Raw genomic sequence first — 115,343 nt, forward strand, 5'->3', positions numbered from 1 at the left:
GGGTTAAAGCTAGAGGAACAACCTTAGGTTCTGATAACGGTATTGGTATGTCTTCGGCGTTGGCCGTTTTAGGCAGTAAAGACATTAAGCACGGGCCACTCGAAGTGCTGCTCACCATTGATGAAGAAGCCGGCATGACTGGCGCTTTTGGTTTAGAAGCCGGTTACCTTGATGCTGAAATTTTAATTAATACTGATTCAGAGCAAGAAGGTGAAATCTACATGGGTTGCGCCGGCGGTGTTGATGCACAAATAAGTGTACCAATGTCTTGGCAAGCACCAGAACAAAGCAACGCCAGCTTTTCACTGACTATGTCGGGTTTAAAAGGCGGCCATTCTGGTGTCAATATTCATCTTGGTCGTGGTAACGCTAACAAGTTATTAGCGCGATTTTTATTTAAATACAGTGACGAATTAGCCTTAGAGCTAGTCAGCTTTAGTGGTGGTTCGCTGCGTAATGCGATTCCGCGTGAAGCTAACGTTCAATTGATGTTGCCAGCTGAAAATGTTGAAGCATTAAAACAAGCTATTGAGTCATTTCAAGCGTTAGTGCGTGAAGAGTTAGCCGTAGCTGATCCTGCCATGTTACTCACGTTAGCCGCAATTGATGCACCAACAAAAGTGATGGACGAAGAAGCGCAAAATACCTTAATCGACTTATTACATGCTAGCCCTAACGGTGTTATCCGCATGAGCGATGAAGTAGAAGGCGTCACTGAAACATCATTAAATATCGGCGTGATCAGCACTGAAGATGAAAGCGTAGAAATATTATGCCTTATTCGTTCATTAATCGATTCGGGGCGTGAAGAAGTCACTGGTATGCTAACCGCACTATCAAATCTATCGGGTGCTAGCATTGATTTAAGCGGTGCTTATCCAGGTTGGAAACCAGACACTAGCTCACCTGTTATGGCAATTGTGCGTGACACCTATAACGATATTTATAAAAAAGATCCTAGCGTGATGGTTATTCATGCGGGTCTTGAATGTGGTTTATTTAAAGAACCTTATCCGCACATGGACATGGTATCGATTGGTCCGACGATTCGTTATCCGCACAGCCCAGATGAAATGGTCAACATCACCACGGTTGGTCAATATTGGGAATTACTGCTTGCTGTATTAGAGCGTATCCCAGCTAAAGAGGCGTAATCAGTCAAGTGATTGTGGCTATGGTTATAATTGGCTGATAAGCCATATAAGAAAGGCGACAGCAATGTCGCCTTTTTGCTCTCTATGGTTTCCGTTATAAAATGGGCGCCTAAAATTGTAAATCGAGTTGAGTAATTTGATCGACACTACTCTCGGAAGAAGCCAACGTCACATCCGCTAGGCCAACGCTCACACCGACTAATCGAATCCCTCGCCCATGGCTTCGTTGTAATGCTTGCAGCAATAACTCATGAAACAGGTTAATCGAAATCTCATCACTGCGATGCTCGATGGTGGTCTGCTTAAAATCATTAAATTTCAGTTTCACAACCTGCTTATGGATCTGTCGGTCTTTTGCACTGCGACGAACCCGAGTACTCAGCTCTTGAATCAGTTGCGGTAATACCTGATGACATTGCTCTAACGTAAAAATGTCTTTGGCTAATGTCGTTTCAACCCCGACAGACTTACGCACTCGATGCGGGCTGATTTGTCTTGAATCGATCCCTTGAGCACGCTCAGCCAACACATGGCCAAACTTACCAAAGGCCTCAATTAATTGCACTTTAGGGTATTGCTGCACATCATAACAAGTGGTTAAGCCAATATCGGCTAACTTTTTTGAAGTGACTTTACCAACTCCAGGAATTTTACTCAGCGGTAGGTCTTTTACAAAATCAGCAATTTGATTTGGAGTGATAACATATTGTCCATTCGGCTTATTTAAATCGGATGCAATTTTGGCTAAAAACTTAATGGGTGCTATACCAGCTGAAGCAGTTAATCCGGTAACCTCAAAAATCTCATCTCGTATCGCCTTGGCAATTAATGTCGCACTGCCTTGGTGAGCATCGCAATCAGTCACATCAAGATACGCTTCGTCCAAAGACAAAGGCTCAACAAGATCAGTGTATCGATGAAAAATCTCACGTATTTGCAGTGACACCGATTTATACACTTCCATCCGCCCTGGTACTAAAATCAATTGCGGACACAACTGCAACGCATGATAACTGGACATAGCGCTACGCACCCCAAATTTGCGGGCCTCATAGCTGCAGGTACTTATCACACCTCGGCGGTCACTTCTGCCGCCAACAGCAATGGGTTTTCCTCTCAACTCAGGAAAATCGCGCATTTCTACCGCGGCAAAATAACAATCCATATCGATGTGAATGATTTTACGCATTCTATAACCATCATCATTATCTTAATTGAAACAATGATACTGTATATAAAAACAGTATTCAATCATTCTCTTACAGACACAAAAAAGCCCAAACTCAGTTGGACTTATTTAACATGTAACGTATCAATTAAGACATTACATTTTGGTCTGTAAATAGTTTTGTAAACCAATACGTTCAATAAGACCGAGTTGCTTCTCTAACCAGTACATGTGGTCAGATTCAGTGTCATCTAATAACACTTCTAAAATTTCACGGCTTTGGTAATCCGCTTTTTCTTCACATAGCGCGATAACTTTACGCAAATGATCTGCTACATGATATTCGTATGCAAGGTCATTTCTAAGCATTTCTTGCACATCTTTACCAATATTCAACGCTTCACGGCTGCCAACATCTGGAGTGCCTTCTAAAAACAAAATGCGTTGAACTAATTTAGCTGCATGCAACTTCTCGTCGTCTGACTCATGCAGAATACGGGTATACAGTTCATTGAATCCCCAGTCTTCATACATATGAGCATGGACAAAATATTGATCCATGGCTGACAATTCGCCAGTTAATAAACTATTTAAAGCGTCGATGACTTCTGGATGGCCTTTCATGATAATTTCCTATTAGTCGTTAATTTGTGATTGAAGATAATTTTGAATACCCGTTTGATTGATAAGCTCTTGCTGCGACTCAATCCAATCTAGATGCTCTTCTTCGTCTTCGAGTAAATCTTCAAATAAATCGCGGCTAACATAATCTTGCTGAGTTTCACATACCTTAATGGCTTCACGCAAAATGGCAATTTGTTCAGTAATCGCAGCTAGATCACAGCTAAGCATTTCTTCAGCATGCTCACCAATACGCAATTTATCTAACTGTTGTAGGTTAGGTAAACCTTCAAGAAACAATACACGTTCAATCAGCTTGTCAGCATGCTTCATGTCTTCAATCGATTTTTTATACTCTTTCTCATTAAGCTTTTCCAATCCCCAATGCTTAAACATACGAGCATGTAAAAAATATTGGTTAATGGCGGTCAGCTCACAGGTGAGTACTCGATTGAGTTGGCTGATGACTTTAGGATGACCTTTCATAGTAATGTCCCTCGATAAATAATGTGATCTCGATCAATTACAAATAGGATAAAACACTATAGGAGAAAAAGCAAATTTCCTTTACTTTCACACACTTACAATTGATAACCATTATCATTATAACTAAGCTTTGTAACTCGTTAACAATACACGAACATAAAAAAAGCCTTCTAAATGAAGGCTCTTTACAAAGCACTGGTCTATTAACCTTCGCTTTAGGCAATTAACGATGCTAAATAATTCGATTTTGATTGAGCAACTCATTGCGAGCTTGCTCTTTTTCCATACGGCGTTTACGTTTATCACATGGATCGTCACAGTCACATGCTTTCTCAATACCTAAAACACCTAAACCACCACAACTACCTTCTACCGCTTTCTTTTTTACGATATAGCCGATAGACATTAACAAAAAGAACAATAATAACACTACAAACGCTGCTATAAATGTGCTCATCACAAACTCCAATTACTCATTCAGATTAGGGTACTACTAGTTGAATTAATCAGTCGTTTCATCAACTAGTTAAAAAATAAAGAAGCTACTTAACATACGATTTAAACGCATCGCTGTAATAGACCTGATAACCCTGTTCTTGCTTCTCAATTAACATTATTGCTAAATTTTTCTCTTTAGCAAGTGCCAATGAAGCCTCAGTTCCTAACACCATCATCGCGGTGGCATATCCATCTGCGGTCATACAACTAGAGTGTAACACGGTTGCAGAGGCAAGTTGATGCTTAATAGGATAACCGTTACGAGGATCAATTAAATGTGAAAAACGTTCGCCATTCTCTTGATAAAAGTTACGGTAATCACCTGATGTTGCTAATGACATTGTCCCAGGCTCAATCACTTGCTGAACGGCTTGGCCTTCTGTAGTTGGTTGCTCTACAGCCACTCGCCATGGGGTATTGTCATCCTTAGTACCTTTAACATTAAGCTCACCACCTATTTCAACTAAGTATCCAGATACATGATATTTGTCTAATATCGCGGCAATCTTATCAACGCCAAAACCTTTTGCTATAGAAGATAAGTCAACATACAGGTCTGCATTATGCTTAGTTAATGTTAAGCCTTTTATCGACAACTCTTTGATGCCCATCTTAGCTTTAGCGTTATCGATTTGAGCTTGAGTCGGGATGGTTGTAGGTCGTTTATCGGGACCAAAGCCCCACAAATTAACCACTGGTCCTAATGTGATATCTAATGCCCCATCAGTCTCCTGATAAAGACGCATACCTTCTTCGATAACCTTAATGGTATCAGCGGATACTTTAACGCTTTGTTGAACTTGTAATTGATTGAACTTAGACAGTTCCGAGTCTGAACGGTAAGTCGACATTTGATCGTTTACGACTTCTAATGCCATGTCAATTTCAGCTTGTAGTAGCTGCGCTTCAGGTAAGCGGTCACTGTTGACCACTTTAATATGATAAGTGGTACCCATGGTACTACCAGATAATGAAATAATAGGCTCTGGTGAACTGCAGGCGCTCACCAATAACAACAACGCTGGCAATAGCAATAACTTGATTGAATTTACAGTCATGTCAAATTTACACTTGTATTAAATAAACAAAAAAATTGCAGCGTGCAAGACTAGTGTTTAACCACCCTGTCTGCACTGCTGCAATTTCATGACTTACATGTCAATGTGATGAGTTAACTCATTAACCACCGAAATCATCTAATAAGATATTTTCGTCTTCAACACCTAAATCTTTTAGCATACCAATAACGGCGGCGTTCATCATTGGAGGTCCACACATGTAGAACTCACAATCTTCTGGCGCATCATGGTCACGTAAGTAATTTTCATACAATACGTTATGAATGAAACCAGTATAACCAGTCCAGTTATCTTCAGCTTGTGGGTCCGATAACGCGACATGCCATTTGAAGTTTTCATTTTCAGCCGCTAAGCCGTCAAAATCTTCAACATAGAACATTTCACGTTGTGAACGCGCACCGTACCAGAAGCTCATCTTACGCTTAGATTTAAGACGCTTTAATTGGTCAAAAATGTGTGAGCGCATTGGGGCCATACCAGCACCACCACCAATGAATACCATTTCTGCATCGGTGTCTTTAGCAAAAAACTCACCAAATGGACCAGAAATAGTCACTTTATCACCGGCTTTTAAGCTCCAAATGTACGAAGACATTTTACCGCAAGGTAGGGTTAAATTACGTGGCGGTGGCGTAGCAATACGCACGTTCAACATAATAATCCCGAACTCTTCTGGGTAGTTAGCCATTGAGTAGGCACGAATGGTTTCTTCGTCTACTTTTGACTCTAACTTGAAGAAGCCGAAGTGTTCCCAGTCGCCACGGTATTTATCAGGCACTTCAAACTCAGCATATTTAACATGATGAGCAGGAGCTTCAATCTGAATATAACCACCGGCACGGAAAGGCACAGATTCGCCATCAGGAATTTGTAGCTTAAGTTCTTTAATGAACGTCGCTTTGTTATCGTTAGAGATAACTTCACATTCCCATTTCTTGATGCCGAAAATCTCTTCATCAAGTTCGATTTCCATGTCAGTTTTCACATTTACCTGACAAGATAAACGACAACCCTGACGTGCTTCACCTTTACTAATGTGGTCAAGTTCAGTAGGCAGAATATCACCACCACCAGACTTAATCTGTACACGACACTGACCACATGAGCCACCGCCACCACACGCACTTGATACGAAGATGCCGTTGTCTGCTAAAACGCCAAGTAACTTGCCGCCAGCACCTGTTTTAATTGCTTTATCTGCGTCGCCGTTAATACCAATAATGATATCACCGCTTGCCACCAATTTTGATTTAGCGAATAAAATCACTAATACCAAAACCAAGACAATCACAGTAAACATACTCACACCTAGATAGACATCTATTGGAGTAGATTCAAGAATACCCATTCACTTATCCTTAAAGGTTCAAATTAATGCGTCTTCTCAATGTCTCTTAAAGAGAAACACCTGAGAATGACATGAAACCTAGAGCCATAAGACCTGCTGAAACGAAGGTAATACCTAAGCCACGTAAGCCATTTGGCACGTCAGAATATTTCATCTTTTCGCGGATACCGGCTAGCAATACAATTGCTAACGCCCAACCAATGCCAGAGCCAATACCAAATACTACGCTCTCGCCTAAGTTGTAATCACGCTCAACCATGAAAGATACTGCACCGAAAATTGCACAGTTCACGGTAATCAAAGGTAAGAAAATACCTAACGCGTTGTACAAAGGCGGAAAATACTTGTCTAAAGCCATTTCCAAAATTTGTACAAGTGCTGCAATCACACCGATAAAGGTGATGAACTTCAAGAAGCTCAAATCAGCATCAGGGAAACCAGCCCAAGCTAATGCGCCTGGAGCCAATAAACCTTGATAAATAATTTGGTTAGCAGGAACCGAAATAGCCAGTACCACGATAACTGCAACACCAAGGCCCATCGCAGTAGTCACTTTCTTTGAAACCGCTAAGAAAGTACACATACCTAAGAAGAACGCGAGTGCCATGTTTTCAATGAAAACTGAACGAATTAATAAACTAATATAATGTTCCATTGCGTCTACCCTTTTGCTTCAACTTGCTCTGGCTTGTAAGTACGGATCAACCAGATCAAACCACCGATCAAGAAGAATGCACTCGGTGGCAGTAGTAATAAACCGTTAGGCTGATACCAACCACCGTCAGAGATTTTGCTGAGGATTTCTACGCCGAATAATGAACCATTACCAAATAGTTCACGCACCACGCCAACAGACAATAGAATAGCACCGTAACCTAAACCGTTACCGATACCGTCCATAAAGCTCATCATTGGAGGGGTTTTCATTGCGTAAGCTTCAGCACGACCCATTACAATACAGTTAGTAATAATCAAACCTACGAATACCGATAATTGCTTAGAAATGGCATAGGCATAAGCTTGTAATACTTGGTCAACCACAATTACTAAAGACGCAATAATGGTCATCTGTACAATAATACGCACACTGCTTGGAATGTGATTACGAATAAGAGAGATAAACAGGTTAGAAAACGCTGTTACCGCAGTTAATGCAATCGTCATTACTAATGCTGTTTCTAATTTACTGGTAACAGCAAGTGCACTACACACACCCAAAATTTGCAATGCAATTGGGTTGTTATTGATAATCGGTCCGGTCAGAACCTGTTTAAGTTCTTTAGCGTCAGCCATTAGCTTAACCCTCCGTTGCGTGCTTTAGCGATAAAGCTTGCAAAGCCTTCTTTACCTAACCAAAACTCCAATGAGTGTTGTACACCGTTACTGGTCAATGTTGCACCTGAAAGCGCATCAACACCATGAACAGAGCTAGCCACTGTAGGGTTTTTAGTTACACTAATAGCCAAGTCGCCTTGTGCATCAAATAACTGCTTACCTTTCCACAATGCTTTCCATTTTGGATTTTCAACTTCGCCACCTAAACCAGGAGTTTCACCTTGGTCGTAGTAAACAAGTCCTTGCACAGTGTTTAGATCAGCTTCTAGAGCCAAAAATGCGTACATCGTTGACCACAAACCATAACCGTGAACAGGCAAAATCACGCTAGTCAGTTTACCTTCGTCATTACGAACAAGGTAGACAACAGCTTTATCTGCAACACGTTTAATTGAGGCAACATCATTTTCAGGGATAGATGACGTTTCTGTATCACGAGATGCTTTACGTTGATCATAAAGGTTAGCATCACCCTCAACAAATTCACCGGTTTTAAGGTCAACTAAGCGAGCGTCTACATATTGCTCATACTTGCTTAGAATATCTTTCTTGGTGATTTTGCCTTCTTTAGGGTTGATAAGGCTCGCTGCTTCAAGAATATACTTTTGCTTATCCAACAACTTATTTTCTTGCTGAATAGGTTTTAACACCACGGCAGCTGTTGAAACAAGCACGGAGCAAATAAGACATAAGCCGACAACAACAAATAGCGTTCTACCGAACGAATCTTTATTACTAGCCACGAGCAATCCTCCGCTTAATATTTGCCTGTACTACAAAGTGGTCAAATAATGGAGCAAATAAGTTAGCAAACAAGATAGCTAACATCATACCTTCTGGGAATGCAGGGTTAACCACACGGATAAACACCACCATTGCACCAATGAGGAAACCGTATGCCCATTTAGCACTATTTGTGAACGACGCAGAAACAGGATCTGTCGCCATAAACATCATACCAAATGCAAAACCACCTAACACTAAGTGCCAATGCCACGGCATTGCAAACATCGGGTTGCTGTCGCTACCAATAAGATTAAGTAGAGTTGAAATTGCCACCATACCTAACATTACACCACCCACAATACGCCACGAGGCAATACGGGTGTAGATAATGACTAAACCACCGAGCAAAATAGCAAAGGTCGATACTTCACCAACAGAACCCGGAATAAAGCCCATGAAAGCATCAATCCAGTTAGCGTTTGAAGTGTAGTCAAAAGTACCTTGCGCAGCTTGACTCAATGCTGTTGCACCAGAGAAGCCGTCCGCAACAACCCATGAGGTATCACCAGACATGCTTAATGGGTAAGCAAAGAACAAGAAAGCACGGCCAGCTAATGCAGGGTTTAAGAAGTTACGCCCTGTGCCACCGAAGATTTCTTTTGCTACAACCACACCAAAGGTAATACCTAAAGCGACCATCCATAAAGGAATTGTTGGCGGTAGAGTTAATGCAAATAGCACTGAAGTAACGAAAAAACCTTCGTTAATTTCATGGCCACGCACTGACGCAAAGAGCACTTCCCAAAAACCACCGACAATGAATGTCACTGCATAGATAGGTAGGAAGAAGCACGCACCATAGAACATCAAGGACGTAATGCCAGAGTCTGCGGTGAGTTGAGCGCCAAATAATTCAAATAAGCCTACTTGCCAAATATCAGGTGTACCGAAGCCGGCCACCATCGCTATTTGAGCTTGTAAACCTACGTTGTACATCCCGACAAACATTGCCGGAAATGTACATGCCCAAACCGTAATCATCATACGTTTTAGGTCAAGGTTATCGCGAACGTGGGTTGCCCCTTTGTTCACTTTACCTGGAGTGTAAAATACTGTCGCAGCCGCTTCGTAAAGGGCATACCACTTTTCGTACTTACCGCCTTTTTCAAATTGCGGCTCAATACGTTCGATAAAATCTTTCAAGCTCATTAGCCTTCCCTCTCGATCGTATCTAAACAGTCACGCAAATATGAACCGTAGTCATACTTACCTGGACATACGAACGTACACAATGCCAAATCTTCTTCATCTAACTCTAGTGCGCCTAAACGAACTGCGCCATCAAAGTCGCCAGAGAGTAAATCACGAAGTAGCATAGTAGGTAGAATGTCTAAAGGCATCACGCGTTCATAGTTACCAATAGGTACCATTGCACGGTCGGAACCGCCGGTGCTAGTGGTCATATTAAATAGACGTGACGGGCTTAAGTGACCTAAGAACGAACGAGTGATAGAGAACTTATCTACGCCAGGCATAGCCCAACCAAACAATTCTTTCTCGTCACCTTCTTCTAGTACACTCACCTGCTGATGATAACGCCCCAAATAAGCTTGAGGGCCTACCGCAGTACGGCCGCTTAACACTGAACCTGAAATCACACGAACACCATCACCGACCGTTTCATCAGCAGTCAGTTCAGCCATGCTAGCACCTAAAACGGTACGAACAAGGCGAGGTTTTTTCGCTTTAGGACCGCCAATCGCAACCACACGCTCAGTGTTTAATACACCTTGGGTGAATAGTTGACCAAAAGCAATCACATCCTGATAGCCAATATGCCAAACAGTACGTGTTGCTGAAGCTGGAAGAACGTGATGAATATGCGTACCCGCAAGACCTGCTGGGTGTTTACCCGCAAACTCTTGAACTTGGGCATTAGCTGCAGGGATATCGGCACCTTGAGCTTTACATAGGTAAACTTTACCTTCAGTTAATCGTGCTAGGACTTTTAGGCCATTAGCAAAATCTTCTTTATGTTGAGCGATGACTACCACAGGATCGGCAGCAAGAGGTTGAGTATCAATTGCAGTAATGAAAATACCCGCAGCAGTAGCATCTACAGCTGGCACTTTACTGAATGGGCGTGTACGCAAAGCAGTCCACAAACCTGAATCAATCAGATTATCACGAACAACTTGTGCGTCTAACGTGTCTAACTTATCAGCATCGTATTGAGCAAAAGCAACGCTATCGTCACCTTCCACAGCAATAACAACTGACTGAAGTACACGTCTTGCACCTCGGTTGATTTCTAAAATAGTACCACTGGCTAAAGCCGTATATTTAACGCCTAAATTCTTTTTATCTTCAAAAAGAACTTGGCCTTTTTGTACTTTGTCGCCCACTTTGATTTTCATCGTTGGACGTAAGCCAATATACTCTTCACCCAAAGTCGCTACGTGTCTAATGGCTGGGCCATTATGGATAACTTGCTCTGGTCCGCCTGCTATAGGCAGTTCCAATCCTTTCTTAATTGTAATCATATCCACAAGCACTACGTTTGAAGGAAAGACAATGCGCCACGTTCCGCTACAAAAACAAAGTGTTAACAAACACTTGCCATTTGAGCTAGCGCAGATTTAACTCGAAAATGCGATCATAATCACGCTGGTCGCGCGCATTTTACCGCAAATATGAGACTATCGCCACGAAAATTATAGGTGTTTTCAAACCAATACCTAACACAATCGGTGGCTTTTAGATCAGACTAATTAAATTAGAACCTAAGAGTGAATGTTATCTACTCCATTCTGATTTAAAAAACTATAGCATTAATTTTTAAAGAAATAATTTTAGTTGTTTGTTTACAAGAACAGTTACGCCTCAAATAACACTGCCCAAGTGAGTCATCACTTGGGCAGTGTTGGTATTTGGAAATAAAAGGCACAGCAAGCAGCGTTTAAATATTATTCAACATTGCTTATGCCTAGAAAAGACCACCTAGAAATGGCCTTGATAACCAAAGTATGTGGTCATTTCAGACTGTCCTTGGAATCCCATTGCAGTGCGATTTGCCACTAACTCTTCGTCTAACAAATTCTCAACACGAACATACAACTCGTGCTGCTCGGTCAAACGGTAAGTAGCGGCGATATCAACCTTCCATTGACTATCGATAGCGCGCTCATTGGTAAACCCACCTTGATAACCTAACTCCGATTGATACAAAGCTTGCGCCATAATGGACATATTGCCGTAAACAACCCCAGAACTTAACGTCAATTGTTGTTCTGGTACCCAAGGTAATTGGCTATCAGCGGCAAAACATGCCATCAATTCATTGCAATTAGCATTGTCTGTTTCAGCTTGGGTATATTGGTATTTGGCTTTGAAGGGAATTGAAAAGTGATCAAATGTTAGTCCATACGCTATGCTCAAATCTGCGCCGACAACAGAAACATCCTTAATATTCTCTTGTAATGATATTTGTTCATAATCACATATCATGCCCTGCATACAGCTCACATGTTGGCTATCGTAATCATGCATATAAGCCGTCATGGCAATCGATAAAGCATCTTGTTGGTAGCTTAATGCTAATTGATATTGCAACGCTTCTTGCGCTGTTTGTTCAATATTACCGGCTGAAGCGGCTGTCCAAGCTTGTTTAGCTTGTAACGCGGCTAACCACGGCCCACTCTGGTAAGCCACTTCAATAGAAGGCGACCAGCCATCATCAGAAAAGTCTGCAGCATTAAGGCTCGTATTTACATCACCAAGCTCACGAGAAACACTGACATGCTCATAACCTAAACCGAGGTTGATAGACCACTGACCATAATTTAATTTAGTATCTACCGCTGATGAAAATGCCGAGGCATCGTCAGTATACGTCAGTGCATATTCATCATCAGTTGTCGGCGTCAATGATAAATCATTGTTCCACGACCACTCACGTTGACCTAAACGCATTTCAGCTTTATCTGTATGGTAGCGCGCACTATAAGTCACCTGATGCTGACCATACATGCTGACACCTTTTGTTTGCATACCAAACCCAGAGAAATCGTTATTTTGTGTTAACGCTCCTAAGTTCATCCCATCGGTGGTGGGTGTTGTTTCAAACATAGCAATACGAGACAGCAACGCATTATTAATTTGCTCACCATCAACAAACTGCATCTCTTGAGATTGTTGTGAATAGGTTTGATAATAAAAGTCGGTAGCCATCGTTGAAGTAGATGACATGATTAGCTGATGTGCTAACACGTAACGTTGACGTTCGCCTTCAGTATTGTCGGTGCTAGCTGCTGAATATAATTGAGTCGGATTTACTGAAAAATCAACACTGGTTAACCCCAACGCTCCGCGATCAGCTTCTTGTGATGAGTACTGATAACTAAATTCTGTCGTTTGTTGGTTACGTGCTCCGGGTAAACTATCGGCAGCAATTTTGAACAGAATATCTTTCTGTGTACTATCTGCATCTCGGGCGACGCGATAACCCACATCGTCAGATGCAGATTGATAATCTACTGCCAGTAACATGCCATTTTGCTTCGAAGTACCACTCAGCACAGCCCCACCATTGATGGCATTATTGTCACTGCCTTCAACGTTGACATCGGTTGCATATTTTTGCGGACTAATTTGTACCGACTGATAGTCAAGCTTACCAAAAGCCGCTTGTGAACTTTCAGTCACACTGGTCATGCTCGAAAAAGACACTTTTTGCTGGTGCATTAAATTGGGTTGCAACACTAAATGTTGTCCAGAATAAGGCGCAGGAGAAAAGAAAATACCATCCTGTAAAATGGCTACACCGTCAGTGGCGCCAGCATGTGTGATAGTAATATCTTGATTTGGTCCGGTAGGTAACACTGTCGCGCCGGTCAATCCTAATGCTATATCACTTTGGCGATAATGAAATTGGCTTATCGATGACTGTTGCAAATCGAGTTGATTATTAAGGTTATCAATAGACTCGGTCACCGTTTCTGCAACGGCATTGGTAGAATGGCAAACATAAAGCACTGCGGCTGCTATCACTGACAGGCTAAATGGGTGGTTAGACATATTAATCTCCGTATATGTGTCTGTTCACGCAAAAAATCGCTTAAAATGACGAATCAGTTAGTAAAATTCGTCCATTACAATAACGGTTTCAGTTACATAAAAATAGCGTACCTTTAACGTTTACTCGACATATTAATATTTGCTTCGCAAAAAAAAGCGGCTAAAGCCGCTTTTTCATTGAGATATCAATTAATCGATTCGATTAAAGGTTACCTAAAATTTCGTCACTCAGTTTCAAGTCATCATTTTGGTTGACGCTCACGCCTGCAGCAATGATCATCCGAGCAATATCTTGCGCTTGTTCTAATGAATGCATTTCATAAGTACCACATTGATATTCATTTAACTCAGGAATATCTTTTTGATCAATTACATTGGTTACGTCAACCATTGCCGCTAACCATGAATCTGCAACTTTACTTTCTGTCGGTTGACCAATCAAACTCATGTAAAAACCGGTTCGGCATCCCATCGGCGAAATATCAATAATCTCTATACCATCACCGTTTAAATGTTCACGCATAAAACCTGCAAACAAATGTTCAAGTGTATGGATGCCACGTTCGCTGAGGATATCTTTATTGGGTGCACAAAAACGTAAATCGAATACAGTAATGGCATCGCCACTAGGTGTGCTCATGTGCTTGGCAACGCGAACCGCTGGAGCATTCATACGTGTATGATCTACGGTAAAACTGTCTAATAAAGGCATTGCTTTCTCCAAAGTAAATAATAATTTGACAATATAAAGCCTAATAACACGATAATATCACTATTTAAGCATGGTCACAGTGAGAGTTTACGGTTGATTTTTGTCGTCTAACTCAAAGCGACTCAAGGCATCTTCTGTGTAACTAAAATAGCGCTTTACAGACTTCTCGTTAGCCATGTAAGACTCAAGTACTTTATTGAATAACGGGTCTTTAGCCGCTTCGCTGTTAAGCACATCATCTCTTGCATATTTTAATGCGCGGATCACTGTGTTGGGAAAAAGTTTAACTTGCACATTATGCTCGTTAAGCAATACATCCATCGCGGCAATATGACCTTGAGTATAATCATCTAACATATCCTGATTGATGGCTCTTGCAGCGACTTTAACAATCATTTTCAAATCATTGGGCAGAGTCGAAAAGGCCTGTTGGTTAATCAAAAACTCCATCGTTGAACCCGGTTCGTGCCAGCCAGGATAATAGTAGTATTTAGCCACCTGATGCAGCCCTAACGATAAATCATTATAAGGCCCAACCCATTCAGCAGCGTCAATTGCGCCAGTTTGCAGTGCGCCGTATAATTCTCTGCCAGCAAGTGCATCAACGGGAACGCCACCGAGCTTCTTGAGCACTTCACCGCCTAAGCCCGGTAAGCGCATTTTGAGCCCTTTAAAGTCTTCTGGGGATGCTATGATTTTATTAAACCAGCCACCCATTTGCATGCCGGTATTTCCCCCTGCAAGCGGTAATACACCAAAAGGTTGATAAACTTCCTCCCATAATTCCATGCCACCGCCGTAGTGAAGCCATGCATTCATCTGTTGTGCATTTAAACCAAATGGTATTGATGAGAAAAACTGGGCGGCAGGCGCTTTACCTTTCCAATAATATGATGCGCTATGGGCCATTTCTATCGTGCCATTACTTACGCCGTCAAACACCGACAATGCAGGCATTAATTCGCCAGCACCATAAACAGTAATCACTAAACGACCGTTAGACATTTGCTCGACTAATTGGGCAAATCGTTCCGGAGCCATACCCAAACCGGGCAAGTTTTTTGGCCATGACGTGGCTAAACGCCATTCAATAACTTGGTGAGAAATAAAATCTTTTTGCGGAACAGAACTTAGCTTTGAAGGCGTTTCTTGTTGACAGCCTAACAATAACGTTAAGCCTAGTATCCAGCAGGTTTGTATCACCTTGCTCATGTAAATATCCTATGTCAATCGCACGCTTCTTTTCATAACTGTAACATAATCATAACTAGTGACAAACATCACCTCACTACGAATACAAAATAAAAAGCCTCGCATGTTCTGCGAGGCTTTTTGTATAATTCAGTCAGCACGTTAATAACAATTAACGATTACCATTACCCCTTACAATTAGGGGTCCGAGGTACTTCATCCAAAGCTTGCCATTCTGGTTGGCTATAAGCATTTATGGATAGCGCATGTACGCCATTGGCTAATTCATCTGCTAGTGCTTGGTTTACCAAACGGTGACGGGCAAGTAAACGCTGCTCGCTAAATTGATCACTAACTACAACCACTTTAAAATGGGTTTCTGAGTTAGGCGGCACATGATGACGATTACTCTCATTAATCACTTCAAGATGCAAAGGCGCAAAGGCGTGATTCAATTTATCGGTAATGATTTGTTCGACAGACATAGTGATACTCTTATTAATCCATATCGATGAAATCAAAGAGTACTGGTTTGCCCAATAAAGGTCAAACAAGCGGGCTAAAACTTAAAGTTTGTGCACACATTTTCTCAAGTTGATATCTAAGCATATTAACATCATTGACCTATTTAAGATCCCCCTAGGTCCAGATGTTGTCGCTCCTCACGTGCTGGCCACACTCGAATAATCAGCCTATGTGTTCGTCAGTTTGTTGCTGTTAAGCCTGAATATTTTGTACAATAAAAATTCACCATTAATTAACGGTAGTAATTAGCAATAATGTGCCGAAAAGTGAAGTTAATACGCGCTTCAGTCACCTTAAGACGCTTAGGTAAAGCATGTTGCCAGTGTTGCTGCATACCAGGATGCATAATGAGTAAGTCACCTGATGCCAAAGGGAAAGTAACTTTGGTTTGCGTCGGTTTATGGCGCACAACAAAATCTCTACAGGCGCCTAACGTGACAGAAGCAATTGCCGAACCGGTGATAATTTCAGGTTCATCATCACTGTGCCAGCCCATACAGTCACGGCCATCGGCATAGCGATTAACTAACACTGAGTTACTGTCTATTTGATGCTCACTAAGCAGTTTTGCCCGTAATCGGCTTAACACTTTTGGCCAAGCCAGCGCGGTGATGTGTAATTTTGAATAGTGATAATCACAACCCTGGTCGCCAAACCAAGCTTGGGTGCGAGGAATAAAATGCTGCTTGCCATAGACTTCAATCGCCACGCGATCTAATGGGTATTGCTCTACTTCCATCATTAATAACTGTTGCTGCTTGGGGGACAAAAAACCTTTAATCCAAGTAACCGGCGGACTGATTTGGTTAGTCGTCGTTGGCACAACGACGGTATCTTGAGTTAAGCCATTTTGTAGCTCACCAAAATCTAATCCATGTTGAAATCCTGCCACTCAATCACCCTCTTATCTCGCTTGCCTTAATTAATACCAACGCTTGATTCTCGCAATCCATAAACCTGAAACCACAATGACTGCCATTAGGATTAATACCGAAAAATAACCAAAATGCCATTTTAATTCAGGCATATTGTCAAAGTTCATTCCGTAAATGCCGGCGACTAATGTTAACGGTAAAAAAATCGCAGTGACCATTGTTAACGTCATCATCACCCGGTTAGTTTTATGGGCACTCACCGAAATATAACCATTGATTAAACTGTCCACTAAACCTTGATAAAGACTGGCACGACTGGATAGGCGTTCAAACTGATTATATAAATAGCTCAATTGTTCATAGTCCATCTTAATATGCAGATGGGTGTCATCGCCAAGTAATTGTTGCAAGATTTCTTCGTGGTAACTAAACGAACGTTTGGCTTTTTGTAACTTACTGCTATAAGCGATTAGCTCTGCTAATAAATCATCAGTAGACACATCAAAAATTTCATCTTCTATTTCCCCTAAACGCTCTTCTAATGCCAACATCACCGCCAGATAATCAATCACAATTTGGCGCATCAATTCAAAACTGACTCGGCTCATTTCTGTACTTTCGAGGCAACCTTGTGCACTAATTCGTTGGATCACTTTGTTAACACTGATAGAAGGTTTCAGGTGTTGGGTAACCAAGAAGCGGTCATTGACATGCAGCAATAACTGGCTGCGTTCGAGCAGAAGATACTCATCTCTAGCCATAAGCTCGTGGGTTAACAAATATGAATGTGAATCATATTCTTCAAACTGGGGTGGGTGACGTTCTCGCTGTGCTTCTTCAAAATCGAGATGATCAATGCCAAACAAAGGGTATTGCTTGAAAAACGCTTGGCTATGCTGGCCTGAAATATCGACCCATATTAGCTGCAGTTGTGGATCATACTGGCTCATGAGAGTCTCATCACCTTGTGATAACAGCTGACCTTGCGCATTAAATAATAGTATTTGTATCGTCATGAATAACCCTTTCAGCAACCCATTATTACAATATAGACGACCTAAAGGATCATTTCTGACTCGCCAGCCGTTTCAATGTGTTGTTTAATCTGCTCAAAATGACTATTAACCCAGGCGCTACTGATTGGGCCCCAAGTTGAAATGCGATAATAACCTTCATTATGTCGCTGGCCTTGTTGCACAAAATCCACTTCAATACCAATATCAGCAAATGCCGCTATCGCATCTTGCAATGTCCTTCTTGGCATAAGAGTCAATTTATGTAAGCTTAATAAGTTGTGTTGCTCTTCATCCAGCAGGTGCGCTAAATACAATTTTCGTAGAAATGCTTTTTGCGATTTATTGATCACGTAATTATTCGAAAACATCCTTCACACACCCTATTACCTCTACATCACTCAGTAGAAATTACTGCATCTGTAGTCAATCACGCAAGCACTATTGCCAGAGCCAGCCCAATGCGGCTGAAATAATCGCGGCATTGTGACTGAATTAATCATGGATATAAGGATAATTGATTGATTTATCAATAACCCACTATGATTAACACTACCTATGTAGAGACAATCTGGTTATAGTTTTTAACAATAGCTAGCTATCAAATATGGAAAATCAATAGACATGGATACACCGCCGCAACCAAAGAGTCCTATAGCACAACCGCCATTAAATGATCTGTTAGCGGTAAGTGATACCTCAGCAATGTCCTCAGCAGGAAGCACAATAGCGCACGATTATGACCACGGTCCGCTTTTATCCCAAGATGAGTACATTCAACTTACCGAGTTGCCACTGAGCAATATTGATCCTAATTACCCTAAACTATTATTGATCATTAGCAGTGTCGTGGCGGTGATAATCATAACGGTTTTAAGCGCATTTCTATTAATAACTAAACCACTGCCATTGATAATCGCATCAGTAGGCTTGGTTTCAGCCATGATATTGGCCGTTGTGGTGATAAAGCTTATCCACCTTAAAGCACACAAAATTACTTACGGATTGTTTAAACATGAAATGGTGTTTCGTGAAGGTTTATTTTGGGTATCAACAACGGCACTACCTTATACTCGGCTGCAACATGTTAATTTGTCTCAAGGGCCGCTCGAGCGAAAATACAATTTAGTCACTTTAAAATGTTTCAGTGCCGGTAGCGGTTTAGCTGAGATAGATCTGCCAGGTCTTAATGCCGATTTAGCTGAACATTTACGTCAACATTTATTGAGCCAAGCAGCAGCAAGTCATCAATTACTCATAACCGAAGCTGAAATTATTGATCCAACGTCATCTGACGCTGAAACGGATCCGTTATCCATTCAACCTCCTCAACAGGATAATCACAATGGATAAGTCATCAACATCATCAGATGATGCCCAGCCTGTTGATATTGATGAAATGGAAACTAATCGGTCATTCGCCGTAAATGTTGCCGACGCGGTCAAAACCGTTGATGGGGAGACAGAAAAAAATAGCGTTGATACAAAGCTCAACGACAATCCGACAAATGATTTTCAACAATGGCAAGCATTGTCAGCTTGGTCCATTGTCAGTAATATTTTCAGTACGTTGAAAAATATCCTCAGTAACGGTTTCGCTATCGTGCCAATCGTGTATACAGGGTGGCAACAAGGTTTTGATATGCAGTGGGGCATATTGGCCTCGAGTGTATTATTAATACTGGTGACAATTTTTGCGATAATAGAATGGCGTAAATTTCGTTTTCGTCTTCATAACCATCAACTTGAAGTCAAACGCGGTTTAATATTTACCAAAAAGGATGAAATACCGCTAAGCCGAATACAAAACATTCGTTATGAACAGCCGTTTTACTTTAAGCCGTTGTCTCTCGGCACTTTGGTGATTGAAACCGCTGGTTCTAAAAAAGATGAAGCTCATTTAGCCGCCTTAGATACATTACAGGCGCAAACGTTAAAACGTTTACTGTTAAATTTAAGCCATACAAAAGTAACCTCGACAGATGAACTTCCAAACGTAAACAGCCAACAAAACATCGATAACACCCAACCTATTGTGCGTAAAAGTTTAGCTGATTTAGTCTTATTTGGTTTTTATCAAAACAATTTTATTTGGTTTGCTGTTATCGCTGGCCCTATAGCAGGCCAAATAGATTGGGATAAAATATTCGACTCACCGCTCGCGCAGCAGTTTTGGTTATGGGTGCAGCAGCAAACCCATCAAAACATTGGTTTGCAAACCATCATGGTCATCGTGGGGTTATTTGCGATTTACAGCTTGTTTTCGTTAATTTCAATTGTGGCAGCTATTTTAAAATATCATCCATATCAGCTCGATAAACATGATGAAACCATACAGCGAAGTGGCGGTGTCATTTCACATCAACAAGATGCACTGGCCATAAAACGAATTCAATTAGTCCAGGTTCAACAACCCGCTATTGCACGTTTATTTAACCGCTGGACCTTATATTTTAAACAAGTCAAAGGCCATGAGGTTGAACAAAAAACCAAACAGCACATGCTCGTTCCTAGTGTAAAGTCCACTGAAATTGAATCACTCCTAGCTAGTATTCCCCAACTCAGTGGCGGCGCAAGTGCATTACCCAATAGTTATAAGCCTATCCATATAAATTGGCTGACAAAGCGAATCGTTTTACCGATCTTTCCAGCTATCGTACTCACTATTGTGGGTTACTATGGTCATCATAGCCTTGAGTTTTTTGAGTTCACTTGGTTTGCTGCAACCATGATCATGTTAGCGATTTACATTCGTTATAAACAATGGGGATATGTAGTGGCAGATAAGGTTATTTGGCAGCATAGCGGCTTTTTCGGTCAACAATGGAAACGGGTCGCATTTGAAAAAGTTCAACACGTTAAAATTACCCAAACTAAAAGCCAAAAGCATGCTCAGCTAGCCTATGTTGAAATCGGTTTGGCCAGTGGCAACGTGGTATTTCCGTATATTCCCACATCGGTTGCACAACAGATTGTGGCTCAGTCTCTCAATGCCACAGTCAATAATAACCAAAATTGGATTTAATATAATGAATGAAATACAAACAACAAATGTCAGCGTAGACGATATTATCGATTTTTGGTTTGTTCAAATATCCCCAAAACAATGGTGGGTAAAAAATACCGAGTTAGATTTGCAGATAAAAAAAACATATGGCGCCACATTACAGGCGGCTATCAAGGGTGAATTACAACATTGGCGTAAAGATGCCCAAGGTCGATTGGCCGAAATAATCGTATTAGATCAATTTTCGCGAAACATTTATCGCGATACTCCAGCCGCATTTTCCGCTGACAATATCGCGTTGGAGCTTGCACAACAGGCTGTTACACTCGGTTGTTTAGCAGAGTTACCCGTGCACCAGGCTGCATTTTTAATCATGCCATACATGCATAGCGAATCGATGGAGATCCACCAGCAAGCTTTGCCATTGTTTGAACAATATGCACCCAACAATTTACCAAGCCAGCATCAGCATCAAGCGATTATTGCGCAATTTAATCGCTATCCACATCGTAATGCCATTTTAGGTCGTGAATCTACGGCTGCCGAACTCGCATTTTTAACACAACCGGGTTCTCGCTTTTAACCTAGTGAAAATCACCATAAGTAAACGATAGCGTCGATTTTATTTGACCACTAACACCGGACACTCAGCTTTATTGGCAATCGCTTCAGCCACGTTATCATGTAAAAAATGAGACAGGCCAGTTCTACCATGACTGGCAATAACCACCATACCAATATCACCACTGTTAGCTTCGGCCAAAATTTCATCAATGGCATCACCACGTCGAATAACCGTTTCAATCTCTAATTTAGTATTCAACTGACCTAATAACTCATGCATTTTGCTCGCCGCTGCATCTTCCATACTTTTAGCCAACTCTTCGGGCGTTATCGCAAGAACCATGTAATTCTCATCACCAAAAGGTTGATCTACAACGTGTAGAATACGAATGCCCACTTGATATAAATTTGCCATTTCAATGGCATAGCGTAAAGCATGTGACGCGGTATCAGAAAAATCGGTAGGCCATAAAATATTACGTGTTCGCATATTATTCTCCTCCACAATGCAAAGTGTGCTTTTGCAATGACATTACAAGCCTCATGAGAACACACTCGGCTCCATCCTAATAAATTAAGTATAGTCAGTATTAAAAGCTTACTTAGTGATCAAAATCAAATCAAAGGCGAAAACTTGCTTTAGATCATAAACAGGCATAACATCAGACCGACTAATCAGTCGGTTTATTAGCTCGAGTAATGTCGGGCTTATAAAATCAATATTGTTATTTTTGCAGGAGATCGAAAATGAATATGGCCGTTGATAATAATCAAACTCAATTACGACAGTTACTTACTGATCAACGAGCACGTTTTCAGTCCAATCCAGCACCTAGTTACCAATCTCGGGTAGATAAATTAACCCAGCTAAAGCAAGCTTTACTTGATTACCAACAGCCTATCATCGATGCATTAATTAATGATTACGGTCACCGCTCGCCAAACGACACCATCATTTCGGATATTATGCCTTGTGTGAATAACATCAATTACACTATCAAGCATCTTAAGTCATGGATGAAACCCAGTCGCCGTCATGCTGGTTTATTACTGTCCCCGTCTAAAGTGTCGGTGCAATATCAGCCCTTAGGCGTAATCGGTATTATTGTGCCGTGGAACTTCCCGGTAATGTTATCTATGGGTCCGCTGACCACCGCCATTGCTGCTGGTAATGGAGCCATGCTGAAAATGTCGGAATTCACTCCGGCAACGAATGCGGTATTGCGCAAGATGCTAGCAACAATTTTTGACTCAAATGAAGTCGAGTTAGTGGAAGGTGAAGCTGATGTAGCCGCAGCATTCTCAGCATTACCATTTGATCATATTCTGTTTACCGGCTCAACCGTTGTTGGCCGCCATGTTATGCGCGCAGCAGCTGATAACCTGACCCCTGTAACATTAGAATTAGGCGGTAAATCTCCAGCCATCATCGCTCCAGACATGCCAATCGACACCGCTGTAGAAAGACTTATTTTTGGCAAATGTTTAAATGCAGGCCAAATTTGTGTCGCACCTGACTATGTATTGTGCCCTGCGGAAAAAGTTGACGCCTTTATTGCTGCTTATCAACGTCGCTTTAATAAAATGTACCCTAATTTCGACACAAACCAAGATTACGGCAATATCATTAATGACCGTCAATACCAGCGTTTGCTGGCGGTGCTAGAAGATGCCAAGGCTAAAGGTGCAACAATCACCTCAGCAATTGATGGTCCAATATCAACAACTCAGCGAAAAATAGCCACCCAGCTAGTCACACATACCACAGACGACATGCTCATTATGCAGGATGAAATATTTGGGCCAATATTGCCTATTATTAGCTATCAGTCGGTGGATGAAGTAATAGGTTATATCAACCGAAATGACCGACCATTAGCCTTGTATCTCATGAGTTTTGAGCAACAAACGCAGCAACAAGTATTGCAGCAAACCCATTCTGGTGGCGTTTGTATTAATGACACTGTATTCCATGTGGCCGCCGATGATGCGCCCTTTGGCGGTATTGGTCCGTCTGGTATGGGACACTATCATGGCAAGGAAGGTTTCTTAACCTTTAGTCACGCTAAAACCATATTAAACAGTGGCAAAATTAATACAGGCATTTTTGTTCATCCTCCTTATGGCGGGGTGATCCAAAAATTATTGATGAAGTTTTTCTTACGTTAACTCTTCTCATCATCGCGACTGCAAGTATTGCTGTTATTAGCGATACTTGCTTAGCAAAGTTTGTCATCAAAAAGACAAGAGAAATGATCCATAGCTAGATGGATTCATAGCTAAAAATACCAAAGATGAATTGACCATAGATTAAAAAGGCATGTTGACTCAATGAGCAGTAAATCGATTGTGACCACCGATAAAAAACAAGCCATTTTACATTCGGCTTTACAGTTGTTTGTTAACAAAGGCTTCAATGCGACGTCGACTGCATCGATAGCCAAAGCGGCTGGCGTGGCAACGGGCACGTTGTTTCATCATTTTCCGACAAAAAAAGACATCATGAATCAGCTTTTTTTATCAATTAAACAAGAGTTTGCTACCAACATGGTGAGCAGCACAGATTTTAGTGGCGATATCGAACGAGATGCCAATACGTTATGGCAAAAAGCCATCGACTGGGCCATTGCACAACCCTTAAAGCAACTTTTTTTTCTACAATACTCGATGTCAGCAGACATTGATGTTGACGTCAGGAAGCAAGCAATGAATAGCATTCTTGGATTTGTTGTCGAATTGATTACTCAAGGTAAACAGCAACAAATTATCGCTGATATCCCCAATGCCTTATTGCTCGAAAATTGCCATGGTCAGTATTTAGCTGCGATTCGTTTTTTTACCGACAACCCGCATTTAGGTGATGACGAGATACACAGAAAAGCCAGTTTCAGACTATTTTGGCAGGCAATGAAAGCGTAATAAAAAGTATTAATCTAAACTAAAGTCGGTTAAATCAACATCATCAGCAGGCGTTGACGCACTATCAAAATCTAATTGAGGCGTGTGTGACGTTTGCTGGGTTTGCAACACCAGCTGCTTAGCTTTATGTAAGGCATATTGACGGCGACGTTTGCGCTGTGTGCACAAACGGATCACATCTTGTTTTTGCAATTCGCTGTAACTCATCCAGTTAAAACGTTCATCACGGCTTCGAAGGCAGCCCATACAATATCCACGACTGTCAGACTGACAAACGCCGATACATGGGCTGGGCACCGCAAAAAAACTTAACTGTTCCATCATTAGAATGCTTAACCTCAGCTAATATTGAATTTGGTACTTAACATCTAAATATACGATATAGTCACTTGTAGCTGAGATTGAAAGCCATCGCTTGCCATATCAACCAAAGCCAGCATTAAACATTGTTATATTAAGGTTATACTAATTGAGCTAATTTTGTACATTATTGCAAGTTAATAAGGAGGGTCTCATGATAAATTTAAGACGTTCAGGCCAAGATTCAACACGTAAATCAGTGTGGACCACGCCTATTTTATTGCTGAGTGGCTTAGTACTACTTGCATCTTGTGCAACAAAACCAAAGCAAGATTATGATGTTAATTATGATTTTTCAGCACTCAAAACATTCAACCAACTCACTGTAAAGCAAACGGATGATCCGTTAACGGCAGATCGAATTAATTATGATATTAAACAAACGTTACTTAACCAAGGTTATGTATTTAAAGCCGATAATGCCGACTTTGTAGTGAACTATGCTTTCGTCACTGAAAACAAAGAAAAAGATTCTGGGCTTTCTATTGGTTTAGGCTCGGGTACATGGGGGTCTGGTGGCGGTATTAGTCTTGGCACCAGTATTGGTATTCCGCTAGGCAGTGACACAGCAAAAACTCAAACCATTCAAATTGATATTATCGATCCCACAGATAAACGCCTCATTTGGCGTGGCAATGGTCAATACCACTTTGATCAAGGTGGTGAAGATAAAGCCAAAGGTATTAATCAAACAGTTGTAGCAATTTTGGCGCAATTTCCACCTAAAAAATAATCGACCATCGTTTAGCCGCAGCTTACTGTTAAGTGAATTGCGGCTTATTCAAATAGAGACTACAGCTCGGTTAAGAGACTAAACACAAATATCTATTTAGCAATTTGCTACTACACGGTAAACTAGCCATCACACTACTTTATTGACCCAGTTGACATGACGACAGAAACATATAACCAAGCTTTATTAACACTTGCGCTAGCTGGAATAGAAGCCATAAACACCTCGGCTTCACAACACAAAGCGGTAAGAACGCCAGCACAAGAAAGCCATTTTTTATGTAACTGGATGGTTGAGTCATTAAAAACAAAACGTTTTTCAAAACTAATGGCCGACGACTTAACGGCTTGGATCCGTCAAGCGCGTAGTCAAGGAGCTGGGGCTCAACTAAAACGACTATTAATCTGTATTGCCGATCAATACCAACAAGCTAACAACAGTGAAATAGCCACAGGTACAGGGCTAAAGAACATGTTGGCAGGGCTCACCGCACAAGAATGGGTAGTGATCACCGATACCGATATTGATGCAAAACTAAAACTCGACAGTGATGGTAAATCTAGTTTAATTATTTCAGCAAAAGATTTTAATCAACACATCGTTGATGAAAAAATTGTAAAACCCATCTCAATGTATATTCGTGGTGATGAAAAGCTGGTGGCTCGTTTAGCGCTAGAACAAGGAATATTACTCAGTCCAGGCAATAAAAAAACCTCATTGATCAAACATCATAAAACTTACGTATTAATGCCAAGCAATTTACACCAGAGTTTATGCTTACTGTGCCTTGATCAATATTAAGTCTTAAAGGTTGATGTAGTATTGAAACAATAGTAAGAATAAGGAAATACCATGAAGAAATGCTTTATTGCAATTACCTGCTTTGCGATGTTTTTTTGTGGTCCTACCGTTCAGGCTAATACCGTCCTCAAGTACAACGTCAACGCTTCAAGCAGTTGGGTACCCTATTACATTACAGAATCTCCAAAAGAGCCTGGAATATTAGGAGAGTTGGTTCCGTTACTGCTTGCCAAAGCTGATATTGAAATTGAAAAGCATAACTTCCCGCCGAAAAGAACAAACTATGCACTCGATAATGGCTTATTAGACTTTGACTTTGTAAGCCCTAGTTGGTTTCCTAATGAGGAATTAGGCACACTTTTTGTCCAATCAAACCCAATTATCGCTATCCAAGAAAACATTATTACCTTAGAAAAAAAAGCCAACGATTGGCAAAATATTGATAACATTAAAGGTAAAGAAATAGGCACAGTACGTGGTTATTTGTACCATGATGACGCTGATTTTATTCGAATCGACTTTACTTCCGAACGCGACTTAATAAGAGCACTTTATAAAAATCGCGTTGATGCGGCTATCTCTGGTGATTTACCGGCGTTGTATTGGGCCAAAAAACTCAACAACCCAATTACTCTTGCGGCTATTCATTCAAAAGGCCACTTAGTGATGCGCCTTCGTAAAGAGCATGCTGCCTTACTACCACAAATTAATGCCGCTATAGCTGAGCTTGAACAAAATGGTACAACTCAAAGCATTATCGACAAATACACTAAGCAAGATATATTTAATCGATAATTCAACAAGATGATTAACTAAAACGGGTTTACGCTGTAGCCTTCATGCGCTAATACTGCATGTGCAGTTAACGCCGATAACGCCATGTTAACGCCGGGCAATAAGTCTTGTGGTGTAATGCCATAATATGCGGCAGTTTGACCACACACATAAAACCTAACTCGATGATTAATCAGCTGTGCAATTAAGTCTTTGTTAACATTCTTTTGTCCTGCATTGAGCTGCTGATAGAAACGATCCTTAGTCATATCATTCGCGGCTTTACCGTGCACAACCATCGCAACAGAAATGTCTTCAAGCTTAACGCCTGCTGCAACGTGCATATTAATAAAGCGCGCCAAGGTATCGATACTACGGTTTAATTCTCCAGGTTTAGATGCATTCCCCAAATCAAAAGCAACTTTAAACTTCATATCAGCGGGTATCACTAAGCTGCTATTTACTTCAGTGATTTTTCCATAACCTTTAATCACAGGGCCGAGTTTAAATGCTTCAACACCAGCCATTGCAGCAAATGATGAGCCCGCAATTAACATCGCCACTGTCGATGTAACCAATGTTGATGTAACAACGCCTTTACTCATTGAATGTAAACTGGCTTTCATTAAATTGATATTCCTTATATCTATTTTTTTATGCTTACTCTAGCACAGATAAACGCTTAGGTTTTAGGCTGTTTCTGAGTATAATTATGACTTCAGTAAGTATGAAGACTAAATGATATGTCAATCCGCTCAATTACCACTACAGACTGGCCTGCTATTATGGCAATACAAGCGCAATGCTATGTCGAACTCACGCCTGAATCACTAGGTGTCATGCAAAGTAAATGGCAAGCATCACCGACTAGCTGCGTGGTGTTTGAACAACAAGGTAATGTGTTGGCCTACGCGCTTGTTCATCCTTGGTTGCAAGGCGATGCTCCGTCACTGGATACCGAGATAAGTGGCCAGATTAATGCCGATAGCTGGTATTTACATGACATGGCCATCTCACCCAGTGCTCAAGGTATGGGCATTGGTAAAAAGTTGTTTAATCATATCGTCAATCAGGCAAAAAACTTGGCGGTTAATGGCATTGGGCTGGTGGCAGTGCAAGGTGCACATACTTACTGGCTGCAACAAGGCTTCAAGCCAAACACCACCTCAGTAAAACTAACAAAGTCACTAGATAGTTATCCTGCTGGTGCATGTTACCTGTATTTATCCTTATCATAAGGTCTTCATCATGCACCCATCAGTCATCACCATCGGTTTATTGTGTTATACCAATCTAATTAAATATGTGCACTTTCAGCGGGAGTTCAAAGTGCTGTAGGCAAGGCAGATGATTGAAGCGAATAGTGATTCTCGGTAACAAGCTCCTGCGTTACTCTACCTCCAGCATCCATGCCGTCGTATTTTGAAAACATCTAACGCAGCATAAAGTACTTTGAAACCCGCCAGAATGGAGTCTCTCAGGTATTCCACTTCTGTGTTGCATCGATTTAAAAGGGAACAACCATTTCTACATCAATGCGCCTTGAATTGAAAAACCTGAGAGACTCTGAACTGACCAGATATTTAATGAGATTGGTATTAGTAATATCTTCATGACTTTTGCTTGGTATGGTCATTTAAAAACCTTAAATAGCAAACCCTGGATTATCGCGGCTTTAGTGAGCTGGGGGATCGCCTTATTCGAATATTTATTGCAAGTTCCTGCGAATCGTCTTGGTTATACCGTGATGAACGTGGGACAATTAAAGATTCTGCAAGAGGTCATTACCTTATGTGTATTTGTCCCTTTTGCCGTTTGGTATCTCAAAGAGCCCTGAAACTTGATTATTTGTGGGCAGGCTTATGCCTTTTAGGTGCCGTTTTCTTTATTTTTAAAAGTGAATTACATTAATTTCAGGAGTTCTCCATGGCACGCCAAGTGATTTATACCTTTAAAGGCCAAACCAAAACTATCGCCTTTAGCTATGACGTACATCATGATCTTTATGAAGCAGCTGCTGAAGCAGAAGGGATTGATTTGAAAAAGTTTCTAATCTTAGAAAAACAAATTGCGTTAACGTCCAAAAAAGGCGCTAAAGCAGAGAAAGAATTTCGTAAAACCGAGTTTGCACGTTTTGGTTTTACGAGCATCAAATTTGTTCGTGAAGATGATGAGATTTAATCATTTAGTTTTACGTAAGGGCTCTCTATGTTGAATTCAGATCATGCTAATTTCCCACGAGCGAGTTTTGTTCGACGTTTAGGTGCAATGGCGTATGACTCAATGCTTGCTATTGCCGTTTATATGTTTGCTGGTGCACTAGGTTTTGGTTTTTTCTTTGGTCTGCAGAGCACCGGGCTTATCGCGATGGGTGAGTACGAGCATGTGTCAGACTTACTCAATAACACTCCGCTTTATCATGGTTTGTATCAATTCTGGATAGCCATTTGTGTTGGTGGCTTTTACGCCATTTTTTGGAGCAGAGGTGGACAAACTTTAGGTATGCGAGCTTGGCGACTTAAGGTTCAACACCCTAATGGTCAAAATTTAAGTTTTATTACTGCCTGCGCTCGAGTCATTTGGTCTTTACTGGGTATTGGTAACCTGTGGATTATCATCAATGCCGACAAGTTAGCATTACAAGACATGATGACTCGTTCAGAGGTTGTCGTATTGTCAGTAGAAGCTAATCAAATGCGTAACTGGCATGGTGCATAATAAATCTACATACCAAACGAATCTGCATACCAAACTAGCTTGCCTGCAAAACGAATAAAAAATCATCAAATAAGTAATAAAAATAGCAACCCTTGGGTTGCCATTTTTATATACACTTTCAATATCGACTAAACAAACAATTGATTATTTCCGAATGTAATACAAAGCTAAGCCAGTAAATAACATGCTGGGAGCAATTGCCCCCACCACCGCGGGCAATTCATATACAATGCTCATTGGGCCAAATATCTCATTACTGATATAAAAGCTAAATCCTGCCACTACGCCAAGCAGAACGCGAGCTCCCATGGTCACAGTACGTAACGGTCCAAATACAAACGATAATGCCACTAGCATCATCACAGCTACTGTTACTGGTTGCATAACCTTGCGCCATAAAGCCAGTTCATAACGACTAGGATCTTGTTGGTTAACCTTTAAGTAATCTAGGTAGTCAATTAAGCCACTAATGGATAATGCCTCTGGCTTAACCGATACCACACTCAACTTATCTGGCGTTAATGAAGATTTCCACACATCAGTATCAAGGTGATCACGAATAACGCGGTCATCTTTAACCGTGGTATTCTCAACCACAGATAACTGCCAAACATCATCAACAAATACCGCGGTATTCGCATGTGTCACTCGGGTTAATTCTTGTTGATCGTTAAACTCATATAAACTGATATTACTGAGCGTATTAACGTCTTGAACCTCACCAATATTAACGAATAAGTCACCATCTTTTGCCCAAATACCACGATGAGACTTAATCAAACTGCCACCCGATATTTTAGTCGCTTGGAGCTCTTTTGCACTTTTCTCCGCAATGGGTGCGCCCCACTCTCCCAGCGCCATAACCATAATCATTAGCGGAATAGCCGTTTTCATCGCAGATTGAGTGATTTGTAAACGCGACATACCAGAAACTTGCATCACAACTAATTCAGAGTTTGATGCCAGCATGCCCATCCCAATTAACGCACCTAGCAGTACTGCCATTGGGAAAAACATTTCAATATCACGTGGTACTAAAAATAGCACGTAAATGCCGGCGTCCAGCATGGTATAAGCCCCACGCCCGACCAAACGTAATTGATCTACCCACTTAATGATGCCTGATAATCCAGTCAAAATAAGTAAACACAAGCTTGATGTGCTGACGATCATACGAGCAATATAAAGGTCTAATATTCTCATGCCATCACCTGCTTACGTTTAAATAAGCCTAAGAACTTCATCCCTGTAGGGCGCTCTTTAATAAGTAATAACAACCCTAATATCAACGCAAAACCATGGATCCACCACATGCCTAAATACTGCGGCACCACCTCATCTTGCAGGGCTTTTCGGCCTGCAATCATTAATCCAAAGTAACCTAAATAAAGCAAAATAGCGGGACCCATTTTAGCAAACTTACCCTGGCGCACATTAACCCGCGCTAACGGCACCGCAATTAAAGTCAATAATGGAATCGCAATAGGGATAGCTAGTCGCCACTGAAATTCAGCTGCAGCTTCTGGTCCTGGAGTATCCAACAATTGTTCAACTGGCATTGCAGATAATTTACGTCGCCTCTCGTCAACTTCTTGTTCTTTAATCTCCATTTTATAACCACCAAACTCAATCACTTGCAGTTCGAGTGATTTAGGACTGCCCTGATAACGGAAGCCTTTTTCAAGTTGTAACTGCTGACTGCCAATATTATCTTCAATCACACGACCTTTATTGGCGACTACAATATTTGTCAGGCCATTTTCGTCTTCAGGATCAGGGAGCTGCGCTACAAAGACTTTATCTAAGGTATTGTCTTTATTTATTTTTTCAACAAACAACACCGCTCGACCGTTTGGACTAGCTTGAAAACGACCTTGCGTTAAGGCTGCTAATCCAGCTTCGGATTGCGCTTTTTCTAATACCTGATTCTGACGTTCTTCAGCCCAAGGTCCGACATAAACCGACAAATAAGCCGTAAATAATAAATTGGCAAAAGCAAGCAACAACGTTACACGAGTGACATACCATTCACTTACACCGACGCCATGCAATACCACCATTTCATTTTCAGCATACATTCGCCCATGAGCCAACAATATTGCTAAAAAGAAACTCAGCGGTAACACTAACACCGTCAATTGAGGCAGGTTTAACCCTAATAATGTCATCACTAAAGACGCGGGGAATTCGCCATCAGATGCATCGGCTAACACGCGTACGAATTGTTGACTAATAAAAATAGTTAGCAGCACCAAAAGTACCGCAAATTGTGCTTTTAAAACTTCACTAATAAGATATCTAAATACAATCACAAGTAGGATCCGGTGGCTAAACTTATCTTTTTACTGGTATCAGAGCAACTTTCATGTAAACTGTCTACTTTCAGCAGTTTTGCTAGTTTTCTGACCAGCGCGGAAGGTGCTTTGGGGTCATGGTTAACATCTATTTTGGCTGTCAATTTACGCCTCTTTTTCGTTAATAATCCCAAACAGTTATCACCTTTTCGTTGATTATATGCCAGATGGCCTAATGCAAACATTATCTAATAAATATAAAAATTTGTCTTTAAGAATCTAGGAGTGCTCATGGAGTTTAGCGTAAAGAGCGGCAGCCCCGAAAAGCAACGTTCAGCCTGTATCGTTGTCGGCGTGTACGAACCTCGCCGTCTGTCTGGTATCGCAGAGCAATTGGATAAAATCAGTGAAGGTTACATTAGTAACCTACTTCGTCGTGGTGACCTAGAAGGTAAACCAGGACAAATGTTGCTATTGCATCATGTACCAAACGTACTAAGCGAACGTGTTTTACTGGTTGGTTGTGGCAAAGAGCGTGAGTTAGACGAGCGCCAATACAAACAAATTATCACAAAAACCATCAGTACCCTAAATGAAACCGGTTCAATGGAAGCAGTGTGCTTCTTAACTGAACTGCATGTCAAAGGCCGCGACACCTATTGGAAAGTTCGCCAAGCCATTGAGAGCACTCAAAATAGCCTGTATTCATTTGATGCATTAAAAACCCGTAAAGGCGAAACTCGTCGTCCATTACGTAAAATGGTATTCAACGTGCCTACGCGCCGTGAACTCACCATTGGTGAACGTGCCATTGAACACGGAACAGCCGTATCTGCAGGTATGCATTTATGTCGTGACGTGGCCAACATGCCGCCTAACATTTGTAACCCTGCGTATTTGGCATCTCAAGCGCGTCAAATGGCTGAAGTGTACGAAAACCTTAACGTTACAACTATTGGCGAAGAGCAAATGGCCAAATTGGGCATGAACTCTTATCTTGCTGTAGGTCGTGCTAGTGCCAATGAATCAATCATGACTGTGATGGAATATCAGGGCGCCGTTGACAGTACAGAAAAGCCAATTGTCCTTGTCGGTAAAGGGTTAACCTTTGACTCTGGCGGGATTTCATTAAAACCTGGCGAAGCCATGGATGAAATGAAATATGACATGGGTGGCGCTGCTGGTGTTATTGGTACCATGAAAGCATTGTGTGAAATGAAATTACCTATCAACGTTATTGGTATATTAGCTGGCTGTGAAAACATGCCTGCTGGTAACGCATATCGTCCAGGCGACATTTTAACCACTATGTCAGGCCAAACGGTTGAAGTGCTAAATACTGATGCCGAAGGTCGTTTAGTGTTATGTGATGTATTAACCTACGTTGAACGCTTTGACCCTGAATTAGTGATTGATACCGCTACCTTAACTGGTGCTTGTGTTATTGCATTAGGTAAGCATGCTTCTGGTTTATTCAGTTCGCATAACCCGCTTGCACACGAAATGCTAAATGCTGGTGAGCAAAGTGGTGACCGCGCATGGCGCATGCCGTTATGGGATGAATACCAAGACATGCTAGACAGCCCATTTGCCGACATGACTAACTTAGGTGGTCGTCCGGCTGGTTCGATTACTGCTGCGTGTTTCTTGTCTCGCTTTACTAAGAAGTATAACTGGGCACATTTAGATGTCGCAGGTACGGCTTGGAATAGTGGTGCAAACAAAGGCTCTACCGGTCGTCCGGTACCGATTTTAAGCCAGTTCTTAATTAATCGTGCTGGTGTTGAAATTAGCGAATAAGTATTATCTTTAACGCATATTAAAGGGTAAAGCCTAAGGCTTTACCCTTTTTTTATTGTCGAAGACGTCAATACGTTAGCCTGTAAAGTACCCTCTCAAAACCATCAGAACTAGGCTAACCATTGACGATGTAATTGCTCTTCATCACCTAAATAGTCCAATACCCAAGCCAATGCGGGTGACATTTGATCATCATTCCACGCCAAACAACATGGGCTAGGTTGTTTCACTCTGTTGAGCGTTTTACAGACTAACTTTCCAGATTCAATCAACGGTCGAGCCAGATGTTCAGGCATATATCCAACCCCTAAGCCTTCGACAAAACAGTTAATAGCACTGTGCCAATCGGGCACAACTAATCGTCGTTGACTGTTTAGCATCCACGTAATCCGCTTTGGAATATCACGAGAGGTATCTTCAAGACAAATAGACGGAAAAACACGTAACTCATCATCGCTCAGTGGACGCATAATATTTGCCAGTGGATGATCAGAGCTAACCACAAACAGCCAATCAATATTGCCCATATTAGTGAATTTAAATGCCCCACCAACTGGATTTGCGGTTGTCGCACCAATGGCAATATCACTTCTTCCGGTAGCAAGAGCCTCCCATACACCATTAAACACTTCAATCCTGATAATCAGCTCAACATCTTGAAACTGTCGATAAAAATCAGCAATCAACGCATGAACGCTATCCGTTCTCGAAATATTATCCAATGCAATGGAGAGTATAGGCTTCCAACCATTGGCCACTCGTTGAGTGTCGCGTTTCATTAACTCCATATCGTTAAGAAACTGGCGCGCTTTTACGGCGAAATGCTTTCCTGCTGGGGTTAGGCTGACACTGCGATGATGGCGAATAAATAACTCGACTCCCAGTTCAGTTTCAATTTGTTTGACTGAATAACTTATAGCAGACGGTACCTTATGCAATTTTTTCGCGGCTGCAGTAAAGCTACCTGTTTGGGCGACAACGTCTATTAGCTCAAAAACTTGCTGTGAAAGCATATCAATTTAACTCGCTAGAAAATGTACATTAACAGCACAAGATGAATAACACATCCAAGGTTTTATATTGAACTGAAACCTTCCATTCCTGTAATTACATCATGGTATCAATATTTTTGATAGCAGCCGTCAAAAATAAACGTTTCCAGCTAATTTAGTAAACCATTAAGCTAGCGGCCTTTATTGAACTGACGAAAATAGATATGCCTAATTTGAACAATAACAATATATTAATCAACACAAAACAAACAAATATAACATTCTATTTGTTTCTGTTTTATTTAGCCTTACTGAGTATGTTAGGTTTTGTAGCTACCGACATGTACCTCCCATCATTCAAATCTATTGAAAGGACTTTTAATGCAAGCACTTCAGAAGTGGCCATATCGTTAACCAGCTTTTTAGCTGGCCTCGCTATCGGACAGTTATTGTATGGGCCATTAGTACATAAAATAGGTAAGCGAAACTCACTGTTTGTTGGTTTAAGCCTGTTTATGCTGGCAAGTGCATTGATTGCGAACAGTGACAGTATTCTGATGATGAATATTGCTCGTTTCTTCCAAGCGATTGGTGCTTGCAGTGCAGCCGTTATTTGGCAAGCGATTGTGATTGAGCAATACCCAGCCGATAAAGCTCAAAATATTTTCTCTAATATTATGCCTTTAGTGGCATTGTCTCCGGCATTAGCGCCCATTGCTGGCGCAATGATACTGAATAGTTTTGGCTGGCGCGCGGTGTTTATTAGCTTATGTATCATTGCAGTATTACTCATTGCCATGACGTATTTTTTTGTGCCTAAAGAACAAGTGAGCGTTCACAAAAGCAAAACTCATATCCGCTATAAACAACTGCTTTCCAATACGCGATATTTAGGCAATGTGGTTATTTTTGGTGCGTGTTCAGGCGCTTTTTTTGCTTACTTAACGTTGTGGCCTGCTGTCATGGAACAGTATGGTTACGCCGCGACAGAAATTGGCTTAAGTTTTATTCCCCAAACCATCATGTTTATTGTTGGTGGCTACTCAAGTAAATTACTGATCCGCAAATTTGGCACCAAAATCAGCCTAAACTGTTTACTGATATTGTTTGGTTTATGTGTTGCTGCCATTTTCACCTCCAGTGTGATCCTCAATACTGAAACAATATTGCCACTGCTCATTGCATTCTCTTTGCTAGCAGGAAGCAATGGCGCGATTTATCCTATTGTGGTCAATAATGCTCTGCAAGAGTTCAGCAATAACGCGGCCAAAGCTGCAGGACTACAAAACTTTTTGCAGATTACTATCTCTTTTGGGGCATCAAGTCTGGTGGCAATTTGGGCAAGTGCGGGTGATAACGCCATTGGTTGGGGAATACTGGCCTGTTCAGTATTGGTTGCCGTTGGCCACGTGATAAAAAGTCATGATTCTTGGGCACAAATAAATCAGTATTTTACTTTTCCTGATCCAGCAAGGTTATCTAAAGCCTTCACTAAACATGATCAATAATGGTGATGTGGCGATAAAATAATCATCATATGATGGAGTTATAATTTGTCTATAACTTCATCATATGCTAGGTTATTTATTGAACAGCTTAACGTTAACTCTCACATTCAAATTAACAATCACAAGGAATTGATTGAATGACGCAACACAACCGCTTGATAATGTCATTAGCAGTGGCACACCCATAAATGAAACGCTTGCCTTTAACGCTTTATATCATCTTCCTCAGCGTTTGCTTTGCACTCACGCCAACGGGCGATCTATTTGCAAAAGACCAATCGCAAGTTCGATTTATCACCCATCCATTACCCCCATTTAGTTACATTGATAATGATCTTTTAAGCGGTTTTTCTATCGATATTGTTCAAGCGATGATGCTACATACCCAGCAAACAGCCAACATTGAAATGTACCCCTTTAATAGAGCTTTTCAGTTATTAAAGTCGCAACCCAATACTGCGTTATTTGTCATTGCTAAAAGGCCGGAAAGAGAAGTAAACATGAAATGGGTAGGCCCCATTATTAGTAGCGGAGTGTATTTTTACCAAAAGCGTAATTCCGGACTATCACTAGCAGATTTAGAAGACTTAAAACGAGTCCGAAATGTCGGCGTAGTGCTTGGTAATGCTGACCATACCTATTTGGACTCCCAAGGATTCACTAACCTCAGTACAGACAAATCCCAATTACAATCGCTCAAAATGCTCAGTTACGGCAGAGTTGATGTTGCGCCGATGAGCGAGCTAGTGATGCCTTTTTTGGCAAAAGCAGCCGATATCGATATCAACTCAATAGAACGTACTCCTATTAAGTTGTACGACTCTACCTTATATATTGCGTTTTCAAACGACACCACTGATGAGGCGGTTGCACTATGGCAACAAGCATTTGATGAGTTAAAATCATCAGGGATGTACCAGACCATTTATCAAGATTATTTTCCAACTGATACCAATATTGCCAAGCGATAATGGGCTTACTGCTGATTATCATCACTTCGCCATCAATTACAAATGAATTCCTCCAGACACTTCAATTCTCTGACCATTTAACCACTGCGCTTCGTCGCTTAATAACATCAACATCGCCTTACCAATATCATCCGGCAAACCAACACGCCCAAGTGCCGTTTTTGATGCGATAGACTCATTTAGCGCAGTATTATCACGCACAACGCCACCACCAAAATCGGTTTCTATTGCCCCTGGCGCTAAGGTATTGACGCTTATCTGACGAGGCCCAAGCTCTAAAGCTAAATAACGGGTCATCACTTCAACACCCGCTTTCATCATGGCATAAGCACAGAACCCCGTTTCACTAAAACGTGTTAACCCAGAACTCACATTAATCACTTTTCCACCATTATTGACCAAAGGAAGTAACGATTGAGTTAGAAAAAAAGCTCCCTTTAAATGCACATTCATTAACCCATCAAACTGAGCTTCAGTTGTGTCTGCAAATGCAGCGAACTCACCCATTCCCGCGTTGTTAATCAATGCATCAATATTCTCGCGTTCAAAATATTGGCTTAGTAACTCAGAGAGCTCATCTGTAAATGACCCAAACATGGAAACATCGCCAACATTCAGCGGTAATGCTGCGGCTTTTTGCCCTAACCAACGTATGCTGGCGACAACCTCATCTGCAGCCTCCTTGTTATGTAAATATGTAATCACCACATCCATGCCTTTAGCCGCCAACATTAATGCGGCATTCTTGCCTAAACCACGACTACCGCCAGTAACTAACACCAATTTATTCATATATGCCTCTTATTCATTTCACAGAAGTGCAATGATAATAAAACACTCACCTACTATGATAAACAGCATAAAAGTGACATTATTGTTTGTTTTACACGAACAATAATAAGGTAATAATGAATAAATTTGAAGCCATGAGACGGTTTGTTCATGTCGCGCAAACCGGTAGCTTTACTCAGGCTGCAGCGGCATTGCACTTACCTAAATCGAGTATTTCAACTGCCGTCGAGTCATTAGAGCAACTATTAGGCACTCGGCTTTTTCAGCGCAGTACCCGGCGGGTGACGCTAACCCATGACGGGGCTATCTATTTGGCTCAATGTCGACAAATATTGCACGATATAGATGCTTTAGAAAGCCAGTTTCAGCATGAAAATGACAGCGTTAGAGGCGTCATAAAAGTCGATATGCCGAGTCGTTTTGCCAATAAAACTGTACTGCCTCGACTAAGCGAATGGTGTGAGCGTTATCCCCACGTCAATGTTGTCATCAGCAGTACGGATTATCATATCGATCCAATAAAGTCTGGGGTTGATTGCCTGATCAGAGTGGGCAATCAAGGTAACAGCTTACTAATTGCCAGACCCTTAACTCAATATCGTATTATCAACTGCATTAGCCCAACCTATATCCAACGCTATGGTACGCCAAGCACCTTAGCAGACTTACAATACCACCGAATGATCGGTTACGTCCCGACAGTGAATCATAGTGCCTCCATTGATTATAATTCGGCCGAGTTTGACTATGTAGAACAAGGGCAGAATTGCCAGCACACGGTTCCAAGTGTGATATCGGTGACTAATTCCGACGCTTATACTTCGGCATGTTTAGCTGGGCTGGGTATTGCTCAAATTCCACAGATGGGGGTAACAGACTACTTAAATACTGGTCGTTTAATCCGGATTTTGCCTCAATATGAAGCAGCTCCCATGCCAGTGAGTATCTTGTACCCTTCACGCAGCCAACTACCGAAGCGCCTAAGTTTGTTTATGGATTGGCTCGACAGTATTGTTAAAACCGCAGTAATGAATCAATAAACGGGGCAAATTAATGGCCATGACTCGTCAGCAACACAAAGCACATTTAATTGATAATCAAAAAATAGATATCTATTACGACAGTTTCACCACCCGTTTCAGCTTAGCTGTAAATGAGCAACGGGTTTATAGTCGGCTACTGCTGTTAAGCCCATGGCGTAAACAGCAAATAATGATTAATAACATCTCCTACAATTTAACCATTAGGTGGTTTGTACTATGGCGTTCAAGCTTAACGCCAGCTCAACCATCGCCTCAACGTCTATCCATCACAGAGCTATTACCGCAGCGGCGTAGAAAATCCATTATGATAGCGATATATGCCGGATTAATAAGCGCTATTAAACTGACCTTAGGGATATTGAGCTATTCCAGCGTCATATGAATATCGCATCACGAGGCCATTAACCCGCAGACGATTTTAGTGTAAACTCGAGCCCAACTTATTAACCTGTTAAAAGCATCACCACATGACTCAAGCCTTGTTTTACCTTATGCCTGATAATCATAATCAAATGAGTGCATTAGATGCGCTCTATTTAGCGGCTTGCAGGTTAGCTGAACAACAATATCGCCAACAAAAAACCGTCTACATTCACTGTAAAGACAAACAGCAAGCTTATGCAATTGACGAATTACTGTGGCAATTTGAGCCAAACGCCTTTGTACCACACAACTTAAAAGGTGAAGGCCCAGTGACAGGTGCACCGGTCGAAATTGGTTTTGATACTTTAGGACCAAATAAAAGTCGCCAAGTTCTGATTAATCTTGCAGACCAAATGCCCAGTTTTGCGGTAAACTTGCCCCATATTATCGATTTTGTCGCTAATGATGACGAACTCAAGCGCATTGCTCGCAATCGCTACCGTCAATATCAGAATGTAGGCATTACGCCCAGCACTCAAGCATTAGCTGAATAAACACTTAATTTAGATAGAGAACATAACGCTCCTATGGAAAAAACATACAACCCAAAGTCTATCGAACAAGCCCTTTACCAAAACTGGGAAGAGCAAGGTTACTTCAAGCCGCATGGTGATGAATCAAAAGGCAATTACTGCATCATGATCCCGCCACCGAATGTAACCGGTAGCTTGCATATGGGCCATGCCTTCCAAGACACCATCATGGATACCCTTACCCGCTTTGAGCGCATGAAAGGTAAAAATACCTTGTGGCAAGTTGGCACCGACCACGCGGGTATTGCAACTCAAATGTTGGTTGAGCGTAAGCTTGAAGCCGAAGAAGGTAAAACTCGCCATGATTTAGGCCGTGATGCCTTTATTGATAAAGTGTGGGACTGGAAAGAACAGTCTGGTGGCACGATTACCAAACAGCTTCGCCGTATGGGCGCATCGGTTGATTGGGATCGCGAACGTTTCACTATGGATGAAGGCTTATCAAAAGCGGTTCAAGAAGTGTTTGTTCGCCTATACGATGATGAGCTCATTTATCGTGGTAAGCGCCTAGTTAACTGGGATCCAAAGCTGCACACCGCCATTTCAGATTTAGAAGTTGAAAACAAAGAGAAACAAGGCCACATGTGGCACTTCCGCTATCCTTTGGCCCAAGGTGCATTAACAGCCGACGGTAAAGATTACCTAGAAGTGGCCACTACGCGCCCAGAAACCATGTTAGGTGACAGCGCAGTAGCCGTACATCCAGATGATGAACGTTACCAGTCATTAATTGGCAAATTCATTCTATTGCCTATCGTTAACCGTTTAGTGCCGATTGTTGCCGACGATTATGTCGACATGGAATTTGGAACCGGTTGTGTAAAAATCACTCCAGCCCATGACTTTAACGACTATGAAGTCGGTAAACGTCATCAACTGCCTATGTACAACATCTTCACCTTAGATGCCGCCGTACGTAGTTTTGTTGAAGTGATTAACACTGATGGCACCCCAAACAAAGGTGTCGAGATTGCCTTGCCAGAGCGTTATGTTGGCCTAGATCGCTTTAAAGCCCGTGATGCTATCGTGGCTGAATTTGACAGCTTAGGTCTACTTGAAAAAGTCGCTCCGCACGGCTTAAAAGTACCTTATGGCGATCGCTCTGGTGTGGTGATTGAACCATTACTAACCGACCAGTGGTATGTGGCTGTTCAGTCAATGGCTAAAACAGCCATTGAAGCGGTAGAAACCGGTGAAATTAAGTTTGTACCGCAGCAATACGAAAACATGTACTTCTCATGGATGCGCGATATTAAAGACTGGTGTATTTCACGCCAGTTATGGTGGGGACACCGTATTCCAGCTTGGTACGACGAAAACGGCAAAGTCTACGTTGGTCGTAACGAAGCAGAAGTCCGCGCTAAACATCAATTTGCTGACTCTGTGGTATTACGTCAAGACGACGACGTATTAGACACCTGGTTCAGCTCAGCATTATGGACATTCTCAACCTTAGGTTGGCCAGACAATTTAGAAGATTTAAAAACCTTCCACCCAACCGACGTGTTGGTTACCGGTTTTGACATCATCTTCTTCTGGGTTGCCCGCATGATCATGATGACCATGCACTTTATTAAAGATGAAGATGGCAAGCCACAAGTGCCTTTTAAAACCGTTTACGTTACCGGTCTTATCCGTGACGAAGTCGGCAATAAAATGTCAAAGTCTAAAGGTAACGTACTTGATCCATTAGACATGATTGACGGTATCGAGCTTGAAACCTTAGTTGAAAAGCGTACTGGCAACATGATGCAGCCACAACTGGCTGCAAAAATTGAGAAAAGTACCCGTAAAGAATTTGCCGATGGCATTGAAGCTCATGGTACTGATGCACTGCGCTTTACCTTAGCAGCAATGGCTTCAACCGGTCGCGACATCAACTGGGACATGAAACGTCTTGATGGTTACCGCAGTTTTTGTAACAAGTTATGGAATGCGTCACGTTACGTGTTAATGAACACTGAAGTGCAGACGGATCCTGATAGCGATGAAGCTGGCGAACCTTTAGATTGCGGTCAATTGCTAGTTGATGGCAAACCGGGTGCGATGGAATTGTCGTTAGCCGATCGTTGGATCATTGGTTTGTTTAACCAAACCGTGAAAACCGTAGAAGATCACATGGCCGCTTTCCGTTTCGACTTAGCCGCTAACACTTTATACGAGTTCACTTGGAATCAATTCTGTGACTGGTATTTGGAATTAACCAAGCCTGTTATGCAAAATGGCACTGAAGCGCAAATGCGCGGCACTCGCCACACTTTGGTCAATGTGCTTGAAAAAATGCAACGTCTAATGCATCCATTTATGCCATACATTACCGAAACGATTTGGCAACGCGTCAAACCGTTAGCGGGCGTAACTGGCGATACTATCATGCTAGCATCGTTCCCAACTTATCAAGCAGATCAAGTTGATGCGACCGCGATGGCCGATCTTGAATGGGTTAAGCAAGTGATTGTAGCAGTACGTAATATTCGTGCAGAGCTTAACATTGCCCCATCAAAGCCGCTTAATGCGTTACTGCGTGGTGTGAGCTACGAAGATCGTATTCGTCTTGAAGCAAACCAAACATTCTTTGCAAGTTTGGCTAAACTCGAAACGATGACCATTTTAGCAGAGGGTGAAACAGCGCCAATGTCGAGCACTCAGTTAGTCGGCAATATGGAGCTATTAATCCCAATGGCAGGTTTGATCGATGTAGGCGCAGAAATGGCCCGTATCGATAAACAGTTAGAAAAGCTTGCTCAAGAGATTGCTCGTATTGAAGGTAAATTATCTAATCAAGGTTTTGTGGCTAAAGCCCCTGCTGCGGTAATTGATAAAGAACGCGCTAAGATGACCGATTTAACTCGTGACATTGAAAAATTAAACGAACAAAAAGTCGAATTAGCTAAGATTTAACTGCACTAAGTTGTTGTCTTAAGGTTTACTTTGTTTAACAAAGCACTATTAAAAAAACCAGCGAATAACTCGCTGGTTTTTTATCTTTGTTGATGTGACCCATGGCGATAATATTAGGTTTATTTGGTTCAAAATTGAAACTTTGATATCTCAACTTACATTTTTGGTGTATAAGCTTCGGCCAATATCATCATTCTATCTAATGGGTCAAAACCATGTCTGATAAATACTTTTTTAAAGGTCGTAGAACCCCTAAGCCAGCTTATGGTGAAAGTGGTTATAACACCAAACGTGCAGCCAAACTGGGCACGGAAGCGTTACCGTTAATATTGTCAGTTCAAACCGAAGCTCGCCAACATGAAGTGGCTGCTATGGTCGCTGAACAGCAACTCTTTGCTAATATCACTATTGATGCTGATAAGCCTGAAAACATTGTTGATTTAACTGGTTTGCTGAATAAACCCAAAGCGGTTACTTCTGAAGCTAAGCCTAACCGCAATGATGCTTGCCCTTGTGGCAGTGGTAAAAAGTACAAAAAGTGTTGCGGTGCTTAAACCGTAACACCAACGTTAGGCCTGTTGAGAACTAACGGGCCTATGATTAAATATTGAAGCGGATCTTACGATCCGCTTTTTTATTGCCTTTAGATTGCTAGCGTTAACGTTGTATACACTTAACAAACTAGACTTGCCTATGTAACCACATCACAAATTCACAAATAAGCGGCACTCTGAGCGGGCCACTTATGGATAGGGTTTGGTATTAGTCACGAACTTAGGTAAAGTGTCAGCCTTTGTTATAAAAATGAAACAGACCATAAAATAAAAGGGTGACTTATGAGCACTAATTCACACTCAGGCAATGACTTGAGTGAAGTAAAACAGTTAGGCATGTGGGCCGCGATCACCAGTTTAGGCTATATATTTTGGCTTGTCGGTGGCATGGAGCTAATAGAACGTATTGCCTATTATGGTGTAAAAGCCAGTGCCGGATTGTACGCTAAAGCGCCTGTTTCAGAAGGCGGACTGGGCATTAATTTAAGTGATTACGGTATTATCATATCTGTTTGGGCGTTACTACAAACCTTTGTACCTGTGTTAACTGGCGGAATTTCTGACCGTGTCGGTTACAAAGAAACCATTTTTGTTTCTACCATCATCAAAATATGTGGTTATTTAACCATGGCATTCTTTCCCAGTTTCTGGGGTTTTCTTGCCGGTGCCATGTTGTTAGCCATGGGCACAGGGGTATTCAAACCAGGTATTCAAGGCACCTTAGTACTGTCAACTAACCGAAATAATACTTCAATGGCTTGGGGCATTTTTTACCAAGTGGTTAACATCGGTGGATTTTTAGGTCCATTGGTTGCGGTACACATGCGTCAATTATCTTGGGATAATGTATTTTACGCCTGTGCAGCGATTATCTCGTTTAACTTTTTATTCTTATTAGCTTATAAAGAGCCTGGCAAAGCTGAGCGCTTAGAGCGTGCACGCCAAGTAAAAACAGGAGAGATAACACAACAAGCATTGTGGAAGGATGCCTTAGGAGAACTAAAAAAGCCTGTGGTGATTTACTACATGCTGGTGTTTGCTGGTTTTTGGTTTTTATATAACTCATTATTTGATGTATTGCCTATTCACATTGCGGAATGGGTTGATACCAGCGTCATTGTCACCTCTTTATTTGGCCCAGAAGGCACCAGCAGCGGCATATTGCAGTTCTGGTTAGGCTTGAATAATGACGGCACCAAAGTGATGCCAGAGGGTATGCTCAACCTCAATGCAGGGATGATCATGACCACTTGCTTCATTGTTGCAGCGCTTACGGCTAAATATCGTATTACCACAGCCATGTTTGTTGGCTGTTTATTGAGTATTTTAGCCATTGCCTTGGTCGGTGCATTTAATGCGGCTTGGATGATTGTACTGGCAATTGCCATGTTCTCTGTCGGCGAAATGATGATCAGCCCCAAGAAAAACGAATTTATGGGCAACATCGCACCTGAAGGTAAAAAAGCCATGTATTTAGGCTTTGTCATGCTTCCTCAAGGCATAGGTTGGACGTTGGAAGGTTATTTCGGCCCTAAACTGTATGACATGTACGCGTCAAAAGAACGCATCGCTCGTGAAGCTCTGTCTGAACATGGTATGAACTTAACCGATATTGCTAACATCCCTCAAGGTGAAGCATTTAGTCGCTTAGTCAGCGTAACAGGTCAAGACCCACAGGCATTAACCCAAGCTTTATATCAAGCCAACAATATCGGCATGGCTTGGTATATTATCGCCGCCATTGGGATTATTTCTGCTGTAGGTATTTTCATCTACGGCAAATGGCTATTAAGGATGCAGCGCCAACAAGTGGCTTAGTTGAGCGAACTGTAGAGTACTTACCATAAAGTACCGATTTGATAAAAGGGAAGCAGCAATGCTTCCTTTTTGTTTTTCATCCCAAATAGATCGATAGATTTTAATCGAGTCATAATAGAACAGCCGCAATCATTAACTTCCCTCCCAATAACTTCTTGTTCATTAACTCAGTACTCCTCACTTACCCTGCTTACTACTTACTCGGTTCAATATCGATTGATAGATCATACTCCTCAAATCGCACGCGCCACACTACAGCCGAATACATCAGCATCAATTAGTTACACGTCGATGTGTCGGACTCATTAAGCCATCGTCTGTTGTAGATAAAATGCCACCACATTAGATGATTCAGTTGACGTTGAGATGTTATTAACCTCAATTCAGTCGTCAATTAAACAGCAATAACTCAAGTTATTTGCATTGGCTGGATTGAGCAGATTTGATTAGGTTGAGTTGGTTTAAATCGGATGAGATTAAGACGTTAATGATGCTAAATGTTATCAAGTTCGAGGGCCAGTACAAATAACGGATGACCATAAAGTGTTTATATACTGATGGATAAAATCAATAAAAAAAAGGGAGGCATTGCTGCCTCCCTCTTACTTACTTTCTTAAGTGATGATTAAGAAGTTATCAAAATATTTAGTGCGCTGCACCAGAGTGAACTTTATCAACACCGTAAGCTTTACCTTCGGCATGACATGTTGCACATGATTCAACTGGTAGATTAGCAATTGATGCTGGACTACCTTCGACATAAGCACCATTGTTCTCAAAGTGAGTCAGAGCAGATGCTTTTGTATGACAAGAGCGGCAAGACTCAGCAACTGGAGACACAAATTTAGTTCCTGCTGCATCCACTGCAATTGAACGTTTACCTGACGTTAAACCACCATCAGCAGCAAAGATACCGACATCTTCTTTGTGACATGCTGAACATTGAGTTGCAACTGCAGGGTAACCTTCAGTTTCCATATCTGAATTCAAATGAATTGCAGGGAAACCACGGTTGTCGTCCCATAAGCCGCTGTGGAAGCGATGCGAAACAGTCATTAAGTCACGGTTGCTGAAAGTTAGACCTTCAACAATAGCAAAGACTGGTGCGCCATCAGCATCAACTGCATCAGTTTTGTACTCAACAGTGCCATGGTATGAACCACCCCATGTATTGTTGTGACAACCCATACATTGGTCAAAACGCTCGTTACCGTAGTGCTTTGCAATACCTAACGATGTATGACAAGTACTACATTTTGCTTCGTCTGCGCTAACCATAGATGGTACGCTTTGACGAGCAATATTGGCACCTGAACCGTCTGCATTAACTAGGTTCCAATATGCAGTGTCCATAGTTACTGCAATATACTCAACCGCGTATTGATCTACGCCACTCGCATTTTGACAAGCAATTAGCTTAGCATCTGCATCAGCACAAACTGAGAAGCGAGGAGTAATGGCAAGACTCTGACCAACGACGTTAAAGTTAGCTACTTTAGTAACAACAAGCTTACCACCAGCAGAAACAGCACCTGTTAGATTTAAAGATGTACCCACAAAGTAAGTGCCATCTGCGTCAACAGTACCTGTTTTGATTTCGTCATAATTGGCATAAGGACCAAAATCGAAGCCATCAGCAATAGGTTGACCATCAATGCTTACATCAAAAGTAACGCTCATTTGATCTTGTACTTCATCATACGCAGGAGTTGTTACGCCATTCTTAGTAACTTCAGGAATAGTAACGGTTACAGCATCTTCTGCATAAGTGACATTGCTAACTGCAAACACAATAGAGTCAGTCGCCATTGCACGCACGCCAACATTATGTGCTTCACTTGGGCTTAAGCTACCTGAACCGTGACAACCAGAACATACAGCGTCACTAGCAGGCACAATACCTCTATGGTTTACACCGGTTGCTAAATCAACATCAACGTGACAAGACACACACGCTTCAGCATAAATGTTTTCATTCCACTGCTGGCCATTATCATGACAAGCGGTACATTCATTTAGCTCAGATGGGAAACCAATTTCACCAAACATCTCTTTGGCTTCACCAGTTAGAGAGTCAGCAATATGATGACCCGCGTGGATAGTGTGGATCATGGCATTGAAGTTTGCATTAAAGCCTTTTTCAGGATCGTCCTGTCCACCGGCATAAGCTGGATTATGACAAGCTACGCAATTTTCAACTTTTTGGTAATTATGATGAGCACCAATATTGGCAATACGCATATCAGTATCAGCGTAACCTTCCATTGGGCTATGACATTTAATACATGCAGCATTAGACACGGAGTCTTTTGCAGAAACAGCAAGCTCGCCAGTAGCAGGAATAAAATCAACCGGAGTTGATAAAATCTTATCGCTCACTGAAGTGCCATCAGCCATCACAACGTCATAAGCACGAATAAACACACGAGCTAAATCGTTTGCATCACCACTAGCCAATACTACAGGCGCGTTACCGTCGTGTGCCCAAGTACCAGTATAAGTGCCAGGATTAGCTTCATCTTCAACTAATGTACAAGCATCGACTACAGCGCCTCCTCGTGCTGCGGCAGTTCCGGTTAAGGTACAATACATGCTGCTACCAAAATCATTGGCAAGGGCATGGTTGGTCCATAACATTGGCGCGCCAGTGTCAGTAGTATTAGCTGATTGACTCATCACATATAACGCGACTTTATCAAGTCCCGAGTATGGAACGTCCGCTCCGCCACTACCTTTACCTGTTACGGTAAATTTAACGTTAAATGGATCAGCACCTACTACGACGATATCTGTAGGAGCCAGTGTTAAATTAAAGTCATAGGCAGTTTCAACCGTAGTAACGACCGAACCACCTGATGTGCCTGGTGTGCCTGGTGTGCCTGGTGTGCCCGGAGTACCTGCAGCTCCGTCAGCACCATCACTGCCGTCAGAGCCACAACCTGTTACACCCAACGCTGCAATAAACGCTGCAGCAAGTAATGTTCTATTATAATTTTTCATTTTAAATCCCCCGATTTAAATTTGTAGGTTTTACGCATCTAAAATATAAGTAAATGAGACAAAACACCCGCTTGCTGTGATAAACCTGTGAGGTTTGGTTACAAATTCGTTAACAGAAATTGATGATTTTAGTTTTAGGTATCCGCAAAAATGAAACCGTCAGTTTCAGATAAGGTAACCCTAAAGAGGTACTTTATAAGTTGGGGTAATATAAAAGTGCAGAGGATGATAAATAAAAAACTATAAAATCAACGCTATATATAAAATAATGGTTATAAAAAAGATTCAGGTCACAAAATTAAGTGCTCTGAACCTCATTAAAAATATTAATAACCTTCACACCAGCAATGACTTAACGATATTGATTATCATTTCCTTAACATTTGACGAATAACGGCGGTAGTGTTCTGCTCGCTCAATTAAACAATAACTTGGCATCGCCATCACGCTATTGAGCTTGTTAAATTCATGATGTGGAAGTTTTTCTACTCGTAATTGAGGGATTTGTTGTGCGAACGAACCTTCATTACAAATCGTAATGGCTAAACTGTCCATGGTCAGTATGTGCCAATACCAATCTTCGAGCTTTCTTGCGCACTCAATATCTTCTAGTAGCAAACCATGGGTTTGACAATATAACTCTAAAGGATCGATACGATTGTTAAAGCCTTTACAGCGTAAATACACCACAGGGTGTTGAATAATATCTTCTAACTTGATGTTCTCAGCACTGCCCCAAAATGGATGGTTGATATTGCCTACAACGCATAAAGACGTCACATTGGCAATAGGATAAGCCTCTAAACCATGAGAATCTTGAGTTTCAAAGCCAATACCAAAATCGAGTTCGCCATTGTAAATCAACTCTTCAGTGTCGGCTTGCCAACTGTGAAGTTTAACTTTGCCGATAACATCACGCGGAAGCTTACTTAACGCAATGGCTACACTGGTAATAATGCTCGGCGATACTGCAATATGTAAAATCGGTGTTTGATGATGATTTAAACGATCATCTGCCACTCGTTCAATTTGGCTCATCATGTCACACAATTGGCATACAGGCTGATACAAACGTTCTGCTAATGGCGTTGGTTTTAGCCCTTGTTGACGACGAAAAAATAATTCGTCATTAAAAATAGCCCTTAATGATGTTAAACATCGACTAATTTTTGGCGCGGATACAGCAAGCTCTTTGGCTGCAAAATTAGCAAAGCCGGTTTCGTAAATGAGCTTAAACACCAACAAACTAAATACATCTAATTCGCTGACTTTTTTCAGTGCTTGAATATCCACATATCACCTAATCTGCTGTAATGAGGCGATTAAATTAACATGTATCCAAAATAAAAAAATTGATCTAGTGCTGAAAAATGCTATCAACTTCAGCTTTTGTTAATGAACGAAATTCACCCGCATCTAAATGGCTATCAAGCACAATTTTACCAATAGATTCACGATGCAGCGCCACCACCGGATTTCTAAAACGACCAAACATCCGCTTAATTTGATGGTACTTTCCTTCGCGCAACACCACCCGAGCTTGATGACTCGATAATACCGCGAGTTGAGCCGGTAATGTGGTGATGCCCTCAAATTCAAAATACATCCCTTTGGCGAAGGCCTCGACATATTCTTGATCTAATGGATTACCTAACGTCACCAGATATTGTTTGTCGACTTTATGCTGCGGCGACATTAATGCTTCGGACCATTTAGCGTCGTTGGTTAGCAATAATAATCCGGTAGAATGTAAATCTAACCGACCGGCAATATGTAACATATCAGTGTTGACACCAGTTATTAATCCTAATGCCGTAGCGTGTTTATCATCAATGGTCGCACTCACCACCCCATCAGGTTTATTGAGCATATAGTACTGTTTTTGGTATTGACGCAGCACCACACCATTACATTCAATATGAGTAAATTCATCAACCTGTAAATCTGGTGACTTAGCAAACTGGCCATCGACAAGCACTTTGTTGGTAACTAACAATAATCGAACCGCTTTTTTCGGGATCTGTAACGTACCTGCAATAAATTGGTCAAGTCGACCTCGTTTAGACACCATAAAACTTCACCAATATAGAATGATACCAATTTGTTTAAGAATACCTTATTCTGTTAAAAGGCAAAAACATTAAGGAGTAACATGCTTTCGCAACCTGCTAGTACAGATTTGCGCCCAGATATGACCAGCGCTGAATTAAAACAGGCGATAAAGTCACTGGATCAATATTTACAAGATAACATTTTTCAAAGTGCAATTAATGACACCTTGAATAAGCGATCACATTTTTTCGATGCGCTATTATGCCAACTTTGGCAACCCTTCGAATTAGATCCCGCACGTATATCGCTCAATGCAGTTGGGGGTTACGGCCGGCAAACTTTACATCCTTTCTCTGATATTGACATCTGTGTTATTCACGATGGTCCATTAACCCCTACGGAAGCTGCTTCTGTAAGCCAATTTCTGACTCAACTTTGGGATCTTAATCTCGATTTAGGCCATGCTGTACGCAGTTTAACTGACACATTCCAAGCTTGTAAGGATGATGTAACCATTGCAACCAGCTTACTGGAGATTCGTCATTTATTCGGTAATAGTCAGCATCAACAGCAAGTGTTGAATGCACTGTACGGCCAAGATTTATGGCAAAGCCAAGCGTTTTTTAATGCCAAACTCAGCGAACAGCAAGAGCGTCACGCCAAAGCACAAGGCACCTCATACAGCATTGAACCCAATCTTAAAACTAGTCCTGGTGGAATGCGCGATATTCAAACCCTTACCTGGGTTGCTCGCAAACATTTCAGCGTTGCCAATATGCAATCACTTCGGAGCTTTGGTTTTTTAACCAACGACGAATACGCTGAGTTAATGGAGTGCCAACACTTTTTATTCAGAGTGCGCTTTGCCTTGCATCAAGCAGCCCAACGTTCTGAAAATCGTTTATTACTACAATACCAAGCTGAAGTGGCTAAATTAATGGGTTTTGGTGATGGTATGGCCATCGGCGAAAGCGGCAATATTGCAATTGAAAAAATGATGCGCCAATTATTTCGTGCAATGAAGCGCATAGGCGAATTAAACAAAATCTTAATGGCGTATTTTCAACGAGAAATTATTCCAGAGCTTAATCCGCAAATAATCGCGATTAACGATAACTTTGAAATTGTTGATAAGTACATTCACGTTCGAGACGAAACCGTATTTATCGATCGCACTCAAATTATGGCGTTATTTGAGTTTATCGCGATTCATCACGACAAAATAATTGGTATTACTGCAGAAACCTTACGTTCTTTGCGCCAAGTAAGACGTCGCTTAATGGGTGACTTACAAGATTTTCAGCGTTGTAGAGAGCAATTTAAAGCGATATTTGTTCATCCTCAAGGCATGGGACTTGCCATTACCTTGATGCATCAACACGGTATTTTAGCGTCTTATTTACCACAATGGCGTGAAGTTGTTGGCCAGATGCAGTTTGATTTATTCCATGCCTATACGGTCGATGAGCACACCCACAAGGTGCTTAAAAATATATACATCTACGGAAACGACATCAAAACGTTGGATAAAGATCTGGCATTAGCCGCTGATATTTACCAAAAAATGTCTAACAAATCGACACTGTTATTTGCAGCATTGTTCCATGACTTAGCTAAAGGCCGTGGTGGTGACCATAGTAAACTTGGTGCTGTTGATGCCAATTTATTTGCTAAGTTTCATGGCTTAAAAGTCTCACAAGAAAAACTGATTTGCTGGTTAGTAGAAAATCATTTGTTGATGTCTATTACCTCACAACGCATGGATATTTACGATCCTGAAGTCGTGAATGCTTTTGCCAAAAAAGTAGGCACCTTAACCCGTTTAGACGCCCTGTACTGTCTGACCATTGCCGATATTCAGGCAACCAATGATGATCTGTGGAATGACTGGAAAGCATCATTATTAAAAGATTTGTATTTTGTTACTCGTAAAGCACTGCGCAATGGCTTTGAAAATATTTTGCAACTGCGTACTTTGGTGCGAGAACACAAACAAGAAGCACTGAATTTATTAGCCGCCGATGACGATAGCAGTGACGAGATCAAAAAATTATGGCGTCGCTTACCTATCGCCTTTTTCAGTAACGCCGAAGCGGATGATATCGCCAGATATACCCAAGCAATGATTAACCACGATCTTACACCAGTAGCCGAAAATCAATACAACACCTTGATTTTACTCGACGATGTAGTGGTGAAAGGTTGCAGTGACGTGTTTGTTTACACCAAAGACAGACACGGATTGTTTGTTAAATTATTCAATACGTTAGCGACGTTACGTATTTCGGTAAAACAAGCACAAATAGCCCGAACTAAAGATGGTTATGTGGTTGAGTCATTTAAAGTACTCGATTTTGATGAAAAGCCCATTACCAGCGCTCAGCGCCGTGAACAGGTCATCGAAAAATTACACCAAGTGTTAGATAAAGGCGTTAATTTACCGAAAAAACGCCAGTCTAGACGGCATCAGAGTTTCGATAATCAGCCCAATATCGAATTTCTACATTCACGAAAATCGACCCGTAGCTTAGTCAATGTGTCAGCATTAGACACCAGTGAATTTATGGAACAAATTGCCAGTGCATTTAGAGAATTGGATTTGAATATTCATTCGGCCACCATCAGTACAGTCGGCGAACGCGCAGACAATGTGTTTTTATTATCCAATAAAGACGATCAACAATTAACCCCAGAACAACAGCAGCAATTGTCAGCAACACTAATGCAAGCCATTACCACAGACGAATAACAACCTTAATCAGTCAGTGTTATTGATATAAATGGGCCATGTGTGAATTAATCACCGTGGCGCTTTTATTTCACCACTAAGCAGACTTTGAGCAAACTGATGACTATGCGATAATCACCCCCATCAACTGCCGTTAATTAGGTCATCATGTCACAAGCCTTTAGTTATACTGCTGAATATGTACTAGACAAATCGTACTTTGAAGAATGTTATCAGCAATCAATTAACCCCAACACCTCACCAAAACGTTTCATTAAAACCACAATCTTTGCGCTTGTAGGTTTGGCTATTCTAATGCTCGACACAGTAAGCCCAACATCGATGAGCACTAAAGAAACCTACTATTTAGGCTACTTTTTTATTGGTTTGGCCGTGGTAGAGTTTTTGAGTATTCGTTTTAATAAAACCTGGTGGTTATGGCGTCAAATGATGAGTAAAGCGGCTGGTGAGCATGTCAATCTCACAATAGATGATAATGGTATCAATAGTCAGTCACTCCATGTTAATCAACAGATTTTGTGGACTGATATTTATCGAATTACTGAAACCGATGCAGGCTTGTTAATTAAACTGCAAAAAACCACGACTTATTTGTCTAAACGCTGCTTAGATAAAAGCGCTATCGACTTTATTAATCAGAAACAATAGCTTGAAATATAACTTAACCTAATAGCTCACAAACAATAACGCCTAGGCTAATGCATTCGCAACACGAAGACGAATGTCGCTAAGTAACTCATCTTCAAACCATGGGTTACGACTAAGCCAAATATTATTGCGCGGACTGGGATGCGGCAGAGGAATATAACGTGGCCCAAACCTGCGCCATTGCTGCACAGTTTCGGTTAATGTTTTCGGCTTATCGGCTAAATAATACTGTTGTGCATATTGCCCTACCAATAATATCAACTTGACGTTAACTAACTGCTGCAGCAATAAATCATGCCATTTAGGCGCACATTCTGGCCGTGGAGGTAAGTCGCCTGACTTTCCTTTACCAGAACCGGCATAACTGCCCGGATAACAAAAACCCATCGGCATAATAGCAATCTGTTTAGCATCGTAAAAAACATCTTTAGTTACCCCTAACCACAACCGCAATCGGTCGCCACTGGCGTCATCGAATGGAATACCCGACAAATGTACTTTACGTCCAGGGGCCTGACCGATGATCAACACTTTTGCTTGCGGATCAATTTGTACTACTGGGCGTACACCATCAACTAGACATGATGCACAAAGCTGACAATTTTTTACTTGAGTGAGTAACGAAACCATATCCAATGCCTTACTTTTTGTATATAAAATCATAAAAAGCGTGTAAATCACTATATCCAACGGAACTAAGCTGCAGTAGTATTTGTCAAAATAACAAAGTTCTCCCAAGAAGGAACAACCATGCAACATTCACGTTTAGCCCGTACAACTTTAGCTGCTATGTTAATTAGCGGTATAGCGATAAGTTTTAGCGCTGCAGCACTTCCCCAAGCACCCGTTAACGATGTGGTTTCATTAAAAGAAGCCTGCCAACAAATTGCACTAGAAGACCAACTGCCAGAAAGTGAAGTCGACGCATTTTTGCTTGATTGCGTTAACGACCAATTAACCGAAATGGGCTACGAACGTGTTGCTAGCCTAGATTAAGCCAGTACTAAGCCTAGACTACCCTCATAATGACTAGTATCAACTGACTCCCATAAAAAAAACGCCATTAAGGCGTTTTTTTATAGGAGTAAATGTTGTTTGAGTAAAATAAGCTTAAAACGCTTGGCAAAATATCCCTATCGATGCACCTATGGCCACAAACCAAGATAATGAACGTAATGTTCCAAAATTCAATAAATACAGCGCATGGTAAACCAGCCGTGCGACCACATGTACTATGGCTAAAAGCGCAACGACATCGGTAACATTATTGGTGATCAATGCGGTTAATACTGCAATCCCAAATACGATTAGCGATTCAAATGCATTTTGATGTCCTGCTAATGCCCGCGCGCCAAAACCGGTTAATTGAGCTTGCTGCGCTCTTGGATGGTCATTGTCATATCGGCCCAATTTAGCCATTGCCATCGCTAATGGAACTTTTGCCGCATACGGCAACAGCATGGCAATCAATAAACATATCAGTATCGTCTGCATAATCTATCCTTAGTTATTAATATTCTTATTATGTGTTAGCTGTGCATTAGTTGTATTAGTCGCGATTGAACCAGTTGTGTTAACCATTAGTGTAATGAGAACAAAATAACATAATCAACAGACTTTAATAACAACCTAATTCATATAATGCTTAAGCACTCATCTGAAAAATTATAATTTATTGTTTCACCATATAAATCAATCACAAGTTAACACATCAACAACATTTTAGTGACTAGTCTACATGTTAACTTGAAAGATATTGAGTCACTTCACGGTCAATACTAATAACTCCTAACAAGTGTGATAGCTGCAGCAAATCAATCTTGTGACGAGTAACAAGAATAAGCAGTAAAAATAATAATCAACATTGTAAGGAATACATCATGAATACCAAAGCACAAACTAGCTTAACCGGCGCAGCATTAGCACTCGCAATGGCAAGCTTATCAGGTCAGGCTATGGCCGCTGAAACAAGCACAGCACCTTTAGCTGCTGGCGAAACAGATTTAGTCCATTGTTACGATGTAAACGTTTGTAAAGGTCACAATGACTGCAAAACAGCTGACAATGCTTGTAACGGTCAAGCAAGCTGTAAAGGCACTGGTTTTGTTGGCATGCCTTCAAAAGCCTGTGCTGATGTTGGTGGCACGCAAAAAGATGATTGGGTTGGTAAAGTCACTAAAGCCGATTTAGTGCATTGTTACGGTGTTAACGTCTGTAAAGGCCATAACGATTGTAAAGGTGCCGATAACGCTTGTGGCGGTATGGCAAGCTGTAAAGGTACTGGTTTTGTTAGCACTACAGCAAAATCTTGTGCTGATATTGGCGGTAAAGCAAGCTAGTCCTCACTAGACTAATAAGGTTGATGACTTTTACCTTACCTCTTTTCAAAGTCATCAGCCTTTTTATTCATTACCCATGTGTTCGCAATGACAGGATATCCCATGCCAAATACACGTATTACAGAAGACTTTCTTGGATTTGGTTTAGGCTTACGGACTGACCATTTTGAACATATTTTACAACACCAACCCGATATAGACTGGTTTGAAGTATTGTCTGAAAACTACTTAGTCGCTGGCGGTAAGCCCCGATATTATTTAGAAGCCATTGCCGAACAATATCCTGTTGTAATGCACGGTGTATCAATGTCGATAGGCAGTAGCGATCCTTTAGATATGGATTACTTAAAAGCCCTTAAAAAACTCAGTAACGACATTCAACCGAAATGGATATCAGATCATATTTGCTGGACTTCAATTCACGGCGTTAATAGCCATGACTTACTGCCACTGCCTTATACCGAAGAAACCGTGAAGCATGTAGCTGAGCGAGTGCGTATTGTGCAGGATTTTTTAGGCAGACGAATTCTGCTAGAAAACGTATCAAGTTATTTGTCATACCAAGACTCGACCATGGATGAATGGGATTTTTTAAGCCAGGTGGCAGAAGCGGCTGATTGCCTAGTATTACTCGACATTAATAATATTTATGTCAGCGCCCGTAATCATCATTTTAATCCGCTCGACTACCTTAAAAAAATCGACCCACGCCGGGTACAACAGTTTCATTTAGCCGGCCACAGCGACTTTGGTGATTATGTCATTGATACTCACGACCATGACGTGCCAGCGTCCGTATGGACACTTTACCAAGCAGCACTAGAACGCTTTGGCGCTGTTAGCACCATGATTGAACGCGACGCGAATATTCCCCAGCTCCCCGCGTTATATAATGAATTACTTGAGGCTAAACACATAGCCCAGATAACCTTGCCCGACGATCCTGCCCTAGCACGTTCGCAATTTGGCACACGTTCACTTGATGATTTAGGCAAGTTTATCAGCGCTAATCACGCTTCACCGCAAAAAGTCAGGGCATAAACATGAGTCGTTTAGCTGAGATTCAACAGCAATTTATGCAGTATTTACTGTCTGATGGTTCGGATACACAACACGGACACATTCAGTCGGTGATGAAAGCCAATGTGTCTGAACAAGCAGGGATCAGCGCCAATGATCGCCTACAAATTTATGCCAACGCTTACCGGATCCGCTTAAAAGAAACCATTGAAACCGACCACCAGCTACTTGGGTTGTATTTGGGTGACGATTTATTCGATAAAATGGCAGCCGACTATACTCGTCAATATCCATCAAGCAATAAGTCTCTGCGCCAATTTTGTGATGGTTTACCGAAGTTTTTACAACAAGATGCGTTTTTTAAACAGCATCCGATTATTGCCGATTTAGCCCGATTCGAGCGCCGGTTACTCAATGCATTTGATGCTGCAGACTGTGCCCGTGCAAGCTTTAGTGACTTACAGGCCATTTCACCAGAATTGTGGCCCAATTGCTGTTTACGTTTTCATCCCAGCGTACAAATATTCACTTGTAACAGTAATGCCGTCGAAGCTTGGCAAGCATTGAAAATAGACACAGCACCACCGACGCCAGACTATCAATCATCTAGAGCATGGTTGTTATGGCGGGGAGAGTTGCGGTTAACAGAATTTGTATCATTAACGACAGAGCAACATGCGTTGTTACTCGGATTTATTCAGGGCAACAACTTTGCCGACCAGTGCGAACAAATGCTGCAATGGCACGACGAGCAATCTGCGCCAATGATGGTACTGCAAACCATGCAAACCTGGTTTCAACGCGGCTTAATTCGAGCTGTAGTGAGTAAGTAGCTAATTTACGTTAACTCATTTCTGGACATGCTTGATAACGACCTTCTCGTCGTCCCGGCAGTGCTTTTGAGCCGGGATCCAGGTATTTGTACTTTTGTACTTTTGTACTTTTGTACTTATTTACTTATTTACTTATTTACTTATTTACTTATTTACTTATTTACTTATTTACTTATTTACTTATGGTCTGCGGCCATAGCCTAACCAACTTTGGGGCAAAAAGTTTTACGGCTTCAACTCTCTTTTGGAAAATATAACTCGTAACAATCAGACTTTATTCATCATTAGTCAGTGTTAACCCTGCTGAGCAGGCAACCATACTTTTACGCTTAAACCGCCTTCTACGCGGTTTTGCATGCTAATTCGGCCACCGTGGGCTTCAATAATTTCACGACACAAGGGCAAACCTATCCCAGTACCAGATTGTTTAGTTGAGTAAAACGGTAACAAGGCTTGCGACAATACCTCGCTAGACATCCCGCAACCTTGGTCATCTACTTTGATTAATAACCCGTTAATTGGATGAGTCACTTCCTCAAACGTTATCGACACAGTGTCTGCCTCCGCGCCAGACTCGTGAGCGTTTTTAAGCAGATTAATAAAGACTTGTTCTAATTGCACTGCATCGAGTTTTATCGGCTTAACCGGTAAAGGTGATAACAGATTAAATGGGTATTGCTGCGCTAATTGCTGGGTCATCTTAGCCCAATCAATTGAGGCTTTTTGTGGCAGCGGTAACTTAGCAAACTGGGCATAATGAGAGATAAATTGGCTCAGGTGTGTGGTGCGATTCTCGATGGTATCAAAAATTAATTGCAACTTGCTGTCGTCTAAGTGCTGGGTTAAAAACTTACCTGAGTTGACCATAGAAGCAATGGGTGCGACCGAATTGTTCAGCTCGTGGCTAATAATTCGAATCACCTTTTTCCACACAGCTACTTCTTGGCGGTTAAGTTCTTTGGTGAGTTGTTTAAGTAAAATTAAATGGTGCTGCTGATTGTTTTGAGTAAAGCGGCCACGAGAGATATGCCAGGTTTCAACGTCGCTACTGTCAGCATCAGTATTAGAATGACTATCAACACCATCGGCCCCGCTACCGCCCATCGAAAACAGTCCTTCTTGCTCACTGCTTAACGCCGCTTTAAGCGTGTCGGGTAACATCACCACAAGATCAGGTAACAACATGCCTTCTACTTTGACACCCTGATTAAACAAATGCCTTGCGGCGCCATTGGCGTAAATGACTCGCTGGGAATCATCGATTAATAGCATGACATTAGGTGAGTTCTGAATCACTTTATCGAGCATTAACTCGCGCTGATAAATAAACTGTCGCTCACTACGCAATTTTGCCGATGCTTGGTTATATAAGCTCACTAGCGCATCTAATTGTGGTTCGCCGTAGGGATGCAGCGACACACTAAAATCATTATCTTTAAAGTTAAGTAGACCGATTTCCAATGCTTGCAGACTTTCACTTAATCGTCTTGTTAGCCACATACTGCAAAAATAACACACAGCCAGCATCACAATAATAGCCAACCATAAGGTGTCATCACCCAATGTAAGCCACACTAAAGCGCCTGACATCGCTCCCAAAAGGCAGCTCAACATGTTACTGATCAGCAATTTAGTGCGCAGTGATAACATCATTATCTAGTCACCCTAAGGCCATATTTCTCCATACGGCGATAAAGGGCTTGTCGGCTTAAGCCAAAGGATTTAGCCACTCTGGCAATGACGCCATTATATTGCACTAAGGCGTCTTCTAGCTGTTGCTTATCGGGTTCGCAAATCGACTGAGTATCATCAATGCCCTGATCTTGTTGGCCAAGATGATGCTCAACAACAAGCGCATGCTGGGTAGCCGCGCCGCCATTAGCTATCGCCATCAAGCCAAAGTCATCAATCGTTAATTGTGGTGACTTAGCTAACAGCGCCGCCCTTTTACAGGCATTTTCTAATTCGCGCACATTGCCCGACCAACTATGATTAATTAAGGCCTGCTGGGTCGACTTATCAAGGCTAAAATGAGCACCAATAAAGTGTTTCACTAACGGTAAAATATCGTCCTGGCGTTGATTCAATGGTGATATGGCTAGCTCAATGACATTTAAACGATAAAATAAATCTTCACGAAAACGCCCATGAGCAATGTCGTCGGCTAAATCCGCGTTGGTAGCACTAATTACCCGCACATTCACTTTGCGGGTTTGATGACTGCCTAAACGTTCAAACTCACCGGTTTGTAATACCCGTAATAACTTTACTTGGCCAGATAATGGCAAATTACCAATTTCATCTAAAAATAACGTGCCACCATCGGCAGCTTCAAAACGGCCCATACGGGTTTTATTGGCGCCCGTAAAAGCGCCCGCTTCAGCGCCAAACAATTCGGCCTCTAATAAATCCATTGGTAAAGCACCAATGTTGACCTTAATAAAGGGTTTGTCTTTTAATGGCGAGTTGGCCTGTAAAATATCGGCTATTTTGTCTTTGCCCGCACCATTTGGGCCAGTGATCATCACAGACACATCGGAGCGCGCAACTTGCAACGCTAAATCAACACAGCGCTGCATGGCACCACTACCAAAAATTAGGCCACATAAATCGGCGCCATTAATGACCGACATCCGTTCACTGTCTATCCGGGTTAATTGGCTATTTTGCTGAGACAGTCGATAAATTGATAATAGATTGCTAATACTATTAAGCAGCTTAGCGTCATCCCACGGTTTACCCATGTAATCAGCTGCCCCCGCTTTAACCAACTCGACAGCGGTTTCTAATTGGGTCCACGCGGTCATTAAAATAATCGGTAAATTGGGCTGTAACTGACGCAATGCGTAAAACAGTTGCTTACCCTCTTCACCCGAGGTGGTATCACGGCTAAAGTTCATATCCTGAATGACTAAGCTGATCTCTTTATTAGTCACAATCTCAATAGCCGCATCTGGTGAGTGACAAAAAATAGCTTGATAGCCATGCAGCTCAATCATTAGCGCAAGCGCTTGGCAAATGGCATGATTGTCATCAACAATTAAAATATTATCCATTACGATGATGTTGTTCTCATTGAGTTATATCCAAATATCTGTATTTATTAGTCACGTATACAAGCCTAGCACGCTAGGGCAAGATTCAATACATTAGCAATGACTGTCTCGCATAGAGTCTCAAGCTGAATATCAAGCTGAGCCTCTAATGGTATGCGGTCTACACGCTGCGCGTTGCCATGGCGGGTGAAATATTAGCCGCCTTAGCTGCTGGCACTATTACCGCTAGCGTAGTCACTACCAGCAAGCCAATAACAGAGATAATAGGATAAATCACCGGTACCATAGGTAAGCTATACAGTGACATTAATTGCTGCCCAAGTACCAACGATAGCATGCCACCGATGACCCCACCGACAATACAAATTAGGTAATTTTCCACCATAAAGTATTCAATAATGTCACGTTTACGTGCACCCAGCGCGCGGCGAGTACCTATTTGTTTGGTGCGGCGTTGAATATTAAACATCACCATACCGGTTAATCCCAACGCTGTAATTAACAACAATAAAACCACCATAATACTTAACACTGTCGCCATTAAACGGTGGTTACTGTAAGTTAAATTTTTAATCGTGGTGAGTGTTTGGAAGTTCTCCACTACACGGTTTGGGTTTTCTGCATACAAGGCTTTACTAATGGCTTCTTCTAACGCTGGAATATGTTCAGGTAATGCCCGCACCATGTATGATTTATTACTACTACTGCCACCAAAATCGATATTCTGGATCACGCTGTATTCAAAGTTTTCGTGGTCAACCCAAGCACCTTGCAGCTTATCCACTACGCCTATAATGGTCACGGCTTGCTCACCTTGATACATGGTTTTACCTAAAGGCGACTCATCGCCCCAAAAGGCTTTGGCTAACGGTTGCGACACTAACGCCATCATGCCGCTGTCATCTAAGCTGGTATTAATTTCATCGGCGGTAAAATTTCGCCCGGCAATTAACTTCGCTCCCATCACATTGAGTAAGTGCTCATTACCCAAATAAAAGGCAAACCCAGGGGTGCTTTTAGCGGTATCGGCATCTGGGCCGTCAACATAGCGATCCATCCATCCGCTGCCGCTTAACGGCAACATATTGCTGTAACTGGCATCAATTACATTGGGCAGCGAACGCAAAATTTGTTGGTCAACTTGGTTTTGTTTCATGTTGTCGATAGCAGGATCGAAATTATACAGGTTAAAGGTCAGGATCTGATCTTCGGCATAGCCAGATTCTCGCTGCATTAGCGACAAACGTTCGTTAATAATAAAGCTCGCATTGGCGACTATCGCAACTGACAAAATAATCTGCAATAGCAATAAAACCGGCGCACTTTTACTGCGCATTAAACTGGATAAAATCGGTTTGATATGTAACATGGTGATGTCCTTTCTTAAGCTTAACTGGAGTTATTGGGCTTTTAAATACACACTGGGTTTAGTGCGGCACACCACCCAAGCAGGGTAAACCCCAGCCAATACCGCGGTAGAGATAGCAATTAATGGCGTGATAATCCACATACTGGCATCAAGCCCAGTAACACTTTGGTCCATTGAAAAATAGCTATGCAGCGCCGTTAACGACCCCCAAGCCCATAACAAACCCACTACGCCACCGATAAAACCAATCATACCCACTTCGACCATATACTGACTAAAAATCTGTCCACGACTGGCACCAATAGCACGACGAACACCCACCTCTGGCGCACGCTTTAAAAACTTGGTTAGCAACAGCCCGAGAATATTCACCAAGCACACGCTTAAAAACAGCAAGCTTAAACCGACTAGTATTTTGTTATCTTTGGGCACCACATCGTTATCTTCAAGCCATTTCGCGATGTCGCTAATTTGCACTGACTCGCTAGGGATTTTAGCGGTATCAGTAAAGCGGCCGAGCGCTCTTTGCTGCTCAACATAACGCGTTAACCAGCCTAAAAAGCTTTGTTTCTGCTCATCGGTGTTCAGTTCAGTCCAAAATTGAATCCATACTTTTTCTGACGCTAAGCGGTCGCTGTATGTGATCATGGGTTCGAACTTCCAACCGCTGGTGTTACCCCATACATCAAATTCTTCTTGGCCTGTTAACGAGAACGGAATGAATATCTCTTCAGCATCATTAAAGGCACCATTAAGTGGATCGTAGTATTTAGGTTGCGGATTCCAGTCATCAATCACCCCAACAATTTGATAAGGTTTACGGTCTAAAAAGAGTGTTTTGCCTACGCTATTTTTACCTTCAAAAAAGCGTAAATTTAATTTTTGACTAATCACCACTTGGTAAGCTGGGCGTAAATCAACACTGGCATCCCAGTAACTGCCATAAATAAAGGGTACCGAAAAAATCCTAAAAAAGTCTCTGTCGGTTAACCGAACGCTGTTCAACACGGGTTCAATTTTAGGATTGTCAGATTGCAATGCTAAGCCAGTTCGATAAGTCGCTGCTTTGAGGCTTAATTCTTTGTTATTGCGTAAGTTCATCGCATCCATATAGGTGATGCTTGGAATAAACTCATCCCAGGTATCCAAGCCTTGGCTCCACAACTGCACTGAATTAATCACCTCACTGCGATCGCCCGCCGGATTATAAGACATAGTTTTATAGACATTGAGCGTAGTGATAGTAATGCCGATACCAATCGAAATCGCTAATACCATCAACATCGATAACATCGGCGTTTTACGGATACTTCGCCACGCTAAATCACAATAGTAAAAAAACATAGTGTTCCCCTTAGCGAGTGCCAGTAGCAGCTGGTTGGTACATCGAAAAATCACATACTTGACCATCAACAATTTGAATATTGCGCTGGGCACGACGCGCAAGCTCTGAGTCATGGGTCACCATAATAATGGTGGTGCCTTGTTGATTGATATTTTCAAGTAATTCCATCACCTGGCGCGCCATTAAACTGTCTAAATTACCGGTTGGTTCATCGGCTAATAAAAACCGTGGTTCGCCTGCTAATGCGCGCGCAATGGCGACACGTTGCTGTTGTCCGCCAGACAATTGTGTCGGTAAGTGTTTCATCCGCGCACCTAAGCCGACTTGTTCTAATGCTGATTCAACTCGGCGCTTACGCTCGCTGGCATTCATACCGCGATAACGCAGCGGCACTTCAACATTTTCGGCTAAATTAAGGTCTGGAATAAGGTTGAAACCCTGAAAGATAAAGCCAATTTTTTCATTACGGACTTTTGCACTTTTATTGTCACTTAAATTCGACACATTGACGCCATCAAGGCTGAACTCGCCAGAGGTAAAGCCTTCGAGCAACCCCGCAATATTCAAAAAGGTGGTTTTACCTGAACCAGACGGCCCTGTAACCGCGACAAACTCGCCTTCATTCACTTCAAGGTTAAAGTCACGCAGTGCATGGGTTTCAACTAAGTCAGTTTTGAATACTTTACTGATATTTTTCATGGATAACATAATGGCTTCCTTGGTTTATTCGGTTGTCGCATCCCAGCGCTTAGGGCTGATAATGTGAATCTTGCTAATCTGAATACAGTTGTTCTAAATACTTTTGTTTTTAATGCTATTGGCGTCAGTGTCGTTAGTATTAGTCATCGCTAAAACAACAGCTTAATGTTGACCATGTCGCTAATATCAATATGCAAGCGAACAGCCGGATTAACATCACTTAACCGAGTCGATACTTGGCTGCTCATGTCAATTAACTGCAAACTGACCGATAACCAATCTGTATGATTATCAATGCGATAACTCACCGCTATTGCGAGAATAAATAACGCGGCTAGCGCGATAAGCTGTCTACGTTGAATAAAAGTCATAGAATGTCCTTACTCAGTTAAATGTTTGGTTATTTGCTTCGTTATTGATTTAGCTATCGACTTAATTATCAACTTAGCTATCGGATTTGAATCGTGGGGTCATTTTTAAAGGTCTCGGTACCGGATATCACCCATACGTCACCTGCTTCACCGCCTTCAAGCACTTCAACCTGGCTCATACTGCGTGCGCCCAATTTAACGGGTTTCTTTTGGGCGACAGCCTCGTTAACTTGATACGCTACTTCGCCGCCCATATTGAGAAAATCACCACGTTTCACTATCAATACATTGGGTCTATTTTCCAGTAAGACTCGGGCAGACAAACGCTGATTTTGACGTAACGATAAAGTGTTACTGTCAGCAAAACGCACCCGGGCGGTCACTTCACGATTACGTACTTCGGGTGAAATTGACGATAATTGGCCTACCACATTAACGTTGCCAAAACTCAGCTCGACATCCATCCCTAAACCCAGTTCATCGGCATAAGACTCTGGCACAGCCAACTCAGCTTCAAAGGCAGTTAAATCGACCACAGTTAATATTGGTTGGCTGGCGGCAATACGGGCTTTTTGCTCCACCAGCCAGTTACCAATAATGCCGCTAACCGGAGCAATAATACTCAAGGCGTTGGCTTGACGAGTTAACTCCCTCACCACTAGCGCTTGACGTTGTACTTCAAGGGTACGGTTTTTAATTTCAAAACTGAGGGTATCGCGCATAAGCTCGACTTCTTGCTGGGCATGCTTATGTAATAATTTGGCTTTGTGTAAATCATCTTTGCTTTTTTCAAAATCGATTTTGCTGATCAAACTCGACTCAATCAATTGATCACCACGACGACTTTCACGATCAGCGGCTTCTAAATCCACTTTCGCCATGTCTAAAATCTGGCTAACACGCAATTGCTCACGGCGGGCATCTAACTTGGCGCGCTCTAAACTGCCCTGCATGCCTTCAAGCATCGACTGCTGTTGTTGCAATTCACTTTGTAAACGCGGGCTTTCAATCTTGGCCACCACTTGCCCCAGCTCAACTTCATCACCAGGTTGACTTAATAGCGTCACCACACCTTCTTCCGTGCTATATAAAATGGGCGCATTGGCCGCGACAATTTTACCGGTAGTGGCAATATCACGCACCAACGTGCCAAGGGTTAAGGTTGCCAAACGTAAATCTGCACCATCAACCGAGCGTTGATTACTGTCATGACTTAAACTCGCCCACACCAACGCGCTCATCAATATGGCGCCGCAACCTATCATCAAGGGTAAGCGCAATTTACGACCTAACTTAGGCGCAATAACAGTATCTTGGCTACTTGTGTCTTTAATCATCTCAGGTCCTTAGGTAACGCGCTGACGCACCCACCTCTTCACATTTATATCAAGATAAAGCACAAGCCATGCCAATAGTTATTTATTGTTATTTTTCATAATGATAAGGATTTATAAAGATAACCGAACACCCTAAAAGTGTCCGCGGACAGCGTTAAAAACTGTCCGGTTAGTGAGAAAGTGTCCGAGCGGACACTTATGGTTTGCTTTGTACTTATGACCTACGGCCACTAACGTCGTGGCGCTTCGCCCACACCAGACCGAGAGGAAACCAACGGCTGTTCCCTCTTGGAACTCCCAGCCGCCACATCAAAATTATCTGAAAAGCGATAATTTCGCGACGTGGTACGATCCAGCTTTTGACTTCATCTGTAACCGTCTTCGGCCTTATTCGAAAATGCTAACGCTTCCGATGGTACATCCTGTACCGCGAAAGCTAGCGGGCCATCCATGGCCAGCTCACGCTATTTTCTTCAACGGCCTCAAGTTCAGAATTGAATTTGCACATTTTTAAGTAAGGCTAACTCGTTGTTGGATAGAAATGAGTTATCACTGGTAATGATCAGGGAGAGCAAGAATGGTCTCATTATTCTGATATGCATGAGAAAATCGCTTATTTGCCTCTATTTATCCAAGGATTCATGATTAAATAGATGTAATTTTTGTTAAAGGATTCATTAATGACCAGTTATAGAGATAGATGTCACGCAAAGTCTATAGAATCAATAAACTCTAAAAAGGTTTATCTTGATACGAAATACTGGTTAATTCTTAGGGATGTTCATCGAGGAATAACTAGCGATACTGCAAAGCTTCGTCTATATAACTTAGTCATGAATCTAGCTGAAAGTGGAAAAATGATCTTCCCTTTTTCAGAGTCACATTTTGAAGAGTTTTTAAAACAAACCAGTCCTGAGTCACTAGAATCTACGCTGTCTTTAGTATACTTATTGTCTAGAAACACTGCCATTCGACCTTATCGCGAACGTGTCGTTGTTGAATTTGAGTTCATGTTAAGATTCCTCCTAGATCCAGAAGGAATGAAAGGCCATAATTTGGAATTATGCTCTCAGCATATTTGGACTTGTGTAGCCTATGGATGGGGAAAGTTTACTGTAGTTGACACAGGTGAACAAAATAGAACATATGACAATAAAGTTCAGGATGTTTACTTTGATAATTCAATAGGCCTGGCAACTTATCTTGAACATTTACAGCATAATTCTGAGTTTGTTAATAGCTTTCCTGACCCCACACAAAAAATCCTAAATAGAAGAAAATCTAGAAGTGGAAGGATTAATGAAATATTAGTCCATGAACTCAAATCGGAAATTATTGAACATAAATGTGATATTTTAAATGCCATCTCAAACACTGTCGAAAATTACACTGTTGATCAAGCTAATTCTATTATGAATATTTTGTTTGAAAGAAAATGCGCAAATACTCTAGATGACCTTATTCCATCAATGAACACATTCTCTACTATTTGTGCCACTTGGATTATCTCACAAAATAAAAATATTAATATAAACGACTTTTTCGATATGCATCATGCTGCATCAGCCCTTCCATACTTTGATTTGTTTTTAACAGAAAAAAGCTTGTCAGATGCAATAAATCGGGTACTCCCTAAATATTTGCCATTTCAACATGTAAAGGTATATGCAAACATCGATAGTGCTATTGAAGCGTTAATAATACTGAGTGAAACTTCAGATAATTAAAATTTAAGTATACATTCTGTATTAAGGTGTAATATCCGAAAAACAGCCCTTTATTATAATAGTTGTAACGCACTTTGGGGCAAAAACGACTTGGATTTGATTTAAAAATGTACAAACTCAACTCAGAACTTGAGGACGTTGAAGAAAATAGCGTGAGCCTGACAGGACGTCAGGCTAGCTTTCGTTGGCCAGGGATGGCCTATCGGAAGCGTTAGCATTTTCGAATAAGGCCGAAGAAGATTTCAAACGAAGTCAAAAGTTAAAATTAACCCCATGGCGACCTTTTCGCTGTTTGAAAATGTTGCGGGGCGGCTGGGAGTTCCAAGAGGGAACAGCCGTTGGTTTCCTCTTGGTCTGGTGTGGGTGAAGCGCCACGACGTTAGTGGCCACAGGCCATAAAAGCAACAAGAAAACACCTGGATTCCGGCTCAAAAGCATTACCGGAATGACAAAGTATTTGGCCCGTGCAGGGTGGAACCTTGCGATGTTAATTCAAACGCAGTTTGAAAAGTCTGGTGTGGGCGAAGCGCCACGACGTTAGTGGCCGCAGGCCATAAAAGCAACAAACAAACACCTGGATCCCGGCTCACAATCATTACCGGGATGACGGAATAAGAAATCGAATATACCGCCACGACGAAATAAGAAATCGATTATGCTGCACGACTGAATAAAGTCTTACTTTCTTACCTTATCCAACGCCCCGCAAACCGCATTAACGCCTTGAATTGCCCTTGGGGTTGCCCGATGAAGTAAATCGGCATCAAACTGATATATATGCTGGTTTTTTACCGCGGGTAGCTCAGGCCAGTCAGACCAATTAATACCTAAAATATTGCCTTCATCTTGGCTTTGTAAAATCACTTGTGCGCCAGTTAGTAACACATTTTCGATGCTAATTTGTGGATACTCACTTGCTGCATCATAAAACACATTTTCACCATGGCACACTTCAATAAGGTTTTGGATCCAACTGCCCTTAGCAACTGTCATCAACGGTGTTGACCATAATTGATAAAACACTTTTACCGCAGGCTTCGTTTGGTTTTGCAACGTAATATCAGCCAATTGCTGACGATAGTCATCGGCCACTTGCTTGGCTTTAACCGAATGTCCGGTGAGTTTACCCAGCAGTTCAATATCCGTAGCAACATCAGCTAAGCTTTTAGGATCACTATTCACAACGGTAAAACCTAAATCACGTAGCTGATTAATGTCTTCCATTTTATTACCGCTTTGCCACACCAGCACCAAATCGGGATTCAGTTCAATCACTCGCTCGATTTGAATACCGTAATAACCACCGATACTCGGAATACTCTTAGCTGCTGCAGGGAAATCGGCATAATCGGTGGTGGCTACAATTGAGTCGCCAGCACCAATAGCAAACAGCATTTCAACCCCATGTGGCGATAAAGCAATAATCCGTTTCGCTGGCGGCTTATCTTGTAAATCATCAGAAGCCGTCGGTTCAGCCGCGGGTAAAACGAGTGATACAGACGAGAGCCCAATCACTGTGATGAGCGTTAAAAATACACGTAGCAAAATACTGTCCTTAATCGAAATGTTTTTAATAATGAATAGTAATAGTGGTTAGTAATAGTGGTGACTAATAGTGGTTGCTATTAGTGGTTGCTATTAGTGGTTGCTAACACTCGTTATTTAATGATGGTGTTAACACAGATTATTGCACCAGTTTATCGGGCCAACCATGGTTATCAATGTAATTTACTAAATTTTTCGGTCGATAATTACTGTCATTCAGCCAACGAGTTTTAACCGACTGATGTAATAATATCGGTGCTTGCTCTGGATCTAGCTTGCGCATAAAACGTTTTTTAACCCGATAAAAACTGCGATATGAATCTTGAATATCCGCCATGGGATTAGGTAATAATGCATCGGCTAAATGTAACTCGACCGTTAAGTTAACCGCTCGCGCTTGGCTTAACATCCACTGCAACGCTATATCAGACAAGGTGCTACCGTCATTATTGGGGGCAACGCTACCACCAATATTACTATGGGCGCCAATAAACCATACTTGCTGTATGTCTATGCTGGTTCGAGGTGCCCAAATGGTCGGTTCAAAATCGCTGCGATGTTCGTCTAACGCGAGTGCATGACGAGCCACTTTGACATTTCGGCCTAACTTGGCGTCATAAAACTCATCTTTGTCTTCAAACATGCCTAAAAAAGACAGTGGGATCCCCATTGCCCCAACGGTGTCCCACACACCAACAAAGGCCACTTCACGTGAAGGATGCGAATGTTGCTGACGAAATGCCACCGAGCGTTCACCATCTGGTGCAAAAGGTTTAGTTTTCATTTTATAGTGGTCAAACGCTTGCTGAATAAGCTTGGCATCTGGTCGAGTGACAATGCCGCAATTATTGATGAGGCCACACAAACAGCGCACTGTGTATGCACCACGGCTAAAACCAAACAGGTATATCTCATCGCCAGGAGAGTAGTTTTGCACTATGTAGCGATAAGCATCCATAATGTTTTTATGTAAGCCGCGCCCAGTTGCCCCACCAATCATGGAGTCATAGTACGAACCAATTCCCCAATCGTAAAACACCTGTTGCGGTACACCATCATCAGCAATGGGTTTGATGGCTCTGGCGAGTTTAAGTACATTAGTGGCGTGATCTTTTTCAAGATCTTTTTCTGGCCGATTCCAGGTTCCGTCGGCACAAATGACAATACGTTTATTCATATCAATCCCTGACATTCTTTGAGTGAACATTCATAACAATTATCATTGCCATAATAGACTAAATGCTTATTTGCACCACGGTAAAAATAACCAATACTCGACAGCTCACTTAATCATTCGAGTAACGGACCATGATAACAGCAGAACAAAGTGTATTAATGATTGTAGACGTACAAGGCAAGCTAGCCCAGGTTATGCAGCAATCAGCTCAACTACACCAAAAGCTTGCAGTATTAATTCAAGGTGCACAACTATTTGATATTCCGATTATTTGGTTAGAACAATTACCCAACAAATTAGGCCATACCAGCGACGAACTCGCACAACTCTTATCGCAAACATCCAAACCCATCGCTAAAGAGCACTTTAGTGGCTGGCATTGTGAAGAAGCAAAACAACAACTTAAAGCATTAAACCGTAATAATGTTATTCTTGCGGGTATCGAAACCCATGTTTGCGTTTACCAAACGTGCAAAGATTTACTGGCCAACGACTATCAAGTACATCTTGTTGCCGATGCCGTTGCATCACGAGGTACAGACAATAAAGTACTTGGGGTGCAAATGATGCTTAATGATGGTGCCAATCTCACCAATGTTGAATCACTACTGTTTGAGCTACAACATGTTGCCCAAGGTGATCGCTTTAAGGCTCTACTGAAATTGATAAAGTAGCCATATGATAACGGTGTGGGTATGATGTTAAAAAATATAACAAAAACATCATACCGCTATGCATCAATTTGATCGGCCCATTATTATTTTATCCGCGCCTCGTTCAGGCAGCACTTTGTTGTTCGAAGTTCTATCAAAAAGCCAGTCCATATGGACCATTGGCGGCGAAAGTCATGCGCTCATTGAAACCATACCCAAGCTGAATATCGCCTATCGTCAATTTAGTTCTAATGCGTTAACGGAACAAGATATTGATGACGAACTACGTCAGCAATTACTGCTACGTTTTAGCGATGCGCTGCAAGATAATCATGGTAATAAACCCGGTAGTATTGATACGACTAATATCCGCTTTTTAGAAAAAACCCCAAAAAATAGTTTGCGGGTCGACTTTTTTAATTCGCTGTTTCCCGACGCTTTATTTATCTATTTAGTGAGGGAGCCTAAAGAAAACATCAGCAGTATTATGCAAGCGTGGCGGTCGAATAAGTTTGTCACTTACCCAAATCTACCGGGATGGGATAAACGTAATTGGTCGCTACTGCTACCAGAAAAATGGCAACAACTTAATCGCCAGCCGTTACAGTCTATTGCCGCATTTCAATGGCAAGCCGCTAATGAAGCGATTATGGATTCATTGCAAAAGATTGACAGTAATCGCTGGTGCATGGTGTCTTATGATCAATTAATTGCAGATCCTGCGAAAACCGTTAAGCAACTATGCCAATTTACTGATACGGATTTTGACCCTGCTTTAGCGCAATTATGCAGTAAGCCATTAGCGCATTCTCGCTACACCATCTCGACACCCAAACCCAATAAGTGGCTCGAAAATTACCATGACATCGCCAAAATTTGGCCGAGTGCTTCTACAACACTGAACAAAATCAATCATCTTTTAGGCGAACGCGGTCATCCAATCTATGACACTCAATGGCAGCAACACGACATTGCTGAGCCTATAGCACTAACACCCGAACCAACTGAAAAACTCGCTACGCCAAGCGAGCAAAATGTATCTCGCAACAGTCCCTGCCCTTGTGGATCAGGCAAACGATTTAAACAATGCCATGGCCAGTTACGTTAGCCGTTTGAGTTAGCCATTTATAAATAGCCAGCAGAACGGGTAAAAATACCTTGTAAAGAAAATCATAACGTTAAGTGCCGTATTACAGAGAGCCCAATTATGAAGTTACCCCATGAGTTTTATCAGTTACCTTTTTGCTTTGATGTTGGTCAATTAGCCAAAGAGATCGAGCAATTTACCGAATCAGATTGGGTGACTCATCATGAAGGTTTTCAGGGTAATTCGGCTATTCCGTTAATCTCGGTCAATGGCGAGTTTAATAATGACTTTAAAGGGCCAATGTTGCCCACTGCGGCGTTAGCAAAAAGCCCTTACATCAAGCAAATACTCGCCTCATTTGGTGAGGTACTCAGCCGATCAAGATTAATGCGCTTAGCGCCAGGTGCACAAGTGCCACTGCATTCAGACATTAATTACCATTGGTATAAACGTGTTCGAGTGCATATTCCCATTACCACCACTGAGCAAGTGCAGTTTTTTTGTCATGACAAACAAGTGCATATGGGCGCAGGAGAATGTTGGATTTTCGACTCGTGGAAGCTTCACAAAGTGGAGAACAACAGCGACCAATACCGTGTTCATTTAGTGGTTGATTTAGCCGGTTCTAGTCAATTTTGGCGAACGGTATTTCAACACTCACGTTCAATCGCAGATGATCAATCAACAACATTAAACAGTCAATTCGTCGGTTTTAACCCAGACTCACCGGCAACATTCATCACAGAGCAATTTAATGCCCCGGTGATTATGCCTGTCGCTGAGGTTGAATACTTAACCAATGAGCTGTCAGCAGAGGTCAAACACAACCCCGAAAATCAGGTTGCTGAGGTGAATGCATTTTCGTTATTAATAGCAGACTTTGTTGCCGATTGGAGGATGTTATGGCTGCAATATGAGTGCACTAAAGCAGGTTGGCCGCATTATCATGCGCTACGTGAACAAACCATGATAAAAGCACTACAGTGCGCTAAATCACTGCAATTGACCCATGCTGGTTCGGCGGTAAAAGCGTTCGAACAATTGGTTATCGTGGCGAGTATGAATGTTGAACTTAGTGAGCAATTAGCAACACGTAAACAGGCTATGACTTTACCAAAAAACTCACCCAAAAGTGCAAATTTAGCATCCGTAAAATCTGCATCAGCAACATCAACATCAATAACACCAAAAACAGCAAAAACAGCAAAAACAGCAGCTGCAAATAATGCTCGCACTATTGCTGCACCGCCATCTCGCAATAGTCCTTGCCCTTGCGGCAGTGGCGAGCGCTATAAAGCATGTCACGGTAAAGTGAATTAGTGAGAAGAATACCTGCATAGGTTTATCTGAGAATATATACAAAAATGGCGCCATTAGGCGCCATTTCTATAAAGTCAGCCAAACTAGGTTGTTTTGGCTTATAAGAAATTCTTATTCCAAGTTCTGCTTAACCAAAGAATTGCAGTGCTGCTTTTTTTGCAATGGCATCCAACTCGGCTATTTGCTCAGGTATAAAAGCTTGATACTTGTCTGCCTGACCAATTGCCTTAAGGTTCATAGGCTGCCTAACTTGGCTAGCGCTAGGCGTTAATACGGCTCGTTCAGACTCATAAAAGGTAAAACATTGCGCTTGAGTCGTTAACTCACAGTAATCTAATATGCGCTGAATTTGTGACTCTGGTTCACGCACTAATTGTTCAAAACAAACATGTAAAATCTCATTAGGGTACAATCTATTCCAATGTTGCATGATGTCTAAATAGTGTTGCCAATAACTTGAAATACTGGCAAACGAGTACGAATAGTCATGCCCAAAACTGAAATACTGCTTAAATACGCTCAAGCCATTGTCGACGGTATTACGTACCACATTAATGATTTTTGCTTGAGGGAATAAGGTTTTAATTAAGCCAATGTGCAAAAAGTTATTTGGATTTTTATCGATTACATACGTTGGCGCATCGCTAAAGTAATGATTCACCTCGGCTAAATACCGTTGACGAAACTGATCGATATGACTGGCAGAAAGCTGACTTAGTCTTGCATTATAACCACCCGACATGTCCATTTGCAGCGCAAAGCGTTCCATAAACGGTAATTCATCGGTCGCGCCAACATCTGTGTGACACGCCAAAATCTGCTCTACTAATGTGGTACCAGAACGAGGCATCCCGACAATAAAAATAGGTGTTTGGCTCGCGCTCGGCAAGCTATCAATATGTGGCGATGGCGTATGCCCAAGCAGTGACAACACAATATTGGCAAACTGGGCTTGTTTAAACGGCCTGTGAAGCGCCATTATTTGATTGGCTAATAACATAGACTCAGACGCTTTATCAATTTGCTGTGTTTGCTCGTAAGCTTTACATAAAGCAAAATACACCAGTGCCTGATTTTGTTTGCTTAACGACTCATCAGTTGCAAAACCTTGCAATAAGGTTAAATCATCAGTGCTGAATCGGTACTGCTTTAAATCTGCCAAACTCCAATAGCCTACACCTACTTGCTTTGGGCTTAATTGATTATATTGATGATAAAAATTTGCCGCTTTTTCTGTGTCGCCTTTGGCCTTATAGATATGACCCAAATTAAGCTGCACTGCTGGCTCAGAAAAATCATTTGCCACACACCATTCAAAACATTGTTCAGCCAAAGCCATATCACCAACTTTAGTGGCGACTAATCCGAGTTTGTATTGATATGTTTCGACGTTACCTTGGGTATTAATTAATTGTAATAAATACGTTTTCGCCAAAAAAAAGTCTTGTTTTACTTCAGCAATAGCCAATAAACCGGTCAATACAGGCACTGCATTAGGGTCTACGGCAGCGGCTGTAGCAAAATAGTTTTCGGCCTCATTATATTGTTGTTGCTGTAAATGAATCTGACCTAATAAGCTCAATGCCTCAAGGTGTTTATCATCACGCTTAATCACTTTACGTGCGTACATTCTGGCCGATGAATAGTTTTTAGACTGAAACAGCGCTTCAGCTTGGCTTAAATATTGTTCAATAATACTCAAACTAGGGTCCTTATTATTGTTTTGCTCACCCAAAGAATGGCTTAAATGCCTCTAAAATCAGAGTAACATAGAAAATAGTAAATTTTGACCACGCTATTGGCTCATATTGAACGAAACAATCAACTTCAGCGTACAATTATTTATATTCGCTATGAGTTCATGCGACACAAGTGAGATCTAATGAAAAATAATGAAGCTAAAGTGCCAACCAGTCGATTGTCCCGATTATCAAAAATGGGCGGACTCGCTTCTCGCCTAGCGGGTAACGTGCTACTAGAAGGGGCAAAACAGCTTAGCCAAGGTAAATCGCCATCAATGCAACAACTGATGATGACTCCTAAAAATATTGGTCATGTTGCAGATAAGCTGTCGCAACTGCGCGGCGCTGCGATGAAAGTGGGCCAAATGTTGTCAATGGATGCCGGTGACTTAGTGCCTCCTGAATTGGCTGAAATATTGGCAAAGCTGCGCTCAGACGCTAAAGCCATGCCACACAAGCAGTTAACTCAATTATTAGTTCAGCACTGGGGCCGTGACTGGCTAGCACCTTTTGCCCAATTTGAGCTGCGCCCGTTTGCCGCCGCATCTATCGGCCAAGTGCATTTAGCGTATTTAGATACGGGCGAAAAGCTGGCGATAAAAATTCAATATCCAGGGATCCGCGACAGCATCGACAGCGACATTGATAACGTTGCCAGCTTATTAAAAGTCTCACGATTAATTCCAGCAAACGTAAAACTCGATACCTTATTGGCCGAAGCTAAAGCGCAGTTACATAACGAAGCCGACTATCAGTTTGAAGCACAGCAAATCGCACTCTACCAACAACAGTTGGGCGATAACCCTCACTTCATTGTGCCTAAGGTCTATCCGCAATTGAGCAACAACAGCATTTTGTGTATGCAATATGTTGAAGGCTCCGCAATTGAATCGGTCGCACAGTATCCGCAAGACATTCGTGACAAGGTTGCCAGCGCGTTGATGGAACTGTGTTTTAAAGAGCTATTTTGTTTTCAACTGGTGCAAAGCGATCCTAATTTTGCCAACTTTCAGTATCAAGCCGACAGCCAGAAAATAGTGTTACTGGACTTTGGCGCTACCCGCACCATTAGCGACACATTATCGCAAGGCTATATGCAATTGATGCAAGGTGCGATAGCCGATGATAAACAGCAAATGAGCAATGCAGCACAGCAAATCGGCTTTTTTCAAAACGCCATCGACCCACAACAGAAACAACTGATAATTGATATTTTTTATCAAGCTTGTGAGCCATTACGCTCCCGAGCAGCGTATGATTTTGGCGCAAGTGATTTGGCAAAAAGGATCACTCAAGCAGGTAAAGCCATGAGTACTCAACAAAATGAATGGCACACACCGCCAACCGATGCTATTTTCATACATCGCAAGTTGGCAGGTATGTATTTATTAGCCGCTAAACTTAACGCCAACATTAATGTACATGCCCTGTTTAATCAGGTAGTTAATAGTAAAAAAGAATAAGTAATCAAATAAGTAAAACAGATATATAAAATTGGTGTTTATTCACCCCCACAAGGAGAGTCACAATGTTCAGCCACATCATGCTTGGTGCCAATGATATCGAAAAATCAAAAGCCTTTTACGACGCAACACTAGGCGAACTCGGCATTAAACCAGGGGTAATTGATCCTAAAGGTCGTTGTTTTTATATGACTAGTACTGGTATTTTTGCGTTATCAAAACCATTAAACGGTGAATCAGCTTGCAACGGTAATGGCAGCACCATAGGTTTTCATGCTGATAATGCAGAACAGGCTAACGCTTGGCATGCTGCTGGTGTAGCGAGTGGTGGCGAAGCTTGCGAAGATGCTCCTGGTGTTCGCGACAGCCCAAATGGTCCATTATATCTAGCTTATTTACGCGATCCTTCTGGTAACAAAGTCTGCGTATTACACAGACCAAAGGCATAATCGTCGTTATTGATAATACCTTCTGTCATCAATAATGATGTCCAAATATAGATGAGACCTGTACGGTTTCATCTATATTGATAGCTTAAGAATTAATAGCTTAAGACTATTGCCCATCTATTCGTTCAATACTATCCGCTTCACCCAACCAATGTCATCAGCCATGAGTTTGCCTATGTTATCCATTATCCACAAATTCAGTGATACACTTTAACGCCTGTTCTCTTCGACTGAACGTTAATTGAGTACCATTATGTTTTCACGAATATTGATATTACTAATTGGTTTTATTTGCTGTGTGCCACTTGCGATAAGCGCTGAGTCATCAGGCCAACTGGCTATCACACCGCTCAGTAGCAATGCTTTGGTTAAGGCGAATCAAGCTCAAGCGACACAAATCCAACTATTTGAATATCAGTCATATTTCAAAACTGACGATTTTGGTTTGGTCGATGCTAATGGCCTAGTGGTTGTTGAAGGTAAAGATGCGTATTTAATCGATACCCCATGGAGCGAGAAAGACACTATTGCGTTAGTCGAGTGGATAAAGCAGCAAAATTTTATACTCAAAGCCAGTATTTCAACCCATTCACATGCCGACCGCACGGCTGGAATAAGTTACCTAAACAGTATTGGTGTTAGCACTCACGTATCTGCAATGACTCAAAAAATATTGACCACACAACATAAAGCACTCGCAAGTCAGCCGTTTGATGGTGACTCGTTTACCCTAGCTAATGGTTTACTCGAGGCTCGCTATTTAGGCGCTGGCCATACAATTGATAACATTGTGGTGTGGCTCCCTAAAGCACAATTACTCTTTGGCGGCTGTTTGGTAAAAAGTGCTCATAGTAAGAGTATGGGCTATATTGCTGAGGCATCGTTAACCGATTGGCCAGTAACGATTAGCAAGGTTAAAGCGACATTTTCTGATGCTGAGGTTGTTGTGCCAGGGCATGGAGCCATTGGCAATGCGGAGCTGCTTAACCATACACAAGAGTTAGTTAACGTTTATCTTTCCAAACATCAATTGGATTAAGATCGAACGCTTCCACCCTGCACAGGCCAAAAGGGGATCTACAGCAATCCCCTCTTGGATTATCCCTATCGTTTCTGCAACGTTGTTTGAATTAACATCCTAAAAAATCCACTCTCACTAATTAATGCATCTGTTAGTTTGAAAGGGTAAAATAGCCGCCCTTTGGTGTAGTGAGTGTGTTTTTGATGTCTGTTAACGACCCGTGTTTTATTCCTTTTAGTGATGCGATGGCTTTCAATAACACGCTTGCCGAACAAGGGTTGCCTGAATCTTTTACCTTTCCGTTTTATTATCAACCTCATCCATTAACCATACTGGCAGCACAGCAGTTACAGCAGGTGTTACTTGAGGCGAATCCTTGGGAACATAATTTTGGCTTAGACAGCGAACGTGATCGTGGCATGGTGATTGGCAAGATGTTTGGTGTGTTGGTGGTTAAAGACACGCTCGGGCAACTTGGCTTTTTAGCCGCATTTTCAGGTAAGTTAGCCGACCAAAATATCTTGCCACCGTTTGTGCCACCAGTGTTTGACATGCTGACCCAAGACAGTTTTTTTAGTCATGAAAATAAACAGATTAACCAAATTAATCTGTCGATAAGCCAGCATGAAGCGAATCCGTTATTAGCAACATTAACCGCGACGTTAGCTGCGCAACAGCACCAAGCAGAAAATGAGCTTGAGCAGCAACGTAACGTAATAGTTGAAGGCCGCAAACAGCGTAAGCTGCAACGTGAGCAAGCTGATGATGCATTAGCACAAGCAAGCATTAACGACGATAGCCATAAAACATTGTCTATCGAGTTAAGCCGTCAAAGTGTGCAGCAAAAACATCAGCTAAACGCGTTAAAGCAACAGTGGCAGACTCAAATTGAAGTCACTAAAGTGGCCTTAGACGCACTTGCGCAACAAATCAAACAACTTAAACGTCAGCGAAAACAACTTTCAAATGGATTACAAAAAAAGCTCTTCGCCCAATATCAGTTTTTAAATACCTTGGGTGAAGCGCGTGATTTAAACGATATTTTTAATGATGCACCGAATCATTTACCGCCTGCTGGTGCAGGTGAATGTGCTGCACCTAAGTTATTACAGTACGCATTTACTCATCAATTTACTCCAATTGCCATGGCAGAGTTTTGGTGGGGATCATCACCTAAATCTGAAATAAAACAGCACAAAAATTTCTATCCCGCTTGTCACGGAAAATGCCGACCTATTTTAACCCACATGCTAAAAGGCATGCTGGTTGATGACGATCCACTATTGATTAATCCGGGTAAAGATCAGCATATTGATATTATTTATCAAGATGATGCGATGGTGATTATTAATAAACCGGCGGAGTTATTATCGGTACCAGGAAAAAATATCACCGACTCGGTGTTTAGCCGTATGCAGCAACAATTCCCCAATGCAACGGGGCCGCTGATTGTTCATCGCCTAGACATGTCTACATCAGGGTTAATGGTGATAGCACTCACCAAAGAAGCCAACAAAGCCCTACAACAACAGTTTATTCAGCGTAGCGTCACTAAACGTTATATCGCGTTAATTGAAGGTGTGCCGAGCCAAGATGAGGGCGACATTAGTTTGCCATTACGGGTAGATTTGGACGACCGCCCTAAGCAGCTAGTGTGTTATGAACATGGCAAGCATGCCGAAACGCATTGGCAAGTGTATCAACGTCAAGGGCAACGTACTTTAGTATATTTGTACCCTAAAACGGGGCGAACCCATCAATTACGGATGCATTGCGCCCATCACGATGGCCTGCATATGCCAATTGTCGGTGATGATTTATACGGTGTCGCGACCAACAGATTGCATTTACACGCGCAGTATTTAAGCTTAAATCATCCGGTAAGCGGAAAAGAAATGGTATTTGAAATCAAAGCGGATTTTGAATAGAGCATTAGGACTCTGTAACAGATTCTGTGTAAGTACCTAATAATTTAGTTAAAACTGAACCCTAGAAACTATAAAACCGATATTGAATTAGCAATATCGGTTTGGGTTTGGTTTGGTTTTAGTTTTGGTTTCGTAACTTAACTAAAATAGCCCAAATTAGATGAACTCAAGCTAGATTAGCTCGGACTAATTAAATTCACTAGCTTGTTCTTCTAAATGCATTTGCTCAACTAAACCTTTACCAGTACGTTGTTGGTAGGTAGATTCCGCTTGTTGCATTCTACTACGGCCGCTAGTCACCATGTTTTGGCCTTGTTCAATTGAACTTTCACCTTTAGCAAGGTTGGTATTACCGTCTTCAATAAGTTCTTTACCATCAGCATACTTATCATCGGCATCTTCCCAGAGATCGGCTACATCATCCAATCTATCAACTAACACTACTGCACGGGCACCATTTTGAGCGCTGTTTAACGTGTTAGCCATCGATTGAAATAGTTGACGTTGTTGCTGCGCGGCTTGTTTGGCTTGTGCTATTAACGCTTCACCTTCACGGATTTGGTTTTTACCTTTTCCGATTAACTCACGCCCATCGATTAATAAACTGTTACCTTTCTTGAGGTCTTTTTGTCCTTGTTCCCACTGCTGAGATAAGTCTAAGTGTTGCTCACCTTCCGCTTTCACTTTTGACGCAAAATTATTCTGCGGTGCAGCGCATCCTGATAAGCTAATAACACTGACAACAAACAAACTACACAGTACTGATCTCATGTAAACATCTCTATATATGTGGTTGGGAAAGCGGCGCAATTAGATAGTTTAGTCAGTCAAATAGCAAGTACTGCGGCACATTAAATCGCGTTAATGAATTCCAGTGTTCTCAGGGGGGTAAAGCGCCGATTGATAAACTCAATAATAAAAAATTAACCGACTTTTTATCTGTTTTATTGATCGATTTGTTACACCGCTTCACCACTAACAATCAATATGCTTTAGTCACTGCTACTGAATGATAATCCTAGCCATGCCATATGCGATTGACGCTGATAATTTTATTTGACGAGTATTCGCCATTACAATAGCCCTCTCGAAGAGTAAGCTTATTTGATCAGCTTTATATAAGTTCATTGCTGAAAATGATATGCGAGTAAGTTTGATAAAAGCGTGTTTATATTGAGCAGAAAAAACATGGCTGATTGCGAATCATCTGCTTAATTCAGCGAGGATTAAGCAAGGAGAAAAAATACAACAACGGCTCAAACTGAGCGAACCTTGTGCTTTACCCCACTAAAAGTAGAACAACTCACAAACGGGCTGGCTTGTCGTCAAGCCAACCTGTTGTGAAAATAAAGGTTAAAAGATTGCCAGTGCTATAACTCAAACAACACATCGGTGCGGATAATGTATTTAACCCCAGAGAAAATCGGCTCAGAGCTGTGTATACAGTGCAGCGGGTGCATGCCATGAGGAAAACACAACACGCTTCCCGCAGGTGTTCGCACATCAACTTGGCGCATATTATCGCCGTGTTTTGCTGGTAAATTGGGCTTGTCGGCATTGACTAAAAAGCGTGTCGCACCGCCTTCAAAGTCTTCGGTCAGTAATATCAAAAATGTGAGTTGGCTGTATCGATCGCCAAAAGCATCACGCACAAGCTCGCCATCAATAACTTGGCTGCCCGGCCACGAACCATCTGAATGTGGCTTAAAATAATCACCTTCGTTATAACGATAAAAACGGAAACGATTATTTAGTCCCAGCGCGGCTTTACCTTCAAAAATGCCTAAATCGTCGGTCATTACCCCAGCAATACGGTCCCAAATAAGCCGTTCGGTGGTGTTATCGACCACCCAGGTTAAGCTGTCGTTATGACGCACATTGCGCGGTAAAGACACCGCAGCGTCTGGTAAAAAACCCATGGTTTCGCTAACATTAATGAGTCGCTGACATTCATCAGCGCTCAGTACATTTAATAATTGAAATGCCCCAGGCACATCCGTTAACGGCTTTTTACTCACGGTATTAGGTGCTGACAATCCGAGCTCTGCACCATTGTCGTTACGACTTGCCCATGTTGGCAATGCTGGATGCTCTGCGCCTGGCTCAAAAGCAGCGACAAAGTACTGGCCATTTACTGTTGTATTATTCATTACATTCACCTTAACGACTGATCACACGTACTTGAGCAAATTGTCTATGCCCAGCAGCCGTGCCATGAAAACCAAAACCACTTTGCTTTGCACCAACCCAAGGGGCATTTCCGCCGCCCACTCCTTGGTTAACCCCTACCATGCCAGCTTCAAGCTGATCGGCAACGGCATTCGCACTAGGGCCACCAAATACCACTGCACCTAAACCATAATGACTGTTATTGGCGCGGCTAATGGCTTCATCAATGTTACTAAAGCGACTAATGGCGACAACAGGCCCGAAGGTTTCTTCTGTTTCAAGTTGCATCTGTGGGGTGATGTTACTGACTATCGTGGGTTGAATAAACGGTAATACATAATCATCGCTGCCCAATAAAAAGCTCGCGCCTTTGGCTTTGGCATCTTTTAACTGCTCAAGTACTTTTTGATGTTGGATTGGATTAACTATTGGGCCAATATTCACATTTGCGGCATCCCATGCACCAACACGATACCGACTGGCAAGCGCTACCACTTTTTGCTCAAACTCATCGGCAATACGCTCATCCACATAAACACGTTCAGTTGAGGTACACATTTGCCCTGCATTTTCAAACGAACTGGCTACAGCAAAGCGCACCGCGGCATCCATATTGGCACCCGCCATCACAATCATAGGATCGTTGCCGCCAAGCTCCATCACTAGGCGTTTTAAGCCAGACGCCGCATTGGCCATAATGTGTTTACCTGCGGCCATAGACCCAGTAAACGCCACCATGTTAATGTCTGCCGCCACTAATGCTTGACCAAGGGCTTTGCCACCTTGAACCACCTGCAGCACGTGTTGTGGTAACACCTGGTTAAGTGTATTAATAAATAACTCAGCTACCAGCGGGGTTTCTTCAGACGGCTTTAACACCACACTATTACCTGCAATTAACGCAGGCATTAATAAGTTATTGGCCATCGCAAGTGGATAATTCCATGGCGAAATCACGGCTACCACACCCAAAGGACGATATTGTAATTCAGTGCGATTCCCCACATCTTCGGTGGCTAATGCATCACCGATTTCACTGGCAAAATAGCCTGCATTTTGTAATGTACCGCCGACTTCATAAGTGGCCCGACGATAATCTTTACCCATTTCTTGGCCAATAAGTGTCGCCAGCTCATCTTGCACTGCGTGCAATTGTTGATACGCTTTTACCACATACTGCTGACGCTCTATTAAAGGCAAGCTTGCCCATGCCTTTTGAGCAACCTTCGCATTGTTTATTACGGTAGGTAATTGCTCAATAGCGGTTGTTTCGACACTACCGACCGCAGTGGCTTCAATGTGTTCACCAACATAGTGATAGCTCGCGGGATCGTAAGAGGTTAATACTGCCATGGAGAAACATTCCTTAATGGTACTAAAGTGACGCTAGTCTAATTACTGCCTATTTTGATACAATGGAATACAAAAGCAACCAGTATACTTTTAGTAACCTAGAATAATTTAAGTTAAATTTATGAAAACTAAAATTGAAACAATGACTAATGGTCAAAAAAAAGTTATCAACGCTTGTGCTGAACCCTGCTCGGTCGAGCGCGGTATGCGTGTATTAGGCGGTAAATGGAAAGCATCCATTTTATGGCACCTGCAAGATGGTCCAGTTCGATTTAATGATTTATCGCGCATGCTAGGCGGGGCAAGTAAAAAAATGGTCGACCAACGCCTTAAAGAATTAGAATCTCAAGGACTCGTGACTCGCCATGTGATTAGTGATCGACCTATTGCTGTGTCTTATAGCATTACCGAACTTGGTCGCACTGCATTGGATATTTTAGAACGCTTAAAAGACTGGGCTGATGAATACATTGTTTAGTAAAAACAACTATGGCCTGTAGTTCACCACAAAAATTAATTATCTGACAATAAAAAGCTTAATGATCACAATATTATTACAATATGTTAAACTTGCCCCAATTACGGATATGAAATGCATGGAAGCCTTAATTTAAGGTGTTGTTATTTATGTTGCGTTACTTATCTGTGGTGATTTTGGTCATTACATTTTTCAGTTCGCCGGTTTCAAATGCTAGACCCGCCGTCACTTTTTACACTGAAAGCTATCCTCCATTTCAGTCGCTAAATCCCCAAGGAGAGTTGGTTGGATTTTCGATTGATGTGTTACATGCTACCCAGCAATACCTCGATTTTGATATCAATATTCAAATCATGCCTTGGAATCGGGCATATAAAAATGCAGCAAAAAATCCTGATACCTTTATTTTTTCAATCGGTAAATCCGAAAAACGTTTACAGCAGTTTAAGTGGGTAAGCGATTTTTATACGGTGCAAAATGCTATTTACAAAAAAGCTTCTCGATCTGACATCAATATTGATAGCAAAGAAGATATTAATCGTTACACGCTAGCATTGCCTAGAGGTGACATTTCACTCGACAGCCTAAATATTCAACATAAACACCCAAATGTATATTTAGTTTCAAATCAAACAAAAGCACTGAAAATGCTTTATTTTGAACGCGTGGATTTAATTAATAATAATAATATCGGTCTATCCGGTTCGGTAAAAGCACTTGGGCTTAAACAGTCTGATTTCACAGTGGCGTATGTTTATAATAATGTCGAACTAGGTCTAGCAACCCATAAAGAGACTCGGATTGAGTTACTGGAAATGATGCAACATGCATTTGATACAATTAAACAAAATGGTCAGTTCGAGCTTCTGGTAAAAAAATGGTTTCCTGAGCCCGTATCGCAACAAACAGCAACTCAGGAAGTGAGCCCAATAACAACTAAGCCTGATAAATCATCGTAAAACCACGATGGAACCACTGTCTATTTAACTGGCTCTTGTTGCTGAAACCAATTCATGCTTTCAGCGACAACATCAATTGTTAATAATCAAACCCTAACTGCGCTTTAATACCTTCGTTAAACGCATGCTTAATCGGTTGTACTTCGCTGACCGTATCGGCTAATTCAATGATGTCACGATGACAAGCACGGCCTGTAATAATTACGTGTTGCATTGGTGGGCGATTTCTTAATGCCGCTAATACTCGCTCAAGTTCGATATAGTGGTAACTGACCATGTAAGTCAGCTCATCAAGCAGCACCATATTAATCGATTCGTCTTTAAGCAACTTTTCTGCTTCAAGCCAGGCTTCCATTGCGGCTTGGGTATCTTTTTCTTTATCTTGAGTTTCCCAGGTAAAGCCGGTACCCATTACATGAAACGGCACTCCAGCACCTTCGAGTAAATTACGCTCACCACAAGCCCAAGTGCCTTTAATAAATTGCACCACTGCCGCTTTATGGCCATGGCCTACAGCGCGGGTAATTGAACCAAAACCTGAAGTAGATTTGCCTTTACCGTTACCGGTTAATACTAACAAAATGCCTTTTTCGTCTTGTGCGGCAGCAATTTTAGCATCTACGCCCACTTTTACTTTCTGCTGGCGGGCTTTATGACGTTCAGCTTTGCTTGCATCAATAGTGTTAGCTTGTTCATTTTCGTGGTTATCAGTTGTCATGAGATTATTCCTTTCAATGTATTCATGTCCAAATGTGCCTCTAATACGTCTGCAAGACGATTTAGTTGCTGCTCGCGGATTTGGTTAATATCGATAGCATGGCGACTGTCTAAGCCAGCCCATTGCAAAATAAGTTGGCATGCAGCGGGATGATCAAATAATCCATGCACATAGGTCGCTAAAATTTGTTGGTCATTACTCACCATGCCATCAAGCTTGGTGATGGCCATTGGCTGCTGGGCATAGTGTTCAATCGACAGCGGCTGGATAACGTCCCTTTGAGTGAGTGAAGACTCACCACAATGGATCTCGTAACCACTAAACTCGGCCTGCTGGTCTTGTAAGCGTAAGTGACCCCTTACTTGAGTTAAGGTTTTGCTGGCAGTTAATACGGTCGTAATCGGTAATAAGCCCAATCCGTCACTGCAACCGGCACTGTCTTCAATGCCTAAAGGATCATCAATTAATTCACCGAGCATTTGGTAACCGCCGCAAATGCCGACGACTTTGCCGCCATAACGTAAATGTTTTTTTAAGGCAATATCCCAACCTTGCTCGCGCACAAAAGCTAAATCTGCACGGACATTTTTACTGCCAGGCAATATGACTAAATCTGCTGTGGGCCAATGGGATGATTGAGCCATGGTCTGCATACTCACATAATGAAAATCAATATGCGGGTGTAAACGAAGTGGGTCAAAGTCGGTATGATTACTGATCCTTGGGTACACTAACACCAATACAGACAAACGCTGGCTGGCAGATAATGCTGTTGATAATGAGTTTTTAGGGGTATCAATTAACGCATCTTCCGCGTCTAGATGTAGGTCGTGCAAATAAGGTAATACGCCTAATACGGGTTTATTGGTATAGGCTTCAAGCCAATCAATACCTGGCTGCAACAAGCTGATGTCGCCGCGAAAACGATTTATCACAAAGCCTCTTACTCGCGCTTGCTCAGAAGGGCTTAATAACGCCAACGTACCAACTAAATGGGCAAACACGCCGCCTTTATCAATATCGGCAATAATGATCACCGGGCAATCGGCCACTTCGGCAAAGCCCATATTGGCAATATCGCCTTCACGTAAATTGATTTCTGCCGGACTACCCGCCCCTTCAATCACCACTAACGAATATTGTTGCTGTAAACGCCTGTAAGATTGCATCACTGCCGCTAACGCTAAGGTTTTATAACCATGACTCTCGGGTCCGAAAAAGGCCTTGGCTTCTAATGTTGTCAGCGCCTTACCGTGAATAATCACCTGGGCACCGGTATCAGAACTTGGCTTTAACAACACCGGATTAAAATCTGTATGGGGCGCTAAACCACAAGCAATAGCTTGCAATGCTTGGGCTCGGCCAATTTCACCACCATCGACAGTTACAGCACTGTTTAGCGCCATGTTTTGTGGTTTAAAAGGCGCGACATTAATGTTTTGACGGGAAAATAAACGACATAAACCTGCTACAAGCGTGCTTTTACCTGCATCAGAGGTGGTGCCTTGCACCATTAATGCGCCACGTAATGTTGGGGCTTTTGGAGATTGATCGTCAACCAATGACATTATGCTTTTAAGGCCAACGGTAGGCCTGCGACCACCAAAGTGACTTGATCAGATATTGCGGCTATTTCTTGGTTGAGCCAGCCCGCTTCATCAACAAAACGACGATTTAACTCACCCATAGGAACAATGCCCGAGCCCACTTCATTACTGACTAACACCACATCGCTTTGCAAAGCAGACAAACTGTCGATGAGTAATGACTTTTGCGTGGCCCACGAGGCGCCGTCATTTAACAATAAGTGATTGGTTAATAATAACGTCAGGCAGTCGAGCAATATGACTTGTTGTGGTTTATCTATCGCCACCAATGTTTGGCCAACGTCATAAGCTTGCTCGTGCAATGTCCAGCTATGGGCGCTGGACATACGGTCTTGTTGGTGTTGATTAATGCGCGCAGACATTTCATGGTCTAATGCTGTTGCTGTGGCTAAGTAAACACAGGAATAACCAATAGCAGCGTATTCCGCTACACATTGCTCTGCATATCGACTTTTACCACTACGAGCACCGCCCAACACCAAATGAATCATTAGCTTAATCCAACCGCTAAAATAACTAAGTAACAACACACTTCGCTGATTTGCTGCGCGGCACCTAAGGTGTCGCCTGTGTAACCGCCAATTTGTTTGCGGAAAAAACCACCTAACAAAATACGCACTAACCACAGGGTAATAAACAGCACGAACGCCGCCACGCCATTGAGCCATAACAGCACAAAAATGCCACTGGCGATCAAAATAAACAAATCGTTTAATTGCTGATCTTGGGCGACAGGTTTTGATTTACTGCTAGCATCATCCCGAACATATTGCTCACTAAAAATTAAGCTCGATGCTACCACTCGACTTAGAGTGTGCCCGGCAACGAGCGCACTAACCGCAGCCATTGGGCTGTAAAGCGCAAGCTCAACCAATAATTGCCATTTAAGTAATAACACCAACCCTAAAGATAAGGCGCCATAGCTGCCTAGGCGCGAATCTTTCATGATGCGCAGCTTGTCTTCTATCGTCCAACCACCACCAAAACCATCTGCGGTATCGGCTAAGCCGTCTTCATGGAAGGCGCCGGTCACTAATACACCCGCCACCATGGCTAATAAAATGGCAATGCTTGCCGGTAAAATCAGCTGTGCAAGCCAAAATACCAACGCACAAATTAAGCCAATGAGTAAGCCCACTAAACCAAAATAACGGCTAGCTTTGTTGAGCTTATCGCTATCAATCACCACCCACGATGGAACGGGGATCCGAGTAAAAAAACTCATCGCCACAAAAAATAAATTTAACTGCCGCAACCATTTTATCTCGCCAGACATGTTGTTCCCTTAAACCACATTATTAACGCCAGCATCATCGAAACTGGCCATTTGATTGTAAAAATTCACCGCTGCTTGAATTAACGGTAACGCTAACGCAGCGCCAGTGCCTTCTCCAAGTCTTAATCCCAGCGACAACAATGGTGTTGCTTGTAGCTGTTGTAACAGAAGCTTATGTGCTTGCTCTTGCGACTCATGAGCAAAAACTAAATAGTCTCTTGATTGTGGAGATAATTTTACCGCAACTAATGCTGCAGCAGTAGCGATAAAACCATCAATCACCACTAATATTTTTTGTTCCGTAGCCGCCAGTATCGCCCCGGTCATTTGCACTATTTCAAAACCGCCAACGTGAGCCAAAATTGCTTCAGGAGAAACTAACTCATGTTGATGTAAATCAAGTGCTTGGTTAATGAGTTTTGTTTTGATCACCAAGGTAACATCATCTATTCCCGTGCCTCGACCAACACATTGCTCAACATCAATATTGAGCATAGCTGACATTACCGCAGTCGCAGCAGAAGTATTGCCGATACCCATTTCACCTAAAGCAATTAAATTACACCCAGCATCAACATGGCGAGCAATCAACTGTCGAGCAAATTCAAAACCTTGGGCGACTTTTTCAAGTGGCATAGCCGCCGCTAAATGCATTGCTTTAGTCCCTGCGCCTAAGCGTTGGTCGATAACATTTGCTTGGCCTGTAAGCGGTTGTAATATTCCGCAATCGATAATTTCAAGCTCAAACCCAACTTGGCGACAAAACACATTAATTGCCGCGCCGCCTTGGACAAAATTATGCACCATTTGAGTGGTCACTTCGCTTGGCGCAATCGACACGCCGTAAGCGGCAATACCATGGTCAGCAGCAAACACTAACATCGTTGGCTTAGTGATTTGCAGCGGTGTGCTTAACGACTGTTTATCGCCGCGGTACTGCACCCGAGCAATTTGTAATGCCAAAGATTCTAGTTGCCCTAACGCCCCTAATGGTTTGGTTTTTTGATTAATCTTATGTTGAATATTGGCATCAACATCTGACTTAACAGCTTCTATAACAAACATGAAAACTCCAGCAATTTGGGCAGATAAATTCAATATGATGTATTGCAGCACTCATCCAATTCTTATAAAAGTACCTCTCTAAACGCTTATTAAAGTGATTAGAGAAGCACTTATCAAAAGGCTTAGCGTTTAACGGCGTTGACGCAAAATAAACAAGAAAAATACGCTGCCCAATGCAGCAGTAATAATGCCGACAGGCAATTCTTGGTTAAATAAAATGCATCGTGCTATCACGTCAATCCACACCATAAATAAGCCACCCAACATCGCGGTTAAGATCATCGGCTGACGTCCGGAAAATAATAGCCTAACCGTATGCGGGATCATCAAACCAACAAAACCAATGCCACCACAAGTTGCCACCAACATTGCCGTAATAAGCGAACACAGTAACAACATACTTAAGCGCAATTTTGCGACATTAATGCCTAATGTATGAGCCGTTTCATCACCAGCTTGCAGCGCCATAATTTGCCGCCTGAACGCCAACATAACCAATAAACTAACCCCTACCGTCACACTGGGTAAGAGTAAATTAGACCAACTGGCTTTAGCAAAACTGCCTAAGCTCCAAAACAATACTGACGCCGCAGCCTGTGGAGTCGAAAAATACAACAGCAAGCTGGTCAATGCCCCAAATAGAAACGACGTTGCCACACCAGACAGCAACATACGTTCAACCTGGCTACTTCGACCAGGTCCCGATAACATAAATACCACCAGCACCGATAAACTGGCGCCGATGAATGCTCCTATCGGTATGCTTAAGGTCGACCAAGACCACCAAGGTTGTGCGGTAAAGCTTGGCGCTATGGTCAATACTCCAGAAAACATCTCGGCAAATAAACCGGTTTGGCTGAATAACGACACCACCAACACCGCACCAAATGACGCCCCGGAGCTAATGCCAAATAAATACGGGTCGGCTAACGGATTGCGGGTCACTGTTTGTAAAACACTGCCGGCTATAGATAACCCTGCGCCAGCCACAAAGGCCAACAAAATTCGCGGTAAGCGTAATTCAAGCACAATACGTTGGGTTATCGTAACCGCATGTTCACTGCCATCAATCGCACTCGGCATGTCGCCGCCTAATAAGGTATTAAATATCATTAATACGTCATTAAGATGAATGTTGGCCGCCCCAAAACTGGCGGCAAATATCGGGGTAAGCAGCGTAGCCAATACCAACAGACTGAAACAAACATAGTAGCGACGTTGCGATGCATCAATCATGATCGGGGCATCCTTTCGGACTCGGTTGGTAACCATAAAAATAACTAATCAGCGGCTTACCGTGTTGTGGGTGAAGATTAATGTCGCAGCACACACCAAACACCTCACTAATTTGCCGTTCGGTTAGCACTTCTGTTGGAGTACCTTTAGCAATTAATCGCCCTTGGTCGAGTAGCAGTAATTTATCGCACATTGCACTGGCTAAATTCAGATCGTGTATAGAAGCAATAACACTAATGCCTAATGATTTAACCAGTTCAAGGATTTGAATTTGATAACGAATATCTAAGTGGTTAGTCGGTTCATCTAAAATTAGAATATGCGGCTGTTGCACAATGGCGCGGGCAATAAGGGCGCGTTGTTTTTCACCACCAGATAACAGTTCATACTGTTGTTGGGCTTTTTGCTGCAATCCAACTTTGGTTAAGGCACTCACCACACGTTCACGGTCTTGGGCAGTGTTTGAGTCAAATAAGCCTTTATGCGGAGTAAGCCCCATCGCCACTAACTGCTCGGTAGTCATGTCAAAATAGTGCGGGGTATCTTGTTGCACCACAGCAATATTCTGCGCTAACAACTTAGAGGAATACTCACTGATGGGTTTAGAAAATATCTCAATATCGCCACTGGTTGGCACAATATAACGATACAAGCAGCGCAACAGGCTCGACTTTCCTGCACCATTTGGGCCTATTAACCCTAGCATTTGACCTTTAGGCAAACTGAAATGAATGTCCGCCAGAATCGTTTTATTATCGACTTGCCAAAAAAGATGATTTACATCTAATACAGATTCAGACATGAAAGTTAGCCCGCCATGTCCAATTATTTAACACAAACATTTATTTAATAACTCCCCTAAGTCACCCGCTTAGGCATGGATATTGAGGCTATTCAAAGCTGGTATCTGACTTATGTCCCCATACTCGATGGGTACATCTACAGTTGCGGGTACAGTTTGGGCTTATCCCAATTCCCAATACCTTGAAAGGCACTATGGTTACGACGCAGATTATTACGACAATTATGACGCACGCTATTATGCAAATTATAGCGAAAAATGGTGACACTAGGGTTGTAACGTTAAGCTCATGAAATGTTACGGCCAATGTAATGTAAAGCTCACTTTAGCGGTATTGTTATTCATTGCAGTCACTTGAAAAGCGTCAACCTTATCAACATCATCAGGCCAATATACATCGAGCACCATAATAGCAGCATAGGGGATCGCTAGGTTAGCGAATAATCCGCTAGATTGGCCAACCTTAAGCACATAGCCCATTAAGCAGCGCATAACGCCGCCGTGAGTAATCACTAACGCATGGGGGCAATCGACAGCTTGAGCGGTTTGCGGCACGTTTTGCCCTTGTTGTTCGTCGATTGACAGTAAACAAGAGTGCTGCTGTTGACATGAGCGCCACAGTTCATCGACCACGCTCATAAGCCCGGTCTCCACTCGCGCAGCAAAATCAATCACCGACTCGGCTTTATCTGGCGTGCTTTCAGCCGACCATGGGTTATCCCAATAGGCATCAAATTTAGCGGGGTTTTGCTGGTAAATTGCATCAAACGATTGCCCATCCCACACACCAAAATCAATTTCTTGCAGTGCTGGTATCGTCATTAACGGTAATGTTAATCGCTGCGTTAAAGGCTGGCTGAATTGCTGGCACCGTTGCAATGGTGAACTAAACACATGGCTAATGGGGAATTGCAGCTCTGCAAATGCTTGCTGCATTTGGGCCATCCCTGTGTCGGTAAGTTTTACATCGGTTTGGCCGCGAAATATAGACCCACCTTCGCATTCTCCATGGCGCATTAAAATTATCTTGGCTTGTTTCATTTAATTCAGCCTTGCTCTGGCAGTAAAAATTCGCGTACTATGGACGTCTATACGTTTATATGTCTAAAATACTATCTTAACAGGTAATCATTTAGAAGATAATCATTGTACGCAACAATTGTCCACGGCAGTTGTCTGCAACGGTTAACGCAACCATTGCAAATGACCGTTGAACATAACAATGATGTTATCGCCCTACTATTGTAAAAATAAGGGTATGCTTATCTCAATCAAGGTATCAAGCAACATAGTGATAAAAAGGTAACTGTTATGGCGAAATCGACTTCTTACAGTCAAACACTTGAACAACTTAATGCATTGTTAGCGCAGCGTATTGTGATTTTAGATGGCGCCATGGGCACCATGATCCAAGACTATAAGTTGGAAGAAGAAGATTATCGTGGCGAGCGTTTTAAAGATTGGCATTGCGATGTTAAAGGCAACAATGACTTATTAGTACTCAGCCAACCGCAAATCATTAAAGATATTCATACTCAGTACCTGCTAAACGGTGCCGACATTATTGAAACCAACACCTTTAATGCCACCACCATTGCCATGGCCGACTACGACATGCAGTCACTGGCTGCTGAAATTAACCTTGCTGGCGCCCGAGTCGCCCGCCAAGCAGCAGATGAAGTAGCAGCACAAACTGGTTCACCACGTTATGTTGCCGGTGTATTAGGCCCAACCAACCGTACCTGTTCTATCAGCCCAGACGTTAACGACCCAGGATTTCGTAATGTCAGTTTCGATCAATTAGTTGAAGCTTATGTCGAATCAACCAGCGCCTTAATTGAAGGCGGCGCCGATATCATTATGGTTGAAACCATTTTTGATACCTTAAACGCCAAAGCCGCCCTGTTCGCGATTGAAAAAGTATTCGATCAGCTTGGCGATCGCTTACCCGTTATGATCTCGGGCACTATTACCGACGCCTCAGGCCGCACACTAACCGGCCAAACAACCGAAGCCTTTTATAACTCTTTACGCCACATCAAGCCGTTATCGATTGGCCTTAACTGCGCCCTTGGGCCTAAAGAGTTACGCCCGTACGTTGAAGAATTGTCACGTATTGCCGAATGTTATGTTTCCGCCCACCCAAATGCTGGCTTACCCAACGAATTTGGTGGCTATGATGAAACCCCAGAAGAAATGGCCGAAGTCATTAATCAATGGGCGCAAGAAGGCATGCTCAATATTGTCGGTGGTTGTTGTGGCAGCACACCGGCTCACATTAATGCCATTCGTGAAGCAGTACTCCGACACGAACCAAGACAGATCCCAGATCTTCCAGTCGCGTGTCGTTTATCTGGCCTAGAACCACTCACTATCGATAAAAACTCGCTATTTGTTAACGTCGGCGAGCGCGCAAACGTGACTGGTTCGGCTAAGTTTTTGCGCTTAATTAAAGAAGAAAAGTTTGAAGAAGCATTAGATGTCGTGCGCGAGCAAGTTGAAAATGGCGCGCAAATTATCGACGTCAACATGGACGAAGGTATGCTCGATGGCGTAGCGTCTATGGCGAAGTTTTTAAACTTAATCGCCTCTGAGCCCGACATCTCGCGTGTGCCAATCATGATTGACTCATCAAAATGGGAAGTGATAGAAGCGGGCCTTAAATGTGTTCAAGGCAAGTCGATTGTTAACTCTATTTCGATGAAAGAAGGCGAAGCCAAGTTTATTGAGCAAGCTACCTTAGTGAAGCGCTATGGCGCTGCCGCCATTGTCATGGCCTTTGACGAAGACGGCCAAGCTGATACACGTGAGCGTAAAACCCAAATTTGTACCCGTGCTTATCGCATTTTGGTCGATGTGGTTGGCTTTCCACCAGAAGACATTATTTTTGATCCCAATATCTTCGCCATTGCCACCGGTATCGATGAACACGACAACTATGCCGTCGACTTTATCGAATCGATAAAAGACATCAAAGCCACCTTGCCACACGCGATGATCTCCGGTGGCGTGTCTAACGTGTCATTCTCGTTCCGTGGTAACAACCCAGTACGCGAAGCCATTCACGCGGTATTTTTATACCATGCCATTCAAGCAGGCATGGACATGGGTATTGTTAACGCAGGTCAGTTAGCCATATACGATGATATTGACCCAGAGCTCAAAAAACGGGTTGAAAACGTAGTCCAAAACTTACCTTGCCCGGTTGCCGACTCAAGTAACACCGAACAACTACTCGACATCGCTGAAAGCTTTAGAGGCGACGGCTCACAAGTGGCCAAAAAAGAAGATTTAGCTTGGCGTAGTTGGCCGGTATCCAAACGTTTGTCGCACGCATTGGTTAAAGGCATTACCGAATTTATTGATGAAGACACCGAAGCCGCTCGCCTAGAAGCCGTGCGCCCGCTCGATGTTATCGAAGGCTCGTTAATGGACGGCATGAACGTGGTCGGCGACTTATTTGGCGCGGGCAAAATGTTCTTACCGCAAGTGGTTAAATCGGCTCGGGTAATGAAAAAAGCCGTCGCTTACCTTAATCCTTATATCGAACTCGAAAAAGTGGCAGGCCAGTCAAACGGGCGAATTTTAATGGTCACCGTAAAAGGTGATGTGCATGACATCGGTAAAAATATCGTCGGTGTGGTACTGGCCTGTAACGGCTACGAAGTGGTCGACCTTGGAGTGATGGTATCGGTCGATAAAATTCTCGATGCAGTAAAAGAGCATAATATCGACATCATCGGCATGTCAGGTTTAATCACCCCAAGCTTGGATGAAATGGTTCACAACGTGAAAACCTTCCACCGTGAAGGCTTAACCATCCCAGCTATTATCGGTGGCGCAACCTGCTCTAAAATTCATACTGCAGTAAAAATAGCCCCGCATTATCCACACGGTGCCATTTACATTGCCGATGCATCTCGCGCTGTACCTATGGTGTCTAAGCTGATTAATAACGCCACTCGTCAAGCCACCATCGACGAAGCCTACGCAGAATACGACATGATGCGTGAAAAACGTTTGTCGCAAACCAAGCGTAAAACCATTGTATCGATTGAAGCGGCGCGCGAAAATCGTTGCAAACACGACTGGGACAGCTACACCCCATTCACACCTAATGTATTAGGCCGCCAAGTGTTTGAAGACTACCCACTAGAAGACTTAGTTGAACGTATCGATTGGACACCGTTCTTTAGAAGCTGGGAGTTGCACGGCCATTACCCAGAAATTTTAAAAGACAAAGTCGTCGGCGAAGAAGCGGTTAAATTGTTTGCTGATGGCCAAGCCATGCTGAAACAAATCATTGCTGAAAAGTGGCTTACCGCCAAAGCAGTAATCGGTTTATTCCCAGCCAATACCGTCAACCATGACGACATTGAACTGTATACCGATGAAAGCCGCACCACATTGGAAATGACCACTCATCATCTACGTATGCAGCTTGAACGCGTGGGTAACGACAACTTCTGTTTATCAGACTTTGTTGCCCCAAAAGATTCAGGCGTTGCTGATTACATGGGCGGTTTTGCGGTAACGACGGGGCACGGTATTGATGAACATGTTGCCCGCTTTGAAGCCAATCACGATGACTACAACGCTATTATGCTCAAATGCTTAGCAGACCGTTTAGCCGAAGCTTTTGCCGAGCGTATGCACGAACGTGTTCGTAAAGAGTTTTGGGGTTATGCCGCGGATGAAGTACTCGACAATGAAGCGTTAATTCGCGAGCGTTATAAAGGCATTCGCCCTGCACCAGGTTACCCAGCATGCCCTGACCACACTGAAAAAGGTTTGTTATGGGATTTACTCAAACCCGATGAAACTATCGATTTGAACATCACCGAAAGCTTTGCCATGTACCCAACCGCAGCGGTATCTGGCTGGTACTTTGCACATCCGAAATCACGCTATTTTGGCGTGACCAATATTGGTAAAGATCAGGTTGAAGACTACGCTAAGCGTAAAGGCATGACGTTGGCAGAAGCAGAGAAGTGGTTGTCACCGATATTGGACTATGATCCAGAATAGATTTATTTCGAATAGAATGAGGTCAAGAGTAGAAAGAGATCCTGAATAGAGAGCAGCCCTGAGTAGATAGTGCTCCTGAATAAAAAGTACTCGCAATTAGAGAGTAATTAAAAATAAAGAGTAACCTTGAGCCATCACGGTTACTCTTTTTTTATGTCCAAACTTGGTTTGGATTTTGGTCAAAAGGCTCCATACAGCACGGGTCAAATCAAGCGTCATTCCGGCAATGCATTTTAGCCGGGATCCAGCTTCGTCGTTTTTACAATAAATAACTCAAAACGTCATTGATCTTCTCAATTTAATCTACTGCTGGATAAAGTAAAAAGATCTCAGCCGGACATACCCTTTTCATTATTACACTATAAAAAATAGTCATTTATAATAATAGATACCCTTAAAGAATCACTCTACAATAACTTCGTTTAAATAATAATCATCTGAATTACAAAGCAGGGAGTTGCTTCATCTATGGCCTATAGAGCATATATTGGGATTTTTGCATTCCTGTGTCTGATTGTCGCCGTTAGTTGCTACTCGGAGGAGTCAATGTTTAGCATGTTTAAAAAAGTCGATGTCGAAGTGTTTCCTGAAGTGATAGGTAGCTTAACCCATGAGGGAAAACCTCTAGCCGGTATTAAGCTAAAAAGGGGTTATCAATACTCTGGTGTCATGGAAGAAAAAGAATGGGACTACACCACTACAGACGCTGATGGAAAATTTAGCTTTCCTGAAATCATTTACAGCACAGCACATCCAAATAAGCCTTTTGCAGAAACACGTGTATCTCAAACTATTAAAATCGCTGAAGGAAGTCATTCAGATCTAAGACTTTGGCTATCGGTATCTACAGGCGAAAAACATATTTCATATTTAGCTGAAAGGTTGACGCAATTAAACTGCGACGTATCAAATGAAGAAGTTAAAAATGAAATCATTGATGAAGCGTTCCCTAGTGGTGTTGTGCGCTATCAGGTATTGAGTATTTGTCGCTGGCCAGAATTAGAACGATTGGAAGTACAGAAAAGAGAAAAATACGGATGATATTTAGTCTGGCCAATCAAGATCAATCTTTGCGGATAGAATATCCATCCAATAAGAATATAGAATGAGCATTTACTCACTCAATAGAAAATACCCTTACATAATCACTCTTCTGTAACTAAAGGTGAAAAGCATATTCCTCTATTAGCCGAAAGATTAGTGCAGTTAAATTGTGACTTATCCAATGAAGCTATTAACCAAGAGATCATAGAAGAAATTAGTAATGGAGTTCCACGACTACAGGTATTGAGTATTTGTCGCTGGCCAGAATTAGAACAACTTGAAGTTGAGAAACGCAAACAATACGATAATTAAAATATTAAACTCTAAAACTCTAAAACTCTAAAACTCTAAAACTCTAAAACTCTAAAACTCTAAAAATATGAACACCTCTTCCATTAAAATGTCTTAGTTATATTATTTTCTTCCATAAAAGTATCAGCATTAACTGTAGCCATTATCCCCCCAAAAGAAATAGTGAACATAACTATAAATGGTATGGGTTTAAAAAAATCATTACTTAAAAATCCACTTCCATACCAGTGTATTAGTATCGCCGCTAAAAAGCACATAAATGCAAACTTATTTGCAAAATACATAAGTGGTATCTCAAATGCGCCAAGTGTTTTTTTCTTCTTAAGAAATTCAAGTGGGAGTACGAAATAAAAATTAACCGAAAGCAATGTCACAAAACCTATTACAATCCCACCTGGGAAAAAGGAATAATAGCTAAAAACATCATACCCAATGGTTAATGAATATATTCCAACTAAAATCCAAAATAATATCAATGGCCCTACAATTAATCCCATACCCTCCCCCCCAGCTAAATACAACTATTCAGATTAATTGTTGATATGTGCTAAAACCATTAAAGGCATATTACACATTTTTCATTGCATTTCTTGCTTGGTTATTAAGACGACCAAGAGTAATGTTAAAAACCCATTTTATGAATGAAAAAGTATACTTAATCACGGTAATAGCAGGTTTTCCGGCAAAAACAATCATATGCCCTAACAAGCCTTTTAACTGTTCTTCAAAGCCAACTGTATTGGCAAGATCACAAACAAATCTTGCCATAAGATCATAAGCAGTGGCAATTGTTGTCCCACCAGCTTGTATTGCCGCAATCAAACCGGTACCACCACCATCAATGATAAGTGTCATTAAAGCAGCTGCAATTTTATCAGCCCAATGTGAAGAATATGTCGTTTGTAATCTATTTTCGTAATTAAGAACGACTCGCTGATACATAGAACCAGCAACTTGGCTGTACATATCATCCCATTGTTCATAGTTAGTAGTATGAACATAACCGGGTGCTGTTTCCATACTATGCGCTTTAGGGCTTAAGCCCTGCTCTCTCACAGGCACATACTCACTGCCATTAATATGCACATGGCAGAAAGGCCAAACAGGAACTTTAGGGACAGGGTCAGAGCCATGAACACAGCGATATACTTTGTCAATGCGAGCGCTACTTTTAATCGCAAAGTCTTTATACCCAACTCGAGGACAGCCAAAAGTGTATAAGTAAACGGTTTTGTTGTATGTAGTTTTTACCCAATTCGCGACTAAAGTTGCTAATGCACCGCCTAAACTATGACCAACACAATGGATAATACCTGTACTGTTTAACACTTCAGGTTTATCTAAGTATGTAGCTAATCCATCCCTAAAAGATTCAAATGTTGTTTGAAAACCGGTATGAACTAAGCTACCTGAATCATTGCTTTTTGAGTGGGCGGTTATATCGGTTACCGCATCAGCTAAAGTATTTGTTCCTCGTATTGCGATTACGTGGTCGCCCTTATGTTGCTGACTATGTCCTTGGCCAATAAGTAAAAACCCTGTCGTTTCACGCCAAAAGAAACCACCTGACGATGCTTGCTGAACATCATCTGTACTAAATTTGAAATGCTTCTTGACTCTTCTATCGGGAAGTATTTTTCCAGAGGGATTTTTAATATCATAAGCTAGCAACGCTAGCAAAGAAGCTATATTTGGGGCTATAACACTCATATTTCATCCTTAAAATAAGTAGGCGAGACTAAATTAATAAATCTAGTCTTTTAAATTATCAAAACTCGTAATCTCTTCTAAATCTTCACCATAATAAACAGAAAACAATTCACCTTCCCAATAACAAATAGAGGCTATTGGTTGGCTTGACCTCAAACCAAACTGAGTTAAATCGACTTCATATTGTAATTCTTTGTTTTGTAAGTCTGCATTTAATTGCATTAAATACTGATTTAAATAAGGTACTGAAGTCCAATTTTTACTTATAAACCAAAGCCAGTAATACTTATCTTCCCCATCTTTTATCTCGTCAAGATCTTTCTTAATGTAAATTTCTTGCCTAAGACGAGCATCTTGTCCAAAAATATTACCTGGGGCATTTGACTTAACTTTAACCTCGTTAAATGAAAACTCACCATTTGTATCGGTTAATGCATAGTCAATAATCGGTTCGCCTTTATCATATCCACCATAGGAGAGCTCTCTAACAACCTCCATACCCAAAACTGGAATGCCATTACGGGTAATACGCCCTTTGACAGGAGCCGATAACTCAACTTCATATCGTTTCAAAAATCCGAACACAGTTTCATCTCCTTCAGGATAAGCATATGAAAAAAAAACGATTACAGATAAACATAACGAAACCGTAAATAATAGAAAATAACGATATTTATCAATAATACTTTTTAACATCCTCCCAACCTCTTGCTCATGTAATAAAAATAAAAAATCACTCGTAATATAGAGATAGAATAGAACATCCCTGCCTATTGGGAAGCTAACTTTAACCAAAAAATCTTTTGTAATCTATAGCCCTATTGGATGTAAAAAACACACTATAAACATTAAATTTAGTAATTCCATTCTTGTATATAAATTAACAATATAGAATCCATGCACTAATAAAAATTGACTGAATCGACTCTAACAATTGGTAAACTGATGATATTGGCATGCTCCGGACTGTTGCCTGAGGACTTTGCTTTGTTTGGACATCAATAAAGCTACGGTTTATTGATAAACGCTGCCATTGTGTTTTAGCCAGCCGCCTGGGTGTTGGCCGCGTGGGTCGTGGTGAGTCCAATGGATGACACCACCTTTGTTATTAAATTCATAAACACCGTAAAATTCGACGGTATCACCGACATTTAAGTTTTCTATCCGTGGGGCTAAATCAATATTATGGGCAACTAATAGCGTGTTTCCGCTGGCTATTTTTAGAATAAATCGTTGATGGCGGCTGCCTTTAAGATCATCGAAAAGTATTTTTACCACATACCCTGAACCACCGATTTGAAGGTTACTCTGCTTATTATCAATGGCATTTTGTAACGCACTATCACTGCCAGCGGTATAGCCAGCATAAACGTTTTGTACAATTTGAGTGGTTTCAACGTTTTTGCCTAAATAGCCAAATATCGCGAGGCCAAGTAAGCAGATAACTAAGATTTTTTTCATGTTTATTAATTCCTTTTAAACAACAATCAAAATAAAGCTGAACAAAAACGCGATAGTTTATCGCGTTTTTAATAAGTAATCTAACGTCCAAAATCTATTTAATCGACTCTAGCCATTGGTTAAATGACGATGCGGGCATAGCGCCGGATTGTTGTGCAAGCACTTTGCCTTGTTTAAATACCATCAGGGTTGGGATCGAGCGAATATTGAATTGGGCAGCAAGGGCTTGTTGCTCTTCGGTGTTGAGCTTGCCGAAACGAAACTTAGGTTCCCATTTCTTGGCTGCTTGAGTAAATACCGGCGCAAAGTTTTTACACGGACCGCACCAGCTAGCCCAAAAGTCGACCACCAGTGGTAACTCTGATTTATTAGCATGCTGGCTAAAATTGGCAGCAGTAAGCTCTATCGGTTCACCAACGAATAGGCTTTGTTTACACTTCCCACAGGTTGGTTGTTGTTCAAGACGTTCTTCCGGTACGCGATTTAAGGTATCGCAATGGGGGCAAGCTATTATCATGATTAGACCTCATCAACTTCATTATCGAGACTCTTCAATCATAAACCTTGTTGGTGTGTTAAACGAATAATCGTTTTAATGTATTATATTATGGCCTGCTGCCATCAACGCTTAACATCGCAAGGTTCCACCCTGCCGGATTAATTCGCTTTATGGCCTGCGCCCACCAACGTCGTGGCGCTTCACCCACACCAGAGCAAAGGGGTAAAACGCTTGTACCCCTTTGCAAACCCTCAGCGTTCCGGCAACTTTTTCGCTTTTTAACCAAACAATAGCAGCGAAAAATTGCGACTAAAATTAATCCAGCTTTGAACCTCGTTTGTAATCGGCCTCGGCCTTACTCGAAAATGCTAACGCTTTCGATGGTACATCCTGTACCGCGAAAGCTAGCAGGCATCTGATTGACAGGATGTCGGAATGCCTTGAAGCACATGGATGTGCGGGAAAGGCCATGGCCAGCTCACGCTATTTTCTTCAACGGCCTCAAGTTCAGAGTTGAATTTAGGCATTTCAAGCTGAGGCATCTAACTCATTTATGGACAGAAGTGGATTAGAACTTATCTTTTTATAAAAGTTTACCCTGATTCCACTAAATGCGGCTCTATTTTAGCTTATGGTTTATAACTTATGGCCTGCGGCCACTAACGTCGTGGCGCTTCGCCCACACCAGACCAAGAGGAAACCAACGGCTGTTCCCTCTTGGAACTCCCAGCCGCCCCGCAACATTTTCAAACAGCGAAAAGGTCGCCATGGGGATTGATCCAGCTTTTGACTTAGTTTGTAGTCTGCTTCAGCCTTATTCGAAAATGCTAACGCTTCCGATGGTACATCCTGTACCGCGAAAGCTAGCGGGCCATATATGGCCAGCTCACGCTATTTTCTTCAACGGCCTCAAGTTCAAAGCTGAATTTAGGCTTTTTCAATCAAGGAATCTAAATCATTTATGGACATTTCCGAGTTAGAACGATTAATCAATTTATATTTTTTCAGATAAGGTTTTGTACTGAAAACTGCTGAGTAAGTGGTAAAATTCACAGCTCAACTTCACAATTGCACAGACTACTGTTCACAACTGATACCTTCTACTGGTGAGCACGGCACACTCTGCTGGTTAAATTGTCTTCTTCAGCGCAACAAAAAGCCCCAATGATTGGGGCTAATTTAGGAGTGAATAAGTTAACAACATTAAACGCGACCTAAATTCGATTGGTCATACCTGTCCTGATAAATATTCTCTATTGGTTTTTTACACATTCACTAACAATAACTCCATAATTAGATATGTCTTTTCGCACCCTTAAGAAAATATTCCAAGTCCCCTTTATTACTTTTGCTATTCCTTTTACAACCTCACCACAAGAAATATCCAACCCACCACTCTCCTTCAGGGCTACATAGCTTCCAAGCCTAATTGATTTCTGATAGAGCTCTTTTGCTTTAGTTAAATTAGGTTGAACACCATGCCCGTAACGATAAATACGAGCTAACATCAATGTGGCTACTAGTCCATCCATATTCGCAGCTATCAAATACAACTGTTTTGATTTTATGTAGTCTTGATCCACACCGACCCCGAAAAAGTAAAGCCTTCCAAGAGCTGTATAAGCATACATGTCATCACTTAAATCAATCGCTTTTTTATAATATGTAGCCGCTTTTGAAAAGTCTTGTTCAATAGTCGCTGTTGATGGCATTTCATACAGCCGCCCTATTTCAACCAACGCCTCATCAATTCCATTTTTAGCCATACTTTTATATAGATAAATAGCTTGGTCGTATTTATTTTCACTCACCAGACGTATTGCATCATCCCATAAAGACAGTTCATCATACTCTGGATGCATTATAGAGCCCTCTTCAGTTTATTCTTCCCCCAACACCAGATATTGAAACACATTAATGGTATGAGGAAAAGTAAGCCAAATGAAGTTCTACTGAACTGAGTGGGTAATCGGCCCTAACATTGAAAGGGGCAAAGACGTGTTTCAAGGTGGCCTAGTGAATGACCGTAAATGCACAGAATTACTAAATCTCTACTATGTTCTGCCCCTGATAATGTTAAAATCTCCGTATCAGAATTACCGAGAAACTCAATGTTTATCCATCATGTTAACGGCATCGACTGGCTAGTGATCACAGCTTTTGAAGAACTGAAAACTATGTTTATCGAAGAAGCCGGTACGATACCCTCTTGCTTCTCTACCGCCAGCGAATTGAACCTGGTTGATCAAGCAAAGCGAACTTATAGATATTTGCCTACTCTCAGCGGCGTAATCACCGATATCGGCACATATCAAAGACAGGGTAACGAAGAAGATTTGAACCCACAGCTTGCCTGCTTAGTTGAGGGGCATGGTCGGGTATTTATCTATCACGGCGGCTTTGTAGCTTTTGTGGATGACGAGCAAACCTTTATTACCCGAATAGACTGAAAATTATTCAATAAGTTGAAATCGGCGAATTGGCATCCCTAGCAAGGAATGGGGTAAAAACGACTTAGTTCTATTGACTTGGAAATGGACCGGTTCAACATTTAAATTGAGGTCGTTGAAGACTCTTTATAAAAGAATGCGTGAGCCTGACAGGACGTCAGGCTAGCTTCGAGGTACAGGTCGTTCCTTGGCATCCTGCCATCACGACATTCGTGAATCCATTCACATCAGATGTACCATCGGAAGCGTGAGTATTTTCGAATAAGGCCGAGGCTAACTAAAAATAAAGTTAAAAGCTGGATCTACCCCATGGCGACCTTTTCGCTGTTTGAAAATGTTGCGGGGCGGCTGGGAGTTCCAAGAGGGAACAGCCGTTGGTTTCCTCTTGGTCTGGTGTGGGCGAAGCGCCACGACGTTAGTGGCCGCAGGCCATATTCCAAACTCATTTTGGGGCATAAATGATTTGCATACCTTGCTTGCAGTTGGCGTGATTCAACTCTGAACTTGAGGACGTTGAAGAAAATAGCGTGAAGCTCACATGGCCTTTCTCGCACATCCATGTGCTACAAGGCATTCAGGCATCCTGCCTATCAGATGTGAGCTTAGCTTTCGCGGTACAGGATGTACCATCGGAAGCGTTAGCATTTTCGAATAAGTCCGAAGCTGATTACAGATGAAGCCAAAAGCTGGATTACTTTCCGTCGCAATTTTTTCGCAGCTGTTGTTTTATAAAAAGCGAAAATGTTGCCGGAACGGCTGGGGTGATCCAAGAGGGAATAGCTGTTGATCCCCTTTTGGCCCGTGCAGGGTGGAACCTTGCGATCTTAAGTGGTTGTGGCCGCAGGCCATAAAGAAAAAATTGACTCAAACTGTTCAACAACAGTATTTAAACCTTAAGTCGCCACATCTCAAAAGCTTCTTGGCAAAGCTGCTCTCTAAATTTGGGGTGGGCAATGTCGATAAGCGCACGCGCTCGTTCTCGTAACGACTTACCGCGTAGATAAGCGGTTCCATACTCTGTGACGATATAGTGTACATGCGCACGGGTGGTTACCACGCCAGCGCCAGGGGATAATACTGTGGCAATCCGAGACACCGTGCCATTAGCCGCAGTACTGGGCAATGCGATGACAGAACGGCCGCCTTCAGAAAGGCCTGCGCCGCGTATAAAGTCCATCTGACCACCTACACCTGAGTATATTTGAGTGCCCAGTGAATCAGCACACACCTGCCCTGAAATATCGACCTGTAACGCGGAGTTTATTGACATTACATTCGGATTTTTACGAATAATCGCAGTGTCATTAACCTGCTCAATATCCATGAATATCACCGAAGGATTGTCATCAACAAAGTCATAAAGTCGTTGGCTACCCAATGCAAAGCCTGTCACCGTCTTGCCGGGATGGACTTTCTTACGACTATTATTGATCACACCAAGCTCGACCAAATTAAGCACACCATCAGAAAATAGCTCAGTATGAACGCCCAAATCTTTATGCTCGGTTAAGCACGCCAATACAGCATCTGGAATGGCGCCAATGCCCATTTGTAAGCAAGCGCCATCAAGTACCAATTTGGCCACATTCTGGCCGATGGCCAAGCTTATCGCATCGCTTGGGGCGAATAGATGTTGTGGTAAAGGCATGCTCTGCTCATACACGGCTGCGAACTTATTGTAATGAATAAAACCGTCACCATGGGTGCGAGGCATCATGGGATTAATATGAGCAATAATTTTACCCGCCATTTGGCAGGCCGCTAACGTTGCCTCAACCGATATACCTAACGAACAGATACCATGTTTATCTGGTGGGGAAACTTGAACGATAGCAGTGTCGATATGCTGTTCGCCGGAACGAAACAACTTGGGCACCTCAGAGAGGAAAATTGGCACATAATCGGCATCACCTTGTTGCAACAGCGAGCGCGTGGGTGTGCCAGCAAAGAAACAACGATGGCGTAGATGATCCTTTAAACGGGGATCACTTAACGACTCTGCACCCTCGGTATGCAACTGCAATAATGTTAAACCATGCTTTGTTAACGCATGTTGGGCTAACGCGTCTAACAATAATGTTGGGGTTGCCCCCATGGAATGAGTCCACAAGGTTTCACCACTTTCAATTAAGGACACGGCCTCTAATGCACTGCTACAAATAATTGGTTTCATTAATATTACTCAAGGTAATTAAGCTATTTGTAGTGTAAGCGGTTAATTCACCCTTTAATAGTGTTGGTAGTGGTAACGTTGAGCTAGCACAAAATAGTTGAGTAATTGAGACATGCAGTACGTTAATGGATAATAAATGATGCTTAATTGGTATCAGCTTCAGTTAATCAAACTGACTTTTTAATGCCAATCACAATATCGTTTCGGTTATGCTCAAAAGGATGAAAAGCCAACATAAACCTCTCCAGCTTTTAAGCCATGCAGGGTTATGCGAATAAGTTAACTGAGAGATTGCGAGGAAGGGCTGAAGTTTTTCAGCCCTCATCAATGAAAATGTTAGGCTATTTTAAATGTCGCCACTTGAAGTTGCATTGAGCTAGCCAGTGATTGTAAATCGTTAACAGAATGGGTAAGTTTTTCGGTCGCCGCGGATGAGGCTTGAGTAATATCATTTATGGTGATGATACTTTTATTGATACTCTCAGCTACATAGGATTGCTCTTCTGCTGCCGTAGCTATTTGAGTGTTAAGCTCATTGATACTGTCGACCGAAGTGACAATTTCATTGAGAACTGTACCAGCACTGTTGGTTTTATCATTGGCACTATGCACTAAGGCTAAGCCTTCATCCATTGAAGAAACCGCAAGTACGACACTTTTTTGTAATCCGTCAATCATGGTTTCAATCTGCAGTGTTGAGTCTTGAGTACGTTTAGCTAAAGTACGTACTTCGTCTGCAACAACAGCAAATCCTCGCCCTTGTTCACCCGCTCTTGCGGCTTCAATGGCGGCGTTCAAGGCTAAAAGGTTAGTCTGCTCGGCAACGCCTTTAATGACACTTAACACTTGGCCAATGTTTTGGCTCTCTTTAGCAAGATGAGATATCACCTCCGCCGTGGTGCCAATTTGGTTAGATAATTGCGACATACTGTCTATTGAATTTTGAACAATAACATTACCATTTTCAGCATGATTATTAGCTTGCTTCGCCTGTTCAGCGGCAAAGTTGGTACTTTGAACAACCTCTGCCACTGTCGCTGTCATTTCATTCATAGCCGTTGCGGTTTGTTCTGACTCATCTTGCTGCTGTATCATTCTATGGTTGGTTTCTTCAGTGAAACGCTGCAACTCTTCTGATGAAATATTGATAGTATTTGCGGCATCTGAAATTGATTCAATAATGCCTCTTAGATGAGTTATAACGCCTGTAAGGCTCGTTGAAATCATGCCTAATTCATCATCATTATAAGGAGTAAACACTTGGGTTAAATCTGAGTTTTGCTTAATGAGCTTTAGTTTCATCAAAATATCTGTCACTGGCCTCATCACACTACGCAGTACCCAAATGGTTAACGCTACACTGATAACCACGGCACAAAACGTAAAGAAAATAAATAACTGAACTGATGATTGATATATCTCTTGAGTTAATCGCCATTCATCGCCTGCTACTTTTATTTGCAATGACACTAATTCGGCAATTTTACCGCTAATAGGATCGATTACCCCGTATAAAGGCATAATGTCATCGGTCAATTGACCTGGGATTTTTCCAGACATGTTTTGCAGTTTACTGATGAGAAAATCAATTTGCTCATCTGCGGGGCCAAACATATCATTGGCTTCAATACTAAGTTGGCTTTCTTTTGGGGTTAACTTAGTGGCTAAATATTTTTTCCACAGTGTATCAATATTACTTTTTGCACTCATTAATGTCTCAGCAGCATCTTGAGCGGTTGAGCCACCAGCATTGGCTTTGTTTATTGCATCAATGACTAAGACAGCATAGTCATCACCAATGATTTTTAAATCTTCTAACGGTACAACGCGATCAGAATAGATCCTCATCACTCCATCTTCGATTTTCCCCATCATATTCACCGCAATTGCGCTAATCACGATGAGAATGGCTAATGGAATTAACGAGCTAATGAGCATTTTTTGTTTTATTTGAAAATTCAGCATATAGACCACCAAGTAAAAATAATTTAACTATAAAAGCCCGATCAATCCTTGGAGGAACTTTACGACGAAATACAATAACCAATGCAAGTGTTACAAAATTGTTATCATAATAATGTAATATAAAATATAACGCCAATCAAATATATGAGTCACATATTTATACATATACTCATATATAGGCATAATATTTTCAACGTTATAAAAATCAATAAATTAAATTATTTCAAATAAGGAAAAAATGATTCAAAACGAAGAAGAAATCTGGATAACTTAGAATGTCGATATTATAAAAAAAGATTTAGCAGTTATGAGTAGCTCAAACCAACAACAAGAAGTTTACGTTAAGGGTAACTAAAAAACCAAGGCAACGACAAAACCCAAACGACAATATAACTTTTTAATTACAAATCAATAGATTAATCAATAATAAACAAAAATATAATTATTGTTCTAAATAATTTCCTTCAACTGAGTCATATTAATTAACCAATTTCGCTAGCTGGTCCATGACGTACAGTTAACGTGGTCAAGAAAGTATTTCTATATAATTGATTAAATAGTAAAAACAAAACACTCACGATTAATATATACACCATTAAGCATGATGACTTTTTAATAATCAAAACATAAACAAAACGGTTTTGATAAGACTATCGAACACTAAATAGCTTTATTCGCAGATTAAATCATCAAAATGCTGAATTATTAAACCTCCACGATAGCCACTCAAGAAACGCTATAACAATCTTGAATATGCATCCTTATATCAATATGTTACCGTACAGGGTGCTAATTTAGATTCAGCGCAATCAAAAGTTATGCAATTACAATCAAGTGAATAAGCCTAAATCGGGCGACGATGAATAGGCCGTCTGATTTTTCCCTTAAGAATAACTGAGGTGAGATATGGATGTATCTAACGCGTCGAGACGGACCTTTATAAAACAATGTGTTATTGGCGGGGTCGCGGTATATTCCGCGCCTTTACTGTGGGAAATGAGTCGGGCCAATGCGTCCATCATTTCGCCTGAACTTGCTGCACAGTGGCAAACTCAGGTTAGCGGCCAATCTAAACCCAAATTTCGCAACGACGGTATCGCTAAAGTCACCGGTCAAAAAGTATATGGTCGTGACTACCGTGCAATGGACATGGCAGGCTGGCCAAAACAACAAGGCTACGCGTTTATCTTACGCGCTGTAGATGCATCTCATGTTTATCAAGGTTTCTCCCTCGACCACCTCCCAGCTTCAGCTAAGCCGTATAAAGTCATTACTGCGGCAGATCTAGCACGCGACAAGGTTAAGTTACCTGAGTTTTACGGTGACAATATGTTATTGCCCGAGGGACAAACAGCAGATTATCTTGGTCATGCGGTGGCCATTTTATTATTTGACAGTTTCCCAGCCTTTAAACAGACTAAATCTTTGTTGCAGTTCGACAATACTTTATTGCGATTTGGTGAGAAAACGGCCTTTGTTTCAGACACTAAAGACCCTTATGCCAGCTGGCGTCTTATTCGGGTTGAAGGCGAAAATGGTGCCCGTGAAGATACTTATAGCCCACTACACGATGGACTGTTTTTCCCCAGCGTTAAGCACCACAAACCGGTATGGTCAGGTGATGCTAATGCTCAAGGCTCGGTTTCTGAGCGCGGGCTGTATTATGCTGGCGAGATAGAAAAACAGATTGCGAGTGCCAAAGCAGATCAACAGTGGCAAGTATTAGAGCGCGAATATCGCACTCAAATTATCGATCCTATGATGATGGAGCCTGAGGCCTTTAATGGCTGGTTTGATGCCAGCAGCCAAACCTTTCATACTGTTATTACCTCTCAGTCACCGCAAGACTTTCAAGAGATGGCCGTACACATGCTGTCATCTGGGCCATTGGCTGACAAAGTCAAAAATCTAGTAGTGCATTCTCCTTATATTGGTGGCGGTTTTGGCGCTAAAGATCACTCAATATTCCCGTATTATGGCGTGTTGGCAACCATTTACGCTAACGGTCCGGTTCGGTTAGCTAACGACCGCTTCGAGCAATTTCAATCCGGTCTTAAGCGTCATCCTTTCATCATGAAAAGTCGTTTAGCCGTTGATAAAGCAACCTTGAAAATTCAAGCGTTAACCTCACAGATGACAGTTGATGGTGGCGGTCGAGTTAATTTCAGCCCGTCGGTCACCTCTGTTGGGGCGACGGCAATGCAAAGCATTTATTACACCCCACGTAACGATATTATCGCCACATCTTATGCGTCACGTAACCCTGATGCAGGCTCGATGCGCGGTTACGGTACATTGCAATCGATGACAGCAATGGAAGGCATGATCCACGAGATGGCCGCTGAGTTAAATGTTGATCCCTTTAAGTTACGCGCGGCTAACGTGATGGAGTCAGGACAGCGTAATACTCAAGGTGCTATCCCTAACGGCACGCTTAGATACCGTGAAATGCTCGACATGGCCGAACTAGACCCTGTATGGCAAAACCGTGCAGATAATAAAGCGCGTTATGAGGCTAAAAACCCAGGCATGCGTTACGGCGTTGGTTTTGGTATTGCAACGAAAGATTATGGTACCGGTGCTGCAGCACCAAGTGCGGCGGTTAGATTATCTAAAGACGGTAAAATAATCTTAGAAATTGGTTTTATCGAAATGGGTACTGGTACTCAAACGTCACAAGCCGTGGTGGTCAGTGAGTCATTAGGTAGTTTTGCTCATGAAGTGAAACTTGCTGAGATAGATATTTGGGATGCAATGCAATTAGTGCAAACCGACAATCCATACATTATTTCGCAGCAGCGCCAAGATGAAATGACGGCAAATCCACGTTGGACACCGGTTAAAGCCATGGCATCGTCGGCATCTATGTCGGCATATTATCAAAGCCATGTCACTCGTATTGCCGCCGATATTATTTATCGTCACGGACTCTGGCCTGCTGCGGTGTCTATTTGGAACGAGTTGTATTTCAACACCCCAATGGGTAAAACTAATCTCAATCACTCTCGCGACGGCCGCTGGACTGATGGCAAGCTTACCGCTATGGGATTCCCGCCGCTTTCAATCGACATTCTCGCTAAACGAGCCCACGATTTGGGCTTAGTGGTTGGCGTAATGGGCCATGCCTTTAACCGTTGGGCTTGGGCCGAAGCTGATTTTGAGATTTTCGGTACCAAAGAGCGCATTGCACTGGATGCATTGGCACTGCAATACGGCGAGGGTGACAAGTATCATGGCAGCGCGGATCGCAAAGCCCGCATGAATTCAAACGGCTATCACTTAATCGATCGTCAAGCGATGAGCTATCCTAAAGCCGAGCTGAATAACGCCATGGTGACTTACTACGCTCCATGCGCCACTTTAGTAGAAGTAGCCGTTAATGAAGGTAATGGCGAAGTCAGTTTATTGAGCTCTCATACCTGGTTAGAAGCCGGTAAAGTGATTGTGAATGAGTTAGTTGAAGGCCAAATACAAGGCGGTCTTGCTATGGGAATTGGCCATGCATTGCATGAAGAATTACCCCCATTTGAAGCCGGCGCTGGTAATGGTACCTGGAATATCAACCGTTATAAGGTGCCGTTAGCGCGACATGTTGGTGTTTGGAGCCAGCGACATACTATTTTACCGCAGTTGTCCGAAACAGATCCGAGCCGAGGCATCGCCGAAGTGGTCATGATACCTGTTGTTTCTGCGCTGGTTGAAGCCGTTTATCAAGCTACCGCAGTACGTTTTTACGAATTACCTATGACAGCGAAAAAAATCAAGGAGGCCATGGCATGAGCCAGTCAATTAAGTTAACTATCAACAACCAAGCTATTGGCCCGATTGACGTCGGCGATGGCACCATGATGATTGAATTTTTGCATGAGTATTTAAACCTCACTGGTACTAAGTTTGGTTGCGGTGCTGGGGTGTGTCATGCCTGTACGGTAATCGTCGATGACGAGCAAGGTATGAGCGAAGTAGTCCGCACTTGCATCAATGGCGTCGAGCGTTTCAACGGTAAACGTATTCGCACGGTTGAAGGCCATGCTAAGCAAAATGCTCAAGGTGAAATCACTGCTCTGAGCCCTGTACAACAAACATTTTTAGAACATTTTTCGTTTCAATGTGGTTGGTGCACCTCAGGTTTTGTCAATGAGTCTACCGCGTTAATTGAGCGACTAGAGCGAAAACCAATTGCCAAAGATAACGTTGAGCAAGTCATCGAAGATGCCTTAGGCGAACATGTCTGCCGTTGTACTGGTTATGTAAAATACTATGCGGCGATGAAAGATTTAATTCTCAAGACAGAGGGGTTAACCCTGTCATGAAGCCATTATATCAATATCACTTAAGCCGTTTAGTAAAGGCGCGAATAAAGCTCAGCCAAAATCTATTACTGACTTTGGGTTTAAGTTTAGGCTTGGGTTTATTCGCCTGTTCCAGCAACGCGGCTGATGAGGTTAGTACTAACAGTAGCGACATCGAACGCGGTGCTTATCTGATGAAGATTGGCGACTGTGTGGCCTGCCATACTGCAGTAGGCGGACGAGAGTTAACCGGTGGACTGCCATTTGAAACCCCGTTTGGGGCGGTATATTCAACCAATATCACCTCAGATAAAGATACCGGAATTGGCAAATACAGTTATAACGAGTTTTTTGATGCTATGCATCATGGCGTCGGCGTTAACGGTAATTTGTATCCAGCTATGCCTTACACCTCTTACAGTTTGTTATCGGATGAAGATACCAAAGCGATATATGCTTATTTGATGAGCACTAAACCCATCAAGCAAGCTAATCTCGACAATGATGTCTCTTTTCCTTTTAACGTTCGATTTGGTCTCAAGGCGTGGAACTTAATCGCTCATGATGCTGAAAAATTTGCCCCCAAGAAAGACAAAAGTGAGCCTTGGAACCGAGGTAATTACTTAGTCAATGCGCTGGGACATTGTGGTGAATGCCATACTCCTCGAGACAGCTTATTTGCCATGGAGCAAGATAAGCATTTTCAAGGCGCTGTTATCGAAGGTTTAGAGGCATCAGATATTACTCCTGCTGAACTTAACCGACAAAACTGGACTCATGACGATTTAAAGTCTTTGTTTACTGAAGGTTATTCTCGCAAAGGTACGGTATTTGGTGGCATGTATCCTGTGGTTTACCACAGTTTTAGCCACTTAACTGATGCCGACATGCATGCCGTAAGCAGTTATCTGCTTGATACTGACGAGACTATAGAAGCCAAACCACTGACCTTTAACGGCCACCAGCGTGAATTGCCAGGATATAACCTATACATGGGTTATTGCGCTGGTTGTCATAGTCAAAATGGTGAAGGTCGACCTAATGTTGCTCCGGCAATGGCCGGTAACGCCACATTAGATAAAGCCAGCCCGCACAATATCGTTGCGGTAATGCTTAAAGGTATAAAGAGCCAACATTACAATACCACCACCAGCTTTTATGCCATGCCTGGTTATGCCGATCAGTTAAGTGATGAACAGCTTAAAGACTTAAGCAATTATCTGCGCGTCACATGGAGTAATCAGCCTGGCGATGTAGATGTGGATACAATTCATGATTTAAAAGAAGTGATATTCGAACACGATTAACCATTTTAATCAGTTGTAGAATATCCGTTTAAGCAAAAGCCGACCCTTGGTCGGCTTTTTCGTTTCACTAACGATTAATGGCAAAACTAACGCCATAACAAGGTTTACCCAACGAGGTTACAACACATCGTTAAGGTCTTGTATTGCATCAATCACCATACCCGTACCAATGCTAATCAATAGCAAATCAGTACCAACACGGACAATTTTTTGTCCTTCTGGCGTACGACCTAGTTGAACAGTAAGCGCAGATGGTACATCGTAGTAAACAACATCAGCTGGCAGTGAGTAACCTTTGCGCCATTGCTTAGCACTACCCGGAGGTTGGCAACGATTATGTTTTTTGGCTAACCCAGGTGGACAATGCTTAGCATCACGGTTGGTATAATAGTAATTATTAACGATGACTTGGCGATCGTTACTAAAATAGGTCTGATAAGTTTCTTCATGTTCGTGATCATGCTTTTTTTGATGTTTGTCAGATTTATGCTTTCCGCTATTACCATGCGAGTCGTTGTCTTTAGCGAAGCTGTAACCTGATGAACACATCATTAAGGTACTGATAATGATCAATGGGATGATGTGACGATTCATAAAATGGATTCCTTTGCGATTAAATAGGCGCTTGTCATAATAGTTAACCAGCGATATGCCTGACCGTTAAAAAAAACCAAATACTATTAATGATACGGTTGATATGGGTGTAAAGGTAGTCGTATTGCACACTATTGTCGACACTAATCTAGATTATTGTTAATTAATGTTCGCGTATAATCGTTACTTTTGTTTCAATGCCATTTGTGAAAACAACACCTTATTCGTTCCGCATAAACCCAGAAATATTTGATGTTTTAATCCTTATGACGTTACTCGTTAAGACTTTTTTATCGTTGATAAAGGGACACAGAAAAGCAGAGAATATACAAAAAATTGATAAACAAGAGTGCGTTTGCCCCTTTAGGTTTTAATAATACCGTTAACACCCAACGATTACCGTTGTGATGACAGGCTCTCCAGTACTCTGCCAGTGATACTGAAAATAACAACTGGTTGCAATAACTTCGGCTGCAGTCGGCTCTGCAAGGGCAAGTGCACTTTTTGGGGCTGCAACAACAGCATAGCTGCTATTAGACGTAAAAATGCGATATGACCAATCATTCATTTCTAACCCAGCCGCTTTAAAGATTTCTGACGATG

General features: G+C 42.0%; 105 protein-coding genes, 1 pseudogene and 1 riboswitch (2 of these 107 running past the window's edge). Of the genes and pseudogenes, 45 read left to right on the plus strand and 61 right to left on the minus strand.

What is annotated here, in order from left to right:
* Positions 1–1,154: the 3' portion of an aminoacyl-histidine dipeptidase gene (locus EGC86_RS08115; RefSeq protein ID WP_123777186.1), read on the plus strand. Its footprint begins 310 nt before the window's first position; 1,154 of the gene's 1,464 nt are visible here — the last part of the coding sequence; its start codon lies off the left edge, out of view; it ends in the stop codon at positions 1,152–1,154.
* Positions 1,155–1,263: 109 nt separating this feature from the next.
* On the opposite strand, the gene dinB is transcribed toward EGC86_RS08115, so the two are convergent.
* The 18 genes from dinB to EGC86_RS08205 all read right to left on the minus strand — a co-directional run bounded on the left by dinB (position 1,264) and on the right by EGC86_RS08205 (position 18,178).
* A complete protein-coding gene (gene dinB, locus EGC86_RS08120; protein ID WP_123777187.1) occupies positions 1,264–2,343 on the minus strand; it encodes a DNA polymerase IV in 1,080 nt (359 codons plus the stop codon).
* A 135-nt stretch (positions 2,344–2,478) separates the two neighbouring features.
* Positions 2,479–2,946, minus strand: coding sequence for a bacterioferritin (bfr, locus tag EGC86_RS08125; protein ID WP_059746496.1), 468 nt, complete (start codon positions 2,944–2,946; stop codon positions 2,479–2,481).
* A gap of 12 nt (positions 2,947–2,958) precedes the next feature.
* A complete protein-coding gene (gene bfr, locus EGC86_RS08130; RefSeq protein ID WP_011636431.1) occupies positions 2,959–3,429 on the minus strand; it encodes a bacterioferritin in 471 nt (156 codons plus the stop codon).
* A gap of 232 nt (positions 3,430–3,661) precedes the next feature.
* Positions 3,662–3,886, minus strand: coding sequence for a (Na+)-NQR maturation NqrM (gene nqrM / locus EGC86_RS08135; protein WP_011636430.1), 225 nt, complete (start codon positions 3,884–3,886; stop codon positions 3,662–3,664).
* A gap of 85 nt (positions 3,887–3,971) precedes the next feature.
* Positions 3,972–4,985: an FAD:protein FMN transferase gene (locus EGC86_RS08140; RefSeq protein ID WP_011636429.1), complete on the minus strand. Its 1,014-nt coding sequence runs from the start codon at positions 4,983–4,985 to the stop codon at positions 3,972–3,974.
* Between the two features lie 121 nt (positions 4,986–5,106).
* Positions 5,107–6,354 carry an NADH:ubiquinone reductase (Na(+)-transporting) subunit F gene (gene nqrF, locus EGC86_RS08145; protein ID WP_011636428.1) on the minus strand — a complete coding sequence of 416 codons (1,248 nt, stop codon included), beginning with the start codon at positions 6,352–6,354 and terminating at the stop codon, positions 5,107–5,109.
* Between the two features lie 46 nt (positions 6,355–6,400).
* On the minus strand, positions 6,401–7,009 hold the full coding sequence (nqrE, locus tag EGC86_RS08150; RefSeq protein ID WP_011636427.1) for an NADH:ubiquinone reductase (Na(+)-transporting) subunit E: 609 nt from the start codon (positions 7,007–7,009) through the stop codon (positions 6,401–6,403).
* A gap of 5 nt (positions 7,010–7,014) precedes the next feature.
* On the minus strand, positions 7,015–7,647 hold the full coding sequence (locus EGC86_RS08155; RefSeq protein ID WP_011636426.1) for an NADH:ubiquinone reductase (Na(+)-transporting) subunit D: 633 nt from the start codon (positions 7,645–7,647) through the stop codon (positions 7,015–7,017).
* Entirely contained in the window at positions 7,647–8,432 is a 786-nt protein-coding gene (locus EGC86_RS08160) for a Na(+)-translocating NADH-quinone reductase subunit C (protein ID WP_011636425.1), read from the minus strand. The genes EGC86_RS08155 and EGC86_RS08160 overlap by 1 nt, the downstream gene beginning before the upstream one ends.
* On the minus strand, positions 8,425–9,624 hold the full coding sequence (locus tag EGC86_RS08165) for an NADH:ubiquinone reductase (Na(+)-transporting) subunit B (RefSeq protein ID WP_011636424.1): 1,200 nt from the start codon (positions 9,622–9,624) through the stop codon (positions 8,425–8,427). Before EGC86_RS08165 ends, EGC86_RS08160 begins: the two co-directional genes overlap by 8 nt.
* On the minus strand, positions 9,624–10,958 hold the full coding sequence (locus tag EGC86_RS08170; RefSeq protein WP_123777188.1) for a Na(+)-translocating NADH-quinone reductase subunit A: 1,335 nt from the start codon (positions 10,956–10,958) through the stop codon (positions 9,624–9,626). The genes EGC86_RS08165 and EGC86_RS08170 overlap by 1 nt, the downstream gene beginning before the upstream one ends.
* Before the next feature lie 457 nt (positions 10,959–11,415).
* The gene (locus EGC86_RS08175; RefSeq protein WP_123777189.1) at positions 11,416–13,491 is read right to left on the minus strand and encodes a TonB-dependent receptor; all 2,076 of its coding nucleotides are present in this window, start codon (positions 13,489–13,491) and stop codon (positions 11,416–11,418) included.
* Between the two features lie 202 nt (positions 13,492–13,693).
* Positions 13,694–14,203, minus strand: coding sequence for an S-ribosylhomocysteine lyase (gene luxS, locus EGC86_RS08180; RefSeq protein WP_011636421.1), 510 nt, complete (start codon positions 14,201–14,203; stop codon positions 13,694–13,696).
* 87 nt (positions 14,204–14,290) lie between these two features.
* Positions 14,291–15,415 (minus strand): TRAP transporter substrate-binding protein, encoded by a 1,125-nt coding sequence (locus EGC86_RS08185; protein ID WP_011636420.1) that lies wholly within the window; start codon positions 15,413–15,415, stop codon positions 14,291–14,293.
* Between the two features lie 164 nt (positions 15,416–15,579).
* Positions 15,580–15,879: a BolA family protein gene (locus EGC86_RS08190; RefSeq protein WP_011636419.1), complete on the minus strand. Its 300-nt coding sequence runs from the start codon at positions 15,877–15,879 to the stop codon at positions 15,580–15,582.
* 272 nt (positions 15,880–16,151) lie between these two features.
* Positions 16,152–16,811, minus strand: coding sequence for an alpha-ketoglutarate-dependent dioxygenase AlkB family protein (locus tag EGC86_RS08195; RefSeq protein ID WP_123777190.1), 660 nt, complete (start codon positions 16,809–16,811; stop codon positions 16,152–16,154).
* A gap of 30 nt (positions 16,812–16,841) precedes the next feature.
* Complete coding sequence (locus EGC86_RS08200) at positions 16,842–17,810, minus strand: magnesium transporter CorA family protein (protein WP_059746502.1); 969 nt, start codon at positions 17,808–17,810, stop codon at positions 16,842–16,844.
* A 41-nt stretch (positions 17,811–17,851) separates the two neighbouring features.
* The gene (locus EGC86_RS08205) at positions 17,852–18,178 is read right to left on the minus strand and encodes a winged helix-turn-helix domain-containing protein (protein ID WP_011636416.1); all 327 of its coding nucleotides are present in this window, start codon (positions 18,176–18,178) and stop codon (positions 17,852–17,854) included.
* Between the two features lie 253 nt (positions 18,179–18,431).
* On the opposite strand from EGC86_RS08205, the gene EGC86_RS08210 reads away from it, so the two are divergent.
* From EGC86_RS08210 to EGC86_RS08220, 3 genes are read left to right on the plus strand one after another with little or no spacing between them, the layout of a single operon-like run.
* Entirely contained in the window at positions 18,432–19,160 is a 729-nt protein-coding gene (locus EGC86_RS08210; protein WP_245423118.1) for a PH domain-containing protein, read from the plus strand.
* On the plus strand, positions 19,153–20,832 hold the full coding sequence (locus EGC86_RS08215) for a PH domain-containing protein (protein WP_123777191.1): 1,680 nt from the start codon (positions 19,153–19,155) through the stop codon (positions 20,830–20,832). Before EGC86_RS08210 ends, EGC86_RS08215 begins: the two co-directional genes overlap by 8 nt.
* A gap of 4 nt (positions 20,833–20,836) precedes the next feature.
* The gene (locus EGC86_RS08220) at positions 20,837–21,397 is read left to right on the plus strand and encodes a DUF924 family protein (protein WP_123777192.1); all 561 of its coding nucleotides are present in this window, start codon (positions 20,837–20,839) and stop codon (positions 21,395–21,397) included.
* Between the two features lie 39 nt (positions 21,398–21,436).
* Here EGC86_RS08220 and EGC86_RS08225 read toward each other — a convergent pair whose 3' ends face one another.
* The gene (locus tag EGC86_RS08225) at positions 21,437–21,868 is read right to left on the minus strand and encodes a universal stress protein (protein WP_123777193.1); all 432 of its coding nucleotides are present in this window, start codon (positions 21,866–21,868) and stop codon (positions 21,437–21,439) included.
* 257 nt (positions 21,869–22,125) lie between these two features.
* Between EGC86_RS08225 and EGC86_RS08230 the strand changes: the two genes are divergently transcribed.
* Together EGC86_RS08230 and EGC86_RS08235 are read left to right on the plus strand one after the other, a co-directional pair.
* On the plus strand, positions 22,126–23,547 hold the full coding sequence (locus EGC86_RS08230) for a coniferyl aldehyde dehydrogenase (protein ID WP_123777194.1): 1,422 nt from the start codon (positions 22,126–22,128) through the stop codon (positions 23,545–23,547).
* Positions 23,548–23,709: 162 nt separating this feature from the next.
* Complete coding sequence (locus EGC86_RS08235; protein WP_123777195.1) at positions 23,710–24,297, plus strand: TetR/AcrR family transcriptional regulator; 588 nt, start codon at positions 23,710–23,712, stop codon at positions 24,295–24,297.
* A gap of 9 nt (positions 24,298–24,306) precedes the next feature.
* Here EGC86_RS08235 and EGC86_RS08240 read toward each other — a convergent pair whose 3' ends face one another.
* Positions 24,307–24,618, minus strand: coding sequence for a DUF1289 domain-containing protein (locus EGC86_RS08240; protein WP_165872394.1), 312 nt, complete (start codon positions 24,616–24,618; stop codon positions 24,307–24,309).
* 193 nt (positions 24,619–24,811) lie between these two features.
* Here EGC86_RS08240 and EGC86_RS08245 point away from each other — a divergent pair, with 193 nt between their 5' ends.
* The 3 genes from EGC86_RS08245 to EGC86_RS08255 all read left to right on the plus strand — a co-directional run bounded on the left by EGC86_RS08245 (position 24,812) and on the right by EGC86_RS08255 (position 26,986).
* A complete protein-coding gene (locus EGC86_RS08245; RefSeq protein WP_123777197.1) occupies positions 24,812–25,390 on the plus strand; it encodes a DUF4136 domain-containing protein in 579 nt (192 codons plus the stop codon).
* Positions 25,391–25,546: 156 nt separating this feature from the next.
* Complete coding sequence (locus tag EGC86_RS08250) at positions 25,547–26,191, plus strand: DUF2913 family protein (protein WP_011636407.1); 645 nt, start codon at positions 25,547–25,549, stop codon at positions 26,189–26,191.
* Between the two features lie 51 nt (positions 26,192–26,242).
* A complete protein-coding gene (locus EGC86_RS08255; protein WP_123777198.1) occupies positions 26,243–26,986 on the plus strand; it encodes a substrate-binding periplasmic protein in 744 nt (247 codons plus the stop codon).
* A 17-nt stretch (positions 26,987–27,003) separates the two neighbouring features.
* Here EGC86_RS08255 and EGC86_RS08260 read toward each other — a convergent pair whose 3' ends face one another.
* Positions 27,004–27,591, minus strand: a complete 588-nt coding sequence (locus EGC86_RS08260) for a DsrE family protein (RefSeq protein ID WP_123777199.1) — start codon at positions 27,589–27,591, stop codon at positions 27,004–27,006.
* Between the two features lie 117 nt (positions 27,592–27,708).
* Between EGC86_RS08260 and EGC86_RS08265 the strand changes: the two genes are divergently transcribed.
* The 4 genes and pseudogenes from EGC86_RS08265 (at position 27,709) to EGC86_RS08280 (ending at position 29,683) form a co-directional block, all read left to right on the plus strand.
* Positions 27,709–28,203 carry a GNAT family N-acetyltransferase gene (locus EGC86_RS08265; protein WP_123777200.1) on the plus strand — a complete coding sequence of 165 codons (495 nt, stop codon included), beginning with the start codon at positions 27,709–27,711 and terminating at the stop codon, positions 28,201–28,203.
* Between the two features lie 374 nt (positions 28,204–28,577).
* Positions 28,578–28,876: pseudogene (locus EGC86_RS08270) on the plus strand (DMT family protein).
* 15 nt (positions 28,877–28,891) lie between these two features.
* A complete protein-coding gene (locus tag EGC86_RS08275; protein ID WP_011636402.1) occupies positions 28,892–29,146 on the plus strand; it encodes a DUF2960 domain-containing protein in 255 nt (84 codons plus the stop codon).
* 27 nt (positions 29,147–29,173) lie between these two features.
* On the plus strand, positions 29,174–29,683 hold the full coding sequence (locus tag EGC86_RS08280; protein ID WP_011636401.1) for an RDD family protein: 510 nt from the start codon (positions 29,174–29,176) through the stop codon (positions 29,681–29,683).
* A 144-nt stretch (positions 29,684–29,827) separates the two neighbouring features.
* Here the strand turns inward: EGC86_RS08280 and lptG are convergent, their stop codons facing one another.
* The gene (lptG, locus tag EGC86_RS08285; RefSeq protein WP_123777201.1) at positions 29,828–30,886 is read right to left on the minus strand and encodes an LPS export ABC transporter permease LptG; all 1,059 of its coding nucleotides are present in this window, start codon (positions 30,884–30,886) and stop codon (positions 29,828–29,830) included.
* Positions 30,883–31,995 (minus strand): LPS export ABC transporter permease LptF, encoded by a 1,113-nt coding sequence (gene lptF, locus EGC86_RS08290; RefSeq protein WP_123777202.1) that lies wholly within the window; start codon positions 31,993–31,995, stop codon positions 30,883–30,885. The genes lptG and lptF overlap by 4 nt, the downstream gene beginning before the upstream one ends.
* 273 nt (positions 31,996–32,268) lie before the next feature.
* Here lptF and pepA point away from each other — a divergent pair, with 273 nt between their 5' ends.
* The gene (gene pepA / locus EGC86_RS08295; RefSeq protein ID WP_011636398.1) at positions 32,269–33,777 is read left to right on the plus strand and encodes a leucyl aminopeptidase; all 1,509 of its coding nucleotides are present in this window, start codon (positions 32,269–32,271) and stop codon (positions 33,775–33,777) included.
* Between the two features lie 110 nt (positions 33,778–33,887).
* Here pepA and punR read toward each other — a convergent pair whose 3' ends face one another.
* Positions 33,888–34,790: a DNA-binding transcriptional activator PunR gene (gene punR / locus EGC86_RS08300; protein ID WP_123777203.1), complete on the minus strand. Its 903-nt coding sequence runs from the start codon at positions 34,788–34,790 to the stop codon at positions 33,888–33,890.
* A 203-nt stretch (positions 34,791–34,993) separates the two neighbouring features.
* Here punR and punC point away from each other — a divergent pair, with 203 nt between their 5' ends.
* Positions 34,994–36,277: a purine nucleoside transporter PunC gene (gene punC / locus EGC86_RS08305; RefSeq protein WP_123777204.1), complete on the plus strand. Its 1,284-nt coding sequence runs from the start codon at positions 34,994–34,996 to the stop codon at positions 36,275–36,277.
* 188 nt (positions 36,278–36,465) lie between these two features.
* Entirely contained in the window at positions 36,466–37,248 is a 783-nt protein-coding gene (locus tag EGC86_RS08310) for a substrate-binding periplasmic protein (RefSeq protein WP_123777205.1), read from the plus strand.
* Positions 37,249–37,284: 36 nt separating this feature from the next.
* On the opposite strand, the gene EGC86_RS08315 is transcribed toward EGC86_RS08310, so the two are convergent.
* Positions 37,285–38,040, minus strand: a complete 756-nt coding sequence (locus EGC86_RS08315) for an SDR family NAD(P)-dependent oxidoreductase (protein WP_011636394.1) — start codon at positions 38,038–38,040, stop codon at positions 37,285–37,287.
* Between the two features lie 116 nt (positions 38,041–38,156).
* Here EGC86_RS08315 and EGC86_RS08320 point away from each other — a divergent pair, with 116 nt between their 5' ends.
* The 6 genes from EGC86_RS08320 to EGC86_RS08345 all read left to right on the plus strand — a co-directional run bounded on the left by EGC86_RS08320 (position 38,157) and on the right by EGC86_RS08345 (position 45,312).
* Positions 38,157–39,080 (plus strand): LysR family transcriptional regulator, encoded by a 924-nt coding sequence (locus tag EGC86_RS08320; RefSeq protein ID WP_123777206.1) that lies wholly within the window; start codon positions 38,157–38,159, stop codon positions 39,078–39,080.
* A gap of 13 nt (positions 39,081–39,093) precedes the next feature.
* On the plus strand, positions 39,094–39,465 hold the full coding sequence (locus EGC86_RS08325) for a hypothetical protein (RefSeq protein WP_123777207.1): 372 nt from the start codon (positions 39,094–39,096) through the stop codon (positions 39,463–39,465).
* Positions 39,466–39,550: 85 nt separating this feature from the next.
* Positions 39,551–40,000, plus strand: coding sequence for a DNA polymerase III subunit chi (locus tag EGC86_RS08330; protein ID WP_011636391.1), 450 nt, complete (start codon positions 39,551–39,553; stop codon positions 39,998–40,000).
* 33 nt (positions 40,001–40,033) lie between these two features.
* Entirely contained in the window at positions 40,034–42,940 is a 2,907-nt protein-coding gene (locus tag EGC86_RS08335; protein ID WP_123777208.1) for a valine--tRNA ligase, read from the plus strand.
* Between the two features lie 215 nt (positions 42,941–43,155).
* Positions 43,156–43,494 (plus strand): PBPRA1643 family SWIM/SEC-C metal-binding motif protein, encoded by a 339-nt coding sequence (locus EGC86_RS08340; protein WP_011636389.1) that lies wholly within the window; start codon positions 43,156–43,158, stop codon positions 43,492–43,494.
* 282 nt (positions 43,495–43,776) lie between these two features.
* On the plus strand, positions 43,777–45,312 hold the full coding sequence (locus EGC86_RS08345; RefSeq protein WP_059746522.1) for an MFS transporter: 1,536 nt from the start codon (positions 43,777–43,779) through the stop codon (positions 45,310–45,312).
* A 645-nt stretch (positions 45,313–45,957) separates the two neighbouring features.
* Here EGC86_RS08345 and EGC86_RS08350 read toward each other — a convergent pair.
* From EGC86_RS08350 to EGC86_RS08360, 3 genes are all read right to left on the minus strand, one after another.
* Positions 45,958–48,312: an OmcA/MtrC family decaheme c-type cytochrome gene (locus tag EGC86_RS08350; RefSeq protein WP_123777209.1), complete on the minus strand. Its 2,355-nt coding sequence runs from the start codon at positions 48,310–48,312 to the stop codon at positions 45,958–45,960.
* A gap of 336 nt (positions 48,313–48,648) precedes the next feature.
* Positions 48,649–49,605, minus strand: a complete 957-nt coding sequence (locus EGC86_RS08355; protein ID WP_123777210.1) for a LysR family transcriptional regulator — start codon at positions 49,603–49,605, stop codon at positions 48,649–48,651.
* Positions 49,606–49,669: 64 nt separating this feature from the next.
* Positions 49,670–50,383: a 16S rRNA pseudouridine(516) synthase gene (locus tag EGC86_RS08360; protein WP_123777211.1), complete on the minus strand. Its 714-nt coding sequence runs from the start codon at positions 50,381–50,383 to the stop codon at positions 49,670–49,672.
* 81 nt (positions 50,384–50,464) lie between these two features.
* On the opposite strand from EGC86_RS08360, the gene glnD reads away from it, so the two are divergent.
* A complete protein-coding gene (gene glnD / locus EGC86_RS08365) occupies positions 50,465–53,113 on the plus strand; it encodes a [protein-PII] uridylyltransferase (protein WP_123777212.1) in 2,649 nt (882 codons plus the stop codon).
* Positions 53,114–53,260: 147 nt separating this feature from the next.
* Positions 53,261–53,761 carry a YcxB family protein gene (locus EGC86_RS08370; protein WP_011636383.1) on the plus strand — a complete coding sequence of 167 codons (501 nt, stop codon included), beginning with the start codon at positions 53,261–53,263 and terminating at the stop codon, positions 53,759–53,761.
* A gap of 42 nt (positions 53,762–53,803) precedes the next feature.
* On the opposite strand, the gene EGC86_RS08375 is transcribed toward EGC86_RS08370, so the two are convergent.
* On the minus strand, positions 53,804–54,397 hold the full coding sequence (locus EGC86_RS08375) for a uracil-DNA glycosylase family protein (protein ID WP_165872362.1): 594 nt from the start codon (positions 54,395–54,397) through the stop codon (positions 53,804–53,806).
* A 114-nt stretch (positions 54,398–54,511) separates the two neighbouring features.
* On the opposite strand from EGC86_RS08375, the gene EGC86_RS08380 reads away from it, so the two are divergent.
* Positions 54,512–54,757, plus strand: a complete 246-nt coding sequence (locus EGC86_RS08380) for a hypothetical protein (RefSeq protein WP_123777214.1) — start codon at positions 54,512–54,514, stop codon at positions 54,755–54,757.
* Positions 54,758–54,871: 114 nt separating this feature from the next.
* On the opposite strand, the gene EGC86_RS08385 is transcribed toward EGC86_RS08380, so the two are convergent.
* Positions 54,872–55,255: an MAPEG family protein gene (locus tag EGC86_RS08385; protein WP_011636380.1), complete on the minus strand. Its 384-nt coding sequence runs from the start codon at positions 55,253–55,255 to the stop codon at positions 54,872–54,874.
* Positions 55,256–55,641: 386 nt separating this feature from the next.
* On the opposite strand from EGC86_RS08385, the gene bufA2 reads away from it, so the two are divergent.
* From bufA2 to EGC86_RS08400, 3 genes are all read left to right on the plus strand, one after another.
* A complete protein-coding gene (gene bufA2 / locus EGC86_RS08390) occupies positions 55,642–56,100 on the plus strand; it encodes a BufA2 family periplasmic bufferin-type metallophore (RefSeq protein WP_123777215.1) in 459 nt (152 codons plus the stop codon).
* A 102-nt stretch (positions 56,101–56,202) separates the two neighbouring features.
* Entirely contained in the window at positions 56,203–57,141 is a 939-nt protein-coding gene (bufB, locus tag EGC86_RS08395) for an MNIO family bufferin maturase (RefSeq protein ID WP_123777216.1), read from the plus strand.
* A 2-nt stretch (positions 57,142–57,143) separates the two neighbouring features.
* Positions 57,144–57,953 carry an HvfC/BufC N-terminal domain-containing protein gene (locus EGC86_RS08400; RefSeq protein ID WP_123777217.1) on the plus strand — a complete coding sequence of 270 codons (810 nt, stop codon included), beginning with the start codon at positions 57,144–57,146 and terminating at the stop codon, positions 57,951–57,953.
* A 294-nt stretch (positions 57,954–58,247) separates the two neighbouring features.
* Here the strand turns inward: EGC86_RS08400 and EGC86_RS08405 are convergent, their stop codons facing one another.
* The 7 genes from EGC86_RS08405 to EGC86_RS08435 all read right to left on the minus strand — a co-directional run bounded on the left by EGC86_RS08405 (position 58,248) and on the right by EGC86_RS08435 (position 66,130).
* On the minus strand, positions 58,248–59,603 hold the full coding sequence (locus EGC86_RS08405) for a sensor histidine kinase (RefSeq protein WP_123777373.1): 1,356 nt from the start codon (positions 59,601–59,603) through the stop codon (positions 58,248–58,250).
* 2 nt (positions 59,604–59,605) lie between these two features.
* A complete protein-coding gene (locus tag EGC86_RS08410; RefSeq protein ID WP_123777218.1) occupies positions 59,606–61,009 on the minus strand; it encodes a sigma-54-dependent transcriptional regulator in 1,404 nt (467 codons plus the stop codon).
* 160 nt (positions 61,010–61,169) lie between these two features.
* Complete coding sequence (locus tag EGC86_RS08415) at positions 61,170–62,378, minus strand: ABC transporter permease (protein WP_123777219.1); 1,209 nt, start codon at positions 62,376–62,378, stop codon at positions 61,170–61,172.
* Between the two features lie 30 nt (positions 62,379–62,408).
* Entirely contained in the window at positions 62,409–63,722 is a 1,314-nt protein-coding gene (locus EGC86_RS08420) for an ABC transporter permease (RefSeq protein ID WP_011636373.1), read from the minus strand.
* A gap of 10 nt (positions 63,723–63,732) precedes the next feature.
* Entirely contained in the window at positions 63,733–64,431 is a 699-nt protein-coding gene (locus EGC86_RS08425; RefSeq protein ID WP_011636372.1) for an ABC transporter ATP-binding protein, read from the minus strand.
* 140 nt (positions 64,432–64,571) lie between these two features.
* Positions 64,572–64,793, minus strand: coding sequence for a hypothetical protein (locus EGC86_RS08430; protein ID WP_102037345.1), 222 nt, complete (start codon positions 64,791–64,793; stop codon positions 64,572–64,574).
* A gap of 77 nt (positions 64,794–64,870) precedes the next feature.
* The gene (locus tag EGC86_RS08435) at positions 64,871–66,130 is read right to left on the minus strand and encodes an efflux RND transporter periplasmic adaptor subunit (RefSeq protein ID WP_123777220.1); all 1,260 of its coding nucleotides are present in this window, start codon (positions 66,128–66,130) and stop codon (positions 64,871–64,873) included.
* A gap of 680 nt (positions 66,131–66,810) precedes the next feature.
* Here EGC86_RS08435 and EGC86_RS08440 point away from each other — a divergent pair.
* Positions 66,811–67,857, plus strand: coding sequence for a hypothetical protein (locus EGC86_RS08440; protein ID WP_123777221.1), 1,047 nt, complete (start codon positions 66,811–66,813; stop codon positions 67,855–67,857).
* A gap of 678 nt (positions 67,858–68,535) precedes the next feature.
* On the opposite strand, the gene EGC86_RS08445 is transcribed toward EGC86_RS08440, so the two are convergent.
* Positions 68,536–69,405 (minus strand): cobalamin-binding protein, encoded by an 870-nt coding sequence (locus tag EGC86_RS08445; protein WP_483475603.1) that lies wholly within the window; start codon positions 69,403–69,405, stop codon positions 68,536–68,538.
* A 136-nt stretch (positions 69,406–69,541) separates the two neighbouring features.
* The gene (locus EGC86_RS08450; protein ID WP_102036592.1) at positions 69,542–70,579 is read right to left on the minus strand and encodes a DUF2235 domain-containing protein; all 1,038 of its coding nucleotides are present in this window, start codon (positions 70,577–70,579) and stop codon (positions 69,542–69,544) included.
* Between the two features lie 131 nt (positions 70,580–70,710).
* Here EGC86_RS08450 and EGC86_RS08455 point away from each other — a divergent pair, with 131 nt between their 5' ends.
* The 3 genes from EGC86_RS08455 to EGC86_RS08465 all read left to right on the plus strand — a co-directional run bounded on the left by EGC86_RS08455 (position 70,711) and on the right by EGC86_RS08465 (position 73,639).
* Positions 70,711–71,253: a hydrolase gene (locus EGC86_RS08455; RefSeq protein ID WP_123777223.1), complete on the plus strand. Its 543-nt coding sequence runs from the start codon at positions 70,711–70,713 to the stop codon at positions 71,251–71,253.
* A gap of 58 nt (positions 71,254–71,311) precedes the next feature.
* Entirely contained in the window at positions 71,312–72,340 is a 1,029-nt protein-coding gene (locus EGC86_RS08460) for a sulfotransferase family protein (protein WP_123777224.1), read from the plus strand.
* 99 nt (positions 72,341–72,439) lie between these two features.
* Entirely contained in the window at positions 72,440–73,639 is a 1,200-nt protein-coding gene (locus EGC86_RS08465; protein WP_123777225.1) for an aspartyl/asparaginyl beta-hydroxylase domain-containing protein, read from the plus strand.
* Positions 73,640–73,766: 127 nt separating this feature from the next.
* On the opposite strand, the gene EGC86_RS08470 is transcribed toward EGC86_RS08465, so the two are convergent.
* The gene (locus EGC86_RS08470) at positions 73,767–75,341 is read right to left on the minus strand and encodes a tetratricopeptide repeat-containing sulfotransferase family protein (RefSeq protein WP_165872363.1); all 1,575 of its coding nucleotides are present in this window, start codon (positions 75,339–75,341) and stop codon (positions 73,767–73,769) included.
* A 180-nt stretch (positions 75,342–75,521) separates the two neighbouring features.
* On the opposite strand from EGC86_RS08470, the gene EGC86_RS08475 reads away from it, so the two are divergent.
* From EGC86_RS08475 to EGC86_RS08490, 4 genes are all read left to right on the plus strand, one after another.
* Positions 75,522–76,844: an ABC1 kinase family protein gene (locus tag EGC86_RS08475; RefSeq protein WP_123777227.1), complete on the plus strand. Its 1,323-nt coding sequence runs from the start codon at positions 75,522–75,524 to the stop codon at positions 76,842–76,844.
* 65 nt (positions 76,845–76,909) lie between these two features.
* A complete protein-coding gene (locus tag EGC86_RS08480) occupies positions 76,910–77,293 on the plus strand; it encodes a VOC family protein (RefSeq protein WP_123777228.1) in 384 nt (127 codons plus the stop codon).
* A gap of 253 nt (positions 77,294–77,546) precedes the next feature.
* The gene (bla, locus tag EGC86_RS08485) at positions 77,547–78,332 is read left to right on the plus strand and encodes a subclass B1 metallo-beta-lactamase (RefSeq protein WP_123777229.1); all 786 of its coding nucleotides are present in this window, start codon (positions 77,547–77,549) and stop codon (positions 78,330–78,332) included.
* Between the two features lie 185 nt (positions 78,333–78,517).
* Positions 78,518–80,242 (plus strand): RluA family pseudouridine synthase, encoded by a 1,725-nt coding sequence (locus EGC86_RS08490; RefSeq protein WP_165872364.1) that lies wholly within the window; start codon positions 78,518–78,520, stop codon positions 80,240–80,242.
* A gap of 186 nt (positions 80,243–80,428) precedes the next feature.
* Here the strand turns inward: EGC86_RS08490 and EGC86_RS08495 are convergent, their stop codons facing one another.
* From EGC86_RS08495 to EGC86_RS08505, 3 genes are all read right to left on the minus strand, one after another.
* A complete protein-coding gene (locus tag EGC86_RS08495; RefSeq protein WP_011636359.1) occupies positions 80,429–81,013 on the minus strand; it encodes a hypothetical protein in 585 nt (194 codons plus the stop codon).
* Positions 81,014–81,612: 599 nt separating this feature from the next.
* A complete protein-coding gene (locus tag EGC86_RS08500; RefSeq protein WP_123777231.1) occupies positions 81,613–82,392 on the minus strand; it encodes a 2OG-Fe(II) oxygenase family protein in 780 nt (259 codons plus the stop codon).
* Between the two features lie 10 nt (positions 82,393–82,402).
* Entirely contained in the window at positions 82,403–83,764 is a 1,362-nt protein-coding gene (locus tag EGC86_RS08505) for an aldehyde dehydrogenase family protein (RefSeq protein WP_245423120.1), read from the minus strand.
* A gap of 121 nt (positions 83,765–83,885) precedes the next feature.
* On the opposite strand from EGC86_RS08505, the gene EGC86_RS08510 reads away from it, so the two are divergent.
* Both EGC86_RS08510 and EGC86_RS08515 read left to right on the plus strand, forming a co-directional pair.
* Positions 83,886–84,242, plus strand: a complete 357-nt coding sequence (locus tag EGC86_RS08510) for a winged helix-turn-helix transcriptional regulator (protein WP_011636356.1) — start codon at positions 83,886–83,888, stop codon at positions 84,240–84,242.
* A gap of 149 nt (positions 84,243–84,391) precedes the next feature.
* The gene (locus EGC86_RS08515) at positions 84,392–85,201 is read left to right on the plus strand and encodes a substrate-binding periplasmic protein (protein WP_123777232.1); all 810 of its coding nucleotides are present in this window, start codon (positions 84,392–84,394) and stop codon (positions 85,199–85,201) included.
* Between the two features lie 79 nt (positions 85,202–85,280).
* On the opposite strand, the gene cobO is transcribed toward EGC86_RS08515, so the two are convergent.
* From cobO to EGC86_RS08555, 8 genes are all read right to left on the minus strand, one after another.
* Positions 85,281–85,919, minus strand: coding sequence for a cob(I)yrinic acid a,c-diamide adenosyltransferase (cobO, locus tag EGC86_RS08520; protein WP_123777233.1), 639 nt, complete (start codon positions 85,917–85,919; stop codon positions 85,281–85,283).
* Positions 85,916–87,487: a cobyric acid synthase gene (locus EGC86_RS08525; RefSeq protein WP_123777234.1), complete on the minus strand. Its 1,572-nt coding sequence runs from the start codon at positions 87,485–87,487 to the stop codon at positions 85,916–85,918. Before EGC86_RS08525 ends, cobO begins: the two co-directional genes overlap by 4 nt.
* A complete protein-coding gene (gene cobU, locus EGC86_RS08530) occupies positions 87,487–88,017 on the minus strand; it encodes a bifunctional adenosylcobinamide kinase/adenosylcobinamide-phosphate guanylyltransferase (protein ID WP_102035949.1) in 531 nt (176 codons plus the stop codon). Before cobU ends, EGC86_RS08525 begins: the two co-directional genes overlap by 1 nt.
* Positions 88,017–88,802 (minus strand): adenosylcobinamide-GDP ribazoletransferase, encoded by a 786-nt coding sequence (locus EGC86_RS08535; protein ID WP_123777235.1) that lies wholly within the window; start codon positions 88,800–88,802, stop codon positions 88,017–88,019. Before EGC86_RS08535 ends, cobU begins: the two co-directional genes overlap by 1 nt.
* Before the next feature lie 9 nt (positions 88,803–88,811).
* The gene (gene cobT, locus EGC86_RS08540) at positions 88,812–89,867 is read right to left on the minus strand and encodes a nicotinate-nucleotide--dimethylbenzimidazole phosphoribosyltransferase (RefSeq protein ID WP_123777236.1); all 1,056 of its coding nucleotides are present in this window, start codon (positions 89,865–89,867) and stop codon (positions 88,812–88,814) included.
* Positions 89,868–89,996: 129 nt separating this feature from the next.
* Positions 89,997–91,103 carry a FecCD family ABC transporter permease gene (locus EGC86_RS08545; protein ID WP_011636349.1) on the minus strand — a complete coding sequence of 369 codons (1,107 nt, stop codon included), beginning with the start codon at positions 91,101–91,103 and terminating at the stop codon, positions 89,997–89,999.
* Positions 91,096–91,905, minus strand: coding sequence for an ABC transporter ATP-binding protein (locus tag EGC86_RS08550; protein ID WP_011636348.1), 810 nt, complete (start codon positions 91,903–91,905; stop codon positions 91,096–91,098). The genes EGC86_RS08545 and EGC86_RS08550 overlap by 8 nt, the downstream gene beginning before the upstream one ends.
* A 79-nt stretch (positions 91,906–91,984) precedes the next feature.
* Positions 91,985–92,105, minus strand: a riboswitch (cobalamin riboswitch).
* A gap of 97 nt (positions 92,106–92,202) precedes the next feature.
* Positions 92,203–92,946, minus strand: a complete 744-nt coding sequence (locus tag EGC86_RS08555; RefSeq protein WP_011636347.1) for a histidine phosphatase family protein — start codon at positions 92,944–92,946, stop codon at positions 92,203–92,205.
* A gap of 270 nt (positions 92,947–93,216) precedes the next feature.
* Between EGC86_RS08555 and metH the strand changes: the two genes are divergently transcribed.
* From metH to EGC86_RS20865, 3 genes are all read left to right on the plus strand, one after another.
* On the plus strand, positions 93,217–96,933 hold the full coding sequence (gene metH / locus EGC86_RS08560) for a methionine synthase (RefSeq protein ID WP_123777238.1): 3,717 nt from the start codon (positions 93,217–93,219) through the stop codon (positions 96,931–96,933).
* A gap of 555 nt (positions 96,934–97,488) precedes the next feature.
* The gene (locus EGC86_RS08565; RefSeq protein WP_123777239.1) at positions 97,489–97,974 is read left to right on the plus strand and encodes a DUF6795 domain-containing protein; all 486 of its coding nucleotides are present in this window, start codon (positions 97,489–97,491) and stop codon (positions 97,972–97,974) included.
* A 159-nt stretch (positions 97,975–98,133) separates the two neighbouring features.
* Positions 98,134–98,289 (plus strand): hypothetical protein, encoded by a 156-nt coding sequence (locus EGC86_RS20865; protein WP_165872365.1) that lies wholly within the window; start codon positions 98,134–98,136, stop codon positions 98,287–98,289.
* Between the two features lie 83 nt (positions 98,290–98,372).
* Here EGC86_RS20865 and EGC86_RS08570 read toward each other — a convergent pair whose 3' ends face one another.
* The 6 genes from EGC86_RS08570 to EGC86_RS08595 all read right to left on the minus strand — a co-directional run bounded on the left by EGC86_RS08570 (position 98,373) and on the right by EGC86_RS08595 (position 103,821).
* Positions 98,373–98,786, minus strand: coding sequence for a hypothetical protein (locus EGC86_RS08570; RefSeq protein ID WP_123777240.1), 414 nt, complete (start codon positions 98,784–98,786; stop codon positions 98,373–98,375).
* A 70-nt stretch (positions 98,787–98,856) separates the two neighbouring features.
* Positions 98,857–99,999 (minus strand): lipase family protein, encoded by a 1,143-nt coding sequence (locus EGC86_RS08575; RefSeq protein ID WP_123777241.1) that lies wholly within the window; start codon positions 99,997–99,999, stop codon positions 98,857–98,859.
* Positions 100,000–100,041: 42 nt separating this feature from the next.
* Entirely contained in the window at positions 100,042–100,695 is a 654-nt protein-coding gene (locus EGC86_RS08580; RefSeq protein WP_123777242.1) for a DUF6795 domain-containing protein, read from the minus strand.
* Positions 100,696–101,013: 318 nt separating this feature from the next.
* Positions 101,014–101,460: a DUF3465 domain-containing protein gene (locus EGC86_RS08585; protein WP_123777243.1), complete on the minus strand. Its 447-nt coding sequence runs from the start codon at positions 101,458–101,460 to the stop codon at positions 101,014–101,016.
* Positions 101,461–101,554: 94 nt separating this feature from the next.
* Positions 101,555–101,977, minus strand: coding sequence for a thioredoxin TrxC (gene trxC, locus EGC86_RS08590; RefSeq protein ID WP_123777244.1), 423 nt, complete (start codon positions 101,975–101,977; stop codon positions 101,555–101,557).
* A 1,235-nt stretch (positions 101,978–103,212) separates the two neighbouring features.
* Positions 103,213–103,821 carry a tetratricopeptide repeat protein gene (locus EGC86_RS08595; RefSeq protein WP_123777245.1) on the minus strand — a complete coding sequence of 203 codons (609 nt, stop codon included), beginning with the start codon at positions 103,819–103,821 and terminating at the stop codon, positions 103,213–103,215.
* 249 nt (positions 103,822–104,070) lie between these two features.
* On the opposite strand from EGC86_RS08595, the gene EGC86_RS08600 reads away from it, so the two are divergent.
* A complete protein-coding gene (locus EGC86_RS08600; RefSeq protein WP_123777246.1) occupies positions 104,071–104,409 on the plus strand; it encodes a cytosolic protein in 339 nt (112 codons plus the stop codon).
* 886 nt (positions 104,410–105,295) lie between these two features.
* Here EGC86_RS08600 and EGC86_RS08605 read toward each other — a convergent pair.
* Both EGC86_RS08605 and EGC86_RS08610 read right to left on the minus strand, forming a co-directional pair.
* Positions 105,296–106,582: an acetyl-CoA hydrolase/transferase family protein gene (locus tag EGC86_RS08605; protein ID WP_123777247.1), complete on the minus strand. Its 1,287-nt coding sequence runs from the start codon at positions 106,580–106,582 to the stop codon at positions 105,296–105,298.
* 336 nt (positions 106,583–106,918) lie between these two features.
* Positions 106,919–108,547 carry a methyl-accepting chemotaxis protein gene (locus EGC86_RS08610; protein WP_123777248.1) on the minus strand — a complete coding sequence of 543 codons (1,629 nt, stop codon included), beginning with the start codon at positions 108,545–108,547 and terminating at the stop codon, positions 106,919–106,921.
* A gap of 906 nt (positions 108,548–109,453) precedes the next feature.
* On the opposite strand from EGC86_RS08610, the gene EGC86_RS08615 reads away from it, so the two are divergent.
* From EGC86_RS08615 to EGC86_RS08625, 3 genes are read left to right on the plus strand one after another with little or no spacing between them, the layout of a single operon-like run.
* Positions 109,454–112,327 carry a xanthine dehydrogenase family protein molybdopterin-binding subunit gene (locus tag EGC86_RS08615; protein WP_123777249.1) on the plus strand — a complete coding sequence of 958 codons (2,874 nt, stop codon included), beginning with the start codon at positions 109,454–109,456 and terminating at the stop codon, positions 112,325–112,327.
* Positions 112,324–112,860 carry a (2Fe-2S)-binding protein gene (locus tag EGC86_RS08620; protein WP_123777250.1) on the plus strand — a complete coding sequence of 179 codons (537 nt, stop codon included), beginning with the start codon at positions 112,324–112,326 and terminating at the stop codon, positions 112,858–112,860. The genes EGC86_RS08615 and EGC86_RS08620 overlap by 4 nt, the downstream gene beginning before the upstream one ends.
* Positions 112,857–114,146: a cytochrome c gene (locus tag EGC86_RS08625; protein ID WP_123777251.1), complete on the plus strand. Its 1,290-nt coding sequence runs from the start codon at positions 112,857–112,859 to the stop codon at positions 114,144–114,146. The genes EGC86_RS08620 and EGC86_RS08625 overlap by 4 nt, the downstream gene beginning before the upstream one ends.
* A 117-nt stretch (positions 114,147–114,263) precedes the next feature.
* Here the strand turns inward: EGC86_RS08625 and EGC86_RS08630 are convergent, their stop codons facing one another.
* Positions 114,264–114,740 (minus strand): hypothetical protein, encoded by a 477-nt coding sequence (locus EGC86_RS08630; protein ID WP_123777252.1) that lies wholly within the window; start codon positions 114,738–114,740, stop codon positions 114,264–114,266.
* A gap of 382 nt (positions 114,741–115,122) precedes the next feature.
* Positions 115,123–115,343, minus strand: the 3' end of a protein-coding gene (locus tag EGC86_RS08635) for a type II secretion system protein (RefSeq protein WP_123777253.1). It continues 328 nt past the right edge of the window; only the last 221 of its 549 coding nucleotides appear in the window; its start codon lies beyond the right edge, outside the window; it ends in the stop codon at positions 115,123–115,125.

The organism is Shewanella frigidimarina (assembly GCF_003797125.1).
GTDB lineage: Bacteria > Pseudomonadota > Gammaproteobacteria > Enterobacterales > Shewanellaceae > Shewanella > Shewanella frigidimarina.

Excerpts from the sequence above, each read along its gene's own strand:
- EGC86_RS08550 (WP_011636348.1), bottom strand. The coding sequence starts at position 91,905 with ATGTCTGAATCTGTATTAGATGTAAATCATCTTTTTTGGCAAGTCGAT.
- dinB (WP_123777187.1), bottom strand. The coding sequence starts at position 2,343 with ATGCGTAAAATCATTCACATCGATATGGATTGTTATTTTGCCGCGGTA.
- EGC86_RS08565 (WP_123777239.1), top strand. The coding sequence starts at position 97,489 with ATGTTTAAAAAAGTCGATGTCGAAGTGTTTCCTGAAGTGATAGGTAGC.
- EGC86_RS08600 (WP_123777246.1), top strand. The coding sequence starts at position 104,071 with ATGTTTATCCATCATGTTAACGGCATCGACTGGCTAGTGATCACAGCT.
- EGC86_RS08465 (WP_123777225.1), top strand. The coding sequence starts at position 72,440 with ATGAAGTTACCCCATGAGTTTTATCAGTTACCTTTTTGCTTTGATGTT.
- EGC86_RS08260 (WP_123777199.1), bottom strand. The coding sequence starts at position 27,591 with ATGAAAGCCAGTTTACATTCAATGAGTAAAGGCGTTGTTACATCAACA.
- bla (WP_123777229.1), top strand. The coding sequence starts at position 77,547 with ATGTTTTCACGAATATTGATATTACTAATTGGTTTTATTTGCTGTGTG.
- EGC86_RS08620 (WP_123777250.1), top strand. The coding sequence starts at position 112,324 with ATGAGCCAGTCAATTAAGTTAACTATCAACAACCAAGCTATTGGCCCG.
- EGC86_RS08415 (WP_123777219.1), bottom strand. The coding sequence starts at position 62,378 with ATGTTACATATCAAACCGATTTTATCCAGTTTAATGCGCAGTAAAAGT.
- EGC86_RS08515 (WP_123777232.1), top strand. The coding sequence starts at position 84,392 with ATGTTGCGTTACTTATCTGTGGTGATTTTGGTCATTACATTTTTCAGT.
- EGC86_RS08380 (WP_123777214.1), top strand. The coding sequence starts at position 54,512 with ATGCAACATTCACGTTTAGCCCGTACAACTTTAGCTGCTATGTTAATT.
- EGC86_RS08360 (WP_123777211.1), bottom strand. The coding sequence starts at position 50,383 with ATGGTGTCTAAACGAGGTCGACTTGACCAATTTATTGCAGGTACGTTA.
- EGC86_RS08330 (WP_011636391.1), top strand. The coding sequence starts at position 39,551 with ATGACTCAAGCCTTGTTTTACCTTATGCCTGATAATCATAATCAAATG.
- EGC86_RS08185 (WP_011636420.1), bottom strand. The coding sequence starts at position 15,415 with ATGAGCAAGGTGATACAAACCTGCTGGATACTAGGCTTAACGTTATTG.
- lptG (WP_123777201.1), bottom strand. The coding sequence starts at position 30,886 with ATGAGAATATTAGACCTTTATATTGCTCGTATGATCGTCAGCACATCA.
- nqrF (WP_011636428.1), bottom strand. The coding sequence starts at position 6,354 with ATGGGTATTCTTGAATCTACTCCAATAGATGTCTATCTAGGTGTGAGT.
- EGC86_RS08430 (WP_102037345.1), bottom strand. The coding sequence starts at position 64,793 with ATGACTTTTATTCAACGTAGACAGCTTATCGCGCTAGCCGCGTTATTT.
- EGC86_RS08140 (WP_011636429.1), bottom strand. The coding sequence starts at position 4,985 with ATGACTGTAAATTCAATCAAGTTATTGCTATTGCCAGCGTTGTTGTTA.
- EGC86_RS08275 (WP_011636402.1), top strand. The coding sequence starts at position 28,892 with ATGGCACGCCAAGTGATTTATACCTTTAAAGGCCAAACCAAAACTATC.
- EGC86_RS08405 (WP_123777373.1), bottom strand. The coding sequence starts at position 59,603 with ATGTTATCACTGCGCACTAAATTGCTGATCAGTAACATGTTGAGCTGC.
- EGC86_RS08410 (WP_123777218.1), bottom strand. The coding sequence starts at position 61,009 with ATGGATAATATTTTAATTGTTGATGACAATCATGCCATTTGCCAAGCG.
- EGC86_RS08570 (WP_123777240.1), bottom strand. The coding sequence starts at position 98,786 with ATGGGATTAATTGTAGGGCCATTGATATTATTTTGGATTTTAGTTGGA.
- EGC86_RS08510 (WP_011636356.1), top strand. The coding sequence starts at position 83,886 with ATGAAAACTAAAATTGAAACAATGACTAATGGTCAAAAAAAAGTTATC.
- EGC86_RS08240 (WP_165872394.1), bottom strand. The coding sequence starts at position 24,618 with ATGGAACAGTTAAGTTTTTTTGCGGTGCCCAGCCCATGTATCGGCGTT.
- EGC86_RS08210 (WP_245423118.1), top strand. The coding sequence starts at position 18,432 with ATGGATACACCGCCGCAACCAAAGAGTCCTATAGCACAACCGCCATTA.
- luxS (WP_011636421.1), bottom strand. The coding sequence starts at position 14,203 with ATGCCTTTATTAGACAGTTTTACCGTAGATCATACACGTATGAATGCT.
- glnD (WP_123777212.1), top strand. The coding sequence starts at position 50,465 with ATGCTTTCGCAACCTGCTAGTACAGATTTGCGCCCAGATATGACCAGC.
- EGC86_RS08450 (WP_102036592.1), bottom strand. The coding sequence starts at position 70,579 with ATGAATAAACGTATTGTCATTTGTGCCGACGGAACCTGGAATCGGCCA.
- EGC86_RS08615 (WP_123777249.1), top strand. The coding sequence starts at position 109,454 with ATGGATGTATCTAACGCGTCGAGACGGACCTTTATAAAACAATGTGTT.
- EGC86_RS08475 (WP_123777227.1), top strand. The coding sequence starts at position 75,522 with ATGAAAAATAATGAAGCTAAAGTGCCAACCAGTCGATTGTCCCGATTA.
- EGC86_RS08225 (WP_123777193.1), bottom strand. The coding sequence starts at position 21,868 with ATGCGAACACGTAATATTTTATGGCCTACCGATTTTTCTGATACCGCG.
- EGC86_RS08250 (WP_011636407.1), top strand. The coding sequence starts at position 25,547 with ATGACGACAGAAACATATAACCAAGCTTTATTAACACTTGCGCTAGCT.
- EGC86_RS08460 (WP_123777224.1), top strand. The coding sequence starts at position 71,312 with ATGCATCAATTTGATCGGCCCATTATTATTTTATCCGCGCCTCGTTCA.
- EGC86_RS08625 (WP_123777251.1), top strand. The coding sequence starts at position 112,857 with ATGAAGCCATTATATCAATATCACTTAAGCCGTTTAGTAAAGGCGCGA.
- EGC86_RS08315 (WP_011636394.1), bottom strand. The coding sequence starts at position 38,040 with ATGAATAAATTGGTGTTAGTTACTGGCGGTAGTCGTGGTTTAGGCAAG.
- EGC86_RS08585 (WP_123777243.1), bottom strand. The coding sequence starts at position 101,460 with ATGAAAAAAATCTTAGTTATCTGCTTACTTGGCCTCGCGATATTTGGC.
- punR (WP_123777203.1), bottom strand. The coding sequence starts at position 34,790 with ATGCTTTCACAGCAAGTTTTTGAGCTAATAGACGTTGTCGCCCAAACA.
- bufB (WP_123777216.1), top strand. The coding sequence starts at position 56,203 with ATGCCAAATACACGTATTACAGAAGACTTTCTTGGATTTGGTTTAGGC.
- trxC (WP_123777244.1), bottom strand. The coding sequence starts at position 101,977 with ATGATAATAGCTTGCCCCCATTGCGATACCTTAAATCGCGTACCGGAA.
- EGC86_RS08310 (WP_123777205.1), top strand. The coding sequence starts at position 36,466 with ATGAAACGCTTGCCTTTAACGCTTTATATCATCTTCCTCAGCGTTTGC.
- pepA (WP_011636398.1), top strand. The coding sequence starts at position 32,269 with ATGGAGTTTAGCGTAAAGAGCGGCAGCCCCGAAAAGCAACGTTCAGCC.
- nqrE (WP_011636427.1), bottom strand. The coding sequence starts at position 7,009 with ATGGAACATTATATTAGTTTATTAATTCGTTCAGTTTTCATTGAAAAC.
- EGC86_RS08630 (WP_123777252.1), bottom strand. The coding sequence starts at position 114,740 with ATGAATCGTCACATCATCCCATTGATCATTATCAGTACCTTAATGATG.
- EGC86_RS08340 (WP_011636389.1), top strand. The coding sequence starts at position 43,156 with ATGTCTGATAAATACTTTTTTAAAGGTCGTAGAACCCCTAAGCCAGCT.
- EGC86_RS08215 (WP_123777191.1), top strand. The coding sequence starts at position 19,153 with ATGGATAAGTCATCAACATCATCAGATGATGCCCAGCCTGTTGATATT.
- punC (WP_123777204.1), top strand. The coding sequence starts at position 34,994 with ATGCCTAATTTGAACAATAACAATATATTAATCAACACAAAACAAACA.
- EGC86_RS08400 (WP_123777217.1), top strand. The coding sequence starts at position 57,144 with ATGAGTCGTTTAGCTGAGATTCAACAGCAATTTATGCAGTATTTACTG.
- EGC86_RS08605 (WP_123777247.1), bottom strand. The coding sequence starts at position 106,582 with ATGAAACCAATTATTTGTAGCAGTGCATTAGAGGCCGTGTCCTTAATT.
- EGC86_RS08610 (WP_123777248.1), bottom strand. The coding sequence starts at position 108,547 with ATGCTGAATTTTCAAATAAAACAAAAAATGCTCATTAGCTCGTTAATT.
- EGC86_RS08245 (WP_123777197.1), top strand. The coding sequence starts at position 24,812 with ATGATAAATTTAAGACGTTCAGGCCAAGATTCAACACGTAAATCAGTG.
- EGC86_RS08325 (WP_123777207.1), top strand. The coding sequence starts at position 39,094 with ATGGCCATGACTCGTCAGCAACACAAAGCACATTTAATTGATAATCAA.
- bfr (WP_011636431.1), bottom strand. The coding sequence starts at position 3,429 with ATGAAAGGTCATCCTAAAGTCATCAGCCAACTCAATCGAGTACTCACC.
- EGC86_RS08220 (WP_123777192.1), top strand. The coding sequence starts at position 20,837 with ATGAATGAAATACAAACAACAAATGTCAGCGTAGACGATATTATCGAT.
- metH (WP_123777238.1), top strand. The coding sequence starts at position 93,217 with ATGGCGAAATCGACTTCTTACAGTCAAACACTTGAACAACTTAATGCA.
- EGC86_RS08170 (WP_123777188.1), bottom strand. The coding sequence starts at position 10,958 with ATGATTACAATTAAGAAAGGATTGGAACTGCCTATAGCAGGCGGACCA.
- EGC86_RS08320 (WP_123777206.1), top strand. The coding sequence starts at position 38,157 with ATGAATAAATTTGAAGCCATGAGACGGTTTGTTCATGTCGCGCAAACC.
- EGC86_RS08455 (WP_123777223.1), top strand. The coding sequence starts at position 70,711 with ATGATAACAGCAGAACAAAGTGTATTAATGATTGTAGACGTACAAGGC.
- EGC86_RS08595 (WP_123777245.1), bottom strand. The coding sequence starts at position 103,821 with ATGCATCCAGAGTATGATGAACTGTCTTTATGGGATGATGCAATACGT.
- EGC86_RS08435 (WP_123777220.1), bottom strand. The coding sequence starts at position 66,130 with ATGATTAAAGACACAAGTAGCCAAGATACTGTTATTGCGCCTAAGTTA.
- EGC86_RS08200 (WP_059746502.1), bottom strand. The coding sequence starts at position 17,810 with ATGACGATACAAATACTATTATTTAATGCGCAAGGTCAGCTGTTATCA.
- cobT (WP_123777236.1), bottom strand. The coding sequence starts at position 89,867 with ATGTTTGTTATAGAAGCTGTTAAGTCAGATGTTGATGCCAATATTCAA.
- EGC86_RS08580 (WP_123777242.1), bottom strand. The coding sequence starts at position 100,695 with ATGTTAAAAAGTATTATTGATAAATATCGTTATTTTCTATTATTTACG.
- EGC86_RS08255 (WP_123777198.1), top strand. The coding sequence starts at position 26,243 with ATGAAGAAATGCTTTATTGCAATTACCTGCTTTGCGATGTTTTTTTGT.
- EGC86_RS08535 (WP_123777235.1), bottom strand. The coding sequence starts at position 88,802 with ATGTCTGGCGAGATAAAATGGTTGCGGCAGTTAAATTTATTTTTTGTG.
- EGC86_RS08205 (WP_011636416.1), bottom strand. The coding sequence starts at position 18,178 with ATGTTTTCGAATAATTACGTGATCAATAAATCGCAAAAAGCATTTCTA.
- EGC86_RS08545 (WP_011636349.1), bottom strand. The coding sequence starts at position 91,103 with ATGATTGATGCATCGCAACGTCGCTACTATGTTTGTTTCAGTCTGTTG.
- cobO (WP_123777233.1), bottom strand. The coding sequence starts at position 85,919 with ATGACAACTGATAACCACGAAAATGAACAAGCTAACACTATTGATGCA.
- EGC86_RS08425 (WP_011636372.1), bottom strand. The coding sequence starts at position 64,431 with ATGTTATCCATGAAAAATATCAGTAAAGTATTCAAAACTGACTTAGTT.
- EGC86_RS08175 (WP_123777189.1), bottom strand. The coding sequence starts at position 13,491 with ATGTCTAACCACCCATTTAGCCTGTCAGTGATAGCAGCCGCAGTGCTT.
- EGC86_RS08350 (WP_123777209.1), bottom strand. The coding sequence starts at position 48,312 with ATGAAAAATTATAATAGAACATTACTTGCTGCAGCGTTTATTGCAGCG.
- bfr (WP_059746496.1), bottom strand. The coding sequence starts at position 2,946 with ATGAAAGGCCATCCAGAAGTCATCGACGCTTTAAATAGTTTATTAACT.
- nqrM (WP_011636430.1), bottom strand. The coding sequence starts at position 3,886 with ATGAGCACATTTATAGCAGCGTTTGTAGTGTTATTATTGTTCTTTTTG.
- EGC86_RS08280 (WP_011636401.1), top strand. The coding sequence starts at position 29,174 with ATGTTGAATTCAGATCATGCTAATTTCCCACGAGCGAGTTTTGTTCGA.
- EGC86_RS08495 (WP_011636359.1), bottom strand. The coding sequence starts at position 81,013 with ATGAGATCAGTACTGTGTAGTTTGTTTGTTGTCAGTGTTATTAGCTTA.
- EGC86_RS08420 (WP_011636373.1), bottom strand. The coding sequence starts at position 63,722 with ATGTTTTTTTACTATTGTGATTTAGCGTGGCGAAGTATCCGTAAAACG.
- EGC86_RS08555 (WP_011636347.1), bottom strand. The coding sequence starts at position 92,946 with ATGAAACAAGCCAAGATAATTTTAATGCGCCATGGAGAATGCGAAGGT.
- EGC86_RS08385 (WP_011636380.1), bottom strand. The coding sequence starts at position 55,255 with ATGCAGACGATACTGATATGTTTATTGATTGCCATGCTGTTGCCGTAT.
- EGC86_RS08265 (WP_123777200.1), top strand. The coding sequence starts at position 27,709 with ATGTCAATCCGCTCAATTACCACTACAGACTGGCCTGCTATTATGGCA.
- EGC86_RS08525 (WP_123777234.1), bottom strand. The coding sequence starts at position 87,487 with ATGTCATTGGTTGACGATCAATCTCCAAAAGCCCCAACATTACGTGGC.
- EGC86_RS08505 (WP_245423120.1), bottom strand. The coding sequence starts at position 83,764 with ATGGCAGTATTAACCTCTTACGATCCCGCGAGCTATCACTATGTTGGT.
- EGC86_RS08345 (WP_059746522.1), top strand. The coding sequence starts at position 43,777 with ATGAGCACTAATTCACACTCAGGCAATGACTTGAGTGAAGTAAAACAG.
- EGC86_RS08235 (WP_123777195.1), top strand. The coding sequence starts at position 23,710 with ATGAGCAGTAAATCGATTGTGACCACCGATAAAAAACAAGCCATTTTA.
- EGC86_RS08335 (WP_123777208.1), top strand. The coding sequence starts at position 40,034 with ATGGAAAAAACATACAACCCAAAGTCTATCGAACAAGCCCTTTACCAA.
- EGC86_RS08230 (WP_123777194.1), top strand. The coding sequence starts at position 22,126 with ATGAATATGGCCGTTGATAATAATCAAACTCAATTACGACAGTTACTT.
- EGC86_RS08165 (WP_011636424.1), bottom strand. The coding sequence starts at position 9,624 with ATGAGCTTGAAAGATTTTATCGAACGTATTGAGCCGCAATTTGAAAAA.
- cobU (WP_102035949.1), bottom strand. The coding sequence starts at position 88,017 with ATGATTCATTTGGTGTTGGGCGGTGCTCGTAGTGGTAAAAGTCGATAT.
- EGC86_RS08440 (WP_123777221.1), top strand. The coding sequence starts at position 66,811 with ATGACCAGTTATAGAGATAGATGTCACGCAAAGTCTATAGAATCAATA.
- bufA2 (WP_123777215.1), top strand. The coding sequence starts at position 55,642 with ATGAATACCAAAGCACAAACTAGCTTAACCGGCGCAGCATTAGCACTC.
- EGC86_RS08155 (WP_011636426.1), bottom strand. The coding sequence starts at position 7,647 with ATGGCTGACGCTAAAGAACTTAAACAGGTTCTGACCGGACCGATTATC.
- EGC86_RS08575 (WP_123777241.1), bottom strand. The coding sequence starts at position 99,999 with ATGAGTGTTATAGCCCCAAATATAGCTTCTTTGCTAGCGTTGCTAGCT.
- EGC86_RS08500 (WP_123777231.1), bottom strand. The coding sequence starts at position 82,392 with ATGAATAATACAACAGTAAATGGCCAGTACTTTGTCGCTGCTTTTGAG.
- EGC86_RS08190 (WP_011636419.1), bottom strand. The coding sequence starts at position 15,879 with ATGTCTGTCGAACAAATCATTACCGATAAATTGAATCACGCCTTTGCG.
- EGC86_RS08370 (WP_011636383.1), top strand. The coding sequence starts at position 53,261 with ATGTCACAAGCCTTTAGTTATACTGCTGAATATGTACTAGACAAATCG.
- EGC86_RS08480 (WP_123777228.1), top strand. The coding sequence starts at position 76,910 with ATGTTCAGCCACATCATGCTTGGTGCCAATGATATCGAAAAATCAAAA.
- EGC86_RS08490 (WP_165872364.1), top strand. The coding sequence starts at position 78,518 with ATGTCTGTTAACGACCCGTGTTTTATTCCTTTTAGTGATGCGATGGCT.